The 113,569-nt window shown below is 70.7% G+C and carries 100 protein-coding genes and 2 pseudogenes (1 of these 102 cut by a window edge); 55 read left to right on the top strand and 47 right to left on the bottom strand.

Annotated features, from left to right (window positions below; all coding sequences use genetic code 11):
• Window positions 1-826: 826 nt before the first annotated feature.
• The 3 genes from ABZ444_RS18915 to ABZ444_RS18925 all read right to left on the bottom strand — a co-directional run bounded on the left by ABZ444_RS18915 (window position 827) and on the right by ABZ444_RS18925 (window position 2,139).
• Complete coding sequence (locus ABZ444_RS18915) at window positions 827-1,207, bottom strand: hypothetical protein (protein WP_357998131.1); 381 nt, start codon at window positions 1,205-1,207, stop codon at window positions 827-829.
• Window positions 1,208-1,499: 292 nt separating this feature from the next.
• Complete coding sequence (locus ABZ444_RS18920; RefSeq protein ID WP_357998134.1) at window positions 1,500-1,724, bottom strand: helix-turn-helix transcriptional regulator; 225 nt, start codon at window positions 1,722-1,724, stop codon at window positions 1,500-1,502.
• 13 nt (window positions 1,725-1,737) lie between these two features.
• Window positions 1,738-2,139 carry a hypothetical protein gene (locus ABZ444_RS18925; protein WP_357998138.1) on the bottom strand — a complete coding sequence of 134 codons (402 nt, stop codon included), beginning with the start codon at window positions 2,137-2,139 and terminating at the stop codon, window positions 1,738-1,740.
• 737 nt (window positions 2,140-2,876) lie between these two features.
• Here ABZ444_RS18925 and ABZ444_RS18930 point away from each other — a divergent pair.
• The 6 genes from ABZ444_RS18930 (at window position 2,877) to ABZ444_RS18955 (ending at window position 11,605) form a co-directional block, all read left to right on the top strand.
• Window positions 2,877-4,955: a hydantoinase/oxoprolinase family protein gene (locus tag ABZ444_RS18930; RefSeq protein WP_357998141.1), complete on the top strand. Its 2,079-nt coding sequence runs from the start codon at window positions 2,877-2,879 to the stop codon at window positions 4,953-4,955.
• The gene (locus ABZ444_RS18935; RefSeq protein ID WP_357998144.1) at window positions 4,952-6,667 is read left to right on the top strand and encodes a hydantoinase B/oxoprolinase family protein; all 1,716 of its coding nucleotides are present in this window, start codon (window positions 4,952-4,954) and stop codon (window positions 6,665-6,667) included. The genes ABZ444_RS18930 and ABZ444_RS18935 overlap by 4 nt, the downstream gene beginning before the upstream one ends.
• Window positions 6,668-6,704: 37 nt before the next feature.
• The gene (locus ABZ444_RS18940) at window positions 6,705-8,033 is read left to right on the top strand and encodes an MFS transporter (RefSeq protein WP_357998147.1); all 1,329 of its coding nucleotides are present in this window, start codon (window positions 6,705-6,707) and stop codon (window positions 8,031-8,033) included.
• 28 nt (window positions 8,034-8,061) lie between these two features.
• Window positions 8,062-9,246 (top strand): glycine C-acetyltransferase, encoded by a 1,185-nt coding sequence (locus ABZ444_RS18945; RefSeq protein WP_357998150.1) that lies wholly within the window; start codon window positions 8,062-8,064, stop codon window positions 9,244-9,246.
• Entirely contained in the window at window positions 9,243-10,037 is a 795-nt protein-coding gene (locus tag ABZ444_RS18950; RefSeq protein WP_357998153.1) for an SDR family NAD(P)-dependent oxidoreductase, read from the top strand. Before ABZ444_RS18945 ends, ABZ444_RS18950 begins: the two co-directional genes overlap by 4 nt.
• Before the next feature lie 74 nt (window positions 10,038-10,111).
• On the top strand, window positions 10,112-11,605 hold the full coding sequence (locus ABZ444_RS18955; protein ID WP_357998547.1) for a CoA-acylating methylmalonate-semialdehyde dehydrogenase: 1,494 nt from the start codon (window positions 10,112-10,114) through the stop codon (window positions 11,603-11,605).
• A gap of 67 nt (window positions 11,606-11,672) precedes the next feature.
• Here the strand turns inward: ABZ444_RS18955 and ABZ444_RS18960 are convergent, their stop codons facing one another.
• Window positions 11,673-12,443 carry a GntR family transcriptional regulator gene (locus tag ABZ444_RS18960; protein WP_357998156.1) on the bottom strand — a complete coding sequence of 257 codons (771 nt, stop codon included), beginning with the start codon at window positions 12,441-12,443 and terminating at the stop codon, window positions 11,673-11,675.
• A gap of 107 nt (window positions 12,444-12,550) precedes the next feature.
• Here ABZ444_RS18960 and ABZ444_RS18965 point away from each other — a divergent pair, with 107 nt between their 5' ends.
• Window positions 12,551-13,723, top strand: a complete 1,173-nt coding sequence (locus ABZ444_RS18965) for a pyridoxal phosphate-dependent aminotransferase (RefSeq protein WP_357998159.1) — start codon at window positions 12,551-12,553, stop codon at window positions 13,721-13,723.
• Between the two features lie 371 nt (window positions 13,724-14,094).
• Here ABZ444_RS18965 and thrC read toward each other — a convergent pair whose 3' ends face one another.
• A complete protein-coding gene (gene thrC / locus ABZ444_RS18970) occupies window positions 14,095-15,159 on the bottom strand; it encodes a threonine synthase (protein ID WP_357998162.1) in 1,065 nt (354 codons plus the stop codon).
• Between the two features lie 55 nt (window positions 15,160-15,214).
• Here thrC and ABZ444_RS18975 point away from each other — a divergent pair, with 55 nt between their 5' ends.
• Window positions 15,215-16,027, top strand: a complete 813-nt coding sequence (locus tag ABZ444_RS18975) for a MurR/RpiR family transcriptional regulator (RefSeq protein ID WP_357998165.1) — start codon at window positions 15,215-15,217, stop codon at window positions 16,025-16,027.
• A 96-nt stretch (window positions 16,028-16,123) separates the two neighbouring features.
• On the opposite strand, the gene ABZ444_RS18980 is transcribed toward ABZ444_RS18975, so the two are convergent.
• Entirely contained in the window at window positions 16,124-16,486 is a 363-nt protein-coding gene (locus ABZ444_RS18980; protein ID WP_357998168.1) for a hypothetical protein, read from the bottom strand.
• A 467-nt stretch (window positions 16,487-16,953) separates the two neighbouring features.
• Here ABZ444_RS18980 and ABZ444_RS18985 point away from each other — a divergent pair, with 467 nt between their 5' ends.
• The 3 genes from ABZ444_RS18985 to ABZ444_RS18995 all read left to right on the top strand — a co-directional run bounded on the left by ABZ444_RS18985 (window position 16,954) and on the right by ABZ444_RS18995 (window position 25,497).
• Window positions 16,954-24,501 carry a deaminase domain-containing protein gene (locus ABZ444_RS18985; protein WP_357998171.1) on the top strand — a complete coding sequence of 2,516 codons (7,548 nt, stop codon included), beginning with the start codon at window positions 16,954-16,956 and terminating at the stop codon, window positions 24,499-24,501.
• Window positions 24,491-25,141: a hypothetical protein gene (locus ABZ444_RS18990; RefSeq protein WP_357998174.1), complete on the top strand. Its 651-nt coding sequence runs from the start codon at window positions 24,491-24,493 to the stop codon at window positions 25,139-25,141. Before ABZ444_RS18985 ends, ABZ444_RS18990 begins: the two co-directional genes overlap by 11 nt.
• Before the next feature lie 122 nt (window positions 25,142-25,263).
• Entirely contained in the window at window positions 25,264-25,497 is a 234-nt protein-coding gene (locus ABZ444_RS18995) for a hypothetical protein (RefSeq protein WP_357998177.1), read from the top strand.
• Window positions 25,498-25,614: 117 nt separating this feature from the next.
• On the opposite strand, the gene ABZ444_RS19000 is transcribed toward ABZ444_RS18995, so the two are convergent.
• The 4 genes from ABZ444_RS19000 to ABZ444_RS19015 all read right to left on the bottom strand — a co-directional run bounded on the left by ABZ444_RS19000 (window position 25,615) and on the right by ABZ444_RS19015 (window position 30,463).
• Entirely contained in the window at window positions 25,615-27,087 is a 1,473-nt protein-coding gene (locus tag ABZ444_RS19000) for an amidohydrolase family protein (RefSeq protein ID WP_357998180.1), read from the bottom strand.
• Window positions 27,084-28,259, bottom strand: coding sequence for an MFS transporter (locus tag ABZ444_RS19005; protein ID WP_357998183.1), 1,176 nt, complete (start codon window positions 28,257-28,259; stop codon window positions 27,084-27,086). The genes ABZ444_RS19000 and ABZ444_RS19005 overlap by 4 nt, the downstream gene beginning before the upstream one ends.
• Window positions 28,260-28,574: 315 nt before the next feature.
• On the bottom strand, window positions 28,575-29,285 hold the full coding sequence (locus tag ABZ444_RS19010) for a response regulator transcription factor (protein WP_357998186.1): 711 nt from the start codon (window positions 29,283-29,285) through the stop codon (window positions 28,575-28,577).
• A complete protein-coding gene (locus tag ABZ444_RS19015; RefSeq protein ID WP_357998188.1) occupies window positions 29,282-30,463 on the bottom strand; it encodes a sensor histidine kinase in 1,182 nt (393 codons plus the stop codon). The genes ABZ444_RS19010 and ABZ444_RS19015 overlap by 4 nt, the downstream gene beginning before the upstream one ends.
• A 222-nt stretch (window positions 30,464-30,685) precedes the next feature.
• Between ABZ444_RS19015 and ABZ444_RS19020 the strand changes: the two genes are divergently transcribed.
• From ABZ444_RS19020 to ABZ444_RS19030, 3 genes are all read left to right on the top strand, one after another.
• Window positions 30,686-32,911 (top strand): MMPL family transporter, encoded by a 2,226-nt coding sequence (locus ABZ444_RS19020; RefSeq protein ID WP_357998191.1) that lies wholly within the window; start codon window positions 30,686-30,688, stop codon window positions 32,909-32,911.
• Entirely contained in the window at window positions 32,908-34,071 is a 1,164-nt protein-coding gene (locus tag ABZ444_RS19025; protein WP_357998194.1) for a serine hydrolase domain-containing protein, read from the top strand. Before ABZ444_RS19020 ends, ABZ444_RS19025 begins: the two co-directional genes overlap by 4 nt.
• Window positions 34,072-34,388: 317 nt before the next feature.
• A complete protein-coding gene (locus ABZ444_RS19030) occupies window positions 34,389-34,973 on the top strand; it encodes a DinB family protein (protein WP_357998197.1) in 585 nt (194 codons plus the stop codon).
• Between the two features lie 407 nt (window positions 34,974-35,380).
• On the opposite strand, the gene ABZ444_RS19035 is transcribed toward ABZ444_RS19030, so the two are convergent.
• Window positions 35,381-35,671: a hypothetical protein gene (locus tag ABZ444_RS19035; protein WP_357998200.1), complete on the bottom strand. Its 291-nt coding sequence runs from the start codon at window positions 35,669-35,671 to the stop codon at window positions 35,381-35,383.
• A 526-nt stretch (window positions 35,672-36,197) separates the two neighbouring features.
• Complete coding sequence (locus ABZ444_RS19040; protein ID WP_357998204.1) at window positions 36,198-36,497, bottom strand: hypothetical protein; 300 nt, start codon at window positions 36,495-36,497, stop codon at window positions 36,198-36,200.
• Window positions 36,498-37,003: 506 nt separating this feature from the next.
• On the opposite strand from ABZ444_RS19040, the gene ABZ444_RS19045 reads away from it, so the two are divergent.
• Window positions 37,004-37,354, top strand: a complete 351-nt coding sequence (locus ABZ444_RS19045; protein ID WP_357998207.1) for a hypothetical protein — start codon at window positions 37,004-37,006, stop codon at window positions 37,352-37,354.
• A 251-nt stretch (window positions 37,355-37,605) separates the two neighbouring features.
• Here the strand turns inward: ABZ444_RS19045 and ABZ444_RS19050 are convergent, their stop codons facing one another.
• Window positions 37,606-38,199, bottom strand: a complete 594-nt coding sequence (locus ABZ444_RS19050) for a hypothetical protein (RefSeq protein ID WP_357998210.1) — start codon at window positions 38,197-38,199, stop codon at window positions 37,606-37,608.
• 141 nt (window positions 38,200-38,340) lie between these two features.
• Here ABZ444_RS19050 and ABZ444_RS19055 point away from each other — a divergent pair, with 141 nt between their 5' ends.
• Genes ABZ444_RS19055 through ABZ444_RS19070 form a run of 4 tightly spaced genes read left to right on the top strand, consistent with a single transcriptional unit; the run spans window position 38,341 to window position 44,590 of the window.
• Window positions 38,341-38,529, top strand: a complete 189-nt coding sequence (locus ABZ444_RS19055; RefSeq protein ID WP_357998213.1) for a DUF6229 family protein — start codon at window positions 38,341-38,343, stop codon at window positions 38,527-38,529.
• 15 nt (window positions 38,530-38,544) lie between these two features.
• Window positions 38,545-41,382, top strand: coding sequence for a type 2 lanthipeptide synthetase LanM family protein (locus tag ABZ444_RS19060; RefSeq protein WP_357998216.1), 2,838 nt, complete (start codon window positions 38,545-38,547; stop codon window positions 41,380-41,382).
• Window positions 41,379-43,250 (top strand): ATP-binding cassette domain-containing protein, encoded by a 1,872-nt coding sequence (locus tag ABZ444_RS19065; RefSeq protein ID WP_357998219.1) that lies wholly within the window; start codon window positions 41,379-41,381, stop codon window positions 43,248-43,250. Before ABZ444_RS19060 ends, ABZ444_RS19065 begins: the two co-directional genes overlap by 4 nt.
• Window positions 43,247-44,590 carry an FAD-binding oxidoreductase gene (locus ABZ444_RS19070; protein ID WP_357998222.1) on the top strand — a complete coding sequence of 448 codons (1,344 nt, stop codon included), beginning with the start codon at window positions 43,247-43,249 and terminating at the stop codon, window positions 44,588-44,590. Before ABZ444_RS19065 ends, ABZ444_RS19070 begins: the two co-directional genes overlap by 4 nt.
• Here the strand turns inward: ABZ444_RS19070 and ABZ444_RS19075 are convergent.
• On the bottom strand, window positions 44,545-44,754 hold the full coding sequence (locus ABZ444_RS19075; RefSeq protein WP_357998225.1) for a TetR family transcriptional regulator: 210 nt from the start codon (window positions 44,752-44,754) through the stop codon (window positions 44,545-44,547). The two genes, ABZ444_RS19070 and ABZ444_RS19075, sit on opposite strands and share 46 nt — an antisense overlap.
• Before the next feature lie 25 nt (window positions 44,755-44,779).
• Here ABZ444_RS19075 and ABZ444_RS19080 point away from each other — a divergent pair, with 25 nt between their 5' ends.
• Window positions 44,780-45,805 carry a VOC family protein gene (locus tag ABZ444_RS19080; RefSeq protein ID WP_357998227.1) on the top strand — a complete coding sequence of 342 codons (1,026 nt, stop codon included), beginning with the start codon at window positions 44,780-44,782 and terminating at the stop codon, window positions 45,803-45,805.
• Window positions 45,806-45,992: 187 nt separating this feature from the next.
• Window positions 45,993-46,160, top strand: a complete 168-nt coding sequence (locus ABZ444_RS19085; RefSeq protein WP_357998230.1) for a hypothetical protein — start codon at window positions 45,993-45,995, stop codon at window positions 46,158-46,160.
• A gap of 68 nt (window positions 46,161-46,228) precedes the next feature.
• On the opposite strand, the gene ABZ444_RS19090 is transcribed toward ABZ444_RS19085, so the two are convergent.
• Window positions 46,229-46,765, bottom strand: coding sequence for a helix-turn-helix domain-containing protein (locus tag ABZ444_RS19090; protein ID WP_357998233.1), 537 nt, complete (start codon window positions 46,763-46,765; stop codon window positions 46,229-46,231).
• A 159-nt stretch (window positions 46,766-46,924) separates the two neighbouring features.
• On the opposite strand from ABZ444_RS19090, the gene ABZ444_RS19095 reads away from it, so the two are divergent.
• On the top strand, window positions 46,925-47,737 hold the full coding sequence (locus ABZ444_RS19095; protein ID WP_357998236.1) for an SDR family oxidoreductase: 813 nt from the start codon (window positions 46,925-46,927) through the stop codon (window positions 47,735-47,737).
• Window positions 47,738-48,044: 307 nt separating this feature from the next.
• On the opposite strand, the gene ABZ444_RS19100 is transcribed toward ABZ444_RS19095, so the two are convergent.
• Window positions 48,045-48,614, bottom strand: coding sequence for a TetR family transcriptional regulator (locus ABZ444_RS19100; protein WP_357998239.1), 570 nt, complete (start codon window positions 48,612-48,614; stop codon window positions 48,045-48,047).
• A gap of 54 nt (window positions 48,615-48,668) precedes the next feature.
• Between ABZ444_RS19100 and ABZ444_RS19105 the strand changes: the two genes are divergently transcribed.
• From ABZ444_RS19105 to ABZ444_RS19140, 8 genes are all read left to right on the top strand, one after another.
• Window positions 48,669-49,079: a nuclear transport factor 2 family protein gene (locus ABZ444_RS19105; protein WP_357998242.1), complete on the top strand. Its 411-nt coding sequence runs from the start codon at window positions 48,669-48,671 to the stop codon at window positions 49,077-49,079.
• Window positions 49,080-49,569: 490 nt separating this feature from the next.
• Window positions 49,570-50,196, top strand: a complete 627-nt coding sequence (locus ABZ444_RS19110; RefSeq protein WP_357998245.1) for a LysE family translocator — start codon at window positions 49,570-49,572, stop codon at window positions 50,194-50,196.
• Between the two features lie 115 nt (window positions 50,197-50,311).
• Entirely contained in the window at window positions 50,312-51,205 is an 894-nt protein-coding gene (locus ABZ444_RS19115; RefSeq protein ID WP_357998247.1) for a LysR family transcriptional regulator, read from the top strand.
• Window positions 51,206-51,287: 82 nt separating this feature from the next.
• Window positions 51,288-52,175, top strand: coding sequence for an alpha/beta hydrolase (locus tag ABZ444_RS19120; RefSeq protein ID WP_357998250.1), 888 nt, complete (start codon window positions 51,288-51,290; stop codon window positions 52,173-52,175).
• Complete coding sequence (locus tag ABZ444_RS19125; protein ID WP_357998253.1) at window positions 52,172-52,993, top strand: LLM class flavin-dependent oxidoreductase; 822 nt, start codon at window positions 52,172-52,174, stop codon at window positions 52,991-52,993. Before ABZ444_RS19120 ends, ABZ444_RS19125 begins: the two co-directional genes overlap by 4 nt.
• A 182-nt stretch (window positions 52,994-53,175) precedes the next feature.
• Window positions 53,176-53,376 carry an SDR family oxidoreductase gene (locus tag ABZ444_RS19130; RefSeq protein WP_357998256.1) on the top strand — a complete coding sequence of 67 codons (201 nt, stop codon included), beginning with the start codon at window positions 53,176-53,178 and terminating at the stop codon, window positions 53,374-53,376.
• A gap of 93 nt (window positions 53,377-53,469) precedes the next feature.
• Window positions 53,470-54,426: an aldo/keto reductase gene (locus ABZ444_RS19135; RefSeq protein WP_357998550.1), complete on the top strand. Its 957-nt coding sequence runs from the start codon at window positions 53,470-53,472 to the stop codon at window positions 54,424-54,426.
• 299 nt (window positions 54,427-54,725) lie between these two features.
• Window positions 54,726-55,868, top strand: a complete 1,143-nt coding sequence (locus tag ABZ444_RS19140; RefSeq protein WP_357998259.1) for a hypothetical protein — start codon at window positions 54,726-54,728, stop codon at window positions 55,866-55,868.
• Window positions 55,869-55,946: 78 nt separating this feature from the next.
• Here the strand turns inward: ABZ444_RS19140 and ABZ444_RS19145 are convergent, their stop codons facing one another.
• Window positions 55,947-57,134: an FAD-dependent oxidoreductase gene (locus tag ABZ444_RS19145; RefSeq protein WP_357998262.1), complete on the bottom strand. Its 1,188-nt coding sequence runs from the start codon at window positions 57,132-57,134 to the stop codon at window positions 55,947-55,949.
• 65 nt (window positions 57,135-57,199) lie between these two features.
• Between ABZ444_RS19145 and ABZ444_RS19150 the strand changes: the two genes are divergently transcribed.
• Window positions 57,200-57,850: a hypothetical protein gene (locus ABZ444_RS19150; protein WP_357998265.1), complete on the top strand. Its 651-nt coding sequence runs from the start codon at window positions 57,200-57,202 to the stop codon at window positions 57,848-57,850.
• Window positions 57,851-57,895: 45 nt separating this feature from the next.
• Here ABZ444_RS19150 and ABZ444_RS19155 read toward each other — a convergent pair whose 3' ends face one another.
• Together ABZ444_RS19155 and ABZ444_RS19160 are read right to left on the bottom strand one after the other, a co-directional pair.
• Window positions 57,896-58,552: a pyridoxamine 5'-phosphate oxidase family protein gene (locus ABZ444_RS19155; RefSeq protein WP_357998268.1), complete on the bottom strand. Its 657-nt coding sequence runs from the start codon at window positions 58,550-58,552 to the stop codon at window positions 57,896-57,898.
• A pseudogene (locus ABZ444_RS19160) lies at window positions 58,549-58,766 on the bottom strand (DUF1348 family protein). Before ABZ444_RS19160 ends, ABZ444_RS19155 begins: the two are co-directional and overlap by 4 nt.
• Before the next feature lie 616 nt (window positions 58,767-59,382).
• Here ABZ444_RS19160 and ABZ444_RS19165 point away from each other — a divergent pair.
• Window positions 59,383-59,790, top strand: a complete 408-nt coding sequence (locus ABZ444_RS19165; RefSeq protein ID WP_357998270.1) for a hypothetical protein — start codon at window positions 59,383-59,385, stop codon at window positions 59,788-59,790.
• Window positions 59,791-60,047: 257 nt separating this feature from the next.
• On the opposite strand, the gene ABZ444_RS19170 is transcribed toward ABZ444_RS19165, so the two are convergent.
• The 5 genes from ABZ444_RS19170 to ABZ444_RS19190 form a co-directional block, all read right to left on the bottom strand.
• On the bottom strand, window positions 60,048-62,126 hold the full coding sequence (locus ABZ444_RS19170; RefSeq protein ID WP_357998273.1) for a serine/threonine-protein kinase: 2,079 nt from the start codon (window positions 62,124-62,126) through the stop codon (window positions 60,048-60,050).
• Between the two features lie 389 nt (window positions 62,127-62,515).
• Entirely contained in the window at window positions 62,516-63,334 is an 819-nt protein-coding gene (locus ABZ444_RS19175; RefSeq protein WP_357998276.1) for an oxidoreductase, read from the bottom strand.
• A gap of 53 nt (window positions 63,335-63,387) precedes the next feature.
• Complete coding sequence (locus ABZ444_RS19180) at window positions 63,388-64,062, bottom strand: TetR/AcrR family transcriptional regulator (RefSeq protein ID WP_357998279.1); 675 nt, start codon at window positions 64,060-64,062, stop codon at window positions 63,388-63,390.
• 122 nt (window positions 64,063-64,184) lie between these two features.
• Window positions 64,185-64,379 (bottom strand): hypothetical protein, encoded by a 195-nt coding sequence (locus ABZ444_RS19185; RefSeq protein WP_357998282.1) that lies wholly within the window; start codon window positions 64,377-64,379, stop codon window positions 64,185-64,187.
• 522 nt (window positions 64,380-64,901) lie between these two features.
• Entirely contained in the window at window positions 64,902-66,386 is a 1,485-nt protein-coding gene (locus tag ABZ444_RS19190; RefSeq protein ID WP_357998285.1) for an OmpA family protein, read from the bottom strand.
• 650 nt (window positions 66,387-67,036) lie between these two features.
• Here ABZ444_RS19190 and ABZ444_RS19195 point away from each other — a divergent pair.
• Together ABZ444_RS19195 and ABZ444_RS19200 are read left to right on the top strand one after the other, a co-directional pair.
• Window positions 67,037-67,588, top strand: coding sequence for a hypothetical protein (locus tag ABZ444_RS19195; protein WP_357998288.1), 552 nt, complete (start codon window positions 67,037-67,039; stop codon window positions 67,586-67,588).
• Window positions 67,572-68,153, top strand: a complete 582-nt coding sequence (locus ABZ444_RS19200; protein WP_357998291.1) for an OmpA family protein — start codon at window positions 67,572-67,574, stop codon at window positions 68,151-68,153. Before ABZ444_RS19195 ends, ABZ444_RS19200 begins: the two co-directional genes overlap by 17 nt.
• Here ABZ444_RS19200 and ABZ444_RS19205 read toward each other — a convergent pair.
• Window positions 68,137-68,616, bottom strand: coding sequence for a MarR family transcriptional regulator (locus tag ABZ444_RS19205; protein WP_357998294.1), 480 nt, complete (start codon window positions 68,614-68,616; stop codon window positions 68,137-68,139). The genes ABZ444_RS19200 and ABZ444_RS19205 overlap by 17 nt on opposite strands.
• Window positions 68,617-68,672: 56 nt before the next feature.
• On the opposite strand from ABZ444_RS19205, the gene ABZ444_RS19210 reads away from it, so the two are divergent.
• Window positions 68,673-69,002 (top strand): antibiotic biosynthesis monooxygenase, encoded by a 330-nt coding sequence (locus ABZ444_RS19210; RefSeq protein WP_357998297.1) that lies wholly within the window; start codon window positions 68,673-68,675, stop codon window positions 69,000-69,002.
• Between the two features lie 615 nt (window positions 69,003-69,617).
• On the opposite strand, the gene ABZ444_RS19215 is transcribed toward ABZ444_RS19210, so the two are convergent.
• The 4 genes from ABZ444_RS19215 to ABZ444_RS19230 are packed head-to-tail and all read right to left on the bottom strand — an operon-like array spanning window position 69,618 to window position 74,255.
• Window positions 69,618-70,514 carry an amidohydrolase family protein gene (locus tag ABZ444_RS19215; RefSeq protein WP_357998299.1) on the bottom strand — a complete coding sequence of 299 codons (897 nt, stop codon included), beginning with the start codon at window positions 70,512-70,514 and terminating at the stop codon, window positions 69,618-69,620.
• A 17-nt stretch (window positions 70,515-70,531) separates the two neighbouring features.
• Window positions 70,532-71,479, bottom strand: a complete 948-nt coding sequence (locus ABZ444_RS19220) for a 3-hydroxyacyl-CoA dehydrogenase NAD-binding domain-containing protein (protein ID WP_357998302.1) — start codon at window positions 71,477-71,479, stop codon at window positions 70,532-70,534.
• Complete coding sequence (locus tag ABZ444_RS19225) at window positions 71,476-73,455, bottom strand: acetoacetate--CoA ligase (protein ID WP_357998305.1); 1,980 nt, start codon at window positions 73,453-73,455, stop codon at window positions 71,476-71,478. The genes ABZ444_RS19220 and ABZ444_RS19225 overlap by 4 nt, the downstream gene beginning before the upstream one ends.
• Window positions 73,452-74,255: a crotonase/enoyl-CoA hydratase family protein gene (locus ABZ444_RS19230; RefSeq protein ID WP_357998308.1), complete on the bottom strand. Its 804-nt coding sequence runs from the start codon at window positions 74,253-74,255 to the stop codon at window positions 73,452-73,454. Before ABZ444_RS19230 ends, ABZ444_RS19225 begins: the two co-directional genes overlap by 4 nt.
• Window positions 74,256-74,342: 87 nt before the next feature.
• Here ABZ444_RS19230 and ABZ444_RS19235 point away from each other — a divergent pair, with 87 nt between their 5' ends.
• Window positions 74,343-74,789 carry a MarR family transcriptional regulator gene (locus ABZ444_RS19235; RefSeq protein ID WP_357998311.1) on the top strand — a complete coding sequence of 149 codons (447 nt, stop codon included), beginning with the start codon at window positions 74,343-74,345 and terminating at the stop codon, window positions 74,787-74,789.
• On the opposite strand, the gene ABZ444_RS19240 is transcribed toward ABZ444_RS19235, so the two are convergent.
• Entirely contained in the window at window positions 74,790-75,833 is a 1,044-nt protein-coding gene (locus tag ABZ444_RS19240; RefSeq protein WP_357998314.1) for a LacI family DNA-binding transcriptional regulator, read from the bottom strand.
• Window positions 75,834-75,968: 135 nt separating this feature from the next.
• On the opposite strand from ABZ444_RS19240, the gene ABZ444_RS19245 reads away from it, so the two are divergent.
• From ABZ444_RS19245 to ABZ444_RS19275, 7 genes are read left to right on the top strand one after another with little or no spacing between them, the layout of a single operon-like run.
• Window positions 75,969-77,591 (top strand): ABC transporter substrate-binding protein, encoded by a 1,623-nt coding sequence (locus ABZ444_RS19245; protein ID WP_357998317.1) that lies wholly within the window; start codon window positions 75,969-75,971, stop codon window positions 77,589-77,591.
• Window positions 77,591-78,526 (top strand): ABC transporter permease, encoded by a 936-nt coding sequence (locus tag ABZ444_RS19250; protein ID WP_357998320.1) that lies wholly within the window; start codon window positions 77,591-77,593, stop codon window positions 78,524-78,526. Before ABZ444_RS19245 ends, ABZ444_RS19250 begins: the two co-directional genes overlap by 1 nt.
• 22 nt (window positions 78,527-78,548) lie before the next feature.
• Window positions 78,549-79,382, top strand: coding sequence for an ABC transporter permease (locus ABZ444_RS19255; RefSeq protein WP_357998553.1), 834 nt, complete (start codon window positions 78,549-78,551; stop codon window positions 79,380-79,382).
• Window positions 79,382-80,338: an ABC transporter ATP-binding protein gene (locus ABZ444_RS19260; RefSeq protein WP_357998323.1), complete on the top strand. Its 957-nt coding sequence runs from the start codon at window positions 79,382-79,384 to the stop codon at window positions 80,336-80,338. Before ABZ444_RS19255 ends, ABZ444_RS19260 begins: the two co-directional genes overlap by 1 nt.
• Complete coding sequence (locus tag ABZ444_RS19265; protein WP_357998326.1) at window positions 80,331-81,146, top strand: ATP-binding cassette domain-containing protein; 816 nt, start codon at window positions 80,331-80,333, stop codon at window positions 81,144-81,146. Before ABZ444_RS19260 ends, ABZ444_RS19265 begins: the two co-directional genes overlap by 8 nt.
• Entirely contained in the window at window positions 81,143-82,552 is a 1,410-nt protein-coding gene (locus ABZ444_RS19270; protein WP_357998329.1) for an amidase, read from the top strand. The genes ABZ444_RS19265 and ABZ444_RS19270 overlap by 4 nt, the downstream gene beginning before the upstream one ends.
• A 10-nt stretch (window positions 82,553-82,562) precedes the next feature.
• Window positions 82,563-84,182, top strand: coding sequence for an amidohydrolase (locus ABZ444_RS19275; RefSeq protein WP_357998332.1), 1,620 nt, complete (start codon window positions 82,563-82,565; stop codon window positions 84,180-84,182).
• A 239-nt stretch (window positions 84,183-84,421) separates the two neighbouring features.
• Here the strand turns inward: ABZ444_RS19275 and ABZ444_RS19280 are convergent.
• From ABZ444_RS19280 to ABZ444_RS19290, 3 genes and pseudogenes are all read right to left on the bottom strand, one after another.
• Window positions 84,422-84,499, bottom strand: a pseudogene (locus tag ABZ444_RS19280) (glyoxalase/bleomycin resistance/dioxygenase family protein); the annotation flags it as partial.
• Between the two features lie 22 nt (window positions 84,500-84,521).
• Entirely contained in the window at window positions 84,522-85,334 is an 813-nt protein-coding gene (locus ABZ444_RS19285; protein ID WP_357998334.1) for a CPBP family intramembrane glutamic endopeptidase, read from the bottom strand.
• 432 nt (window positions 85,335-85,766) lie between these two features.
• Window positions 85,767-86,237, bottom strand: coding sequence for a TetR/AcrR family transcriptional regulator (locus ABZ444_RS19290; RefSeq protein WP_357998556.1), 471 nt, complete (start codon window positions 86,235-86,237; stop codon window positions 85,767-85,769).
• On the opposite strand from ABZ444_RS19290, the gene ABZ444_RS19295 reads away from it, so the two are divergent.
• Both ABZ444_RS19295 and ABZ444_RS19300 read left to right on the top strand, forming a co-directional pair.
• Entirely contained in the window at window positions 86,157-87,434 is a 1,278-nt protein-coding gene (locus tag ABZ444_RS19295) for an NAD(P)/FAD-dependent oxidoreductase (protein ID WP_357998559.1), read from the top strand. The two genes, ABZ444_RS19290 and ABZ444_RS19295, sit on opposite strands and share 81 nt — an antisense overlap.
• Before the next feature lie 314 nt (window positions 87,435-87,748).
• On the top strand, window positions 87,749-88,594 hold the full coding sequence (locus ABZ444_RS19300; protein WP_357998337.1) for an SAM-dependent methyltransferase: 846 nt from the start codon (window positions 87,749-87,751) through the stop codon (window positions 88,592-88,594).
• Window positions 88,595-89,071: 477 nt separating this feature from the next.
• Here the strand turns inward: ABZ444_RS19300 and ABZ444_RS19305 are convergent, their stop codons facing one another.
• From ABZ444_RS19305 to ABZ444_RS19315, 3 genes are all read right to left on the bottom strand, one after another.
• Window positions 89,072-89,347 carry a lipid II flippase MurJ gene (locus ABZ444_RS19305; protein WP_357998340.1) on the bottom strand — a complete coding sequence of 92 codons (276 nt, stop codon included), beginning with the start codon at window positions 89,345-89,347 and terminating at the stop codon, window positions 89,072-89,074.
• A gap of 157 nt (window positions 89,348-89,504) precedes the next feature.
• A complete protein-coding gene (locus ABZ444_RS19310; protein WP_357998343.1) occupies window positions 89,505-91,466 on the bottom strand; it encodes a right-handed parallel beta-helix repeat-containing protein in 1,962 nt (653 codons plus the stop codon).
• Window positions 91,467-91,930: 464 nt separating this feature from the next.
• Window positions 91,931-92,797 carry a helix-turn-helix transcriptional regulator gene (locus tag ABZ444_RS19315; protein WP_357998345.1) on the bottom strand — a complete coding sequence of 289 codons (867 nt, stop codon included), beginning with the start codon at window positions 92,795-92,797 and terminating at the stop codon, window positions 91,931-91,933.
• Window positions 92,798-92,947: 150 nt separating this feature from the next.
• Here ABZ444_RS19315 and ABZ444_RS19320 point away from each other — a divergent pair, with 150 nt between their 5' ends.
• Both ABZ444_RS19320 and ABZ444_RS19325 read left to right on the top strand, forming a co-directional pair.
• Window positions 92,948-93,874: an SDR family NAD(P)-dependent oxidoreductase gene (locus ABZ444_RS19320; protein ID WP_357998348.1), complete on the top strand. Its 927-nt coding sequence runs from the start codon at window positions 92,948-92,950 to the stop codon at window positions 93,872-93,874.
• A gap of 90 nt (window positions 93,875-93,964) precedes the next feature.
• Entirely contained in the window at window positions 93,965-97,018 is a 3,054-nt protein-coding gene (locus ABZ444_RS19325; protein ID WP_357998350.1) for a tetratricopeptide repeat protein, read from the top strand.
• A gap of 64 nt (window positions 97,019-97,082) precedes the next feature.
• On the opposite strand, the gene ABZ444_RS19330 is transcribed toward ABZ444_RS19325, so the two are convergent.
• The 4 genes from ABZ444_RS19330 to ABZ444_RS19345 form a co-directional block, all read right to left on the bottom strand.
• Window positions 97,083-97,988 (bottom strand): hypothetical protein, encoded by a 906-nt coding sequence (locus ABZ444_RS19330; protein ID WP_357998353.1) that lies wholly within the window; start codon window positions 97,986-97,988, stop codon window positions 97,083-97,085.
• 498 nt (window positions 97,989-98,486) lie between these two features.
• Window positions 98,487-99,680, bottom strand: coding sequence for a hypothetical protein (locus ABZ444_RS19335; RefSeq protein WP_357998356.1), 1,194 nt, complete (start codon window positions 99,678-99,680; stop codon window positions 98,487-98,489).
• A gap of 42 nt (window positions 99,681-99,722) precedes the next feature.
• Window positions 99,723-100,013: a hypothetical protein gene (locus ABZ444_RS19340; RefSeq protein WP_357998359.1), complete on the bottom strand. Its 291-nt coding sequence runs from the start codon at window positions 100,011-100,013 to the stop codon at window positions 99,723-99,725.
• Window positions 100,014-100,057: 44 nt separating this feature from the next.
• Entirely contained in the window at window positions 100,058-100,627 is a 570-nt protein-coding gene (locus ABZ444_RS19345) for a TetR/AcrR family transcriptional regulator (RefSeq protein WP_357998362.1), read from the bottom strand.
• 89 nt (window positions 100,628-100,716) lie between these two features.
• Between ABZ444_RS19345 and ABZ444_RS19350 the strand changes: the two genes are divergently transcribed.
• Together ABZ444_RS19350 and ABZ444_RS19355 are read left to right on the top strand one after the other, a co-directional pair.
• The gene (locus tag ABZ444_RS19350; protein ID WP_357998365.1) at window positions 100,717-102,123 is read left to right on the top strand and encodes a DHA2 family efflux MFS transporter permease subunit; all 1,407 of its coding nucleotides are present in this window, start codon (window positions 100,717-100,719) and stop codon (window positions 102,121-102,123) included.
• 412 nt (window positions 102,124-102,535) lie between these two features.
• Window positions 102,536-103,030: an NUDIX domain-containing protein gene (locus tag ABZ444_RS19355; RefSeq protein ID WP_357998368.1), complete on the top strand. Its 495-nt coding sequence runs from the start codon at window positions 102,536-102,538 to the stop codon at window positions 103,028-103,030.
• Window positions 103,031-103,091: 61 nt separating this feature from the next.
• Here the strand turns inward: ABZ444_RS19355 and ABZ444_RS19360 are convergent, their stop codons facing one another.
• Window positions 103,092-103,517: a hypothetical protein gene (locus ABZ444_RS19360; RefSeq protein ID WP_357998371.1), complete on the bottom strand. Its 426-nt coding sequence runs from the start codon at window positions 103,515-103,517 to the stop codon at window positions 103,092-103,094.
• Window positions 103,514-103,948: a MarR family transcriptional regulator gene (locus ABZ444_RS19365; RefSeq protein ID WP_357998374.1), complete on the bottom strand. Its 435-nt coding sequence runs from the start codon at window positions 103,946-103,948 to the stop codon at window positions 103,514-103,516. The genes ABZ444_RS19360 and ABZ444_RS19365 overlap by 4 nt, the downstream gene beginning before the upstream one ends.
• A gap of 126 nt (window positions 103,949-104,074) precedes the next feature.
• Between ABZ444_RS19365 and ABZ444_RS19370 the strand changes: the two genes are divergently transcribed.
• Window positions 104,075-104,590, top strand: coding sequence for a DUF3592 domain-containing protein (locus ABZ444_RS19370; protein ID WP_357998377.1), 516 nt, complete (start codon window positions 104,075-104,077; stop codon window positions 104,588-104,590).
• Window positions 104,591-105,051: 461 nt separating this feature from the next.
• Here ABZ444_RS19370 and ABZ444_RS19375 read toward each other — a convergent pair whose 3' ends face one another.
• The gene (locus tag ABZ444_RS19375; protein WP_357998380.1) at window positions 105,052-105,855 is read right to left on the bottom strand and encodes an alpha/beta hydrolase; all 804 of its coding nucleotides are present in this window, start codon (window positions 105,853-105,855) and stop codon (window positions 105,052-105,054) included.
• 185 nt (window positions 105,856-106,040) lie between these two features.
• Here ABZ444_RS19375 and ABZ444_RS19380 point away from each other — a divergent pair, with 185 nt between their 5' ends.
• The gene (locus ABZ444_RS19380; RefSeq protein WP_357998383.1) at window positions 106,041-107,000 is read left to right on the top strand and encodes a TetR/AcrR family transcriptional regulator C-terminal domain-containing protein; all 960 of its coding nucleotides are present in this window, start codon (window positions 106,041-106,043) and stop codon (window positions 106,998-107,000) included.
• Window positions 107,001-107,061: 61 nt separating this feature from the next.
• Here the strand turns inward: ABZ444_RS19380 and ABZ444_RS19385 are convergent, their stop codons facing one another.
• Window positions 107,062-107,853, bottom strand: coding sequence for a sulfite exporter TauE/SafE family protein (locus ABZ444_RS19385; RefSeq protein WP_357998386.1), 792 nt, complete (start codon window positions 107,851-107,853; stop codon window positions 107,062-107,064).
• A gap of 288 nt (window positions 107,854-108,141) precedes the next feature.
• The gene (locus tag ABZ444_RS19390; RefSeq protein WP_357998389.1) at window positions 108,142-108,999 is read right to left on the bottom strand and encodes an NAD(P)H-binding protein; all 858 of its coding nucleotides are present in this window, start codon (window positions 108,997-108,999) and stop codon (window positions 108,142-108,144) included.
• Window positions 109,000-109,068: 69 nt separating this feature from the next.
• On the opposite strand from ABZ444_RS19390, the gene ABZ444_RS19395 reads away from it, so the two are divergent.
• Entirely contained in the window at window positions 109,069-109,821 is a 753-nt protein-coding gene (locus ABZ444_RS19395; protein ID WP_357998392.1) for a TetR/AcrR family transcriptional regulator, read from the top strand.
• A gap of 4 nt (window positions 109,822-109,825) precedes the next feature.
• Here ABZ444_RS19395 and ABZ444_RS19400 read toward each other — a convergent pair whose 3' ends face one another.
• Window positions 109,826-110,434: a TetR/AcrR family transcriptional regulator gene (locus ABZ444_RS19400; protein WP_357998395.1), complete on the bottom strand. Its 609-nt coding sequence runs from the start codon at window positions 110,432-110,434 to the stop codon at window positions 109,826-109,828.
• 71 nt (window positions 110,435-110,505) lie between these two features.
• Here ABZ444_RS19400 and ABZ444_RS19405 point away from each other — a divergent pair, with 71 nt between their 5' ends.
• The 3 genes from ABZ444_RS19405 to ABZ444_RS19415 are packed head-to-tail and all read left to right on the top strand — an operon-like array spanning window position 110,506 to window position 113,304.
• Window positions 110,506-111,384 (top strand): alpha/beta hydrolase, encoded by an 879-nt coding sequence (locus tag ABZ444_RS19405; RefSeq protein WP_357998398.1) that lies wholly within the window; start codon window positions 110,506-110,508, stop codon window positions 111,382-111,384.
• Between the two features lie 36 nt (window positions 111,385-111,420).
• The gene (locus ABZ444_RS19410; protein WP_357998401.1) at window positions 111,421-111,912 is read left to right on the top strand and encodes an SRPBCC family protein; all 492 of its coding nucleotides are present in this window, start codon (window positions 111,421-111,423) and stop codon (window positions 111,910-111,912) included.
• Window positions 111,913-111,972: 60 nt separating this feature from the next.
• Window positions 111,973-113,304 (top strand): protein kinase, encoded by a 1,332-nt coding sequence (locus ABZ444_RS19415; RefSeq protein ID WP_357998404.1) that lies wholly within the window; start codon window positions 111,973-111,975, stop codon window positions 113,302-113,304.
• Window positions 113,305-113,395: 91 nt separating this feature from the next.
• On the opposite strand, the gene ABZ444_RS19420 is transcribed toward ABZ444_RS19415, so the two are convergent.
• Window positions 113,396-113,569: the end of a DUF2332 domain-containing protein gene (locus ABZ444_RS19420; protein WP_357998407.1), read on the bottom strand. The gene runs 762 nt beyond the window's last position; 174 of the gene's 936 nt are visible here — the last part of the coding sequence; the start codon falls outside the window, past its right edge; its stop codon occupies window positions 113,396-113,398.

The following is a 113,569-nucleotide window of genomic DNA, read 5'->3' on the forward strand; positions in this document are numbered from 1 at the left end:
CTGATCAGGTCGCACCACCAGTCGAATCGCTGGTCGGGCGGCAGGTCCGTGCTGTGCAGGGTGACGATTCCCAATTTCACCTCTCACGACATGATCTCGAGCTTTCGAGACGTCCCGGTGTGACGAGAAGCCCGGCCGATGCGGCGATCGCGGCGTGCCGCCGCCGACCACATCATCGGCCGTCCTGAGGCCGCGCCGGTCGACCGGAGCGGGTGCGAGCCGCTGTCCGTGCCGCCGTTGACATGGAGCGGTCGAGTGCCGGGTCATCCGGTGGTGGCCTGCCGCCACGAGGCCCGTTCGGCGACGTGGCGAACGGGCGGGCCGCCGCGCGGGGCGTCGGGAATGTCACCGGATCCGGCAGGGCAATCACTCCTCACCTCGGTTGTGTGGTCCGCGCGGGGCCGATGACGGCCGCCCGGGCGGGAACCGTCGTGGTCCGCAGCGCCCATACGTCAAGGCTGTCGTTGAACCAGCGGCGGAGACTTCCGCCCGGGATTGCCGCAAGGTGGGCGGGAAAGCCTCAACCCGCGGTGGAACCCCGGCGCACGGTCACTCCCCCGCGCCAGGGGCGGCGGACGGCGCGCCGCCTGCTGGGGCCGGTCGGCGTGGGCGCCAGCTTCGCCCTGCGCGACGGCAGCCGACGTCTGACAGGTAGGTCGTCAGGCGCCACGGTCGGACGATGAGGCTCTTGAGTCGCGGCTGTACACGGCGACTCTCAGCGGCGCTCAGGCCCGAATGGCGCTGACCGCGTAGAGGCGTCCGGCACGGACGCTCCTGCTCCATCAATCATTCGAAGACGCTCGATACAGGGGCGCACCCGCACTGCTCAGCGCGCTTCCGAGCAGCGCGCTGAGCACCTGGGCCGCCTGCGCAAGGAACCCACGCACCGCATCGTCTGGTGCTTGGCATCCCAGAGGCGTACGGTCCTGTCGTCGCCGACGCTTGCGAGCGTGGCACCGTCCGGGCTGAACGCGACGTCGCGCACTGCACTGGCGTGGCCGGTCAACGGCTCGCCGAGCGGCCTTCGGGTCGCCATGTCCCACAGTCGCACGGTCGTGTCGTTGGCGGCGGTGGCGAGGATACGCCCGTCCGGGCTGAACGCCGCGCCGTTCACCATGTCGGTGTGGCCGGGGAGCGGCGGGCCCAGCGGCTCGTGGGTCGCGGCATCCCACATCCGGAGGGTGCCCTTGTCCGCTGCGGTCGCCATGACCTGGCCGTCCCTCCCGCGCACGCACCATGACGCCGACCGGAGGTGGACGTCTAAGCCCACGATGAGCCGGTCGCGGTAGGCCGGGTGTACGACGCGTTGTGACGTCGTAGCACGCTCGCGGCGTGCCCAGCCAGGCATCTCATCGTGATCATGCCGGCGAGAAGTAGCCGCACGCGAACGACCAGGAAACAGCTTCCGCGACCGGGCGATCACGGAGCGCATGGTCGGCCTTCCGACACCCATGGCCCTCGCTCGTCTTCTTTCCTCCTTGCCCGGAGGAGTGAAGCGCTCAGGGGCGGGCTGGATCATTCGTCGTGGCCGGCCGCTCGGGCAGGAAGATCTCCTCGATGGTCAGTGCGAAGGCGTCGGCGATGGTGAACGCCAGGGGCAAACTGGGGTCGTGCCGTCCGGTCTCGATGGCGTTGATGGCCTGTCGGGAGACCTGGCACCGGTCGGCCAGGTCGGCCTGGCTCCACCGGCGGGACGCGCGCAGTTCACGTAGTCGGTTCTTCATGGGTGCGGCGCCTTCATCGGTGCAGGCGGGTGCGCAGATCGGCGATCATCAGCCAGATCACCACCCCACCGAAAATGATCAGCTGCGTGAGCTGGTGGAGCTGGACAACGTCCGCTGCGTCGAGGACGACGGCCACTTGCAGGGCCACGAGGACTGCCGCCAAGGCGATGGCCATGCTCTCCAGCTGGATTTTGCGCAGGTACTCGTCCGCACGCCGGAACGCCCGCAGCAGGACCCAGACCACGGCGAGCGCGAACACAGCGGTGGCCGCGATCCACCAGGCCGTGCGAACGGCACTCTGGTCAGGATCACTGCCCAAGGCCAAAGCCACCGGGCCGAGGATGGCCACGGGCAAGCCGTCGATGAGGACAGCGCGGCGGGCGGCGCGCGTCATGTTGTCCTGCTGGTTGTCCATGCAGCGAAGGTAAAGTTCACCTTCCATAAAGTCAAGTGTCCTTGTCTTAATGGAAGGAAGACCTTACGTCTTTCGATCTCCGTCAGCGGTACTTGGGACGCCTCATCGGCCGCGTACGAAGGCCGACAGTGTGATCGCGTCGGACCTGCCCTGCAGTGACCGACATGCGACTCCAGGGCCTTGACCGGATTGGGCCATGGCGGACGACGTGCTCCCCCTCGCGGGGCCCACCCCATGCTGTGCGAGGCGATCGGCCTCCGAGAGCGGGCCGAACATGTGGGCTCTGGCGATGTGCCTGTGCTGACCGCTTCGGCCGGCTCCCGTTGACCCTCGGTCCTGCCGGGAGGTCGGTGATCTGACGGTCGATGCCGGTGGTGGCATGCCGGCGCATCGCGTGGTGGGGAGTGGGACAGGTCCACGAGAGGCGTGACCGGCAGGGCGCGACCGGCTGCGGCGTAGGCCGGCAGGGAGAGCGGGCTCGGCTACGGTGTGCGGCACATCAGTTGATCTTCACCCCATGGCGCCACTGGGCGGGGTCGTCGGAGGGCCTCTCGCGTAGGACACGTCCCCGCGCCCGGGCCGCAGGGAGACAGGCCCCTTTCGCCAGGTGATCGGCTTCCAGCGGTTACCACTGCCAGTCATACCATCTGACTTCATAAAAATGACAACCAGGCATTGCTGATATCTTAACTCGCTCGTACTGTGATCCCAGTCGCTCGTTGAACGAAGGAGATCCAGTGCCCCCCAGTCACGACCCTCGACCGGCCGGCTGGCGAGTCGGCGCCGACATCGGCGGCACCTTCACCGACGTCATCGCACTGGGGCCGGACGGCCAGGTCGTCCCCATGAAGGTTCTGTCCACCCCGCCCGACTACGGCGCCGGCGTGGTGGCGGCGACCACCGGCGTGCTCTCCCTGGCCGGGGCCCGGCCCGAGGCCGTGGTCGCGATGCTGCACGGCACGACCGTCGCCACCAACGCAATCCTGTCGATGAACGGCGTCCGCACCGCGGTGGTCACCACCCGCGGCTTCCGCGACGTGCTGGAGATCGGGCGGCTGCGCCGGCCGGTGCTCTACGACCTGTCATGGTCCAAGCCCGAACCCCTCGCCCGGCGGCGCGACCGGCACGAACTCGACCAGCGGATCACGGCCGACGGCCGCCTCGGCCCACCGGCGAGCGAGGACGAGATCCGCACGCTGGCCGGGCGCCTGCGCGCCGACGGCATCCAAGCGGTGGCCGTGTGCCTGATCAACTCCTACGTCCGCCCCGACGAGGAACGGCGGGTCGCCGCACTGCTGCGAGCCGAACTGCCCGGCGTGTACGTCACGGCGTCGGTCGACGTCTCCCCACAGCCTCACGAGTTCGAACGCATGAGCACCGCCACGGTCAACGCCTACGTCGGCCCCACCGTGCACGGATACCTCACCCGGCTGGAAGCCGGGCTGCGCGCGGCGAAGGTGCGCGCGCCCCTGCTGGTCATGCAGTCCAGCGGCGGGCTGCTCGACGCGGCCTCCGTCGCGCGGCGGCCGGTGCAGATCATCGAGTCCGGTCCGGCGGCCGGTGTGACCGCCGTGCAGAAGCTCGCCCAGCTGATCGGCCTGTCCACGGTGGTCGCGTTCGACATGGGCGGGACCACGGCGAAGGCGTCCCTGATCGAGCACGGTGAACCGTTCGTCTCGGCTGACTACGAGGTCGGCGGCGGCATGAACGGGGCCCGCGGTCTCAGCTCCGGCGCCGGGTATCCGGTGCGGGCGCCGTCGATCGACATCGCCGAGGTCGGTTCCGGCGGCGGCAGCATCATCTCCGTCGACGCGGCGGGCGCCCTGCACGTGGGGCCCGTCAGCGCCGGCTCGCGTCCCGGTCCTGCCTGCTACGGCCAGGGCGGCGAGCTGCCGACCCTGACCGACGCCAACGTGACGCTCGGCTACCTCAGCCCCGACGCGCTGGCCGGCGGCCGGGTGGCGATTCACCCGGAGCTGGCCGTGAAGGCGTTGTCACCGGTGGCCGAGCAGCTCGGTGACGACGTGGCGGGTGCCGCGCGCGGCGCGTACCAGGTGGCGGTGTCGAGCATGACGACCGCGGTCAAGGCGGTGACCAGCGAACGGGGGCGTGACCCGCGGGAGGCCACCATGGTCGCCTTCGGCGGCGCGGGCCCTCTCTATGCCGCCGCGCTGGCCCGCGAGCTGGGGATCTCGACCGTGATCGTGCCCGTGCATCCGGGACTGTTCAGCAGCCTGGGCCTGCTCGTGGCCGACACCGAACGCCAGGAGCTCACCCCGTACCGGGCCGGCCTCGCCGACGTGGGCGCGCTCGCCGCGGAGTTCGCGCGGCTGTCCGCCCACGTACGCGACCAGCTGGGAGCCGGCGCCGTCGTGGACCGGCTCCTGGACATGCGCTACCGCGGCCAGCGATTCGAACTGCGGATCCAGGTGCCCGACGGCGACCTCACCGAGGACCTGCTAGCCGAGACGCGGTCCCGCTTCCACGCCGAGCACAGGCGCACCTACGGCCGGGCCGGTACGGACGAGCTGGTGGAACTGGTCAACCTCCGGGTACGCGGCCGGCTCCCCACCCCGGTGTCCATCGCGGACGTGCTGAGCCTGCCCCTCTCCCCCGGCGGCGCGCCCGCCGTCCGCGAATGCCGGTTCGCCGAGACCGTGCCCACGCCCGTCGTCGGACGGTCGGATCTCGGCCCGCAACCGGTCGAGGGACCGATGGTCATCGAGGACATGGACGCCACCACCCTCGTCCCGCCCGGCGCCCGGGTGCACCGCGACCGGCTCAACAACATCGTCATCACCTGGAGCGCCTCATGATCCGCGACGCCGTGACCTTCGAGGTCTTCCGCAACGCCGTCACCGGGATCGCCGACGAGATGGCGATCACGATCCTGCGCACGGCCCACTCGCAGCTCGTGGCGTCCAGCATGGACTTCTCCGCCGCCCTGTGCGACGCGCACGGCCGGGTGATCGCCCAGGCCAACACGCTGCCGGTGCACCTGGGGTCCATTCCGGACGCGATGGAGGCGATCCTCGCCGAGTTCGGCGACCGGATCCGTCCAGGAGACGTCTACCTGCTCAACGACCCGTCCCTGGGCGGCATGCACCTGCCCGACATCTTCGCGGTCGCCCCGGTGTTCGCCGGGGAGGACCTCCTGGGCTTCGCGGTCACGGTCGTCAACCACACCGACGTCGGCGGGTGGGCCGCCGGTTCGATGGCCGTGCAGTCGACCAGCATCTTCGCCGAAGGGGTGCAGATCCCGCCGTCGTGCCTCGTCGAGGCCGGCACGGTGAACGAGACGTTCCTGCGGCTGATCCTGCGCAACGTCCGCGAGCCCGAGCTGCTGCGCGGCGACCTCGAATCCCAGCTCGCGGCCTGCCACACCGGAGCCGAGGGGCTGCGCGCCCTCGCGGCGCGGCACGGCGTCCACGGGCTCGCCGCCCTCGTCGACGAGCTGCTCGACTACTCCGAGACCCTGCTGCGCGCCGCGCTCGCCGAGGCCGTCCCGGGCGCCTACGAGTTCCTCGACCACATCGACGACGACGGCCTGGGATCCGGGCCGATCCCGATCCGCGTCAAGGTCACGCTGAACGGGTCGGGGATCGAGCTCGACTTCACCGGCTCCTCGCCGCAGGTCGACTCCGCGCTCAACGCGACGGCCTCCTTCACCCGCTCGGCCGCCTACGCCGCCCTGCAGGGCGTCCTCGCCTCCGACATCCCGGCCAACAGCGGCTTCTACCGGCCGTTCAGTTTCGTCATCCCGGAGGCGTCCATCCTCAACGGCCGGCGGCCGGCCGCGCGCGGCGCCCGCGGGCTCGTCGGCTTCCGGATCATCGACGCCGTGCTCGGGGCGCTCGCCCCGGTGTTCCCCGCCCGGGTGCCGGCCGCCGGGGAAGGCGGGCCCGACGGGATCGCGATCGGCCTCGTCGGGCCGGACGGGGAGTCCATGGTGTTGTGGGACCCTCTGGCGGGAGCGTGGGGCGCGCGTCCCGACCGCGACGGCGTGGACGGCATCAGCTCTCTGGGCGCGAACCTGACCAACACCCCGGTCGAGGAGCTGGAACGCTCCGGTCACCTCCGCATCGACGGTTACGGCTACCTCCCCGACAGCGGCGGAGCTGGCCGCTGGCGTGGTGGCCTGGCGACCTTCCGGGACATGACGCTTCTGGCGGCCGAGGCCACGGTGCAGATCAGGTCCGACCGGCGCAGGTTCCTGCCGTACGGACTGGCCGGCGGCTCGCCGGGAACCCCCTCGCTCAACATGCTCGACCCCGGCGGTCCCGGTGAACGGGTGCTGGAGTCCAAACCGCACTTCGAGATGACCGCGGGAACCCGCCACCGGCACGTGACCGCCGGCGGCGGCGGGCACGGCGTCCCCTTCGAACGCCTCCCCGAGCTGGTCCTCGAAGACGTCCTCGACGGCAAGGTCACCCACGAGGGAGCCGAACGGGACTACGGCGTCGTGATCACCGCGGACGGCGTGATCGACGGAGACGCCACCGCCAGGCTGCGAGGCCAGGCGCGCTGAAGCCGCTTCCCACCCCCCAGACCGATTGGAACCCCCCATGAGTTCACCCGTCGCGACCCCACCGAGCACCGTCTCACCGCGCACCTGGCGCAAGGTGGGCGTCCGGATCATGCCGCTGGTCGGCCTCGCCTACGTGGCGAGTTACATCGACCGTGCCAACGTCGGTTACATCGCCGCGCCCATGTCCCGTGACCTGGGCCTCGGCAGCGGCCAGATCGGCCTGGCCGCCGGACTGTTCTTCGTCGGCTACGTCCTGTTCGAAGTGCCGAGCAACATGATGCTGAGCCGGTTCGGCGCGCGGAGGTGGATCGCCCGCATCATGATCACATGGGGACTGGTCACGGCGGCCACCGCGGCCGTGAACTCCCCGGCCACGCTGTTCGTCGCGCGGCTCCTGCTCGGGTTCGCCGAAGCCGGTCTGGCCGCCGGGATCCTGCTCTACCTGACGTTCTGGTTCCCGCGCCGCCAGCGTTCCTGGGCGCTGTCCACCTTCATCGTGATGATCCCGCTGTCCTCGATCATCGGCTCTCCGCTGGCCGCCGCGCTGCTGGAGTGGGGCCAGAGCCTGTTCGGCATCGCGGGCTGGCGGGCGCTGTTCCTCGTCGAGGGCATCCTGACGGTCGTCGTCAGCGTCCTGATCTTCGTCTTCCTGCCGAACCGCCCGGCCGACGCCCGCTGGCTCGACGACGAGGAGAAGGCCGCCATCGAGAACGTCCTCGCCGCCGAAGCCGCCGAACAGCGCGCCCGCGGGGCACTCACCGGGCTGCGCCAGGCGCTGACCAGCGGCCGGGTGTGGGCGATGGCCGTGACCTGGTTCGCGATCGCGTTCGGGCTCTACCCGCTGCAGTTCTTCCTGCCCACGATGATCAGGTCCATCACGCAGAGCGTCGGCGACTCCGCCGACGTCAGCAGCGTGCTGCTGTCCGCGATCCCCTACGCGGTGGCCGCGGTCGCCCTCCTGACCTGGGCTCGCCTCGCCGCGCGCTGGACGGCGGTCACGGCCACGGCCGTACCGATGGCCCTCGGCGCGGCCGGGCTGCTCCTGGCGACCCTCACCAGCAGCGGCACGCTGTTCGTGCTGGCCGTCTGCCTGAGCGTGGCCGGGATCATCACCGCGATGCCGCAGTTCTGGCGGATACCGGCGATCGGCCTGACCGAGGCGGCCGCCGCCTCCGGCATCGCGCTGATCAACTCCGTCAGCAACGTCAGCGGATTCGTCGGCCCCTACTTCACCGGGACGATCGCGTCCGCGACCGGCAGCTTCACGTACGCGCTGCTGGCCATCGCGATCATCATGGTCGCCGGGCTGGCCGTCCTGCTCACCGCGGGACGCCGGATGGAGCAGCTGGACGGGGGCCTGTCATGACCGCCGCCGACCGGCAGGGAGGCAGAGCGTGAACGCCGCGCTGCTGAACCGGCTCCGGGCCGAGCTCGACGAACGCCGGGCGACCACCGGGCTGCGCCGCGACCTCGTGGTCTCGGGCGCCCAGGGGCCGACGCTCGGCGTGGCCGGCGAGTGGCTGGTGAACTTCGCCTCCAACGACTACCTCGGGCTCGCCGGCGACCCGGAGGTCCTCGACGCGGCCCGGCGGGCGCTGCGCGAGACGGGGCTCGGAGTGGCGGCGGGCCGGGTGCTCTGCGGCACCCGGGCCGTCCACGGCGAGCTGGAGGCAGGCATCGCCGAGCTGGTCGGCGCCGAGGACGCCGTGCTCTACACCTCGTGCTTCGATGCGAACCTCGGCCTCTTCGACGCCCTGCTCGGCCCGCAGGACGTCGTCCTCAGCGACGCGCTCAACCACGCCAGCCTGATCGACGGCATCCGCCTCACGCGCGCCCGGCGGCGCGTCTTCGCCCACGCCGACCTCGACGAGCTCGAACGCCGGCTCGCCGAGTGCGCCGGCGCCCGCCACCGCCTCATCGTCACCGACGGCGTCTTCAGCATGGACGGCGACGTCGCCGCGCTGCCCCGGCTCTGCGAGCTGGCCGAACGCCACGACGCGGTGCTGGTGGTCGACGACTCGCACGCCACGGGCGTGCTGGGCCCGACCGGCGGGGGCACCGCCGAGCACTTCGGGCTGAAGGGGCGCGTCGACGTGCTGACGGGGACGCTCGGCAAGGCACTGGGCGGCGCAGCCGGAGGCTTCGTCGCGGGCGACCGCACGGTGGTCGAGACGCTGCGCCAGGTCTCGCGGCCCTACATCTTCACCAACGCCATGGCCCCCGCCCTGGCCGGGGCGGCGCTGGCGGCGATCCGCATCGCACGACGGCGTCCCGATCTGCGGGAACGCCTGGCCGCCAACACCGCCTGGTTCCGCCGGGCGTTGCACGACCTCGGCTACGAGGTGCCGCCCGGGGAGCATCCGATCATCCCCGTGATGCTGCGCGGCGGCGCGCAGGCCCTCGACGTGGCGGCGGCACTGCGCCGCGAGGGCGTCCTCGCCTTCGCGCTCTCCCACCCTGTCGTCCCGGCCGGTGAGGAGCGGATCAGGGTGCAGGTCTCGGCCGCGCACACCGCCGGCCAGCTCGAACGGGCGGCAGCCGCCTTCGGGCGCGCGCGTGCCGTCCTGGCCGGCTCGTGAGCACCGCCGAGGGGCTGCGGGCGCCGACCAGCGCCGACGGCCGCGAGCTGGAGGGCCGGGTCGCGATCGTGACCGGCGGGGCCCGCGGCATGGGCCTGGCCGCGGCACACGCGCTGGCCCGCCGCGGCGCGACCGTCGCGGTGTTCGACCTGGCCGCACCCGGCCCCGGAGAGCTGGCGGCGACGCTGGCCGTGCCGGCCGACCGCGTCCGGTCGCTCGCGGTGGACGTCACGGACGGCGACCAGGTCCAGCGTGCGTTCGCCGCGCTGCTGGCGGCACGGTCGCGGGTCGACATCCTGGTCAACGCCGCGGGCGTCGCACCGCCGACCCCGTTCGAGGACATCACCCGGGCCGAGTGGAACCAGGTGCTGGCGGTCAACGTGCTCGGGACGGTCCTGTGCTGCCAGCAGGCGCTTCCCGCGATGCGCGCCCGCAGCTGGGGCCGCATCGTCAACTTCTCCTCCACCGCCGGCAAGACCATCAGCACCGCCGGCGGTGCCCACTACACGACGGCGAAGCACGGCGTCCTCGGGCTCACCCGGCACCTGGCGAAGGACTACGGACCCGACGGGATCACGGTGAACGCCGTCTGCCCGGGACTCATCGACACCCCGATGGCCCGCGCGCTGCTGCCCGGAGACGCACTCGAACGCGCCACCCGGTCGTTCCCGGTGCCCCGCGTCGGGCAGCCATGGGAGGTCGCCGAGCTCGTCGCCTTCCTCGCCTCGGACCGCGCGGCGTACATCACCGGGGCGGCCATCGACATCAACGGCGGCGACCTGATCGTCTGACGCGGCGCCGCCGAACACCCGCAACCAGCACCCCACGAGAAGGTGAGCTTTCTGTGAGCACAGGGACAGTCAGGATGATCCGGCACCGGATCGACGGCCGCGAGACCGCCGGCCGGTCGAGCCGCACCGCCCCGGTATGGAACCCCGCGACCGGCGCGCATCAGGCCGACGTGCTGCTGGCCGAACCCGCCGACGTCGACGCCGCGGTGCGGGCGGCGCGGGCCGCCCTGCCGGGCTGGGCCGACACCTCGGTCATGCGGCGGTCGCGCTTGATGTTCGCCTTCCGCGAGCTGGTCGGCAAGCACCTCGACGACCTCGCGCGGCTGGTCTCCGCCGAGCACGGCAAGGTTCTCGACGACGCCAGAGGCGAGCTCGTCCGCGGCCTGGAGGTGATCGACTTCGCCTGCGGGATCCCGCACCTGCTCAAGGGCGAGTACTCCGACCAGGTCTCGACCGACGTCGACCTCTTCTCGTTCCGGCAGCCGCTCGGCGTCTGCGCCGGGATCACGCCGTTCAACTTTCCCGCCATGGTCCCGCTGTGGATGCATCCGATCGCGATCGCGACCGGCAACACGTTCGTGCTCAAGCCCTCCGAACGCGACCCGTCGACGGCCAACCTCATCGCCGATCTCTACGCCGAAGCCGGTCTGCCCGACGGAGTCTTCAACGTCGTCCACGGCGACAAGGTCGCGGTCGACGCGATCCTCGACCACCCGGACATCGCCGCCGTGTCGTTCGTCGGCTCGACGCCGGTCGCGCGGTACGTGCACGAGCGCGCGAGCGCGGGAGGCAAGCGCGTCCAGGCGCTCGGCGGCGCCAAGAACCACGCCGTCGTGCTGCCCGACGCCGACCTCGACCACGCCGCCGATCATCTGGTCGCGGCCGGGTACGGCTCGGCGGGCCAGCGCTGCATGGCGATCTCGGTCGCCGTCGCGGTCGGCGACGTGGCCGAGCCGCTCGTCAAGCTGATGCGCGAGAAGGCGCAGGCGATCAAGGTCGGACCGGGGCTGGAGGCCGGGTCCGAGATGGGGCCGGTCGTGTCGGCGGAGGCGCTCGCCCGGATCAGGGGCTCCATAGACTCCGGCGTCGACGCGGGCGCCGACCTCGTCCTCGACGGGCGCACGCTCGACATCGAGGGCGACGGCTTCTTCGTCGGGCCGACGCTGTTCGACCACGTCACGCCCGAGATGGACGTCTACCGCGACGAGATCTTCGGCCCGGTGCTGGTCGTCGTGCGGGTCGGCTCGCTGGAGGAGGCGATCGACCTGATCAACGGCAACAACCTGGCCAACGGCACGGCGATCTTCACCAGGGGCGGCCATGCGGCGCGCCTCTTCCAGCGCTCCGTGCAGGTCGGGATGATCGGTGTCAACGTGCCGATCCCGGTGCCCATGGCGTTCCACTCGTTCGGCGGCTGGAAGCAGTCACTGTTCGGCGCCCACCACATGCACGGTCCGGAGGGCGTCGCGTTCTACACGCGCGCGAAGGCCGTCACCAGCCGGTGGCCGCAGGAGCGGGAGGACGGCCCCCACCACCCCGGCGACCTCTCCTTCCCGACGGCGGTCTGACCGGACGGCCCGGCCTCCGACCGGCCTCGCGCCGCACCCCGGAGGCCCGGCCCCCGCCCGGCCCCGGCTAGGCCGGCGGGCGCGACGCGGGCAGCTCGATGTGCGCCCTGCTCACCGACGTGCTCTTCGCCAGAACCTGCAGCAGGTCGCGGCGAACGCGCTCGCACCGCGCGCGCATCGCGTCCCGGGCGGCGTCCGCGTCGCGCGCGCGCAGCCCCTCGTAGACGGCTCCCAGCTCTCCGGGCGGGCTCGCGATGCCGGGATCGATCAACGCGGCCATGCGCAGAACCCGTTCCAGCTCGTCGAGCACGTCGACGATCGACTTGCCGAGGCGGGGGTTGCCGCTGAAGTTGGCGATGATGCCCTCGAACTCGATGCCGGCCTGGAGCGACTCCTCCTGTTCCACTTCGCCCGCCGCGAGCGCGATGGGCACCTTGGACAGCGCCTCGAGCCGTTCGAGCGCCGGCGCCGTGACTCCGAGACGCGCCGCGGCGGCGGCCGCCTCGCCGGACAGCAGCGTCCGCAGGGCGCACAGAGCGTCGGTGTCCTGCAGCGTGATCGGGCTGACGACGTAGCCCGCGCGCGGAAGCGCGGTCACGAGCCCGTCGCGCCGCAACCGGGCCAGCGCCTCGCGCACCGGCGTCTTGCTGATGTGCCATTGCTCCGCGAGCGACGTCTCGGTGAAACTGCTGCCGGGAGGGAGCGTCAGGTCGATGATCTGGCGCCTGATCGCCCGATATGCCTGGCTCGTGCGGTCGAGGCCGGTCTCGTCCGTGCCGACCAGCAGCAGCGCGGGAATGTGCGGCGTTCCGCTGACCACGCCATGGATGTCGGACATCGCGCCAGGATACCAATTCGAAGCGTTGATACAGCAGCTCGGCCGTCGTGCATCGGCTAGAGATATTTATTCTTGTTGTTGATATCTCAATGTGCCATGCTTCGTCCATGCAGCGACGCGCCTCGAACTCCTGGGTCCTTCCCGCCGCGAGCGACTTCCCGGCGCTGGGGGCGATGAGCACACGCGCCCGCGCGCAGCGCAGCGCACGCGAGGGCGTGCGGATGCTCCCGCTCGCGGGCGCCCCGATCCTGCCCATGCCCGAGCACGTACGGCGGGCGGTCGCGGGTGCGATGGACCGGCCCGACCCGCGCGACACCCGCGGCCTGCCGGAACTGCGCGCCGCGATAGCCGCCGAGCTGGAGCGCGAGCACGGCCTGCGCGTCGATCCCGAGCGCCGCCTGCTGATCACCCACGGAGCGATGCAGGGGCTCTCCCTCGTGCTGCGCACGGTGCTCGCGCCGGGCGACGAGGTGATCGTGCCGACGCCCACCTACTTCTTCGACGGCGCCGTCCGGGAGTCCGGCGCGACGCCCGTCGGCGTCCCGTCCCGCGAGAGCGACGGCTGGGCGCTCGACCTGGCCGGCCTGGAGGCCGCCGTCACGAGCCGCAGCCGGGCCGTGCTGCTGTGCAATCCGACCAACCCGACGGGCCATCTCCCCGACGCCGCCGCCCTCGCGGCCGTGGTCGACCTCGCCGCCCGCCACGGGCTCCTCGTCATCTCCGACGACTCATGGCAGCACTTCTCGTACGACGGCCGCCGCTACCACCCGGTGGAGGCGTTCGCCGATCGCTGGCCGCACCTGGTCACCGTCACCAGCCTCAGCAAGTACTACGCGCTGGCGAGCTGGCGGCTCGGCTACGTCCTGGCGCCGCCGCCGATCGTCGACGCGCTCCACCGCCGCTTCGAGTGGGAGGCGGTGTGCTGCGGATTGGTTCCGCAGCAGGCCGCCGTCGCCGCCCTCACCGGCCCGCGCGACTGGCTCGACCTGGCGCTCTCCACCTACCAGGCCAAACGCGACCTCGTCTGCGACGGCATCGCCGCGAGCGGCTTCCCGCCGCCCGTGCGGCCCACGGGCGGCGCCTTCCTGCTCGCCGACTGCTCACGCCTCGGTGAGACCCCGGCCGCCATCGACCGGGCACTCCTGCGGAACGGCATCGCGACCGTACGCGGCGCCGACATGCACGCTCCCGACACCCATGTCCGCATCACGTTCGGCTCGGACGAGCGAACGCTCGCCGAGCTGATCCACGCCCTCGGACGAGCCCACCAGGAGTCCTGAGGTGCGTGGACAAGCACGATGAGGCATAAGCGGGAGCATCGGGCGTCGGAACACGCCGCGATTCTGGCTTGCCGCGTCGCCGGCGACTCCAACAACACCGCGGCCTCGGCGGAGATCACCACGCACCGCCGCGCGGCACCCACAGACGGGATGTCCCCGCCCTCCCTGATGGACGAGCTTCCCCAGCCGCGGCACAACAGACAGCGACCGTTCAGAGATCAAAATCCGGGTTCAACGACCAGGATCTGGTGGCCCCAAAACAGCGGTGGTCGTCCCGATGGCCTTCACCGCCATTGCCGGCCCCCGTGGGCACGTGTTCGAAGCGACGTGCTGTGAAGATCAGCCAAAACCCCGCTGGGGCGCGCTTGGGATCAGGCGGCGAGGCCGAGGGCTTGGGCCACGGCCGAGGTGGCCGAACTGGTTTCCGTCGCGGTGTAGCCGCCGCGCAGGGAGGCGTCCTGGTCTTTCAGGCCGTTGCCGCTCAGCGTGACCACGATCCGTCGGCCCGGCGCGAGGTTGCCCCGGGCGTGCTGGTCGAGGAGGCCGGCGATCCCGGCGGCCGAGGCGGGCTCGGCGAAGACGCCGTCGCGCCGCGCGACCAGCTCGTACGCCTCGAAGATCTGCGCGTCGGTCACCGCGGCGATCAGCCCGCCGGACCGGTCGCGGGCGTCGAGCGCGCCGTCCCAGGTGGCCGGGCTGCCGATGCGGATCGCGCTCGCCGCGGTCTCGGGCTCGGCGACCGGCGTGCCGTGGACGAGCGGCGCGGCCCCCGCCGCCTGGAAGCCCCACATGCGCGGCGACCGCGTGGACAGGCCCTCCTGCTCGTAGACGCGGTAGCCGCCCCAGGTGGCGGTGATGTTGCCGCCGTTGCCGACCGGCAGGCAGTGGATGTCGGGCGCGTCGCCGAGCGCGTCCACGATCTCGTACGCGACCGTGCGCTGCCCCGCGAGCCGCAGCTCGTTGCCGACCGAGTTGACCAGCGCGATCGGGTGGTGGGCGGCGAGCTCGCGGGCGACGCGCAGGCAGTCGTCGAACGTGCCGCCGATCTCGACGATCCGTGCGCCGTAACGGACCGCCTGCCCCAGCTTGGCGAGCGCGACCCGCCCCTTCGGCACGAGCACGGCGGCCGTCAGCCCGGCGCGCGCGGCGTAGGCGGCGGCCGAGGCGCTGGTGTTGCCGGTGGAGGCGCACACGGCCAGCTCGGCCCCGGCCTCGGCGGCCCTGCTGATCGCCACGGTCATCCCGCGGTCCTTGAACGACCCCGTGGGATTGGCGCCCTCGACCTTCAGCCAGACCTCGCAGCCGGTCACCGCGGACAGGTGCGCCGAGCGCAGCAGCGGCGTGTTGCCCTCGTTGAGCGAGACGGCGGGCGTGTCGGGGGTGACCGGGAGCCAGCGCCGGTAGCCGCTGTCGATCAGTCCGTTCCAGGTACTCATACCGATGACCGTAACATTCGTTTCATGTGCTTCGCCACGTGTAACATTTGTCAGCATGGATGAGGATCCGGTGACGAGCCGGCTCAGTGCGGTCTACCCCGAGCTGCCACCGGGCGAGCGGGCCGTCGTGCGGGCGCTGCTCGACGACCACCCCTTCGCCGCGCTCGGCTCGCTGCGCGCGCTCGCCGAGCGTGCCGGGGTCAGCCCGCCGACCGCCTCCCGCCTGTTCGACCGGCTCGGGTACGCGGGATTCGCCGGGTTCCAGGCGGCCGTGCGCGACGGCGTCCGCGACCGGTCGCGCCTGCGCGAGTTCGCCGCCCGTCCGCCCGGCACCCAGCGGGCCGCCGAAGACCTGCGTGCCGGGCTCGACAGCACCCTCGCCGCCGTCACCGAGCCCCTGCTCGACGCCGTCGGCGACCTGCTGGCCGGGGCCGCGTCGGTCTGGGCGCTCGGCGGGCCGCTCAGCGAGCTGGCCGCCGAATACCTGATCAGGCAGCTCGCCGGCCTGCGTCCGGGGGCGCATCGGGTGCCCGACGCGGCGTCCGCGCGGGCCCGTACGCTGCTCGACCTGGGCGGTTCTGCGGCCGTGGTCGCGTACGACTTCCGGCGCTACTCCCCCGCGACGGCCCGCTTCACCGAGGCCGCGTGCGCCCGCGGGGCGCGGCTGGCGCTGATCACCGACGCCTGGGAGTCGCCGCTCGCGGCGCGGGCGGAGGTGCTGATCAGGCTGCCGCGCGAGGCCGCCGGTCCGATCGCGCCGCTGGCGCACCAGATCGCCGTCACCGAGCTGCTGCTGGTCGCCGTGGCGGCCCGCCTCGCCCCCGCCGGACGCCTGGCCGACCTCGACGCGCTCACCGAGATGTTGTGAACCGCTGCTTGGCCGGCGTGGTCGGTACTTCCGTCCGGTCACAGCGCCAGCGTCGGGCTCTCGTCCGGGCGATAGATGATCTGGCGCTCGTAGAGGTTAGAAGCAGTCCTTTCGGGGGGTGCGTCCCGAAGCCTCGATCTCGACGGTCTTGGTCTTGGAGCTGCCGGGGGTCGTGAGGATCATCGCGATGTGCAGCTTCTCGCCGGAACCAGTGCCGCTGCCGCTGCCGCAGACCGAGCGTGCCTGCTTGGTGAGATGGTGGAAGCGGTAGATGACCTTCTTCCAGTTCTTCTCCGGCGTCATGACCATCCACTCCTCCCCGTCGGTCTTCTCGGCCGTGCAGTGGCTGACGCCCTGGCAGGGGTGGGTGTACAGCTTGGCGGACGCCTCGGCGGGGTGGGTCAGCAGCGCTCCCGTGACTGCCGCAGCCACCAGGCCCAGGACGAAGGTCTTCATCATGTCCACTTAGATGTTCGCGGCGAACTCAAGGTTCGGACGGTCTGGGCTTGGCAGCCGACACCCAGGCCACCTGGCACAGCCTCACCCTCTGGGCGGGGCGGGCGGGGGGCGCGGTCGCCGGACACGACGGCGACTGGGGACAGCCTCCTCGAAGGCCGGCATGGCCGTCGACGGCACGTGTACGCGCCGGCCTCCGGGCAACAAGCGTCTGCACAAAGCCCTCCCCCTGCTCAAACAAGCGATCCGAGCCCTGGCCCATGACACCGACCTACGGGACGACCCGCTCTGGGTGGCCGACTAGGCCGGTTTCGTCCTTGAATCACTCGACCCCGTCGGGTACAACACGGGTAGTGCACGCCGCATGAAGCGCCGTGATGAGGAGAGCACCCATGGCAGAGGGTGCACCATCGAGGTCGATCAGGTCCTGCCTGGCCGGGGCCGTATTACTGTTGCTCGCGGTCAACCTGGTGAGCGAGCCACCGAGGCTGGCCCCGGCGGCCGTGGCCGGCCGGGACGAGGTGGTGTCCGACCCGAACGGCTCGGACACCATGACAGCGGTGCAGGTCCCCTTCCGCGGCACCGTGGCGGCGACCGGCCAGCTGGCCAGTACGGTCGCGCTGGAGATGCCGCCGATGCGTGGGCTGGAGCCGGCCCTCTCGCTCGCTTACGGCTCGGACGGGATCAACGGTTGGCTGGGCACCGGGTGGCGGCTGCAGGGCACCGGTGAGGTGCGGCGGGCCTCGGCCTGGCTCGGCGTGCCCGCGTACGACTCCTCGGATGTCTTCCTGCTCGACGGCGAGCCGCTGGTCCCCTGTGGGGCGGCCACCGCAAGCCCGGGCTGTCGCAACCCGAGCGCATCCGGAGTCGAGTCGTACGCCACCTCCAGGGACTCCTACACCCGCATCGAGCACCTGCCCGGCGGCGACGGCGGCCGCTGGCAGCAGTGGGACAAGGCCGGCGTGTTACGAGTCTTCGAGCCGGCCACCCCCGAACTGTGGCACCTGTCGTCCGTGGCGGACCCGCTCGGCAACCGGGTGGAGTTCCGCTACCGGCAACTCGACGACGGCACTCAGTACCTGGATGCCATCGAGTACGGCCAGGCCCGGATCGTCTTCCACTCGGAGCCGCGACCGGACCGGATCACCCAGGCGACCGGCACCGGCGTGACGACCACCGGCTACCGGCTGCGCACCGTCGAGATGACCGTCGCCGGCCACCTGGCCCGGGCCTACGCGCTCGGTTACCGCGTCCATCAGGGCTCGCACCGCTCGGTGCTGGCCACCATCCAGCAGTACGGCACGGACGCTGTCATCACCAAGGGCCGGGTCACCGGCGGCACCTCACTGCCCCCGGTGCATCTGACGTACGCCGACGACGCGCGGCAGCCGTGGCCGCGCGCCCAGAAGGAGACCGGTCTGCCCGCCGTGCCGGCCGCCACCGGCCCGGTCTTCGGCGGTGCCAAGCAGCGCCTGGATCGTCCCACCGGGGCGGAGGCGTTCCTCACCGGCGACGCGGACGGCGACGGCCGCAGCGACGCCATGCTGCCGACGCTGTGGAGCAAAGGCGGATTCCTGGACGACTTCACGCTCAACCTGGCGGTGCAGTACGCCGACGGCCGCCGGTTCGTGCAGTCCCTGCCCTTCCCCGAGAAGCAGGAGTGGTTCCCCAACGAGCAGCCGTTCGACGGCCGCGACCACCTGGCCCGGTTCTTCGCCGCGGACGTCACTGCGGACGGACGCACGGACATCATCGTGCTCGCCTGGGATTCCCTCGACCCGGACAACCGCTGGGGTGAGCTGCGGCTCAAGCTGAACGTGCTGGTTTCGGTGCCCGGCGGCGGCTTCCGGTGGGCCCGCACCACATTCCAGTCCACGCTCTGGGTGACCACCGTGATCTCCGGCCCGCAGGGGCCGGAGTGCCAGGTCGCCGACCTGAACGCCGACCTGGCCGCGGACATCGTCTGCACCCACGAGCGGGTCGCGCTGGGCTTGCAATACCTCGGCACCGGGCTGTCGTCGCGCAACGGCGAGTTCGACGTCGGCCGGGCACCGATGGCGATCACTGAGCCGCTGCCGGTGGGCGCGAGCCTGCCCTTCCCCCGGGAGGTCCGCTCCACCTCGACCGGCGACGCCGACGCCGACGGCATGGACGACGTGCTCCTGCTCGACCTGCGCCCGGCCGACCTGACCACGTGCGCCCGCGATCACCCGGGCGCCCCAGCCGACTGCAGCATCCACTACGACGTGGTGGCCCTGCTGTCCGATGGGTCCGGCGGCTTCGCGCCGCGCCGCACCGAGACGACCTGGGAACGCCCCAGCGGCCTGAGGACCACGCCGCAGCTGTTCGCCGCCGAAGTGGACGGTGACGGCCGGGCCGATGTGCTGGTGCTGCCCGGCGCCGCAGAGAAGACCGGCACCCGGGTCCGTGGAGTGTGGAGCGTGGTGGATCTGACCCGGCCGGATGCCCGCACCCAAGTGCAGGCGGCTCCCGCCGCGCTCGCCGACCGGGACGTGGATCTCACCGTGGGTGACGCCAACGGTGACGGCCTGAGCGACCTGCTGGTGATGACCTCGCTGCCGCCGGGCACCGGCCGCGACTGCACACCGAGCACGGACATCCGCCCGGTGCTGACCCGGGTCCTGGCCCGGGACGACGGCACGCTGCGGTTGCCCTCCCGCTGGGACGACTGCCGTCTGGCCCAAGTAGTCGACCATCCGTGGAGTCAGCTCAGAGCGACCAGCAACGTGCAGGCCGCCGACGCGGACGGCGACGGCCTGGCCGACTACCTGCTCGCCTTCATGTCGTTGGCCGGCGGCAACGACCAGGTGGACGTGGAAATCCTGGATGCCCGCTCGCCCGACCCGGGGGTCCAGACCAACCGGTGGACGCCCGCGGACGTCACCGGCGACGGGCGGGACGACCTGGTCCGGGTGGTCAGCTCGGGCGACGGAGCGGTGCTGCACCTGCGGCAGCGGCAGGCGGACGGCGAATACGCCACGCTGCCCCCGTACGACCTGGGCGGCGGCTGGGCCAACCGGTCGGCGCGCAGTTGGAAGTACACCGACGCCGACGGCGACGGCGACGTGGACCTGGTCCACCTGGACGCGCCCAGCACTGGGGGCGTCCCGGGTGACGTGCGGCTGGACACCTTCCTGTCGCAGGGCACCGGCACCTTTCGGCGCACCGATCCGGTCGCCCTGCCCGGCACCGCAGCGGCGGGCGACCTGACCGGGTGGCGGCTGCTCGACCAGAACGGCGACGGGCTGGCGGACCTGGTGCATCTGCAACCCACGTCCAGTGTGGGCCTGACGGTGCGGACCGTGCTGGCCGGCACCGACGGGGTGTGGCGCCCGCAGCAGCCGGCCGGCCCCTACCCGCCGCTGTTCGCGGCGGACACGCTCAACTGGCAGGTCACCGACATCAACCGGGACGGCCGCGGCGACCTGGTCCGGGTGGTGAACCGGCGCACCGAGATCGGGATCGAGGTCCTGCTGGCCGCCGGCACCGGCTGGATCGAACGACCATCCACGGTGCTCAAGCTCGGCCGGCACGGCTGGCCCGCCGCGCTCGGTGACAGCGCCAACTGGCACGCCGCCGACGTCGACGGGGACGGCGCGGCCGACCTGGTCCACCTGGCCCGCGGCGCCCGGGGCCCGCGCATCCACACGTTGCTCGCCGCGGGCGACGGACGGACCTGGGTCGTCCGCAGGGCCGCCCCGGAACTGGCCGCGCCGGTCGATGCCGACCTGCTGGCGGAGCCCGCCCGGTACGTGGTGGCCGACGTCAACGGCGACAGCCGCGCCGACCTGGTCCACATCGCCTCCCCTGGCCTCTTCTCCCGGATGGACGTCCTGCTCGCCACGGACAGCGCAGCCGACGACCCGAACCGGCCGGCGTGGACACCGGTCGACGACGTGAACCTGGATCCGGCGCCGGCGGCGCAGTCCCGGCCGTCGTGGATCCCGGCCGACAGCGACGGGGACGGCACGTCCAACCTGGTCCGGGTAGACGTGGTGACCCGGTTCGGGGCCACTCATCTGGTCGTCTCCGAGGTCCGCCCGCGTCTGGGGCGGGATGTGCTGACCGTGCAGGAGATCGCCGGCGGGCGCACCGAGATCGAATACCGGCCGTCGACCGGGTTCGGCCCATTCCCCGGCGTCTCCTGCCGGCTGCCGCACGCTGTCGGCACGCAGGTGGTGGCCGCGGTGGTCACCCGTGACGGGCGCGGGCAGGACGAGACCGTCCGGTACGCGTACAGCTGTCCCCGCTGGTCCCCGGTCCGTCGTGCGCTGCTCGGCTGGACCGACGTGGTCGCCACCCACGCCGCCGACGCGCACCGTCCGCAGTACACGGTCACGATCCGCTATCAGGCGGAGGACGCCTGCGGCGCCCGGCAGATGGACAGCCACACCCGCGACGCCCAGGGACGTTTCACCGGCGTCCGGTCGATCACCGGATACGCGCCGCCGGGCCCGGTGGCCCCGTTCACCTGCCGCATCGACCATGTCAACGAGCTGGCGTACGGTGCGAGCGGCACGGCCCGCAACCGTGCTACCTCCCTGGACTATGACGACTTCGGCAACGTCGTACGGATCCTCGACCTGGGCAACCCGCAGGATCCGGCCGACGACCGGCTGACACTGCGCTCCTACCGTCCCGAGACCGGCCGTTACCTGGTCGGGCTGCCCTGGTTCGAACAGCGGCTGGACGGCGCGCAGCCGGCCGCGCAGCCGCTGCGGACCACCTACTTCTGCTACGACGGCGACAACGGCACCGCGGCTGCCAACTGCTCCGGCCGGCCCAGCCGGGGCCTGCTGACGGCCGTGCAGATGCCCGACGACAAGGGGCTTTACGTCAGCAGCACCTACCAGTACGACGACTATGGCAACCAACTCGTCGCCAAGAACCCCCGCGGCGCCGGGACCGTCCTCTTCTTCGACACCACCCTGCACCGCTACCCGGTGACCGCCTGCAACGCCCTGTCCCGGTGCAGCACCCTGGCCTGGGACACCGCGCTGGACCGGCTCACCGGCATCACCGGCCCGGACGGTGAGACCATCTCCCTGAAGTACGACGTGCACGGGCGAACGGAGCGGATCAGTTATCCGGACGGCTCCCGGATCGACCGGTCCTACCCTGCTGGGGGCAACCCCCAGCAGCAGCGGATCCGCGAGGTGCGGACCGACGGCACCGCGGACGGCCTCTGGTACGAGACCTACTTCGACGGGCTGGGCCGCACCTACCGGGAGCGGGCAGAGGGCGACGCGGCCGGCGTGGTGTTCGAGCGCCAGACCCGGTACGCCGGCGCCTCGGGGCTGCCCTACCAACAGTCCGACTGGTTCCGTTCCGGCGACCAGCCGCCGCTGGAGACCTACCGGTACGACGCCGCCGGCCGGCCCGAGCAGCTCACCCACTCAGACGGCACGACCCGGACCTGGTCCTACGGTGCGACCGCGGCGACCAGCTGGGTGACCGCGATCGGCGAGAGCGGCCGCAGCCGGCAGACCCATCAGGACGTCTACGGCCGTACCGTGCAGGTCCGCGACGGAAACGGTCCGCAGCCGGACGACGCCCGCATCTCCTACCGGTACGACCCGGTCGACCAGGTCCGTGCGGCGATTGATGCGAACGGCAACACCACTGTGTACGACTGGGATCTCCTGGGTCAGCTCACCTCGATCACCGATCCGGATCTCGGGACCCGCCGCAGCGGCTACGACCTGGCCGGGAACGTGACCTCTCGAACCGACGCGCGCGGCCGGGTCACGACCTTCACCTACGACCCGCTGAACCGGATGACCAGCCGGACCGACCCGACGAAGAGCGTGGCGACCTGGCGTTACGACGAAGCGGGGCATGGCTCGGCGATGGGCCGGCCGACATCGGTCCTCGACCCGTCCGGCGCGGGCTGCCCAGGCGGCGTGTCCGATTCCTTCCGGTACGGACATATGGGTCTGCTGGTCGAGCACACGAAGTGCGTCGGCGGCGACTCGCGCACGTTCGGTTACGGCTACGGGCCGCGAGGCCGGCTCAGCACCATCACCTATCCGGACGGGGAGAAGGTCCACTACACCTACGACACGGCGGGCCGACCGGACACGCTCGCCGGGTATGTGGAGTCCTTGACCTACGACGCCGGCGGCCGGCCGCTGCGGGCCGAGTACGCGAACGGCACGGTCACCGAGTACGGATACGGCGTTCGCGGATGGCTCAGCACCGTGACCACCCGCAAAGACGCGACGACCCTCCTGGACCTGACCTACACCTACCTGCCGGACGGCCAGTTGGACACGTTCCGGTCCGGCACCAACAGCGGTGACGCCAACTACCGCTACGACCCTCTGGGGCGCCTCCGTGAGGTGCAGGGCGACCTGGCGCAGACCTACCAGCATGACCCGACGGGCAACATGCTCGCCAAGTCCGACGTGGGCACCTACCAATATCCGCCGCAGGGACCGACGGGCTGCGGCGGCACGGCCTGCGCGCATCCGCACAGCCCGGACCGGGCCGGCGACTGGCAGCTGAAGTACGACGCCAACGGCAACCTCTCGATGATGACCGACGCGCAGGGCCGCAACCGTTCCATCGACTGGACCTTCGACGGGATGCCCGAGACGGTCAACGACCTCGACGGATCGGTCACCCGCAACCTGTACGACGCGGACGGCCGGCTCGTGGAACGCACCGGCGACCATGGACGGACCCGCTACTACGACCCCCTCGCGTCCCGCGGGCCGGCCGGTGACCTGAGCAAGACGTACGAGATCGGCGGCATGCCCGTCGCCCGCCGTGATGGCGGCGGCACGACCTGGCTGCACGCCGACCGGTACGGCTCGGTCCGCGCCGTCTCCACCCTCGGCGGCACGGTCGCAGCCCGCTACGACTACCAGCCCTACGGCGCCCCGCTCACGTCGACCACCGCCGGGCCGGTCTTCGCCGGCGGCGACGTGCAACCCGGCACCGGCCTGGTCCACCTGGGCGCCCGGTTCCTCGACCCCACGCTGGGCCTGTTCACCGCGCCGGACACGATCGTGCCTGACCCGCAGAACACCCAGGCGCTGCAACGGTACGCCTACGCCTACGGCAATCCGGCCCGCTACATCGACCCGGGAGGCCACCAGGGCGCCGACATCACCATCACCTACCAGCAGGGCGACACCGTGCAGCCCGGCGTGGACGTGCTGCGCTGGCCGCTGGGCCCGTTCCCGCCGCAGGCGCCGCCGGTGGACCCGCAGGCCCTGCGCACCACGGCCCGCGCTCCCGGACAGGTGTGCAGCGCTTGCTACGGCGACAAGCGCACCTACGCCACGGCCCCGTACACGCAGCTTCCCGGACCGGACCTGTCGCCGACGCTGCGAGAGCTGGTCCAGGCCGGCATCTCGCCGTTCGACCTGCTGCCCGGCGACGCCACCCTGGAGACCCTCGTCAAAGAGGGCATCATGCCGTACAACACGCTGACCCCGGTCACCACCGGTCTGGTGCCCAAAGGCATCCCGGAGGACTTCGCGCTTCAGCTCTACGCCGGGATGACCAAAATCCTGGCGTTGCAGACGCTCAAGGCCGGCGTCTACGAGGTGGTCTACTCCGTCGCGCAGGCGGCAGCCGTGCCCCGGGGCATCAACCCGTACTTCGCCCAGATGGACCGCGCGACCCAGATGGCCCGCGCCGGATACGGGCTCAGCGCCGGCCGCAACATCGCGGTCGCCCGGCTGACGGTCAACGGCGAGACGACCGAGCTGATCGCCGTCTCCGGTTTCCCGCGGGCCGGCACCGTCGGCGACGCGGTCAACCCGGTGTTCAACCCGACCTTCGCCCGGGGCTTCCTGCGCAACGCCGACTCCGAGTACCGGCTGCTGGAGGCAGCAGCCGCCCGGATCGGCGCGAACCGTGCTGCGCAGGGCGAACTGGTCCTCTACTCCGACTTCGCCTACTGCGGGTCATGTCTGGGCGTCGTCAAGCAGTTCCAGGCGCGCTATCCCGGCATCATCGTCCGATTGGTGGGACATGGGCACTGAGACCTTCGTACCGAAGCGGAACGGCCGCATGCTGCTGCTGGTGGCGGCCCTGGTCGGCGCCCTGCCATCCAGCGCCTGCTCCGACCATCCGGCCCCGCAACCGCCGCCCGCCTCGACCCCACCGGTCGCCACGATCTGTGAGCCACTCGACACCTTGGCGCCCGGTACGGTGGTCCGCAACGGGCCGCCGCCCAGCAACAGCTTCCAGCCGCCCACGATGGACCTCGCCGCGCACCCGTTCACCTTCCGCAACGGCACGACCACCAACAACGGCGAGGCGCGCGCCGAAACCGGCGGCCGGGCCGGCGGTTCCGGTGGCGAGATCCGGCTCAACAACATCGTCCTGTCAGTGAGCCGCGGCTCCGGGCAGACCCTGCACCTGATCCGCTTCAGCTTCGGCGAGTACGGCGGCAGCCTCGACGTCCGGGTCAACAACGCCACGATCACCGCCGAGAACTTCATCGACCTCAACAACACCACGGTGGGCGGGGTGAGCGTCACCGTACTCAGCGGTGGCCTCGGCAACGACCGGGGACTGGTCGAATTCCAGGGGCCTTTGCCCGACCAGAGCAACGCGTTCGGGCAGCTCGCCGTCGGCGGCCAGGAGCTGTGGATCGACGACATCTGCGTGGAGCAGTGAGGGGGTAGGCCGTGACCAGGAACAGCATCGGGCTGGGTACCGTACTGCGGGTGCTCACCACCGGTCTGGGCATCCGAACCTGCGCCGGTTGCCGGCGACGGGCGGCCCTTTTGGACCGGTGGGTGCGACTGCCGACCGGCCGCGGGCGCCGCGGCCGGTCCGCCGACGGCGACTGCTGGCGGTTCAACGGCTCCTGCACCGGCTTCGGGTCGCGCCAGTGCGTCTCCGGCCCGGAGCGTCAGGAGCCGGACGCCGCCATCATCGAGCAGTGCTGTGGCGGCTGGTTCCAGTACCCGTGGATCGAGGTCTGCCCAGGCGAACCGGCCCGTACCGGCTGCGGCTTCTGCTTCTGGTGACGCGCCACGCGAACCTGCCAAGTACAGGACCAGCCATTATGCCGAGCCTGCAGGCGAGTGGCACGCCGGCCCTGAAACGGCGGTCCGGGGTGTCGACCAGACGCCCCGGACCGGGCATCAGGCTCTGACAGCGCGCCCGGGCAGGGCGGTCGGCAACAGATGCTCGTCACGGACCACGAACCGGCCGCCGACAAGGACGTGAACGAACCCGGAGGAATGCCTGACCGTATCGGTGTAGGTGGCACGGTCGCTGACGGTCTCGGGGGCGAAAACGGTCAGGTCGGCGTCGCAGCCCGCCTGAACACGGCCCTTGCGCCGCATCGCCGGAACACCCGAGCCCACCACGTCGGCGGGGACGAGCGTGCACCGGCGCACAGCCTCGGGCAGCGACAGGACCGCGTTCTCCCGGACGAGCCTGCGCAGCGTCCGGCCGTAGGTGCCGGCCGTACGAGGGTGGGTGACGGCGCCGGGCCCGAGCGGCCAGGAGAGCGGGTCGGGCGCCCCCGAGCGCCACAGGAGGGGGACGGCATCGGTGGCGACAGCGGCGTCGGTGAAGGTGAGGGCCCGCTGGATGTAGTCGAACTGAGCGGGGTCATCCTCGTCGAGCAGGTGGACGAAAGCCGCCGAGCCGGGTTCGCTCTCGCGGATTCGACGCAGGGTGTCGGCGTCGGGGATACGGCCCTCGGCACCGAGCAGGCCGATGGAGTGCGGGGTCAGCCCGCGCCGGTGAAGGAGCTCCGGGGCGAGGAAGGCCGCGCCGACGCCGGTCATGCCCGCGCCGTAGGGGTAGGCCTCGGTAGTGACGCGCGAGCCTTCGGCGCGGACCTTCTCCACCAGGCCGAGCACGCGGTCGACATGGCGGATGGAGGTGCTGTTGACGTGGCAGTAGTGCATGTGCGCGCCGGTCTCGGCGGCGGCGCGGACGACCTCCTCGGCGCCGTCGACGGGAGTGGTGGGATCCATCTCGACAAGTTCGCGGGCGTGGGTGTACGTGGGCAGGCCGACGCGGGCGGCGAGGGCGGCCACGGCGAGGTACTCGGAGGGATCGACGCGGGGCGCGTAGCCGACGAGGATGCCGATGCCGAGCGCGCCATCGCCGAGGTCGCGCTCCAGCATGCCGACGATGCGGTCGATGACATTCCGCGGAGCGGCGCGCTGCCATTCCTCGCGGCCGATGTTGGCGAGGAAGTCATCCTTCAGGTCGCCGCTGGTGTCGAGGCCGAGGAGGACGGACATACGGGCCACGGCCCAGGAGGTGGCGAAGCCGTAGTTGAGTGGCCTGCCCTCGATCTCGGCCCTGCGGTAGGCGGCGGCGACCGGGTAGGCGCCCGCCTCTAGTTCCAGGACGGTGGTGACGCCGTCGAGCGCCTGCAGGCGGTGGCCGGCGACGTCCATGCTGTGGCTGTGCAGGTCGATGAAGCCCGGACTGACGACCAGGCCGGTCGCGTCGACGGTGGTGACGCCGTCGAGCGGCTGGTCGGAGACGGCCTGGATGACCCCGCCGTTGACGCCGACGTCGCGTACGGCGTCCAGGCCGGTCTCGGGGTCGATGACCCGGCCGCGGGTGAGGACCAGATCGTATGGCGTCACGCGAGCTCCTTCGTTCCGAGGCTGAACTGTGCAGGGCGCTGGGGCACGATCAACGCGATCAGCGCGCCGAGGACGGTGGTGGCGATGAGCAGGCCGAAAGCAGCGGTGTAGGAGAACGTGTCGACCAGGAAGCCCATGAGGACGGGGGCGAGGACGCCGGCGATCTGGCCGCCGACGTTGACGACGCCCATGCCGGATCCGATGAAGGCGGGCGGCAGGGCGCGCACGGGCATGCCGAGGATGCCCATCGTGGAAAGGCCCGCCACGCCCATGGCGAGGGTCTGGTAGACGGTGAACCCGACAGCGGAGTCAGCCATCAGCATGAGCACCAGGAGCACGGCGGTGACCAGGAGCAGGGGGATGACGTAGAGCCGGGCCCTGTCGTGGAAGAAGCGGTCGAACAGCCAGCCGCCGAGGAAGGCGGTCGCGCACGCGACCAGGCCGGGGATGGCGGACATGACACCGGTGTTGATGAGGGAGATGCCGCGCTCCTCCAGCAGGTAGCTGGGCACCCAGGTGATCAGGCCGTAGCCGAGCATGTTGGTGGTGCAGAAGAGGGCGGCGAACTTCCAGACCGATGGCGAGCGCATGACGGCGCCGAGGCTGGTCCCCTCGTCCTGAACGACGTCGGAGCCGTTGAGGTGGGCGGGCAGCGCCTTGGGCAGCAGCTTCCAGAGCAGCACGCCGATGGCGACGCCGGCGGCGGCGGTGACCCAGAAGGTGTGACGCCAGCCGAGGGCGAGGATGAGCGGCGCGACGAGGAGCGGGGCGACGCCGGCACCGAGCTGGTTGGAGGCGAGCATGGCGCCGGCGGCGGTGGCGCGGACGGCGGGGGTGGTGCGTTCCGCGATGGCCTTGAAGGACGCGCCGGGAAAGAGGCCCTGGCCGACGCCGAAGAGAGCACGGATGACGAGGAGGGAGGCCAGGCCCCAGGCGATACCGGTGAGGGCGGTGAAGACCGACCAGAGCAGTAGAGAGACCATGAGTTGGCGGCGGGCGCCGAACTTGTCGGCGAGGATGCCACCCGGCACCTGGCACAGCAGATAGACCAGGGAGAAGGCGGTGATCAGCCAGCCTTGCTCGGTCTTGGTGAGCGCGAACTCCTGGCCGATGAACGGCAACGCGACGGCCATCATCACCCGATCGACATAGTCGATCACCCAGACGCCCATGAGCAGACCGACAGTGATGGTAGCCGTCTTACGTACTTGCGCGGGCGCCAAGGTGTGGGTGCCTTCGGCGAGTCCCATTCACAGGCCTCCAGAGCTAGATCAATGTTCCAGCAACCCTCCATCACCTCGCCCGGGAGTGCTTCGTGCGGGAACATGAAGTCGGGACCGTCGGCGGTGCGATTGCACCAAGATCTATCCACACGCGCTCGGTGGCAGCCGGATTGGTCATGGTGCTCGAAGCACAGCGAAGGGCCCTCAGCGCGGCTCCCGGCGTCCGACCAACCCACGGCCCCGACCGGACCATGGAGGACGGGACTAACCCGGCTGTTCGCCGCCCTCGGTCGCCACCCGCGCCGTGACCAGCCCTGACTCGTAGGCCACGATGACCGCCTGGGCGCGGTCGCGGACGGAGAGCTTGTCGAAGATGCTGGTGATGTAGTTCTTGACGGTGGACAGGCTGAGGTCGAGGACGCGGGCGATCTCGGTGTTGTCCAGGCCGGTGGCCATCAGGCGCCATACCTCGACCTCGCGGGGCGTGAGTTCGCCCAGGCCCGTGGGGTTCGGCCGGCTGCCGTGGGGCGCCCGCACGTAGGTGGAGATCAGCCGGGTGAGCAGGCGCGGCGCGACGGCGGCGTCGCCGGCGTGAACGGTGCGGATCGCCGCGCTCAGTTCCTCCGGGGAGCTGTCTTTGGGCAGGAACCCGAAGGCTCCGGCTCGCAGGGCGCCCACGAGGTACTCGTCCATGTCGAAGGTGCTGAGCGCCAGGACCCGGCTGCCGGGCACGGTGGCGGCGAGTTCCCTGGTCGCGGCGACGCCGTCGAGGACGGGCATCCGGATGTCCATCACCACGACGTCGGGGCGCAGTTGGCGGGCGAGGGTGACGGCCTGCGCGCCGTTCTCGGCCTCTCCCACCACCTCGATGGACGGGTCGGGAGAGAGAATCAGCGACAGTCCGCGGCGTACCAGCGGCTGGTCGTCCACGATCAGCACCCTGATCCTCGGCAGCGTCGGCCCGGTCCCGGTCATCGGCGCGCCCCCTCGTGCTGGACGGCCGCCTCGGCGGCCTCGTCCGTGGTCAGCGGCAGGTCGGCCACCACAGCGAACCCCCCGTCGGCCTGCGGGCCGACGGTGAGGGTGCCGCCGTGCAGGGCGACGCGCTCGCGCATGCCGATCAGGCCGTAACCGCCCGAGCCCACCGACGACGCCCCCTCCTGCGGCAGTGTGCCCCCGCCGTCGTCTCGCACCTCGATGGTGACCCGGTCCTGACCGTACGTCAGCCGCACGGAAGCGCGGGCCGGCCCCGCGTGCCTGCGGGCGTTGGTGAGAGCCTCCTGGGCGATCCTGAACACCGTGAGGCCGACGGTCGGCGGCAACGGCCGCCGCTGCCCGTGGACGCCGAAGTCCGTCGGCAGTCCGGCCAGGCGGGATTCCTCGACCAGGCGGCCGAGGTCGTCGGCGCCGGGCTGGGGCTGGGCGGGCGCGGTCTCCGGCTCGTCGCCGTCCCGCAGCACGTCGAGGAGCTGGCGCATCTCGCGCAGCGCGAGCCGCCCGGAGGACTCCAGGGCGACGAGGGCCTCCCTGACCACCTCCGGTTCCGCGACGTTGGCACGGGCGCCGCCGGCCATCAGCTGCATGGTGGTGATGTGGTGGGCCACGATGTCGTGCAACTCCCGTGCGATACGACGCCGCTCGTCGGCCACCGCGCGGTCGGCGAGGAGTCTGCGGTTGGCCGCCACCTCTGCCTGCCAGCGGTTGACCGCCATGGCGGTGCCGACGACGATCAGGGCGGTGAGGGGCGGGACGACGGCGTCCTGCCACGGCGGGACGTCCCCGATGTTCTGGCTCAGCAGGGTCAGCGATACCGTCGCGGCGGCCGCGATCGCCGTGACCCGGCCGGGGCGGGCCCTGGCGACCGCGTACAGGGCGACCACCAGGACGGCGCCGAAATGCCTGGGCAGCGGCACGATCAGGGTGGCCGCGGTATCGAGCACCAGGACGACGGCGAGCGCCGCCACCGGATGGCGGCGCCGGGCGAGCAATGGCAGGGCCGCGAGCGCGACGAAGAGAAACCCCGCCACGCTCACGGCGTGGCGGCCGTCGGGGGCGTTGAAGAACGCGTAGCTGAGCAGGTTCATCACGCACGCCCCGCCGGCGACGAGCGCGTCGCTGCGGGCCCACGGCAGCTCCCGGGCGTTGTTCGACAATGCTGTTCCCCCGTATCCGGCCTTACGGCCCCCCGGAACAGGGTTACACAGCGGCGGCGATGGCCAGGCCGGGACCAGGACCACGGTCCTGGTCCCCGAGAGGTGGAAGGACCCAGGGCCTCGGTGCGAATCATCCGCTACCAGGAGGTTTACCGCTTCTGCGGCTGATGGTCTGGATATCGGCCGGGAGCTCCCGGCCGACGCCGTCCGCCGGAGGAGATCGTGATCCGTGCCCTGACCGGGTACTCCACCAGACACCCATGGAAGGTCATCGCCCTCTGGGCGGTGCTGGGTGTCGTACTGAGCGCCTTGACCCCGATGCTGTTCGACCGCGTCACCCAGAACCAGGCCGGCGACTTCCTGCCCCGGAGCTACGACTCGGCCGCCGCGCTGCGCATCGCCAAGGAGCGGTTCGGGGTGAACCCCGACGCCACCACGGTGACGGTGCTGGTCGCCCGGTCCGACGGCAAGGACCTCAGCGCCGCCGACCGGCAGCGCGTCGAGGTCGAGGCCGCGAAGCTGGCCAAGCGCCGGGTGATCATGCCCAGGGAGGACGACGGCCCCCAGCGGTTCCTGATCCCGGACCGCTCCCAGACGCCCCGGATCGCCCCGGCGATGACGGCGCCCGACCGGAGCTTCCAACTGCTCTCCGTCGAGCTGATCGGCAACCGCGGGGACAAGGGCGTCCAGGACGTCTACCGGACCTTCCGGGACTCAGCCAGGACTCAGTTCTCCGAGGCGGGGATGCGTACCGGCTTCGCCGGAGCGCTGGCCGAGACCGTGGACACCGTCGACTCCCGCAAGACCGTCACGACGGTCGGGAGCGGGCTCATCGTGGGGCTCATCGTCCTGATCAACGTGCTGGTGTTCCGTAGCGTGCTGGCGGCCCTGCTGCCGCTGCTGGCGGTCGCCATGATCGGCTTCGTGGCGGCGGGAGCCGTCGCGGGCGCCGCGATGCTCACCGGGCTCAAGCTCGACGCGGGCACCCCGGGCCTCATCAACGTGGTCCTGCTCGGCATCGGCATCGACTACCTGTTGTTCCTGCTGTTCCGCTACCGCGAGCAGTTGCGTACCCGGCCCGAGCAGTCCGCCCGCGAGGTGGCCGCGCAGGTCTCCGGCCGGGTCGGCACCGCGATCACCTCGGCGGCGTTGACCATCGTGGCCGCGTTCGCCGCCCTCGGTCTCGCGACCTTCGGGCAGTTCCGCTCGATGGGCCCCGCGATCGCCGTCGCGGTCGTGGTGATGATGGTCGGCAGCCTCACGCTCCTGCCGGCGCTGCTCGCCGCTGCCGGGCGCAAGATGTTCTGGCCCTCCCGTACGGCTCTGCGTCCCGAGACCGGTGAGGGCCGGGCCGCCCGCCTGGGTGCGCTGGTCACGCGCCGGCCGCTGATGATGCTGACCGCCGCCATCGGCCTGCTCGCCGCACTGGCCGCCGGGCTGATCGGCATCCGCATGGACTATGGCCAGGGCGGCTCCGGCGCCCGGACCCCCGCGGCGGCCACCGCGGCCGAGATCTCCCGTACGCTGCCGGCCGGCGTGTCCGACCCGACGAGCGTCTTCATCACCGCCAAGGACGGCGGCACCCTCACTGCCGGCCGGCTCGACGGCCTCTCCCGAGCGCTCACCCAGGTCAAGGGCGTAGGCCAGATCGCACCGACCGTCCTGAACAAGGACCACCGTGCCGCCCGCATCGACCTCTACCCGACCGCGGACCCGCGGAGCCGGCAGGCCCGCGACCTGGCCGTCGGACCGATTCGGGCCACGGTCGCCCAGCACACGCCTGCCGGGATCACGGCCCACGTGGGCGGGACGCCCGCCATCGTCGCCGACATCTCGACCGCGGTCGACCACGACCTGAAGATCGTGTTCCCGGTCGCGGCCGCGCTGATCGCGCTGATCCTCCTGCTGCTCCTGCGCAGCCTGCTCGCTCCGGTGATCCTGCTGCTCTCCGTCGGGCTCGGCTTCGCCGCGACTCTCGGCGCAGCCGGGCTGCTGTTCCAGCACGTCATCGGCGAGCCTGGCGTCGGCTTCACGCTTCCGCTCGTGCTGTTCCTGTTCGTCGTGGCGCTGGGGACCGACTACAACATCCTGATCGCCGACCGCATCCGGGAGGAGATGCGGCGATCGGGTACGGCTCGCGCCGCCGTGGCCCGCGCCGTACGGCACACCGCGCCGGCCATCGCCACGGCCGGCCTGGTGCTGGCCGCCTCTTTCGCCGGCCTCGGCACGTCGCCGGGCAACGAGCAGATCGCCTTCGCGATGACGCTCGGCATCCTGCTCTCCGCGCTCGTCGTGTCACTGGTCCTGGTGCCCGCCCTGGCCGCGCTGCTCGGCCGGGCCATCTGGTGGCCGCTGAGCCCACGACCCGCCGCAGGCGGCCATCGCACCGGACCTTTCGAGTCCCACCCGACTGCTACGGCGGTCGTATCTGCCGGGAGGCAAGAATGATGAAGAGGAATCCGATCAACCACCGCATCCACGCGATCGGTGCGTCAGCGGTCACGGCCGCGGCGGTCGTCACACTCGCGGCGGGCCCGGCCCACGCCACGTCCGGCTACGACCGGGCGGCCCTGCAGCGGGATCTGGCCGCGATCCACGACGCCGGCACGCTGGGGGTGCAGGCGCGGGTGGTCTCTCCCGCCGGTGACCTGTCCGCGGCAGCCGGTACGGCGGTGCGTGGCCGTACCGTGCCGATCCCGCTCGACGGGCACTTCCGGATGGGCAGCAACACGAAGACCTTCGTGGCCACCGTGATCTTGCAGCTGGCGGCGGAGGGCCGCCTGTCCCTCGGCGACAGCGTCGAACGGTGGCTGCCCGGACTGGTGCGCGGCAACGGCAACGACGGGCGCGCCATCACCGTCAGGCACCTGCTCCAGCACACCAGCGGCCTGCACGACTCCGTAGGCGACATCGAGATGAAGATGCGCACCGAGCAGGGCTACCGCGCCTACCGGTTCCTCCGCATGTCCCCGCGCAAGCTGGTCGCTCTCAGCGTGGGTCGGCGCCCGCTCTTCTCCCCCGGCGCCCGCTGGAGCTACTCCAACATCAACTACATCCTGGCCGGGATGATCGTCGAGAAGGCCACTGGTAACTCCTGGCGCGATGAGGTGACCGACCGGATCGTCACGCCGCTGCGGCTACGCGAGACGACGCTGCCCGGTGACGCCTCGCGGCTGCCCAAGCCGCACCCCCAGAGCTACACCGAGGACGCCAAGACCGGCCGGCCCTTCCGCGCCACGGTGCTCAGCCTCGGCTGGGCCGGCCCGGCGGGCGAGGCCGTCACCACCACCGGCGACCTGGGCAGGTTCTGGCGAGCGTTGCTGGGCGGCCGGCTCCTGACGCCACGTCAGCTCAAGAAGATGACCACCACGGTCCCCGTCGGCGCGCCCGGCAGGGAATTCGGCCTGGGCATGGCCAAGCAGCGGCTGAGCTGCGGGATCACGGCATGGTCGCATCCCGGTGGCACGCCCGGGTTCATCACCGACAACGCCGTCACCGAGGATGGCCGCACCAGCGTGATCGTCTCCCGCACCACCTACCCCGGTACTCCAGCCCAAGGCCAGGCCACCGCCCGCCTGATCGACAACGCGCTCTGCGCCAACCGCTGATCACTCCGGTGCGGCGGCCACGGGCGGCCGCCGCACCCGATGGGGCCTTCCGCTCGGGTCCGTGCGATGAGCCCCGAAGTGGAGCCTTGGCGTAGGGCACAGAGGGTGACGGCTGAGATGCCCGACCGCGAGGGGTTACACCGTTGTTCCTGCACTCCCCTCGATCCCTCGTGGAAGGGCTTGTCCTCCCACATCCGGCGTTGTCTTCCGTGAGGATCTCGGCAAGCAGTGTGGCTGTGAGCGATGGCCGGCGGAGCCGATGACTCCATGCAGCTCGCGACCCCGAGCACCGGCGCAGCCTGACAGGATCGTGACCCATGATTGACGATTTCGCGAAAGACAACCTGCACGAGAGACTGCGACGGGACCGCAAGGCGCTGCTCTGGAAACTCGACGGCTTGTCCGAATACGACGCCCGCCGACCTTTGACAGTGACCGGGACCAACCTCCTCGGCCTGGTCAAACACCTGGCCACCGTCGAGGCCAGGTACTTCGGCGAGGTCTTCGACCGCCCTTCCCCGGAACCGCTGCCCCGATGGCAGGACTCCAACGGCAGCGATCTGTGGGCGACCGAGGACGAGACCCGCGATCAGATCATCGGGTTCTACCGGCGCACGTGGGAACACTCGGACGCGACGATCAACGAGCTTCCCCTCGACGCCCCCGGCCACGTGCCGTGGTGGCCGGAGTCAACGCCGGCCTGGCACATGAACCTGTTCGCCATCATGGTCCATGTCCTCTGCGAGTCCACCCGGCATGCCGGGCACGCCGACATCCTGCGCGAGGGCCTCGACGGCCGGGCCGGGTTGCGCGCCGAACACGAGCAGCAGATCGACGAGGAAGCCCGTGCAGCCTACTGCGCGAAGATCGAGCAGGCCGCCAGGACGGCCCGCACCGATTAGGGCTCAACCTACATCGCGCCACCGTGGCCGCGCCCTTGGCGGGGCCACGGTTCACCTCCGCCCCCACCATCAGCCCCTCACCCCACCCGATTTCGGGGAAGGCGTCCTCGTCGCGCGGGTCCGTCCCGACCCGGCGCGATCGACGGACGTCCTCGGCCGAGGACAATGCTGCTCACAGCCACTCCGTTCAGAGGCTTCTCGCGCGGTCCCGGCACGGACTCATGGACGATGATTTCCTTCGGGCCGTGCCATTGCATGAGCCCCCGCCGCCCGCCGGCGCTCCCGCTGACTTCACCCTCAGGAAGGGCACTGATCGGGGCTCATGACCCTCGAACGTACTTCGTCACAGCGCCGTCAACGACTGATTGACGATCCGTTCGCCGAGCCGGCGATCCCGAGCCCGGTAATCAGGGCAGATTCGAGCGCTGTCGCCGGCCACGAAGTCTCTCCAGCGCGGCCGCGACCTCATTGACCTGCTCAGGGTTCCGGGTGCTCCACACGGAGACCTCGTTGAACCATCGGTTCCAGACCGCGCCCACAGCCTCGGCTGTGATCTCTTCCTCACCGCACACCAGCGCGGTCAGATCATGCACTTCAGAGTCGTACTCGTCCTCGGGAGCCCCCGCGCCTAACAGACCTTCTGGGTCGTACTGATTGATCAGCACACGGACAGCGGCGGCCATCTGATCATCCCTCATGCCTCCAGCATGCCCCAGCACCTGCGGGCCTTCCCCTTACTTGCCGAAGCGGGCCAAACTCGTCCACACACCCCACTCGGCCGTCGCCGGGCGGGGTGTCGTAGGGGGCCAGGATCCGGTGCATCTTGGCGATGAAGTCGAGGTCGTTCGATGACTTCCAGGTCGTGGTCGTTTGCGAGCAGCCGTGGCTCGTGCCTCGATGGTCGCGAGACAGCGCCTGCAGCATGTCTCCGTAGCGGCTCCGGGTGAGGATGCCTTCCAGATGACGTGGTAGCCGGCGTTCAGGGTGTGACGGCACATCGCGTCGAGCAGCCCGATGCTCACGCCGTTCGCCTTGCCGTGCTCGCGCGGGATCTCCCGCCGTACGACGTCCTGACCGATGAGGGCCACGCCGCGCTGACCATATGCTTCCCGCACGGTACGGGCCACGGTGGTTGGCCGTAGGACGCGATGCGGCCCCCGTCCGATCCGTGAGGAGCGAGCGGGGGCTCATCGTTGTCGATGGTGTATCGGGGAGCGGGCGGGCTCAGACGGTGGCGGCCAGCCAGCCGATGGTCTCGCGGGCGTGCAATCCGTCGCTCTTCGTGGCGCCGGCGAGGATCTCGTTGATGCGGATCCGGAAACCGTGCGGGGTCACGTCCGCGATCCTGAGGCCGGGGGTCTCGGGGCCGTTGAAGGTTTGCACGAAGGGGATGACGATCACACGTGACCCGGCAGGGAACGGGGTCGGGAACGTCACTTGGGTGAAGGTGGAGGTGTCACCGCCGGTGGTGGCCACTGGATGGGTGGAATCCAGGTCGAGGACACCGGTCTGGATCATGCTCATGCATGGCTCCTTCTTGGGGCGAGAAATGGGGCGGCGGGGTGCGCGCCATGTGATCCAATCTCGACGCCAACTACCGAATGTACTCGTAATGACACAGAGAGTGATGTGACGTGGCGGTGAGGAAGGCATGCCTCTATAACGCGGCTTTCTCCGTCCGCCGGCATCGGGAACGGCGCCAGGTGGCAGGGGCGTCCTCGCATCAGCCCGCGCCACTGCCGCAGATCCCGCTCGACGACCCGCGCGTGCCGGCCCTGACCATCTCTGCCGCGCCGATCTCCGCGGCGAAGACGGCCGGCACCGTGGAGACCTTCTCCTCCGACAGGTAGGCCGGGGCGATCTCCAGGCAGATCTGCCCGATCTCGGCGGCGCCCGTGTGCAGCTGCTCTCAGGACGGTCGCTTGAGCAAGCCAGAGCAAGGGAGACCGCTTCACGGATCCTCAACCCGACCTCAACAAGGCCCGGCCTAGCTTCACTCCTACAGCGCATTCACGAGCGAAGGAGATGACATGAAGGCCATCGCAAAGTTCGGCACCGCAGTCGTGGCGGGTACGTTCGCCCTGGTGCTCGCGGGCGGGACGGCGCAAGCGGCAACCCCGCCCCTGGCCCCCGCGGCGACTTCCAGCGCCGCCGGGGCCATGAGCAGCCCGCCGACCCCCAACATCAAGTGGTTGTGCAACAAGCCGATCGTGAGGAAGTTCATCCCCCAGTGCAGCAGAGGCAGGGGCTGGACCCCGGAGGGGCTCAGGAAGGCGCGATGCGTGCTGGGGCACGGGCCCTTCGTGGGCTGGACGGGCATGCCGAAGCTCACGTGGTGGCTGCACAAGTGCTATGAGAAAGACGAGTGGAAGAAGTGGTGACGCCGGGATCCCAGCCGCACATCGCCCGCATCGCGATGGCCCGTTTCTGCCCTATTCGGTGCCACCCCAAGAACCGCCTGTAGCTCCTCGCCGCCCGCCTCCGGCATCGCGTCCTCGCTCCAGCCCTCCGGCCGGGGCCCCGGCGAGCGGTCGGGGCGGGCGGCACCGACATGCGGGCCGGCATCCAGGCAGCCCTCGCCCCCGGCCCGCCCGGTGCTGAGGCATGCGGTGCCGTACGAACGGCGGCAGGGTCAGGTGGCCAGGCCGTCCTCTCTCAGCCGGACCGCGAGTTCCAGCTTCGTGTACGCCGGGCGCCCGGCCTTGCGGTACTTCTCCTTGACACGTTCCAGGTAGTTCTTGGCGGTTCCCGGCCGCACTCCGGCGCTGCGCGCCGCCGCGGCGAGCGTCATTCCGGAGGCGTAGGCGAGCAGCACCGCGTGCTCCTGAGGGGACAGGACGGGACGGACGCATTCCCGCCCGGTCGGGTGGTCCGCCGCCGGGCCGGACGGACAGGCCATCTTCTCCTCGGCCAGCTCCCTGACCTTGGACAGCAGGGTCTTCAGTCTGTGGTTCTTGGTGAGGTATCCGCCGGCTCCCGCCTCGATCATCCGCCTGGCCAGGTTGCTGCCGGGCATCGCGCTGACCACCAGCACCCGCCGCTGCCGCAGGACCAGCGCGCACACGTTCTCGACCGGGTCGGAGCCGTCGGCGAGCCGCGCCTCGAGCAGCACCACGTCGGCCGGGGACGGCTCGGTCCTGAGCAGCTCGGCGACGGAGGCGGCCCATCCGGTCAGCCGTACGTCGGGAACGTCCGCCAGCCAGGCGGCCAGCCCGTCGATGAGCATCTGGTCATCATCTACCGCAGAAACGGTGATCACGCCTGTCTATCTCATATCCCCCATCTGTCGTCAAGTGCGCAGTTATGAGGCCTATCAGGCGTTGCGTCGACCCCGAATCATGGTGCCAGATTCGAGAAGGGAGCGAACATGACTGTCACCCTAGAGAGGGCCGAGGAGATCATCGCCGCCTGGAGGGCGGGCGACGACCCGGAGAGCCCAGCAGGCCCGCTGATGCCCGGCATGTACGTCGAGTCGGAGATCACCATGACAGGGCCGGGCGGCTCCGGCAGATGCGGGACCGCCTGCTCGGGTTCCAGAACCTATCAGTGCTGCTGAGCAGGGGCGGAGCGCATGGCCGGTGAGTTCGACCCTCCGCTGGACCCGCTGATCGGCCCCGCACTGACCGACCTCGGGGCCCAGCTGCGCGCACTTACCGGTCTTGCGCCGGCCGAGCGCAGCGCCGTCCTGTCAGGCGCTGCGCTGTCCGTCGAGGAGGAGGTCCGCCGCAAGATCACCAGGGTGCTGGTGCTGGAGGTGAACGCCGCCCGCTTGTCCGGGCGCCTGACCGCCGCCGACCCCGCCGCCCGCTGGCGGGAGTGGCAGCGAAGTGTGGCGCAACCGGCATTCTGGAACGATCTGGCGGTGCTCTACCCCGGCATGATGCCGAGGCTCACGACGATCATCCGCAATCGATGCGCCGCCGCGTTCCGCCTGGCCGAACGCTTCGCCGCGGACCGCGCGAGGCTGGTCTCCCTTCCGGGAGCGCCGTCGGGCGAGCTCGACCGCGTCGAGTTCGGCGCCGGCGACAGCCACCGGGGCGGGCAGACGGTCGTCATGCTGCACGGCGGCGGCGGACGGGTGCTCTACAAGCCGCGTTCGCTGGCGGTGGACGCGGCGCTCGCCGACCTGCTCACGTACCTCGGCGTCCCGACCATGCGAGTGCCCGCCGTCGTGACCAGGCAGGGGTACGGCTGGGCCGAGCACATCGAGCACCGCCACTGCGCCGGCGACGGCGAACTGCGCGCGTTCTACCGGGGACTGGGCCACTGGCTGGCCCTCATGCGCCTGCTCGGCGGCAACGACCTGCACGCCGAGAACCTCATCGCCGCCGGGCCGCACCCCGTGGTCGTCGACTGCGAGAGCCTGTTCGCCCCGCACGCCAAGGCCCGCCCCTCGGGGTACGGCCGGGCCTTCGACACGGCGGTGGAGCTGGTGAACAGCTCGGTGCTGGGCATCGGGCTGCTCCCGGGACGAGGGGTGGCCCTGGGCTGGCGAGGCGTGGACATGTCGGCGGCGGGCGCGCTGCCCGGCCAGCAGCCGCAGATCGAGCTGCCGGTGGTGCTCGACGCCGGCACCGACAGCCCCAGGATGGGCACCGAGCGGGTGACGCTGCCGCCGGCGGCCAACCATCCCAGCCCCGAGCCGGTGCTCGGCCGGTACTGGGACCTGATCATCGCCGGCCTCGACGAGCTCGACGACCATCTGACCGAGCTGGACCGGTCGGGCAAGCTGGAGCCGCTGCTGGCGCCGTTCGCCGACTGTCCCGTCCGCGCGGTGCTGCGCTCCACCGAGTCGTACGCCGAGCTGGCGCGCATGTTGTGGCATCCGGCCGCGCTCCATGACGAGGCGGACGCCCGCGCGAAGGCCGCCCGGCTGCTGGCGAAGATGTCGGAGAACGTCCCCGGGGCCCCCGGCGACGCCGCGATCATCGCCGCGGAGGTGGACGAGCTGTGCCACGGTGACATCCCGATGTTCGACACCACGCCGCGCGTCGGCATGCTCCGCGGCCCCGCCGACACCAGGTGCGGCCCGGAGAGCGATCTGGTCGCCGATGCGGTGGCCCGCTGGCGGGAGCGCGACCACGGCCTGGACCGGGCGGTGGCTCAGGCGGCTCTGGTCAGCGCGTACCTCAACGAGGGCTGGATGCCGGACCTCGAACGGCTCCCGCCCGGCCTCGTCCGTACCGAACGGCTGGAGCCCAGGCGGCGCGCGGCGGCCGCCGGCATCCTCCGCGAGGTTCTGGACAGCGCCGTGCGCGGTACGGACGGCACGGTCACGTGGATCACGCCCGTGCTCGACGTCACCGGCTGGGCCGTGCAGCCGCTGTCGCTCGACCTGTACGGCGGAGCCCACGGCCTGGCGATCCTGCTGAGCGCCTACATCCGGGAAGCCGCGGACGGCAGGGCCGAGCCGATCGCGGAACTGGACGGGCTCCTGGAAGCGGTCCTGCGCACGATCCGCGCCATGGAGGACCGCGACGCCGCCAGGCGGCGGGAAGGGATACGCCTGCGGCCGGAGCCTCCCGGCGCCTACCTCGGGATCGCCTCGCAGGTGTGGAGCTGGCTGCTGCTGCGCTCCCTGGGTGTCGTCGGAGAGGAAGGGCTTCAGCGCGCCCGCGTTCTGGCAGGACTGCTGCCGGACTCGATCGAGGCCGACGACAGCTACGACCTGCTGTCAGGGATGGCGGGGGCGATCGTGCCGCTCCTCCTGCTGGGCCGGGAGACCGGCGAGGCGTGCTGGGCCCGGCTGTCCCGTACGATCGGGGAGCGCCTCGCGGGGCTGGCGGAGCGCCGCCCCGGCGGGGTGTGCTGGCCGAGCCTCCGCTTCCCGCAGGGGCTCGGAGGGCTGGCGCACGGCGCGAGCGGCATCGGCTGGGCCCTGGCGCGCCTCGCCGATTCCCCCGGTGACCATGAGGGCATGAGAGAGCTGGCCGAGGCCGCCTTCGCCTACGAGGACACCCTCTACGACGCCGAGCAGCGCGGCTGGCTGGACCTTCGCAACGACGGCTTCGCCGCCAAGGCGTGGTGCCACGGCGCGGGCGGGATCGGGCTCGTCGCCGCCGACCGGCGGGCCCGCGAGGGCGGCACCCTGTGGCGTGACAGGCTGGCGCGCGCCGCCGCCTCCTGCTGGGCCGACGGGATCGGCTGGAACCACACGCTCTGCCACGGCGACCTCGGCTGCTGGGAGACGATCGAGCAGGCCCGGGCCGCCGGTGTCGCCCCGGTCGAGCGGGACCGGCTGGACGCCGTCATCCTGGGCAGCCTGGAGACCAACGGCCCGGTCAGCGGCCTGGCCAGGGACGCCTTCGCGCCGGGCCTGCTGCCCGGCCTGGGCGGAGTGTCCTACCAGTTGCTCCGCATGCACCCCGAGTGCGCGCTGCCGTCCGTGCTGCTGCCGGACCTGGCATGAGCCCCGTGGACGAGAAGGTGGACGAGGAGCTCGTCACCCCCTACTGGCACCTCGACCAGCCGGACGGATCCCGCCGCACGCCGCGGCAACTGCTGGCGGTCACCGTGCCGGTGCTGCGGCTCATCTGGCGGTGCGGGCGCCGGTCCGCGATCGCCGTCCTCGTCCTTCAGCTGGCCGCGGGCGCCGCGACGGCCGGCGGGCTGCTGACGAGCGTGGCCGTGCTGGACGAGTTGCTCGCGTCAGGCGCGGCGCCCGACCGGCTCGTGGCGGCGGCCCCCGGCCTGGCGTTGGTCGCCGGGATCCTGGCGCTGCGCGGGGCGGCCGAAGCGGCGGTGGAGCTGGCCAGGGCGCGGCTGGAACCGGCGCTGCGCCGGGCCGCCGAGGAACGGCTGTTCGCCGCCGCCCTGGACGTGCAGCTCGCCGACTTCGACGACGCCGACTTCTACGACGGCCTGCACCGGGCCCGCGACCGCGGGTTGTTCCACCTCGACCGCGCGGTCGGCAACACGATCGACCTGCTCGGCGCCGTCTGCGGAGTGACGGCCGCGGTAGCCGGGCTGGCCGTCCTGCACCCCCTGCTGGTGCCGCTGCTCGTGGCCGGCATGATCCCGGAGGCCTGGGCGGTGCTGACGGTCGCGCGGCGCGGGTACGCCGGCATGCGGAGCATGGTCACGCTGAACCGCCGGGTGCAGATGCTCGCCGAGCTGTCCACCGAGCGGGAACCGGCGGCCGAGCTGCGCGCCTGCCAGGCCGAGCCGTACGTGCTGGCCGAGTACCGCCAGGTGGCGGACGTGCTGAGGAAGAGGGAGACCCAGGTCGGGGTGTCCATGGCGCGGGGCAGGACCGCGGGCCGCGCGCTGGCCGGCCTCGCTCTGGCCGGGGTGCTGGCCGTACTCGGTCTGATGTTGCACGCCGGCTGGATCGGGCCGGCCGCGGCGGGCACCGCGGTGATCGCCGTCAGGGTGGCCGCCGCGGCTCTGCGGCAGCTCACCCAGGCCGCCAACCAGCTGTTCGAACAGTCCCTGTACGTGGCCGACTACCAGGACTTCCTCACCGACGCCGACGCCAGGAAACGACCGGCGTCCGGCGTACCGGTCCCGCGTTCCCCGGAGTGCGTCACCCTGCGCGGCGTGGGCTTCGCCTACCCCGGCGGGCGGACTCCTGCGCTGCGCGACATCGACCTGACCATCCGCGCCGGGCAGACGATCGCGCTGGTCGGCGAGAACGGCTCGGGCAAGACCACCCTGGCCAGGCTCCTCGCCGGGCTCTACCGGCCGACCAGCGGAACCATGCGATGGGACGGGATCGACACCGCCCTCCTGGACCCGCGTACCCTGGCCGACCGGGTCGTCCTGGTCCCGCAGCACCCGGTCCGCTGGCCGCACGACGCCCGGACCAACGTCCGCATCGGCCGCCACGACCGCCCGGACCCGGACGACCACGCCCTGCGCGAGGCCGCCTCGCTCGCCGCCGCCGCAGACGTCGTCGCGGGCATGCCCGCGGGATGGCACACCCTGCTGTCCAAACACTTCAGGGGCGGCCACGAGCTGTCGGCCGGCCAGTGGCAACGCCTGGCCGTGGCCCGCGGACTGTTCCGGGACGGCGCCCTGCTCATCTGGGACGAGCCGACCGCGCCACTGGACGCCAAAGCGGAGTACGCCGTCTACGAGACCCTCCGCGCGATCGCCGGAGAACGGACCATCCTGCTCATCACGCACCGGCTGACCAGCGTCCGCCACGCCGACCGCATCTACCTGTTGCACCAGGGCCGCGTGGCCGAGGAGGGCACCCACGAGGACCTGCTGGCGCTGGGTGGACGCTACGCCGAGCTGTACGCGTTGCAGACCGGAAAGCCGGCCCGCCGATGACCGGCCCACACATGATCCGTCCGGGCGAGCCTGGCTACCAGGCCAGGCGCAAGCCCTTCCTCGGCACGCTCACCGAGAAGCTGCCCGCCGCCGTGGCCTGCTGCGCCTCCGAGGCGGACGTGGTCGGCGTCCTTGAGCTAGTCCGCGCCCGCGGCATGCCGTTCGCCCTGCGCGGCGGTGGTCACAGCTTCGCCGAGCACTCCTCCACGACCGGCCTGCTCGTCGATCTCAGCGCGGCGAACGAGATCGAGGTCGGCGCGGAGAGCGTGCGGGTGGGCCCCGGCGTGCGGATCGGCGAGCTGGCCCGGCGACTGGCCGAGCACGGGCGCATGGTGCCCTGCGGCTGGTGCCCGGCGGTCGGCGTCACCGGAGCGGTCCTGGGCGGTGGATACGGCGTGTTCAGCCGCCTGCACGGGCTCGGCGCCGACCACCTGCTCGCGGCGCGGGTGATCCTGGCCGACGGGTCGCGCGTCGAGGCGGACGACGATCTGCTGTGGGCGCTGCGCGGGGCCGGTGGCGGCAACTTCGGCGTGGTCACCCGCATGACGCTGCGTACCCGCCCCATCGTGCCGGTCACCGCTGTGCAGGCCGTCTGCGACTTCGAGCGGGCCGCCGACCTCATCGACGCCTGGCAGCGGTGGGCGCCCGAAGCGCCGGACGAGGTCAACCTGGAGATCGCCGTCATCTCCGGGGACGAGCCGGACGAGCCGCCGCAGGCCGTCCTCTTCGGCGTCGTCGCCGGCGCCGAGGAGCGGGCCGCCGAGGCCGTCGACGCGCTGGCGCCGCCGGGCCGCCTGCGGCTCACCCGGCTGGAGGGCGCGGCGGCCGCCTGCCACCACGCCTACGCCGACGGCGGGCAGGGCCCCGTCACCGAGCTGCCGTACGGCGAGCGGCCCGGGCTGCGCCTGAACAAGTCGGGTTTCTTCGACGGCCTCCTGCCGCGTACGGCCGTCGAGGACCTGCTGGACCGGCTGGTCGCCGACCGGGTGCGCGGCGAGATCCGGGACCTGGAGTTCGTGCCGTGGGCGGGCGCCATCGGCCGCCCGGCCTCCGACGCGACCGCGTTCGTCCACCGCGGCCCGCGGTTCCTGCTCAAGCAGGCCGTCCAGGTCGGTTTCCGCGCCCGCGACGAGCGGCGGCGGGAGGCGCACGCGTGGTTGCGCGAGTCGTGGGAACGGGTGTCGCCGTGGTCGTCCGGCGGGGTCTACCCCAACTACCCGGACGCCGACCTGGAGGACTGGGCCCGGGCCTACTACGGCGACAACCTCCCGCGCCTGCGCGAGATCAAGGCCGCCTACGACCCCACCGGCCTGTTCCGCTCCGCCCAGTCACTGCGCTGAGAGCCGGGCACGGTGGCCGCGAACACCTCTCGTGCGTGTCCCGCGGCGATCTGCTCGACGGTGGTGGCGTTGTAGCCGCGCTCACGGAAGAGCCTGAACGCTTCGCGCAGGATCGCCTTCCGGGTCCTTGCCTTCTTGCGTTCGCGTAGCCCGCTGTCACTCATGCACCAAATGCTATCGTCCACGCAAATGACTGTGTACTCTCAAACGCAAGTCAACTCTCGAATTTTCTCGGATACGGAGGGTCCCGTGATGGGCGACGACATCAACGGTCTGCATCACGTCGGGCACATCGTGCAGGACATGAACCAGGCGATGGAGCGATACCGCCGGCTCGGCTTCACCGTGCCGGCACCCGCCTATCCCGTCCTTCCGCGTGTCCCGGGAGGCCCCGCCGAACCGTTCGGAGTGGCCAACACCCATGTGTACTTCCCCCGCAACTTCATCGAGCTGGTAGCCGTCATCGACAACACCGGCCGCATGCCCGGCGAAGCCCGCCCCGTCCCGCTGCAGGCGCCTGACGACAAGCTGCCAGGGCTGAGGGCGGCCATCCGCGCCACCGCCGCCACCATCACGTCCTTGCTCCAGCGTTTCCAGGGCCTTCACATCGTGCTCGCCGATACGCCGGACATCGACGGCGTCGCCGCGCGGCTGACCGCCGCTGACGTTGGCCACGGTGGCGTGCACGCCATCCAGCGACCCGTCGAGACCAGCACCGGGACCAAGATGGAGCCCGCCCGCTACCTGGAGATCTCCCATCCCCATCTGCCCGCCGGACGTGTGCCGGAAGGCAGGATCGGATTCGCCGAGAACACTCCAGTCGAGGCGCTGGAGGACGAGCGGCACACCGACCATCCCAACGGCGCCACCGGGCTGGTCGAATGTGTGCTGTGCGTCGCCGACTCGGCGTTGCCCGAGCTTGAGCACCGCTACGGCACCTACTTCGGCCAGGCGCGGGATGGCCGGGTGACGCGTTTCGACCGGGCGAACATCACCATCGTGGCCGCATCGGCGCTCGCCGGTCTGCTGCCGGGTGAACGCCCGGCGGCCCTGCCGGCGTTCGTCGCCTACACGGTGTCCGTACGCGACATCGCCGCCACCGAGCGGCTCCTGCGCGACAACGACATCCCGGTCACCCACACCGGTACCGGAGAGATGTTCGTGCCCGCCAACGCCGCCCTGGGCGCCGCGATCATCTTCCGCCAGGACGACTGAGGCAACCTCCGCGCGACGAGGCTGCCGCATGGAGTCGTCAACGGGATGAGAGCCACCCCAACGCCGAGGCCGACTGCCGGGACCGCGGTCAGGACGGTGTCGCCCCGGCCGCCCCCACGCGGCCAGTGACCCCGACGACGCGCCACCGAGCGGCCGTGAGCCCGCGCTCGCCCGCCGCGCCGCCGGCTTGGCCACCATCGTCGCCGGCGCCGCCCGGGCCTTCATGCAGCACCCGCACGTCATCGAATCCGACGACGAGACGGCGATCGGCATGGCGATCGACACGGCCATCATCGACACGGCCATCACCGCCGCCATGGACGTCCTTCGCGAAGCCGTCGAAGACTTCGCATGACCACGACCCTGTCCGTCGGCGTTCGGCAACGGGGCGGGGTGTGGCCGTCGCAGTGCGCGGGATCCCGCCTACCGGGCGGAGCCCTCATCTCCGAGAGCGGAGTGTTGTCGCAGGTCGGCGACCTCCGGGCGATTCTTCCGCGCGATCATGAGAGCCTCGGGGAAGCCGGGGCCGTGGACGACGTGGATCTGCGCGAGGTCGGTGACCTCCCCGCAGGTGTCGCAGGTGGTCTGCTCGGTGATCGCCCCATCGCAACCGGTGTGCCGGTACAGAATGGGCGGGCCGCCGGGCGCCGCCCATCGATCACCCCACTGCGTCAGCGCGATGATCACGGGTGCCAGGTCGAGTCCCTTCCGGGTCGCGGCATAGCCGCTCCGATCGGGGTGTTCCTTGCTCGATCGGCGTTCGAGGACGCCCGCGTCGACCAGGCCGTCCAAGCGTTTGGCCAGGATGTTGGTCGCGATGCCCAGGCGCTGGAAGTCGGCGAACCGGGTCGCCCCGGCGAACAGCACGTCACGCACGATCAGCAGGCTCCATCGCTCGCCGATGACCTCCAGTGCCCTGGCGGCCGAGCACACCTGCGTGTCGTAGGTCTTGCCCAGCATGGCGATCCCACCTCCCAGAGGAGCACTTGCGTCATGCAAGGCTACCCCACTAGCCTCGCTTGCATCACGCAAGTGAGCTCTCGCATGCCGGACGGCGGCATGGCCGCGACCAGGGAGCCCGCCTGTCCATCCGGAAGAACAATCATGTGGAGGTCACCGATGAGTGGATTGCTGCTCAAGGACAAGAGCGCCGTGATCTATGGAGGCGGCGGTGCCATCGGCGGCGCCATCGCACGGGTCTTCGCCCGGGAGGGCGCGAGGGTCTTCATCGCCGGGCGGACGCGGGCGAAGCTGGACGCCGTGGCGCGTGACATCGCCACCGCGGGCGGAACGGTCGAGACCGCGCAGGTCGACGTGCTCGACCAGGAGGCGGTCGAGAAGCACGCCGACGCGGTCGCGGCGACGGCCGGCGGCATCGACATCGCCGTCAACGCCGTGAGCGTCCAGCACGACCAGGGGACTTCGCTGGCGGATCTGTCGCTGGAGGAGTTCATGCGGCCGATCGACGGCTTCTTGCGGACGCTGTTCATCACCAGCAAGGCCGTCGCCCGGCACATGGGGGGCGAGCGTCCCGGTGTGATCCTGACGCTGTCGGAGCCGGGTGCCAAGCTGGCCGTAGGCGGCATCCTGGGACACGCCGTGAGCGCGGCCGGCAAGGAGGCGTTCTCCCGGGTTCTGGCCGCGGAGCTGGCGCCGAGCAACGTCCGGGTCATCGGCATCCGTCCCCACGCCGTCGTCGACGCGCCGGCAGCCGGTTCCTACACCAAGGAGCTCTTCGAGCAGACCGCGGCAGCGGCCGGGCAGTCGGTCCAGGAGATGCTCGAAGGCGGGGCGATGGCGCAGGGGACGCTGCTCAAGAGGCTTCCGACGCTCTCCGAGATCGCGGAGACGGCCGCGTTCCTGGCTTCGGATCGAGCGGGGGCCATGACCGGGACGATCGCCAACCTGACCAGCGGCGCGATCGTCGACTGAGCGAGGACGCAACTCGCCGGCGGCACGGTCATGGCGCTGCCTGGCGCGTCGTGCGGTGCCGTGCCAGTCGGCAATGTCCTGCGTCGGACGCGACGTGGCTGTCGCGGGACCTGAGCTGACCGGCTCGCGCGGGTCATCGGGGCGCGGGGATCGGCCCACGCGAGACGCGCCGCGCGGCCGGGGGCTTCAGGCCGCGCGGGAGCCGGTCCCGGAATGTCGCGATCCCTCGCCGCTGGTGGTGTGCAGGCCGGTCCACTGCACTTCGCATGCTCGCGATGACCTTGCGCGCGGCCGGCGAGCGTGCCGATCAAGGGTTGGGATGCTCGCCCGCCAGGCTTTCGAAGCAGGGACGCAGGAGCTCGATGATGTCGTCGGCGGAGGCATCGGCGAGCGCGCTCAGCTTGAGAAGGTGACGGTCGATGACCACGCCGGTGATGATGGCCGTGATCAGGGCCGCCCGCAGGTCCGCGTTCCGGTGCGGGATGGCCTCGCCGACCCGGGACAGCCAGGCACGCCCGCTGTCGCGGAAGTCGTCACTGGCGCCGGCGTGGGTGAGTACGGAACGCAACAGCGCCAGCGACGCCGCCGGTTCGTCGTCGAGGCGTCTGCGCAGCATCGAGAGCAGCGCTTCGGCGGGCTCGCCGGGCGGCAGTTCGTGGGTCTCGACCTGGACGGCCTGTGTGAAGAGCTGTTCCTTGGAGCCGAAGTAGTGCATCACCAGGCCGGCGTTGACCCCGGCCGCGGCGGCGACGGCGCGAATGGTGGTGTGTTCGTAACCCAGTTCGGCGAAGGCCTGCCGGGCCGCGGCGAGGATGCGCTGCTGCGTGTCGAGGCGCTGCTGCGCACGCGTACGGCTGGGCTTGGACGACTCACTCACCGGCTCATTGTACGGGCGTTGACCCAACCACCCATTTCGCTATACGCTCGTTCAATGAACATGCGTACAACGAAAGTCGTGACGGACATCCTCCAGGCGGGCAGGACGGGAGACCACGAACGATTCCTCGACCTCATGGCTCCCGACGCCGTGATCGAGTGGCCGTACCGGCTGGAAGGCATGCCGGCCAAGCTGTGCGGCCGGGCGGAGATCGCCGCGTTCGTCTCCGCGCAGGGCTCGCTGATCAGCTTCGACGAATATGTCGACCTGGTGATGCACGAGACTGTCGACCCTGAGGTGATCATCGTCGAATACACCGTGAACGGCACGGTGACTGGCACAGGAGCGCCGTTCACCCAGCGGATCATCGCCGTGCTCCGGGTCCGCGACGGGCAGGTGGTGTCCTACCGGGACTACATCAACCCGCTCCCGCTCATGAAGGTGCTGGAGTCCCATGACGCGTGAACCGCCCCCGATGCCACACGGCGAGCACCGCACGGCGTCTTCGGAATCGTCATCGATGAGGCACCTCCTGCGTCCTCCCGTCGCCCGGGCGCGAAAGGACCGGCTGGAAGCCTGTTGACAGAGCATTCGGCCGCTGTCGCCGGGACCAAAGACGCCCTGGCGGAGACCTTCTTCACCTGAGATGCCCGCGGACAAGAACGGGCTCCTGGTGGCCGAGGCGTTGTCTGCACAACTCGGCGACCAGGAGCCCGTGCTTGTCTGTTGCACGCCCGCACAGGTAGCAGGTGATCCGGAACTTCGGGCGCGCCATCAAGGTCTCCCATGTCCCCGCTGAACGGTTTGGTGCGTTCTCATGCCGGCACATGGAAGTCACCCCGACCGGGGCTTTGGAGAAGAGGTCAGCGCACTGACTTCGAGGTGGACTGGCGCCGTGTTTGGCGCCAGCGGGCAAGTCCCCACACGCACCCTTACGAAGGGAAAAATAGCCCGAATGCCGATTGATTCGCACCTGCTCGCTGTGTTCACGGCGACCACCATCGTTGCTCTGATCACCCCCGGCCCCGACATGCTGTTCGTCATGGGATGCGGTATGCGGGGCGGCGCGCGAGCCGGGCTGCTCGCCACGCTCGGCGTGATCACGGGTGACGCGTTGTACATCGCCGCAGCCGCAGCCGGCCTCTCCATGCTGTTGACGGCGTTTCCCGTCGTGTTCACGGTGTTGCGGCTCGCCGGCGCCGCGTACCTGATCCACCTCGGCGTGCAGATGCTCCGCAACCTCAAGAAGGGGCAAGCCGCCGATTCGGCCGGCGGGATGACCGGCAGGCGAGCCTTCCTCAACGGCGTGGTGTCCTCTGCGGCCAACCCACAGACGTTCGCGTTCATGGTCGCTTTCCTGCCCCAGTTCATTGATCGCGGGGCAGGGCCTGTCTGGCTGCAGTTCACCATCCTGGGCGCGGTGCTGATCCTCTTGGAGTTCCTGGCCGACGCGACGGTCGGCGTGCTGGCGGGGCGGATCGGTGGCTGGCTGCGCGATCGGCAGGCGGTGCGCCGCCGGCTCGACGCCGCGACCGGGACCGTGTTCGTCGGCTTGGGCATCACTCTCGCGACCCAACGCTAGGATTCGAGCCCCTCGCTCCGCCTCGTCGACCAGATCGAACGCTGGGATCACCTGTACATCAACAAAAGCGATTATTTCTGCATAGATCGATCGTTTCTATCGATACTCTGGTGCCATGGCTGACGTGGAGCTGCGCCACCTGAGGACGATGGCCGCCATCGCCGAGGAGGGGACGTTCGGCCGGGCGGCGGTTCGCCTCGGCTACACCCAGTCGTCGGTGAGCCAGCAGATCGCCGCGCTGGAGAAGGCGGTCGGCGGGGCCGTCTTCGACCGGCCAGGAGGTCCAAGGCCGGTACGCACCACTGCTCTCGGCGAGCTGGTCCTGGCCCACGGACGCGAGCTGCTCTCGAGGTCGGAGGCGCTGACCGACGCCGTCGATCGTTTCAAGGCGGGTCATGGCCGGATCGACATCGGCACCTTCCAGGGCGCGACCCGGCTGATCCTGCCGGCTGTGGTGCGCGGGTTGCTGAGCGAGCACCCCGGCTGCGACATCAGGCTCTCGGAGGTGGAACCGGAGGACCCGAACATCGGAGATCTTGACCTGTTGTTCCACTACGACCGGATCGACGGCGCCGTCGAACACGTCGAGCTGCTGGACGAGCCGTACCTCCTGGTGGCCGCCGCAGGCGCGTTCCCCGATGGCCCGGTACCGGTCAAGCTGCTCGACGACACTCCGATGGTCGCCTGGCCGCCCACCGTCCACCAAAGATGGCTGGAACGGGAGCTCGCCGGCGCGGGCGCCCGGCCGCGGATCGTGTTCCGCACGGCCGGCCACGAAGCCGTCGTGTCGATGGTGCGAGTGGGCCTGGGCTCAGCGGTGTTGCCCTGGCTCGCCCTCCTGGGCTCAGACGTATGGTCCGACGACCGGCTCGGCATCCATCGGCTGGAACCGTCGCCTGCCTGCACGTGGTACCTGTACTGGCCGGCCGGGCGCACCCGGTCGCCCCTCGCGGCCCGGGCCATCGACCTCGCCGTCGAAGCCGCCGCCGAGCTGGCCGGCCAGATGTGACCCGGTATATCGCTGTAGGCGATCGACTCGATCGAAAATCATAGCTTTTCGCGATGGGGTAGCCAGGCTTAGCGTGCCGGACATGAACGCCAGTCAAGATCACCCCGAGCGACTTCTCGGGATCAACGGTATAGAGCTCTGCGTCCAGACGTTCGGCGACCCGACCGCGCCCGCCCTGCTGCTCATCGGCGGCGCCGAGGCGTCGATGGACTGGTGGGACGAGGAGTTCTGCGAGCGCCTCGCCGCCGGCGGCCGGCACGTCATCCGGTACGACACCCGGGACACCGGCCGCTCCACGACCTTCCCGCCCGGCGCGCCGCCGTACGGAAGCGACGCCCTGCTCGACGATGCCGTCGGCCTGCTCGACGAACTCGGCATCGCGGCCGCCCACATCGTCGGCGTCTCCATGGGCGGCGGAATCGCCCAGCGCCTGGCAGTGCGCCACCCCGGCCGGGTCGCCTCCCTGACGCTCATCGCCACCAGCCCGGGCGGCCCCGGCGGCCCCGACCGCTCTGACCTGCCGCCGATGAGCGCCGAACTGGCGAAGCGGTTCGCCGAGGACGGCGACCATACGCCCGACTGGTCCGACCGCGAGGCCGTCATCGCCTACTACACCGACGGCGAGCGCACCTTCGCGGGCACCATTCCCGTCGACCAGGAGCGGGTGCGCCGCGTCGTCGGCCGCGTCTGGGACCGCAGCCCGTCCCCTGCCTCGGCGCAGAACCACTGGCAGCTCGACGGCGGCGAGCCCGTCCGCGCCCGCCTCGGCGAGATCGCGGCGCCCACGCTGGTGTTGCACGGCACCGCGGACCCGCTGCTCCCGTACGGGCACGGCGAGGCGCTGGCACGGGAGATCCCGGGAGCGCGGCTGGTCCCGCTCGAGGGCATGGGGCACCAGATGCCGCCGCCGGAGCTCTGGGACATCGCGATCGCAGAGATCCTTTCGGTCTCCGGAGGAGAGCGACCGTGAACCTGCGATCGGCACTCTGGCTGCCGCTCTTCGACGAGCTCGCCGACCCGCGGGCGGTGGCGAACCTGGCCGCCGACGCCGAGGAAGCCGGGTGGGACGGCTGCTTCGTGTGGGATCACCTGTCCTGGCGGGCACCGGTCCAGCAGGTCGCCGACTCGTGGATCACGCTGGCGGCGATCGCGACCGCCACCGAGCGGCTGCGGCTCGGTCCGATGGTGTCGACGCTCGCCCGCCGGCGGCCGGCCAAAGTGGCGCGGGAGACCGCGACACTGGACCAGCTGAGCGACGGCCGTCTCACCCTTGGCGTCGGACTCGGCAGCGATCGGTTCGGCGGCGAGCTGTCCAAGACCGGCGAGCAGCTCGACGACCGGCAGCGGGGACGGATGCTCGACGAATCCTTGGCCATCCTGGCCGCCGCATGGTCCGGGGAGCCGGTGCGCCATCGCGGCGAGCACTACACCGTCGACGACATCACGTTCCTGCCGCAGCCGGTTCAGCGGCCAGGCGTGCCGGTGTGGGCCGCCGGATTCCCCGGCAACGTCAAGCCGATCCGCCGGGCCGCCCGGCTCGACGGCTTCTTTCCGATCAACCTGGAGCACCCGGACCAGCTCGCCGAGGTCGCCGGCACCCTCACCGAACTGCGACACGGCGACATGGGCTCGTACGACATCGCCGTCAGCCTGCCCGCCGACGTCGACCCGCTGCCGTACGCCGCCGTCGGCGCGACCTGGTGGCTGACGGAGTTCGACCCGGGTGTACGGCTCGACACGGTACGCGGCGTACTCCGCGACGGCCCGGCGAACCCGGGCGGCGCCTGAGCCGCTCCCCCAAGACGCCGAACGCCCGCCCTTGATCGCGGTCCTGGAAGCATCGTCCACCGTCTGGACGTCGCCGACGCGTCTCGTGGGCCGCCCTGACCGTCTGGCTGCGCGACACCCACGGCCGGGTCGCCGGCCGGGTCAACCACGCCGGCGTCAGCCGCCGGGCCCGACTCGGCGAAGTGACCGCCGATGACCGCCTCCGCCTCGCCACCCTCGCCCGGACCCCGCCATGCCGGGCCGGGACCGTCGAGGACGTCACACCGCTGGTGGTCTTCCTGATCTCCGACGAGTCGTCCCGCATCGGCGGCGCGGAGATCCCCGTGGACGGCGGGCACACCGCCCACGGCGGTGCGAAGTCCATCTCCGACGCGCTCCGCTGACCGGCGATTCATCATTCCGCTCCCGGGCAGACCGCATGGTCTGATCGGATGGAGAGGAGAAACGTCGTGAACGGCGAGGTGCATCAGGATCGGATGACCCGGCGGTTGTGGCCCGGCGGTCCGGAGGTGGGCGCGGTCGGGCTCGGCTGCATGGGGATGACGTGGGCATACGGTGACTCCCCCGACGCCGAGGACCCCCGTACCGTCATCGGGCGGGCGCTGGACCTGGGCGTGAACTTCCTCGACACCGCCGACGTGTACGGACCCTTCACCAACGAGGAGACCGTCGGCAGGGCCATCGCCGGGCGGCGGGAGGAGGTCGTGCTCGCCACCAAGGGCGGCAACGTCGCGCGGACCACCGGGAACGGCGCCCCCGCCCTGCCCATGCCGGACGGAAGGCCCGAGCATCTGCGCGCGGCCGTCGACGCCTCGCTCCGGCGGCTGGGCGTGGACCATGTCGACCTGTACTACCTGCACCGCCCGGACCCCGAGGTGCCGGTCGAGGAGAGTGTCGGCGCCCTGGCCGAGATGGTGGCCGCGGGCAAGGCGCTGGCCGTGGGGGTCTCGGAGTTCAGCCTGGAACAGCTCGACCGGGCGCAGGCCGTCCACCCGATCAAGGCCGTGCAGTCGGAGCTGTCCCTGTGGACGAGGGACCACCTGTCCACGTCGCTGGAGTGGTGCGCCCGCCACGACGCCGCCTTCGTCGCCTACTCTCCGCTCGGCCGCGGTTTCCTGACCGGCCGCTTCCGTGAGGCCGGCTTCTCCCCGGACGACTACCGCTCCCGCAATCCCCGCTTCCAGGCGGAGAACCTGAAGGCCAACCTGGTCATCGTGGACGCGGTCGAGCGGATCGCCGCACGGCACCAGGCCACCGCGGCCCAGGTCGCCCTCGCCTGGACGCTCGCCCAGGGAGAGCGCGTCGTCCCGATTCCGGGGAGCCGGCGCCGCTCACGCGTGGAGGAGAACGCCGCCGCGGCACGCCTCGAACTCACCCCGGAAGACCTCGCGGATCTGGACGCGTTGCCCGCACCGGTCGGCAGCCGGTACTGACACGCCGGCTCCACGAGGGGGATCCGCAAGTCTCACAACTCTACGCTATCACCCGCAACATAGAGTAGTCGGACGTCGTCGGGCCAGGGCATCTCGTACCGGAGCGCAGGGTGACGCAGGTGGGGGTCGGGATGCCGCGATCTCGTGCCGTCGCTTCTGGAGGGTGACCGTCCAGATCCACCGCCTGCGCCCGGCGCTCGGCTACCGGCCACCTCTCGAGGTACTGAACGAGTCCTTCGCGCTGTGGAGGCGCCAGAAACGTCACATCACGCCCGAGTGTCTGCGAGACTCCGGAAACCATGAAGATCTTGTGGATCGTCTGCGCCCTGGTCCTGGCGGGCTGCGCGGCAGCTCCAGCGAGCACCGTGCCGAGGACTCCGGCGGCGAGCACGACCCCCGTCGCGTCGCCCAAGGAGAGCGACCTCGACGACGAGGAGGACGAGGGTGCCTCTGACGGCAGGGCCACCACGGTGCTCGACGTGGCGGTGGCGGGCCCGGAGGCGGCCTGGGCGGTCGGCCATGCCGTAACAGCGGAGGACGAGCCGTCCGTCGGCGTGCTCCTGCGGATGGACCGCGACGGGTGGCGTGTCGACCAGCGTCTGTCCGAGCGGTTCCCCGACGCGATCGACTCCATCGTGTCGGGCGTGGACGCCGACGGACCGAACGAGGTCTGGGCAGTCGGCGACACCGGCGACCTCGACGGGGACTCCGATGAGGTGCGGCTCCCCTTCGCCCTGCGCTGGGACGGCCGGCGTTGGAAGACGTTCGGCCCTGCACAGCTCCCGAAGGTCGGCGCGCTGGCCGACGTCGCCGTGGACGGTTCGCGGGCGTTCCTGATCGGCAGGCGCGGGGAGGGCAAGACGTCCGTCCCCGTCCTTGTGACCTGGAACGGCAGGCGTTTCGGCAAGCAGGAGGTCCCGCGCGGAGGCAGATTCCACGCCGTGGACGCCGGAGCCGGGCAGGTGTGGATCGCGGGCAGCTCCTCCAGCGGGCGATGCGCTGATTCGCGCCCGGCGATCTGGCACAGTGCGACTCCCGGCAGCGCGCCGGTGGAGATGCGGCTGCCCGCGCTGGGGCAGGGCACGCTCCGGCACATCTGGCAGAACCGGCCGTCCGACGTGTGGGCCGTGGGTGAGCGCGGCACCTCGGGGGACTGTGACGAGTACGGTACAGGCAAGCCGCTGATCCTGCACTGGAACGGAAGCTCCTGGACGCAGGTCGAACCCCCCAGGTGGAAAGGCTCGCTGTACGGCGTCGCCGCCGTCGGCGAGGACGACGTGTGGGTGGTGGGTTACGAAGAGGACGTGACGACCGAAGTCACGTTGCTGCACTACGACGGGCGGCAGTGGAAGCGCAAGGCCGGGTACACCGAAGGCGGCTCGAACGTCTCCGGCCTCGCCCGGGTCGACGCCAACCTGCTGCTGGCCGCCGGGGACCGCTGAGTCGACCACTCTCTCCGAAGTGAGACGGCTCCCCGATTGGCCCCCATCGACTCCAGCCATGAGAAAAGGGTCCCCGGATCACCCCTGGGGCGCTGGGCCTTCGAGCGATACCGGTGTCCAATCAGCGGTCCGGACCAGTTCCCTCAGCCCGACGCTTGCCGGCAGGAGCCGCATCGCGGTGTTGCGCGCCATGATGACCAGCCTGTTCTCCAGCTGTGCTCCCATCCGCCCGGCCCGGCGGGCGTTCCGCGCGACGGCCTGGGTCCGCGGTCGCCGCGCGTGATCGTAGCGGGCGAGCGCGGAGGCCGGATCGGGTCCGGCTCGCAGCTCGGCGGCAAGGACGACGGCGTCCTCGAGCGCCATGCCGGCCCCCTGCCCGAGGTGCGGCTGCATCGCGTGGGCCGCGTCCCCGATCAGGACCGTCCTGCCGCGAACATAGCTCGGCAGCGGGGCGAGCAGGTCGAAGATGTCGTGGCGCAGCACGGCCGCGGGCGGCGTGGCCGCGAGCACGGCTGGTATGGGATCATGCCAGGAACCGAATAGCGCCCGTACTTCTCCGAGTTCATCGGCGGACCGCGTGCCACATGACGCATTGGCCAGGGCGTGCCACTCTGTCCGTCCGCCGCTCAGCGATGAGAAGCCGAACTCCATGCCACGGCCCCAGGTCTGATCGATGCCCTGCGGGGATTCCACAGATTCGCTCGTCACGCCCCGCCAGACGGTCGCACCGCTGTAGGCCGTGCCGGCATGCTCCGGCCACAGCTGTGACCGCACCCAGCTGTTCAGCCCGTCGGCTCCGATGACGATGTCCGCGTCGAGTACGGCGTCGCCGTCGGAGGTGGTGAAGTGGACGCGGGCTCCCGTGCCGTCCTGCTCCAGCGCTCTGATCAGCGCGCCCGGCACCAGGGTGTCGGATGGCAGGGCCTGGGCCAGCACGTTGTGCAGCTCGGGACGGAGAAACGAGTAGACCGCCGTCCCCAGTCGGTCCTCGATGGCGGCGCCATCCATGGGTGTCAGCAGCCGGCCTGACGGGGCGGAGATCCTGCCTCCGGACTGACGGCGCCCGACGCCGCGTACGGCAGCGCCCATTCCCAGCGTGTCGAGCGCGCGCAATCCGTTGGCCAGCAGCGAGATGCCCGCCCCGATCGCCCCGAACACGGGAGCCCTCTCCAGCACCGTGACCCGCCATCCGATGCGCCGCAGCCCGACGGCGACGGCCAGCCCCGCGATACCGCCACCGATGACAATCGCCGATCTCTCGTCCATGACACTCCCTTCTACATTTGTAGAAGAGGATACTACGCATGTAGAAGCCAAAGGGAGAGCAAGAGATGACGGAGCACCGGGATCGCCGCGCCGTACTGGCCGACGCGGCCATCGAGCTGGTGGCCGCGCGCGGGATACGCGGGCTCACCCACCGCGCGGTCGACGCCCAGGCGGAGATGCCCCCCGGCACCACCTCGGCCTACTACCGGACGTGGAAGGCCCTGCTCACCGGGCTGGTCCGGCGACTCGCCGACCTGGACAGGGCCGACCTGGAACGCCGCGCCCTGGCAGCGGAAGGACCGCTGCTGGGGGAGCCGCAGGACATTCCCGTGACCGCAGACGCGGTGAACCGTCTGGCCGAGGCCACGGCCGCGGTCATCGACCACTGGCTCAGCGCGGGCCGCACCCGCACACTCGCTCGCCACGTCTGTGCTCTTGAGGCCGCCCATGACCCCGAATTGCGTGAACTGCTGGCCCCGCACAACGACGCCGCGCGAGCATCGGCGAGCGCGTTCCTGGCTCGTGCCGGAGTTCGGGACACCGACCGCCGTGGCCGCGACTACGTCGCATGCATCAACGGACTGATCCTCGACCGCCTCGTCGGCGTGGGAGCGTCCATCGCGCCACCCCCCGGCACTCAGGAGAGCAGAGACGAACTCCACCAGAGCATCCGCTCGCTGCTGGAGGCCATGATCCGGCCGGAGGGAAGCCGATAGGCGAGGAGCCGTCCCCGACCTGATCGAGGACGTGCACGCCCGGGTCTACGAGGTCCGCCGGTCCGGCTCGATCAGCAGTGGCTCCGCCGTGGTCGGCGTGGTCTCGACGCTCAGCCGCGGGCCTCGCGCAGTTCCCGCTCCAGCCGCTCGATGCGTTCCTGCATCGAGGTGAGCGCACCCTCCACCGCCTGGCGGGGGGAAGAGCTGCGGGATGTGCTGGTGGCAGTTCCAGTCGAAGGCCTCGACCGTGATGAGCACGGTGCGTTCCACCTTGGCACGGTAGTCCGCCACCGCCGGCGGAGAGTCGCCCTCCTCCACCCGGGCGCGGCCGAGGATCTTCATGCGGGCCTGGTGGGCGTAGTCCATGAGGAACAGGGAGACCCGCTCGTCGTGGTCGAGGTTGCCGACGGTGATGTACTGCCGGTTGCCGCGGAAGTCGGCGAAGCCGATCGTCTGCTCGTCGAGCACCTTGAGGAAGCCGGGCGGGCCGCCGCGATGCTGGATGTAGGGCCAGCCGGTCTGGCCGACGCTGGCCAGGTAGAAGCTCTCGCGGGTCTCGATGAAGGCCCGCTCGTCCTCGCCGATCCGGTCGGGGTCCCCCGGTCCTTCCATCATGCGGCGGTAGGCGCGGTCGCTGCCGTGCTCGCGCTGGTGCCGCTGGACGTCCTGGGTGAAGGCGAGCTGGGCGAACCTGCCGGTCATCGCCGCGGCCCGAAGATCGTGCGGTCGGCCTCGCCGATGGCGACGTCGTTGACGCCGGCCTCACGTCGGGCCATCAGTCCGTCGGGGGCGAACTCCCAGGGGTGTGGGCCAAGGCGACCCGCTCGGGATCGCGGCTGTTCCAGGCGTCCTCGGCGAGCCGCACCTTCCGCACGGCGGTCTCGGCGGTGAACGGCGGAAGCGGGGGTCGGGGCATGGGGCTCCTCCTCTGAGGTGGTGCCGGTACGGCCCGTGCCGCGGCCGTGCGCGCGGGCCGTACCGGAGTCGGCTGGTCGGTGCTGGACGAGCGGCCAGTCGACCTCGACGCGGACGGTCTTGCCGAAGCAGTCGGTGCAGACGGTGGGGACGACGTGGCCCACGACCTCGGCGGTCTCGCCGTCGGCGGCATGGTCGTCATCCCCTCCCCTTTCTAACGGTTGTAATGATCGCTAACCATTAGAAGACAGGAGAGATTCCCGGTCTGCCGAGAACTTTCACGTGGCGGCCCACGGCGGCGGAGGTCACGCCGCAGTTACGGTCTCGGCGCTCTTGCGACCGCACGCCCGTGATCCCCGCACCGCGAAGCCGGCGTGCTGACACCAACCGCCACTGTTCGCAGCCTTTCGCTACGATGATCGGACCATGATGGGCGGCAGCCTTCGTGTCGCCGAAACGCGCGAGGAGTGCGGATGCAGCCGGATCCATCGCAGCCCGGGTTTCCTCAGTATGGTCAGCCGCCGATGGCGGGTGGACCCGCGCCGTGGGGTGGCGGCCCGAGGCCGTTGGCGGCGCCGTCCAGGCCGCCCAGGCCGAGGGCAAATGCCGCGGCGGCCGTGATCGCCGGCATCCTGGCGCTGCTCGCCGCCGGCATGCTCGTCTGGTTCGCGCTCAACGACGCCCTCTACGCCATCAGCCATGATGACTGGTCCAGCCTGGTGTTGCAGAACGTGCTCGGCGGCGTCATCGGCGCCGGGTTACTGCTGGTCGCGGCGGGGTTCACGTTCGCCCGCAGGATTCCCGGCGCATGGACACTGTGCGCGCTTTGCATGCTTTTCGTAGCGGCAAACGTCGTGTTGGCGCCGCTACTGCATGGCACGCCCTTCGGTGCTCAGCTCAAGTTCCTCTTCGGCTTCGACAAGATCAACGGAATCGCCGCAGGGCTGGCGACCATATTCTGCGCCCTGACGGCAGTCACGGCGATGATCGCCGGCAGCGTGAAGTCGTACGGACCAACCTTTTGAGCGACAAGTTCCTGTCAGTGAAGGTGACATCCAGTCACTGCGCCTTGGGGGGAAGCCGGGCGATGTGCATGTTGAGCGACAGTTTCTTGCACTGACCGTCGTGAAGAGTGCCGGCGGAGAGCGGCTTCGAGCGCGTCCGGCAGAGCAGTGTCGGTCCGCCACGACCTCCTGGCCGCCGACCCGATGGACCGCATCGACACCGTGATCCGCGACGCGCGCCGACGCCGGGATCGGGCGACGAGTTGGGTAGGGCCGACCTACCGTGTGAGCTGCCAGACGCGTGCCGTACCGTCCTCTGCGCAGGAGGCCAGCGCGGTGCCGTCGTGGTTGAAGACCGCGAACCGCACCGCGCCCGTGTGGCCGGTGAGGGTCGCGACCGCGGCTCCCGTGGCACCGTCCCACAGGTAGATCTCGCCGCTCTCGGCGCAGGTGGCCAGGAGCGAGCCGTCGGCGGAGAAGGCCAGGGCGTTGAGCCGGCCCTGGTTGGGCAGCTCCGTGGGCCGCGCGGGCGAGGCGGGGTCCCAGAACCTGAACGGACCGGTGATGTCGGTGGTGGCCAGGAGCGCGGGGCCGGCGGGGCGGAAGGCGAGGTTGTAGGCCTCGCCCTCCAGTTCGGCCAGTTGCTCGCCGGTGGCGGTGTCCCACAGCCGGGCGGTGCCGTCTCGGCTGGACGTGGCCGCGAGCTTGCCGTCGGGGCTGATGGAGGCGTCGGTGACGATGTCCTCGTGGCCGTTGAGCGTGTGCAGGAGCTCGCGTTCGCGCACGTCCCACAGCCGGGCCGTGCGGTCCTCGCTGGGGGTGATGAGCAGGCTGGAGTCGGCGCTGAAGGCGGGGTTCCAGACGATGCCCTTGTGCCCCTTCAGCTTGGCGAGCAGCTTGCCGTCCTGGTTCCACAGCAGGACGGGCTCGCCCGCACCGGTGGTGACCAGCACCGAGCCGTCGGGGCTGAACTTCGCCGCCCAGAAGATGTCGTGTCCCGACAGCCTCCTGACCAGGGCGCCGGTCGCCGGATTCCACAGCGACCCCCAGGTCAGGCCTTCGGTGAGCAGCCTGGTCCCGTCCGGATTGCAGGACAGGGAGTCGGCGCCGAGATCGGTGTCGCCGAAGGTGCGCCGGCGCTCGCCGGTGCGCATGTCCCACACCGCGACCACGCCGCCCCCACGGTAGGCGCTGGTGATCACGGAGTCGCCGTCGGGGGTGAAGATGGCCTTGCCGGGAGATTTCCTGTTGTGGGCGGTGAACGTGTGCAGGGCCGTCCACTTGAGAGCGGTGGTCGCCGGGGTGGGCGGCCCGCTGGTCTTCGGCATGGGCGACGGCTGGGCCTGCGGTGTGTGGGTGGGGGTGTCGTCGTCTCCCAGCAGGATCGCGGCCGTGGCTCCGGCGGCTGACAGCAGGGCGGCGGCTCCGCCGTACAGGAGGATGCTGCGGCGGCGCAGGAGCGGCGGCCCGGCCGGGGGCGCGGGGTAGGGCCCGTTCGACGGTACGGCGGATGCCGGCGGGTGCGGCCTGTAGGGGGCGGCGGGTAAGGCCGTGGGAGGTGCGGCAGGTTGCCGGGTGGCGGTTGCCGCGAGGAGCGCCAGCGCCTGGGCGGCGGTCGGGCGGCGCGCCGGATCCCGCTGGAGCAGGGCGTCCAGCAGCGGGGCCAATGGCCCCGCCCGTTCCGGACGAGGCCGATCCGCTGCCAGGATCGCCGCCAGCGTCGCGACGAGGGTGGGACCCTCGAACGGCGAGCGCCCCTCGATCGCGACGTGGAGCGTGGCGCCCAGCGACCACAGGTCGCCCGCCGGGCCGGCGTCCTCGCCGCGCACCTGCTCCGGCGGCATGAAGGCGGCGACGCCCGACGGCGCGTCCGTGGGCGAGCGTTCTTCGGCCGGACGGCTGACGCTGAAGTCGGTCACGACGAGGCGGGTGTCGGACAGCAGGATGTTCGAGGGCCTGAGATTGCCGTGGTTGATACCGGCATTGTGCGCCTCGACCAGCACGTTCAGCACGTCGACGGCGATCCCGCGCACGTGCGCCACCGGGAGCGGGCCCTCGGTGGCGATCGCCTGGGCCAGCGAGCGGCCGGCGAAGTACTCCATGACGATCATCGGACCGTCGTCGGTCGAGACGATGTCGTGGACCGTCACGACGCAGGGGTGGTGGAGCTGAGCCGCCGACGTGACCTCGCGCACGACCCGCTCGTAGTCGTGTTCGCCCGGCGCCGGCAGGCGGATCTCCTTGACGGCGACCGTACGCCGCATCAGCTCGTCCTGGCCGCGCCAGACGCGGCCCATCCCGCCTGCGCCTATCTCCTCGATCAGGCGATACCGGCCGGCGATCAAGACCCCGTTCATGATTCGCAGTAAACCAGAAGGGCGGTCGCCGGGGAGGCACGGGGGAATGACCGCGAGCCGGCAGCGCCGCTCCCCTCTGCCAAGCGCCGGGGCAATGCGGTACGCGTCGGCCGGCTCGGCATCGCCGGCTTGCTCGGCGTCTACAGCCAGGCGTTGAAGAACTCGGTCGAGCTCGTCCTCGTCCAGCATGCCCCACGCGGCCAGCAGGGCGAAACCAAGCCCGGGGGCGGCCTTGGGCCCCGTCGCTCCGGAGACCCTGGCCGCCCTGCGAGACTCCAACGAGCATGCCGGCGACCAGCGGCGGCAGGGCCAGGCTGAGGATGGTCACGTCGAAGCCTACGGCCAGTGAGGTGAGTGTCCACCATCGGTTTCAGGCTGTTCATGGTGATCTACTTGGTGGCGTTCATGGCGAGCCTGTCCCACTCGCGGTCGGACAAGGTCCGGTTGAGCTCCAGCAGCTTGTCGGCCATGTAGCCGACGGCGTACCGGGCCTCTGGCTCGCTCGCCTCGACGGCCTCGCGGATGACCGCGGCCACGACGCCGGGGTCCGAGGCCGGGCTCTGCGCGCCGAGCTGCGTCTCGCTCTTGCGCGCCATGGCCTCGGCCATGGCGCCGTAGGCGGTGCCGCCGGAGATCTCCCGCAGGTCCTGCGCGGTGCGGTCTTCGAACTCGGTCTTGATGATGCCGGGCTGGATGATCACCACGTCGACGCCGAACGGCTCGACTTCCAGGCGCAGCGTGTCGGAGTAGGCCTCCAGCGCGTGCTTGGCGGCGTAGTACCAGCAGCCGAGCGGCAGCGCGATCTCGCCGCCGATGGAGGAGACGTTGACGATCGTGCCCGAATTCCTCTCGCGCATGTGCGGCAGGGCCAGCTGGACCAGCCTGGCGGGGGCGAAGAGGTTCACCTCGAACTGGTCGCGGGCCATGTCCAGGGGGACGTCCTCGGCGGCGCCGTGCAGCACGGTGCCCGCGTTGTTGATCAGGACGTCGATCCGGCCCTGCTCGGCCACGACGGTGTCGATGACACGCTCCAGATCCTCCGGTTCCCGCATGTCGAGCGGGAGGATCCGCCCCCCTGCCGCGCGGATCGGCTCCATGCGTCCGGTACGGCGAGCCGCTCCGTACACGATGTGACCGGCGCGCAGCAGCTCCAGCGCGGTGGCCTTGCCGATCCCGGACGACGCCCCCGTGACGAGGACTACCTTCATGATCAGAACTCCTTCGGTGGTGGCAGGGAGATCCCCGCCGAGCGCGGTGATCTCTATTTCGCTTCGTTGAACTCGGATGTGGCACTCGTGAGCAGGTTGAGGAGAATCGTCTTACCTGCGGCGAGATCGGCGCCTTCGGCAGGGGGCAGGGCGCGTTCGATCATGTTCTCCAGCACCGCCAGCACCGCGGTCGAGGACGGGACGTCATCGTCGGCCGGCTCCTGGAACGTGCGCCGGATGGCCGGAGTCAGGGCGTCAAGGATGTAGGCCACCGCCTTCACGTCGACCTCGCGCCGGACGGCTCCCGCCTCCTGCATCGCGCGCAGGAAGTCGTGGCTCCTGCTGACCTCCGGCAACCGCTCGAAGACGTTCCCTCGCTTGCGAAGGTATTTGCCGAAGACGTCCTCGGCCCGGGCGACGATGGCCGCCGCCAGCGGCAGCGTCTTGAGTGCGCCCATCATGGCCCGGTAGACGCTCGCCACGCTGCCGGCCCGGGGGCCGGTCTCCAACTGCTCGCGCCAGGCGTCGGCGTAGCGGCCCAGCTCGTCGTGCACCACCGCCTCGACCAGCTCGTCCTTGCTCTTGAAGACGAGGTAGACCAGCCCGCGATGCAGGGACGTGGCCTCGGCCACGTCCCCCATCGTCAGCTTGTTGTAGCCGATCCGCAGCAGCAGCTCCGCCGTCGCGTCAAGGATCATCCGTTCGCGTTCTCGGTCTTCGGTACTCACGATTGACAGTCTGACATAATTCGCCAATATGTCAGAAAGCGCCATGAGGGCCGGTCTCCTGGTCGAGGGGGCGCCGCCCAAGCTCTTGCCCGGCGCACCCGATCAGGGGGCCGAGGACGGGCTCACCCGTGGGCGTCGGCCTCTGCGCCGCGGGTGAAGCCCTCGGCACGGTCGGCGACCCACTCGGCGAAGGGACGCGGCGGCCTGCCGGTCGCCTGCTCCACATCGCCCGTGACGGCGGCCGGCCGCCCCGAATGGCGCGCGTACCGCGCCGGCAGGGCCGTCAGCACGGACCGGGGCGAACCGCGTTCGGTCATGAGCGGCGAGCGTGCTCGAGCGGATGGCCGTCCATCCCAGTCCGCTCTCGACGGCGGCCGCCTCCGCCTCCATGTTCTGATCACCGCAGTGACGAGACGGGTTCACCAGGCAGGGCCGGTGCCCTCCACGGGTCGGATGCTGCGTCGCAGCCCAAGCGGCGGTCATCCTCGCGGCTGCGACGGCGCGCACTGCCCTTGCCTGGCCGACTGGATCGGCACCCAGCGGTTTGACGCCGGTTGCCGGGCCACGACGACCTCACCGCGCCCGGCCCTGATCGGCCATCGCGCCCGACAAGAACGCAGCTAGCCTCAGCCCGGCCAACGCCCAGGCCAAGGACCGCACCGCCCTACGGCGTTTCGCCCGCCGAGGACGGCCGCCTACCAAGCCGGACTCACCTTCACCACCATGGTCCTCGACCTCGGCAAGCTCTGCCGTCTGACCAGGCTCGACGCCGACGGACCTGTACCGTTGTCATCCAGACCGCCGTGATCATCGCTAGTGAGTCCGTTGGCATCGGGAGGTCATTGGGTGATGGGCACGTCGTGCATCGGGGTGAACCCGAACAGGTTCACGTCCACGCTGGTCACGTCGGCTGGTGGGGCGGTCATGAGCACGAACATCCGGATCTGCTCGCCCGCTCCCAGCGACTTCAGCACCGTGGTGGAGCAGACGCAGTGCCGGGGCACGTCGAGGCGGCCGGGCGTGGTCAGCGGGAAGTAGCGCGTATGAGCCGCGTCGGTCAGCGCCAGCCAGAAGAAGTCGAGCTTGTACCCGTAGATGCCGGCCTGCTGGTCGACGTCGGGGTCCCAGGCTCCCCTCTCCAAGGAGACCTTGTCGCCGCCGCCGGCGTGCCGGAAGGTGACGGTGGCGATGAGGGTCCTGTCGTTGATGCGTCTCAGTTCCTGCAGGTCGGCCTTGAGGCCGGTCAGCTCCCGCAGGCCGGTGGCCGTCGGACCCGTCGTGGTCGCCGGGGTGGTCGCCGTGGTGGTCGCCGTGACGGACGGCGTCGGTACGGGGGTGCGCGGCGCGCCGGCCGGCTTGGGCAGCCGCTGGAAGGTCACCTCGACCCGCCGGTTGCGGGCGCGGGCGGCGTCGGAGGTGGCTCTCACGGCGGGCTCCGTCTCGCCCTTGCCCTCCACCTGCAAGGGGACCGGGCCGACGAGGCCGGTCAGTGCCTTCTGCACGGCCTTGGCTCGCCTCAGGGACAGGTCCATGTTGTAGGTGTCGTCACCGACGTCGTCGGTGTGCCCGACGACCCGCACGGGCCCCTCGGCCTCGGTTCGCACGCGCTCCGCGACGCGCTGCAGTGTCTGCTTGGCGCGGGCGGTGAGAGTGGCCTTGTCGAAGGCGAACAGGACGTCGGTGTTGAGCGCGAGCTCCACCTGCTGGTCCGACTCGGTCACCGAGGTCGTGGTGGCGTTGGAGCGGGTGGCGAGCGGGACGGTGAGCGGGAAGGCGGCGGCGATGGCGGCGGCGTCCGGCTCGCCGTCCAACGGCCGCCCGGTGCCGGCGGGGCTGATCGGCAGTGGCGCGGTCAGTCCGGCGCTGTCGAAGCCGACGGCCAGGCTGGTGGTCTCCGGTGGCACCTGGTAGGTGGCCCACATCAGCGCGGGGCTGCCGGGTGTGGCCTTGGCGAGCGGCCCGGAGTAGCTGCACAGGCAGCGGGCCCGGACCTCGGCGTTGTCCTTCTTCATCGGGTAGTAGACGGAGAAGCGCGGGTCGTCCAGGAGGTAGAAACCGGAGGCGGCCTGAATGTAGTCATAGGGGGTGTCGCCGGCCAGCTGTCCGGCGTGGAAGCCCTCAAGCCGGACCTCGCCCTGGTCGGCGCTGATCCTGAAACGCGCGGTGACGGCGTTGGGGGCGCTGCGTTCCAGCCCGATCACGTCGATGCGTGCCGTGGCCAGGCCGTCGGTGTGGCCGTCGCCGTACAGCGTGGCCAGGGGCGGAGCGTCGGCGGCCGGTGTGCCCCCGTCGGCGGTGGCTGCGGAGAGGGTGGCCGACGGCACGACGGACGGCTGTCGTGTGGTGGCTGCCGGTGCTGACGGGACGGAGCAGCCACCGATTAAGAGCAGCGCCGCGATCAGAATCAGGCCGCTCGCTGAAAGCCTGCCAAAGTTCATGATCTGCCATTAAATCAGCATCGATTCCCCGCATTCGTGTGTCGGCCGAGGATGGCGAGACACAGCAGAATCCTCGCTTTCGGTGTCGCCCCCGCTCAAGGCGCTGATCGTGCGGAACCGTCGGCGTCCAGGACGTTCTCCTCGTCATGCATCGCCCAGGATCAGCGCACATGCGGCAGACCGGCGGGTCGCATCGAGGGAGGTGACCGTGAGCCCGTACGTCCGATCATCGGCGACTCCTGATGTGCCTGACCTCATCCGCTGCGAGTTGCCGGCGGGCGATTCTCGTGTAGGTGGGCGCATCAACGGACGTTGATGCGCATTCACGAATGCCAGGAAACCGGTATCACGATCCAACGTCTCTCCTCGATCGAGGCATCCTCCCAACGCCGTGGACGCGGCACAAGGTTGGCACTCCTGAGAGGCTGACGGACGAAAGAGCTCTCATTCTCGTGCCCTGTCGAGAGCTGACATCGCGTCACGCCCTTACGGGGATCTGGGAGGCAAATGTCGGCCATGTGTAGACTTCCGGCTCCATGAAGATCCGCTTATTGATTTCCGGCGCCACGCTGGCCATGTTGTCATCGGCGTGCCAGTTCGGCCCTGCCCCGTCCACCCCGTCCGCTTCGGGGCCCATGTCCTCTGGTGCGCCGGTGGTGCCGGCGTCCGCCGCCGCTTCCGCTCCGCCCGATCGGGTGCTGGCCGGGCGGGAGGGCAGCGTGGAGGGCAGGCGGTTCCGTATCGACGTGGTCCAGCTGGTTCGACGGGACCGGTTCGTGAACCTCACCTTCACCCTCGCCCTGACCTCAGGCAACGGCTGGCAGGTGCACAATGCCTTCTCCGCCGTCCCGCAGGCGAACCCCACCATCGACGGCGTCTACCGGATCGACACGGTCAACGCCAAGAAACACCTCGTGGCGCTGGACAGCGCGGGCGGGTGCGTGTGCAGCCGGACCAAGGACCTGTCGCTCAACCCGGGGGACACGGCGGTCTTCTCCGCGACCTTCGCCGCCCCTCCGGAGAGCGTGAAGTCCCTGGACGTCCACATCCCCCATGCCGGGACGCTGGCCGATGTCCCCCTTTCCTGACCTCCTGCTCGCGGCGGTCCTGCTCACGCCGATGCCCCGCCCGCCCGTCCAGGTGCCCGTCAACACCGCCCCTCCCGCCACCGCGCCGGTCCTGGACCTGAACGGCGAGGTGCGGGGCATCACCGCCGACGTCCTGGACATCGGGGAACGCATATCCAACCTGGACGAGTCACTGATCCAGGAGACCCGCGGCACCCGCGACAAGATCACCGTAGCGGCCGACGTGCTGTTCGCCTTCGACAAGGCCACCCTCACCACCAAGGCCAGGAGCCGGCTGGCGGAGACGGCCAGGCTGCTCACGACCAAGGCGCACGGCAAGCAGGTGCGCGTGGACGGCTACACCGACGCCAAGGGCTCCGACGCCTCCAACCAGACGCTCTCCCAGGCCCGCGCCCGGGCCGTGCAGCGGGCCTTGACCAAGCTCCTGGCGGGCTCCGGGATCACTCTGACCGTGCAGGGCCATGGCGCGGCGGACCCGGTGGCGCCCAACACCACACCCGAAGGCGCAGACAGCCCCGCCGGCCGGGCCAAGAACCGCCGCGTGGAGATCAGCTTCCCTCGCTGACCTCGCTGACCTCGCGCTCGGCGGTTGTGGGCTGCCCGGTCAGGTTCCGGGCGCAGGCCGAGAGCAGCGTGGCCAGGTGCCGTACCTCCCCGGGCGGGAAGCCGGTGGTCATGCGGTGCTCCACGTCGAGCACGATCTCGTCGGCCTGGTCCAGCAGGGCTCGGCCGGGGCCGGTGAGCGTGATCGGCAACGCGCGACCGGCGTCCGGCCGTTCGGCGACGGAGACCAGACCCACCGCGGTGAGGCCGCCGAGCACGTCGCGCAGGGACTGGCGGGTCACGAACGTACGGCGAGCGAGCTCGGCGGCCGGCGCTCCCGGCGCGTCGGCCAAGGCCCGCAGCAGCGCGTACTGGGAGATGGACAGCCCCAGAGGTCGTAGCCGCTCCTCGCAGGCGCGGCGGAACGCCTGGTCGACCTGCTTGACCAGGTAGCCGATACGCTCCCGGACATCCTCTTGACTCATGACAGGAACCTTACACATACTAGATGCATGTAAGGAACCTGACACAAGGAGGGGTCATGCCGTCCACCACGATCACCGCCGACGCTCCCGTCGCCACCCTGATCAACGTCTTCACCGTTCAGGCAGACCGTCAGCGGGAACTCGTCGACCTGCTCACGCGGGCCACCGAGGACGTCATGCGGCACCTGCCCGGGTTCGTCTCCGCCAACATCCACGCCAGCACCGACGGCATCCGGGTGGTCAACTATGCGCAGTGGCGGTCGGCGGACGATTTCCACGCCATGCTCGACATCCCGCAGGCGCAGGTGCACATGCGGCAGGCCGCCGCCCTCGCCGACCACTTCGACCCCCACCTGCACACGGTGGAATCGACCCACCACCGCTGATCCCCCGGCCCCCACGAGCAGGCGCGGAGGGCGGCGTCACGACAGTCGCCCACGAGGCCGGAGCGTGGACCCGGTCCGGTCCGTCGAGGGGCGATCTCGCGGGTCAGGCCTTCGGCCCGGTCCGCGGTGGCCTGGCGTTGACTTCGGTCATCGAGGCGCGAAGCCTGGGCACCAGCCGCTCCAGGGTGCGCATCTCCTCGGCGTCCCAGTCCCGCGGTGAACCGCATCCACGCCGGTCCCCAAGGGAGCGGACACTCAACACCGCCTACGGCCTTGGCGTGTCGTCGGTGAAACTGTCCTGCGGCGCGACGGTCTGGGGCATGGGCGGCTTTCATCGTCCCGCGGGCCGGGCAGCGCAGAGGCAGCCGCCAGCACTGCACAACCTCCTGAACTCGCCACCCGACCACGAACCGCCGCCGAGACCCGTCGACGCGCAGACCACAACGCTCCGGCGACATCGTGTCTCGCCGTTCCTGACCCGCCAAGGATCCGATCACGACCCACCCCGCCACCTCGACGGCATCGACCTCACCGTCGCCGACGAAATGATCTTGCCTGGAAGGTGTACGGATCTCTGTGCAAGCCGCCGTGGTGCTCAGGGATGCCGACCGCGTTTCACCGGCTCGCCCTTCGCAGGCCGAGAACGCGGAGGGCGTTCTCCTTGTAGATAAGAGGCTTGGCCTCGTCCTTGACGTCGAGGGCGGCGAAGTCGGCCATCCAGCGGTCGGGGGTGAGGACGGGATAGTCGGAGCCGAACAGGACCTTGTGCCGCAGGGGCCCGGCGGCCTGGCGGACGAGCTGCGGCGGGAAGTACTTCGGTGACCAGCCGGACAGGTCGAGGTAGACGTTGGACTTGTGGCCGGCGATGGACAGGGAGGCGTCGACCCAGGGGACGGACGGGTGCGCGAGGATCATGGTGAGCCCAGGGAAATCGGCGGCGACGTCGTCGAGCAGCATCGGATCGGAGTGGCGGAGCTTGATGCCGCGCCCGCCGGGCAGGCCGGCGCCGATACCGGTCTGCCCGGTGTGGAACAGCGCGACGCTCCCCAGGTCCTCCAGCGCCCGCCAGAGCGGATAGTGGGCGGGGTCGTTGGGGGCGAAGCCCTGCAGGCTCGGGTGGAACTTGAAGCCGAGCACGCCGTAATCCTGTACGAGCCGCCGGGCCTGGGTGATGGCGGCCGGGCCGCGGCGCGGATCCACGGAGCCGAAGGGGATGAGGACGTCGGCGTGGTCGGCCGCCTGACGGGCGATCTCCTCGCTGGACAGGGCCGGGTGGCCGAGTTCGGTGGAGGCGTCGACGGTGAAGACCACCGCGGCCATGTTCCGCTGCCGGTAGTAGGCGGCGACGCGGTCGATCGTCGGGGTGCGGTCCTGGCCGGCTTTGAAGTATCTGGCCGAGGCCTCCATCAGCTCGGCGTCGAGGGAGAGGCGGCCGTGGTGGTCGGCCTCGATGTGGGCGTGGACGTCCAGGGCCACGATGGCGTCCGGGTCGATGCGCGGGGTGTAGATCATCTTTCCTTCTCGGTCGGTCAGGGAAGGGCGTGGTGCCGGCGCTTGGCCTGCAGCAGGCCGACGAGCAGCGCGTCGCGGTCGGCCGCCATGGCTTCCTGGTCGATGCCGTCGAGCTCGGCGCTGACGCCGTCGACGAGCAGGCCGACGAGTTCGGGGGTGAGCCGCGGCGTGCCGAGGTCGTCCATCCAGGTCTGGGCGGGCGGGCCGAGGTGGTGCAGGGTGTGCGCCATCCCGCCGGGTCCGCCCGAAAGGTGCTGGTTGACCAGCGGGCCGAGCAGGGCCCACCGCAGGCCGGGGCCGTGCGCGATGGCGGCGTCGATGTCGGCGACGCTCGCGACTCCCCGCTCCACCAGCGAGTACGCCTCCCGCCACAGGGCGGCCTGGAGCCGGTTGGCGAGGTGCCCGGGAACCTCACGCCGCACGAGCACCGGCCGTTTGCCGGCGGCGCGGTAGAAGTCCATCGTCTGCCGGGTGATGTCGGGGCCGGTGCGCCGGCCGGGCACGACTTCCACCAGCGGGATCAGGTGGGCGGGGTTGAAGGGATGTCCGACGAGCACCCTTTCGGGATGCGCGGGGCACATCTCCTGCAGGCGGCTGGGCACCAGGCCCGAGGAGCTGCCGGCGATCGGGGCGCTCGCCGGTGCCGCCTCGTCCAGCGTGGCCAGCAGTGCGTGCTTGAGGTCGGCGCGCTCCGGCCCGCTCTCCTGGACGAACCGCGCTCCGGCGACGGCGTCGCCGGCGGTCGCGGTGAAGGTGAGCCGGTCGCGGGAGGCGCCGGCGGCGAGGCCGAGCCGGGTGAGCGCGGGCCAGGCCAGGTCGAGCGCGGCCCGCAGCCGTTCCTCGGCGTCCGGGGCGGGGTCGTAGGCGGTGACGTCGAGGCCGCGGGCGAGGAACAGCGCTGCCCATCCGGCGCCGATGACGCCCGTGCCGATGACGGCGACCGGCCGGTCCGCCGGGCTCGTCACGCCTGCCTCGCGCGGTCGCGGGCGATGGCGGTGAAGGCGTCGAGCGCTGCCGGGTCCATGAGGGAGCCGGCCGAGGCGACCTCGTCGGGGGCGGCGCCCAGCAGGATCTTCTTGACGGGGACCTCGAGCTTCTTGCCGGTTCGTCCGTAGGGCACCGCGGGGACGGCCATGACGGCGTCGGGCACGTGCCGCGGGGACAGTGTGGTGCGGATGTGCGCGGTCAGGCGGGCGCGCAACGCATCGTTCAGGGCGAGTCCGTCGGCGAGGATGACGAACAGGATCAGCTCCCCCATGCCGCCGTCGTCGCTCTCCAGGTGGACGACGAGGCTGTCGGTGACCTCTTCGACGTCCTGCAGGGCCCGGTAGAACTCGGCGGTGCCCAGCCGGACGCCGCCGCGGTTGAGCGTGGCGTCCGATCGGCCGGTGATGACGCAGGAGCCGTGGGAGGAGAAACGGCACCAGTCGCCGAAGCGGAAGGCGCCGGGATAGCGGCTGAAGTAGGTGTCGCGCATCCGGCGGCCGTCGTCGTCGCCCCACAGGCGTACCGGCATCGAGGGCATCGGCGCGGTGATGACGAGCTCGCCGACGTCGCCGACCACCACGTTGCCGTGCTCGTCGAACGCCTTGGCGTCCACCCCGAGGCTCTGCCCCGACATCTCCCCCTCCCACACGGGCTGCAAAGGCGATCCCTGGACGAGACCGGTGCACACGTCGGTGCCGCCGCTGCCGACGTTCACCAGGACAGCGGGGCCGAACTGCTCGGCCGCCCACCGGAAGCCCTCGGCGGGGAAGGGGCTGCCGGCCACGCCGAGCTGCCGCAGCCGGGACAGGTCGAACTCCTCGCCCGGCCGCACCCCTTCCTTGCGGCAGGCCATCAGATAGCCGGGGCTGGCGCCCATGAGGGTGGCGCCGGTCTCCTGCGCGAGCCGCCACTGCGCGCGCAGGTCGGGGTGGAGCGGGTTGCCGTCGATCATCACGATCGAGGAGCGCACGAGAAGCGCCGAGGCCAGCGTGTTCCACATCATCCACGCCGTCGTGGTGAACCACAGCAGCCGGTCACCGGGACCCAGGTCCCAGTGGAAGGCGTGGTTCTTCAGATGTTCCAGCAGGATGCCGCCGTGGCCGTGCACGATGGCCTTCGGCCTGCCGGTGGTGCCGGAGGAGAACAGCACGTACAGCGGGTGGTCGAACGGCACGGGCTCGAAACGCAGCGCCTCGTCGCTGGGCGCGGCGAGCTCCGCCCAGCGCAGGGCGTCGCGAAGGTCGAGCCCGCCGTACGGGACGTGCACGACGTGCTCCAGCGAGGGGATGCCGTCCCGGATCGCCTGGACCTGCTCGCGCCGGTCGATCTTCTTGTCCCCGTAGGTGTAGCCCGCCACCGCCAGCAGGACGGTCGGCTCGATCTGGCCGAACCGGTCCACCACGGCGCGGGCGGCGAACTCCGGAGCGCAGCTCGCCCAGATGCCGCCGAGGCTCGCCGTGGCCAGGAACGCGATCAGTGTCTCCGGGCAGTTGGGCAGGTAGGCGACCACCCGGGTGCCGCGCCGCACGCCGAGCCGCCGCAGGCCGGCCCGGACGCGCCGGACCTGCTCGGCGAGCTCGGCGAAGGTGAGTTCGACGCGCGGCCGGGTCTGGGAATGGCCGACGACCGCGACCTGGCCGGCGTCCTCGGGCGTGCCGAGGCAGTGCTCGGCGTAGTTCAGGGTCGCTCCGGGGAACCAGCGGGCGCCGGGCATGCCCGGTTCGGCCAGGACGCTGTCGTAGGGCGTGTGGGCCTTGATGTCGAAGTAGTCCCACACCGCTGCCCAGAAGTCCTCGATGCTGGTGACCGACCAGTGCCGCAGCTCGTCCCAGGTCGGTACGGTCACGCCGCGCTCGCGGGCGAGCCAGCCGACGAAGCCGGTGGCGCGCGCCCTGGCGATCTGCTCGGGGCCGGGGACGTACAGCGGCTCTGCCGGGGGAAGGGTGGCGCTCATCGGGCGGCTCCCGGATGGCCGACCTTGGCGGCCCGGCCGTCGAGGAAGTCCTGTATCCGGGCCTTGGCCTGCGTGCTGCTCTGCGCCACGGCCGACATGAGGGATTCCAGCAGCAGCCCCGTCTCGGCGTCGGCGTCGGCGATGCGCGGCAGGGCGTGCAGGACGGCGTAGTTGGCGATCGGCGAGTTCCCGATGACCTGCTGGGCCAGGGCAAGGGCCTTGGTGAGCCCGTCGCCTTCGCCCACCCGGTAGTCGACCAGGCCGCGGGCCTCGCCTTCCGCGGCCGTCAGGACCCTTCCGGTGAGCATCATGTCGATCATCGGCTGGGCTCCGATCAGCCGGGAGACCCGGACCGAGGCGCCGCCGCCCACGAAGAGCCCCCGGCTGCCCTCGGGGAAGGCGAAGAACGCCGACTCCTCGGCGACGCGCAGGTGCGCGGCCGCGGCCAGTTCCAGGCCGCCGCCGATGACGGCACCCTTCAGGACCGCGATCACCGGCAGGACACCGTGGTCGATCCGGCCCATCGCCTCGTGCCACCCGCGCGAGTGGTGCAGGCCGCCGACGGCGTCTCGTACGGTGAGCTCGCCGAGGTCGAGCCCGGCGGAGAAGTGCGCGCCCTCGGCGGCGAGCACCGCGGCCTCGGCCCACGCGGGCGGGGCGGCGAAGAAGGCGCCGAGCCCGGCGATCGTGGCCTCGTCCAGCGCGTTGCGTTTGGCCGGCCGGTTCAACGACAGCACCGCGACGTCCCCGTGGCGCTCCAGCGCCAGTGATGGGGGCAGGTCAGGGCAGGGAGGGATCACAGGCTCTCCAATTGACAGGAATCCTGATAAAGAAGGCTGAAGTATCATCAGGTTTCCTGTCAATGCCTGGCTGGGATACTGTTCGTCATGGCCAGCGCCCCGCCCCGCCCCACCCCGTCGCTGCTGTACGCCGTCAAACGGCTCGAACTGGCGATCAAGTCGCGCCTGGACGAGCTGCTGCGCGACTCGGGCGTGACCACGCCGCAGTACACCGCGCTCACCGTTCTGCAGCACAAGGACGGGATGACCGCCGCCCAGCTCGCCCGCGACTCCTTCGTCACCCCGCAGGCCATGGCCGACCTGATCGGCGCCCTCGACCGGCGTCACCTCATCCGCCGCTCGCCCAACCCGGGCAACAAGCGCGAACTGCTGCTCTACCTCACCGACGAGGGCCGGGCGCTCCTCGACGCCCACGCCGAGGCCGCGGCCGGCCTGGAGGACCACATGGTCTCGGGTCTGTCGCCCGACCAGGCCGAAGCCTTCCGCACCGCCCTCACCCTGGCGTGGACGACTCTGCGCCCGGCTCGGAAGTGATCACTTCCCGCCTCCCGGCACAGAGCGGGGATCGGAGGAGGCGCGGATGTCGAACCTCGCCTGGAGCAGCCGGCCGCCCGCGACATCGCGGCCCTCGATGAGGTCGACGAGCATCCCGACCGCGATGTCGGCCGTCTCGACCGGCAGGAAGCTGAGCGTGCTGACGGGCGGATCCGTGAACGGCGCCGTGGGGTCCTCCGTCGCGCAGACCAGCAGCAGGTCGCCGGGCACCGACCTGCCGAGCTTGCGGATCCTGTCCAGGAGCAGGGACGGGCTGACCTCGACGAGCACGACCAGCGCGTCCGGCGGCTCGGGATCGCCCAGCAACCTCTCCACCGCGGCCAGCGTCGGCTCGAACCCGGGCCCGCCGAGCTGGGCCAGCAACGGGACGCGCCCCCTCTCCGCGCTCCAGTCGAGGTAGGCCTGGACGGAGTCCCGGTGGTAGCAGGCCGTGGTCGGGGCGCCGACCGCGGCGATCCGCCGGGCGCCCGCCGCCGCCAGGTGGTCGAGCACACCGCGCAGGGCCGCGCCGTAGTCGAAGTCGACCCACGGCCACGGTGTCCCCGCCACGGCCCTGCGGTCGGAGACCACGGCCACCCCCGCGGCGAGAAAGTCGCCGACCAGGGGGTCTCCCTCGACCGGATCCACCACGAACACGCCGTCGAGAGGCAGGTCCGTCCAGTAGTCGTCGGGGCCGGTGGTGGGCAGCAGCACCACGCCGTACCCGTGGGTCATGCCCGCGCGGGTCGTGGCGGCGGTCAGCCGGGCGAAGTAGGCGAGCTCGGTGTAGAACCACGGATGCTCGACGAACTCGCGAGCGGCGAGGCCGAGCAGGCGTGAGCGCCCGGCGCGCAGCCTGCGCGCCGTGGCGTTCGGCCGGTATCCGAGTCGGCGCGCCACCTGCCGGACGTGCTCGCGGGTGGCGTCGGGGAGGCGGCCCGCGCCGTTGAGCGCGTCCGAGACGGTGGTCTTGGACACCCCCGCCGCGCGGGCGACGTCGACCAGGCGCACGCGCGGGCCGACCTTACGCTCTGGCTCGTCCATGGGTCCGATCTTTGCAGGATGTCAGGCATTTCGCCACCTCGCTGACCGTTGCTGAATCGTTCCTTCAACGTCTTGTGCAGGAACGTTCCTTCACCAATACTCGTGGCACTTTCCCCACGAGGAAGAGGTGGTCCGATGCGTACCGCTCGTCTCGCCGCCGCGGCGCTGGCCGTACTGGCGGCCACTGCCTGTGGAGGGGGCGCGGCCGCCCCGAAGGCCGCCGGAGCCGGAAGCTTCACCGTCACGGCGGAGCTCCCGCCGGCCAAGGGCCCGGTGGACGCCGTGACCTGGGCGCTCTACGCGGAGCCGCAGTCGCTCGACTACGCCTACGCCTTCGATTACCCGCCCAACACCGTGCTCGCCAACGTGTGCGAGCAGCTGATGCGGATCACGCCCGACTTCCGGGTCGAGCCGGGGCTGGCGAGCAAGGCCGACTCCCCCGACCCGGGGCGCTGGGTGTACACGATCCGCGAGGGCGTGCGCTTCCACGACGGCTCGCCGCTCACCGCCGACGACGTGGTCGCCAGCATGCGCCGTCACATGGATCCGAAGGTGGGGTCGTACTGGGTCTCGTCCTACCAGAACGTCACATCGGTGGACAAGACGGGCCCCATGGAGGTCACCGTCCACATGAAGAAGCCCGACCAGCTGTTCAACGAGCAGATGGGCACCTCGGCCGGAACCATCGAGAGCGCCGCGTTCCTGACCCGCGAGGGCACCGGGTACGGCACCCCGGACAAGGGCGTGAACTGCACCGGGCCCTACTCGCTCGACAAGTGGGACAAGGGCCAGGCGATCAACCTCAAGCGCTTCGACGGCTACTGGGACGCCGCGCTCAAGGCCAGGGCCGCGACCGTGCGGAACGTCTTCATCTCCGACCCGGCGGCCCGCGTCAACGCCCTGCTCTCGGGCGAGGCGGACGGCAGCTACCTGGTCCCCACCACCGGCTTCGCCCGCCTGAGCGCCGCCTCCAGCGGCAAGCTGTACTTCGGCCCCAACACCGCCGCCGTCAGCCTCATACCGCTCGACCTCAAGGGCACGCTCGGCGACCTGAGGCTGCGCAAGGCGCTGTCCATGGCGCTCGACCGCAAGGCCGTTCTCAAGGCCAGCGTGGCCGGGGTGGCCACACCGGCCAAGGCGCCGGCGGCGATCGGCGCGTGGGGCATCGCCCCCGAGGCCGCCAAGCAGTACCACGCCAAGCTCCCCGAGCTGAACACCGACCTCGAAGCGGCCAAGAAGCTGGTCAGGGAGGCCGGCGGCACGGGCAAGAAGATCGTGATCGCCACGAGCACGATGGCTCCCGACATCGGCGTCATCGCCAACGCCGTCCAGGCCGCGGGCCAGGCCATCGGACTCCAGGTCGAGCAGAAGGCGGTGGCCCCCGACGCCTACTCCGCGCTGTTCTCCGACCCCAAGGCCCGCGAGGGCATCGACCTGGTGATGACCATCTGGTACGACTCGACCCCCGACCCGCTGGAGTTCTACGGGATCCTGCAGACCGGCAACTTCGCCAACTACGGCGGCTACTCCAACCCCGACTACGACAAGCTCGTCGACCGGGCGAGCGCCGAGGCCGACCCCGCCGCCCGCGCCGCCGTGGTCGCCGAGCTGCAGGAGATCGCCGTCCGGGACATGGTGTGGATCCCGCTGTACGAGGTGCCGCACAGCATGTTCCTCAACAAGCGGCTCACCGGCGCGCCCACCGGCATCACCCAGCTCGTCTACCCCTGGGCCGCGGTGCTCGGGTCGGCCGGCTGATGGCCGCCTTCCTCGCCCGCAGGCTCGCCGGACTGGTCGCGACCCTGCTGGGGGCCTCGTTCGCGGTGTTCTCCGCCGTGTACCTGGCTCCCGGCGACCCGGCCTCGTTCCTCACCCAGGGGCGTTCGGCGTCCCCGGAGGCGATCGCGGCGATCAGGGCGCAGTACCACCTGGACGATCCGTTCCTCACGCAGTACCTCAAATGGGTCGGCGGCGCGGTGACCGGCGACTTCGGCCGCTCGGTGCAGTTCCGGCAGGACGTGACCGGCCTGCTCCTGGCCAGGCTGCCCACGACGCTCTTCCTGGTCGGCTACGCCGGGCTGCTCATCGTGGTCGCGGGGCTGATCCTCGGCACCCTGGCCGCGCTGCGGCCGGGCCCGCTCGACAGGGTCGTCCTCATCGGCACCGGGGTGGCCACCGCGACCCCCTCGTTCGTCGCGGCGATCGGCCTGATCTCGCTGTTCTCCGTCCAGCTCGGCTGGTTCCCCGCCTTCGGCAACGGCGAGGGGCTCATCGACCGGCTCTGGCATCTGACCCTGCCCGCGGCCGCGCTCGCCCTGACGTTCGCCGGACTGCTGGCCCGGGTCACCCGCGCCTCCATGCTGGAGGAGCTGGCCCGCGAGCACGTCGAGGTGGCGCGCTCGCGCGGCGTCCAGGAGAACGCGGTGATCCGGCGCCACGTCCTGCGCAACTCGCTCGGCCCGATCAGCACGGTCACCGGCACGGTGATCGCCGGGCTGCTCGTCGCCACCTCGATCGTGGAGACCGCCTTCGGCCTGTCCGGGATCGGGCAGCTGCTGGTCAGCTCGGTCACCGTCAAGGACTTCCCGGTCGTGCAGGCCGTCACCACCTTGATCGTCGTCGTCTTCGTGGGCGCCAACCTGCTGGTCGACCTGGTCCAACCGGCCATTGATCCGCGCCTGCGCAGGGCGTAGCGAAGGAGTCCCCTTGACAGCCGTGACCCTCCACCGCCGATACCGGCTCCCGGCGGACGGGACGACCGTCGCCGGCGTCGCCGTCCTGGCCGTCCTGGTGGCGGTGGCGATCCTCGCCCCGGTCGTGGCGCCGCACGACCCGCTCGCCATCGACTTCCCGGCCGCGCTGAGCGGCCCGAGCGCCGATCACCTGCTCGGGGCCGACCAGTCCGGCCGCGACGTCCTGTCCCGCCTGATCTTCGGCGCGCGGGCGGGACTGCTCGGCCCTCTCCTGGTGGTGACCCTGTCGACGGTGGCCGGCACCCTGCTCGGCGTCCTCGCCGCCTGGACCGGCGGGGTCGCCGACGCGGTCCTGTCGCGCGCGATGGACTTCGTCTTCGCCTTCCCCGCGCTGCTGCTGGCGATCAGCCTGGTGGCCATGTTCGGGCCCGGTCTGACCGCGCCCGTCGTGGCGATGAGCATCGCGTACACCCCCTACGTCGGACGGCTGGCGCGCGGCCTCGCCCTGCGGGAGATGTCCCGTCCCTACATCCACGCCTACCGGGTGCAGGGCTGGTCCGGCTGGGTCATCTGCCTGAGACACCTGGTCCCGAACGTCGTGCCGCTGATCCTCGCGCAGTCGGCGATCAACTTCGGCTACGCGCTCATGGACCTCGCGGCGCTGTCCTTCCTCGGGTTCGGCATGCAGCCGCCCGTCCCGGACTGGGGCGCCATGATCAACGAGGGCGCGTCCGCGCTGCTCCAGGGCGCCATGCTGCCCGCGCTGGTCCCCGGCGCCGCCGTCGTGGTCACGGTGGTGGCCTTCAGCATCGTCGGCGAGGGCATCGCCGACCGCGTCTCCGGGAGGGAGCGCTGATGCTCCAGATCAACGACCTGACCGTACGGCTGGCGCCCGGCCAGGCCGCACGGCCCATCCTGGACGCGGTGTCGCTGCGAGTCGCCCAGGGCGAGGCCGTCGGGCTCGTCGGCGAGTCCGGGTCGGGCAAGTCCGTCACCTGCCGGGCCGTGCTCGGCCTGCTGCCCCGGCAGACCGCCGTGAGCGGGCGCGTCCTGGTCGACGGCCAGGACGTGCTGTCCCAGGCCGCCGCGGGGCTGCGTGACCTGCGCCGCCGCCGAGTGGCGATGATCTTCCAGGATCCGCGGGCGTCGATCAATCCCGTCCGGCGGATCGGCGACTTCGTCACCGAGGGGCTGCGGGCGGGCGGCCTGCCGCACCGGCAGGCCCTCGATCGTGCGGAGGAGCTGCTGGAGGCGGTGGGCATCGAGAACCCGCGAGCCGCGCTGCACCGCCACCCGCACGAGTTCTCCGGCGGGATGCTGCAACGGGTGATGATCGCCGGGGCGCTGGCCGCTGAGCCCGACCTGCTGCTCGCCGACGAACCGACGACCGCCCTGGACGTCACCACGCAGGCCGAGGTCATCGCGATCCTGTCGCACCTGAGAACCGCGCGCGGGATGGGCATGTTGTTCGTCACCCACGACCTGGAGCTGGCCGCGGCCATCTGCGACCGCATCTACGTGATGTACGCGGGCCGGATCGTCGAGGAGCAGGCCACCGGCGACCTCTTCGCCCGCCCCCGCCACCCCTACACGGCCGGGCTGCTGGCGGCCACGCCCCGGCTGGAGTCGCACGACCCCCCGCACGGCGTGCCGGGCAGGCCCCTGTCGCTCGCGGAGTCGCCGGAGGGGTGCGCGTTCGCGGCCCGCTGCCACCTGGCCGTCGAGCGGTGCCGGCAGCGGCGGCCCGCGCTGGAGACCCTGGAGGACGCTCAGGTGGCGTGCCTGAGAGCGGGAGAGCCGGTCCATGACTGAGAACGTGCTGGAGGTCGAGGGGCTGCGCAAGGCGTTCGGCGGCAAGACCGCCGTGGACGGCGTCTCCTTCTCGCTGCCGGCGGGCGGCTCGCTCGCCGTGGTGGGCGAGTCGGGATCGGGCAAGACGACGACCGCGCGCATGCTCGTCGGCCTGGAGATCCCGGACGCGGGACGGATCGGCGTCCAGGGCCGCGACCGCTCGCGCGTCCCGCGCGGCCGCCGGGCCAGGCTCGCGCGGGCACGGGAGATCCAGATGGTCTTCCAGGACCCCTACCTCTCCCTGGATCCGCGCATCAGCGTGAGCGAATGCGTGGAGGAGTCGCTGCGGCTGCACTTCGCCATGGACCGGCAGGCCCGGCGGGCCCGGCGCGATGAGCTGCTGGAACGCGTCGGGCTCGGCGAACGCGAGGCGGCCGCGCTGCCCAGGCGGCTGTCCGGCGGGCAGCGCCAGCGGGTCGCCATCGCCCGCGCGCTCGCCACCGAACCGAAGGTGCTCATCCTGGACGAGGCCACCTCGGCGCTCGACGTGTCCATCCAGGCGCAGATCCTCGACCTGCTGGCGCGGATCCGCCGCGACCTCGACATCGCCTACCTGTTCATCACCCACGACCTGGCCCTGGTCCGGCACGCGGCCGACGACATCGTCGTGCTGTACCGCGGCAAGGTCGTCGAGGCCGGGCCGACCGAGCAGGTCCTGGCCGCCCCCCAGCACCCCTACACCCGCCTGCTGCTGCACTCCGTGCCGCGGCCCGGCTGGGACCCCGTACAGATCGCCGCCGACCGGCGCGCCCTTCAGGAGATCATGTGAGTGACCTCGCGCACCTGCCCGCCACGCAAGCCCTGGAACTGTTCAGGACCCGGGCCCTGTCGCCCGTCGAGCTCATGACCGCGGTCATCGAGCGGGCCGAGGCCGTCGAGCCCCGGGTCAACGCGCTCAGCGAGACGATGTTCGAGGAGGCGCTCGACCAGGCCAGGAAGGCCGAGCACGCCTACGTCCACGGGTCGCCGCGCCCGCTCGAAGGGCTCCCGGTCGCCACCAAGGACGAGCAGCCGATCGCGGGAAGACGGGCCAGCGACGGCTCCCTGGCCTACGCCGGCCACGTCGCCGACGCCACCCACCCGGTCGTGGAGCGCGTCGTCGCCGCCGGCGGGATCGTCCACGCCCGCACCACCACGCCGGAGTTCTGCTGCGCCGCCTACACGCACTCCCGGCTGTGGGGCATCACCCGCAACCCCTGGAACCTGGACTACTCGCCCGGCGGCTCCTCCGGCGGCGCGGGCGCGGCCCTGGCCTCGGGGACGGCGACGCTCGCCACGGGGTCCGACATCGGCGGCTCGATCCGCCTGCCCGCCGCGGCCACCGGCACGGTCGGCTACAAACCCCCCTACGGGCGGGTGCCCGCGATGCCCCCGTACAACCTGGACCACTACTGCCATGACGGGCCGATGGCCCGCACCGTCGCCGACTGCGCGCTCCTGCAGAACGTCATCGTCGGGCCGCACCCGGCCGACGTCGTCTCCATCCGCCCGGCCGCCTACGTCCCCGAGCGCCTCGGCGACGTCGCGGGGCTGCGCATCGCCTACTCGCCCGACCTGGGGAACTGGGAGATCGAGCCGGACGTCGCGGCCAACACCCGCGCGGTCGCCGACGCGCTGGCCGCCGCCGGGGCCGTCGTGGAGCAGGTGGAGGTGCCGCTGCGCCGCGCCGACGTCATGCGCGCGGCCTTCATCCACTTCGGCGCCATCTTCGGCCCCATGGTCGCCGGCGTGGCCGGCGCGCACCGCGACGAGCTCACGCCCTACGCCCTCGCCTTCGCCGAGGACTCCCGCACCGCGCTGGCCCGGGACGGCTTCCTGGCCGGGCTGGAGCTGGAGGGCCGGATCTACGCCGTGATCGGCGACCTGCTCGACCGGTACGACGCGCTGATCTGCCCCACCGCCGGCGCCGCCGCGCTGCCCGCGGGCGAGGACTACGTGGACACCAGGCTGACGGTCAACGGCGTCCAGCTCGACCACTACCTGGAGTATTCGCTGACGCCCGTGTTCAACATCGCCAGCCGCTGCCCCGTGCTCAACGTCCCGTCCGGCCTGTCGTCGTACGGCGTGCCGACCGGAGTGCAGATCGTCGGCCGCAGCTACGACGACGCGACCGTCTTCCACATCGGCGCCGCCGTCGAACGCGTCCTGCCGTGGCCCACCCGCCCGCAGCTCTGAGGAGAGATTCATGACTTCCGCCGACATCCTGTTCCTCAACGGCCGAGTACGCCCCATGGCCGGCACTCCGAGCCGTGCGGTGGCCGTACGCGAGGGGCGGATCCTGGCGCTCGGCGACGACGAGGAGATGCGCGACCTCGCGGGCCCGCGGACCGAGGTCGTCGACCTGGCCGGACGGACCCTGCTTCCCGGGTTCCAGGACGCCCACGTGCACCCGGTGCTGGCCGGGCTCACCATGACCCAATGCGACCTGCACGAGGCGCGCGACGCCGCCGACGCCCTCGCCGCGGTCCGCGCGTACGCCGCGGCCAATCCCGAGGCGCGCTGGATCTCCGGCGGCGGATGGTCCATGGAATGGTTCCCCGGCGGCACACCGAGCCGGATCGCCCTCGACGAGGTCGTCCCCGACCGGCCGGTCTACCTCACCAACAGGGACGGGCACGGCGCCTGGGTCAACACCGAGGCCCTGCGGCTGTGCGGCGTCGACCGCGGCACCCCCGACCCGGCCGACGGCCGCATCGAACGCGAACCGGACGGAACCCCCCAAGGAACCCTGCACGAGGGCGCCGCCTCGCTCGTCGGCAGGCACGTCCCCGAACCCACGGACGAGGACCTGCTCCGCGGCCTCCAGGCGGGCCAGCGACGCCTGCACCAGGCCGGAGTGACGGCCTGGCAGGACGCGCTGGTCAGCCCGGAGGTCCAGCGCGTCTACCAGGCCGCCGCCGACGCCTCGACACTCACCGGGCGCGTGGTCGGCGCCCTGTGGTGGGATCGGGAGCGGGGCGAGGAGCAGATCCCCGAACTGCTCGCCCGCCGCACCACCACCGGACGGTTCAGAGCCACCAGCGTGAAGATCATGCAGGACGGCGTGGCGGAGAACTACACCGCCGCCATGACCTCCCCCTACCTGGACGGCTGTGGCTGCCGGACCGGCAACAGCGGCATCAGCTTCGTCAGGCCCGAGGACCTGCGCGCCCACGTCACCCGGCTGGACGCCGTCGGGGTCCAGATCCACGTGCACGCGGTCGGCGACCGAGCCGCCCGGGAGGCACTGGACGCGTTCGAGGCGGCGCTCAAGGTCAACGGGCGCAAGGGCAACCGGCATCACATCGCCCACCTCCAGGTCGTCCATCCCGACGACGTGCCGCGGTTCGCGGCCCTTGAGGTCACCGCCAACATCCAGCCGTTGTGGGCGGCGCACGAGCCGCAGATGGACCAGCTGACCATTCCCTTCCTCGGCGACCGGCGGGCCGCCTGGCAGTACCCCTTCGGTGACCTCCTGCGTTCGGGCGCCGCCCTGGCCGCGGGCAGCGACTGGCCGGTCAGCAGCCCGGACCCGTTCCTCGGCATCCACGTCGCCGTCAACCGGATGCTCCCCGACGGATCCGGACGGCCGTTCCTGCCGGCCCAGCGCCTTCCGGTGGCGGCAGCCCTGGCCGCGTACACGATCGGCACCGCCCGGATCAACCACCTCGACACCCGGACGGGGACCATCGAGCCCGGCAAGCTCGCCGACTTCATCGTCACCGACGCCGACCCGTTCGCCGTCTCCCCCGGTGACCTGGGCGGCATCACCGTCCTGGCCACCTACGTGGAGGGACGACGGGTGCACACACATCCGTCCTTCTGACCACTGGCCGCCGAGCGGACCCGGCCCTCGCCCTCTCCGCCCGTCACAGCGGAAGAGGCGGGGGCGGCGTTCCTCCAGTACGACGCCGGCGAACCCCCGGGCCGCCCTCGAAGGCCGCACCACGTGCCGCTCCGGGCCCGAGGCGCTGGCCTTCTGCCATCGGCCGGCTCGGGCTGTGCTGCCGTCGGTGGTGGCGGCCGATGGGATACAGCAGGGCGAACGGTCTGCTCGGCCAGGGTGTCGGCGTCGGACTTGACCACGTACACCTCCCACGGCTCGGCCCCGAGCCCGTTCACCCACACCTTGTGCTGGACGGCGCTCCGCCGCATGATCAACGCCTCACGACAGACCCGCGGACGCGCTGCGCCCGGCTCGGCGCATCAGCCACATGGCAGCGGCGAGCGTGAGCACCCAGCCGATCACTTCGATGAGCAGGTGATCCGTGGCGTTGGGGACGGATTGCAGCAGGTACACCCGGACGCTGTTGATCGCTCCGTGCGTCAGGACCGCCGGCCAGACACTCCCCGACCTGCTGCGAAGTGCGAGCAGCAGCGGCGCCCAGGGCAGCATGCCCGCGAAGTAGATGACGATGTCCCAGAGTGGCCGATCACCGATGACGACCAGGACCGGCAGATGCCAGACGATCCAGACCAGACCGCTGATGAGGGCCAGCGGCCAGAATCCCCATGACGCGGCCCGCGTGGCCAGCCAGCCGCGCCAGCCGAACTCTTCGCCGATGGCGAGGAGCGACTGCATGAGGAAGACCGGCACGATCCACATGGTCGCCGTGAAGATCTGGTCAAGCGGGTTGAGCTGCCAGATGCCCCATGCCAGCGCGATGGCGGTCTGGATCGCGGCGATCGCGGCGATGAGGCCGATGCCGATGCCGGCCCACTTGGGTGTCCCGCGCCACCCGGTGGCGAACGTCTCCCGGAACGTCCCGGGTCGCCGGGCAAGCCACATGACGATCGCTGCGAGCAGCGGGGACTGCTGCATGATCGGAGTGATCAGGTTGTAGAAGTCCGTCGGGACCAGCCGGAAGACCATCGGAACGGACAGCGCGAAACACAACAGGACGGCGATCGCGAAGAACCACGTGACATCGACGGCAGTTGATCCGGCAGAACGGGAGCGCGTGGAGGACGCAGTCATGATGACCTCGTTTCGTGCGGGCGCGAGGATCTGGCTCGCTGAGTGATCTGGGTGTGGCGCGGATCGGCCATCGTCAACTCGGACAGAACCTTCACGTCCGGGTCGTCCACCAGATCCTGGTCAACGGGACAGGCCGGGGCTGTCCGGCCGACGAGCATGACGACGCGGCGAGGTATGAGAGGTAGGAAACGCACGATCACGAAGTTTGGCCGGGCAGGATCGGTCGGGCCTCACCCGAACGGGTGAACCGGGTACCGCCCGTCAGGATGGAATCGGTGGCGAGCGACAAGCCCGGATCACCACGTTCACGCCGTCACGCAGGTCCAGCTTCTGCGGGATGGCCGGACGTGCGACTGCCGCGCCCCTGATCACCAAGAGGCTTCCAGCTGACGCTCCTTTCGAGCCACGCCGCCGATGCCCGGGTCGGGTCGGTCAGGCGTGCAGACCCCGGCGGAGGAGCGACCACACACGAGCGGCTGCGACGCGCCGCGCCGGCGCGGGCCGCTTGGCGAGAGCGCCGGCGAGCATGCTGACCGCCAGCAGCAGATCCTCGCTGTCGAGATCCGCACGGGCCGCCCCGGCCCGCTGGGCCTCGGCGAGCTTGCCGGCCAGCACGCTGCCCACGCGATCGCGCATCGCCAGGGCGCGGGGGTCGGCGGTGTTCGCGTCGACCATGTCGATGAACGCGGTGGCGCCGATGATCTGCTCGGTGATCAGCGTGAGCACGTCGTCGAGAGTGGCGCCGGGCTCCTCGGCCAGGGTCTCCAATTCGGCCACGCCGTCGTCGAAGACGGCCAGGGCAAGGCTGAGCCGGTCAGGAAAGTGCCGATAGAGACTGCCCTGGCCGACCCCGGCGGTGCGGGCGACCAGGCTGAGCGGCGCGTCGTAGGCACCCTGGCCCAGCCGAAGCTGCCCGGCATCCCCGGCATCGAGACATTCCGCGGGCACACGTTCCACACCAGCCGCTGGGACTACGCCTACACCGGCGGCTCGGCCGAGGGTGGCCTGCACAAGCTGGCCGACAAGCGCGTCGCCGTCGTCGGCACCGGCGCCACCGGCATCCAGGTCATCCCGCACGTGGCCCGCGACGCCCGCCACCTGTACGTCTTCCAGCGCACCCCCTCGACCGTCGACGTACGCGACAACCGCCCCACCGACCCGGCCTGGGCCGCCGCCCTCAAGCCCGGCTGGCAGCGCGAACGCATGGACAACTTCCTCACCGTCGTCACCGGCGGCCACGCCGATCAGGACCTGATCGACGACGGCTGGACCAGCACCGCCCGGCTCCAGCGCAACCTGCTGACCGGCGTCGTCGACACCACCCCGTCGCCGGACCAGCGCGCGTACCTCGACGAGATCGCCGACTTCCAGAAGATGAACGAGATCCGCGCCCGCGTGGACGAGATCGTCGACGCCCCCGCCACCGCCGAACTGCTCAAGCCCTGGTACCGCTACATGTGCAAGCGGCCCACCTTCAGCGACCACTACCTCCAGACGTTCAACCGGCCCGACGTCACCCTCGTCGACACCGCCGACCACGGCGGCATCACCGCCATGACCGAGACGTCCGTCGTGGTCGGCGAGCGGGAGTACGAGGTCGACTGCGTCATCTTCGCCACCGGCTTCGAGGTCGGCGTATCCGGCATCGTCTCCGGCGCCCTGCCGGTGTACGGCCGGGGCGGCGAACCGCTGCTCGGCACCTGGCGGCAGACCGGCCCGCGCACCCTGCACGGCTTCTACAGCCACGGCTTCCCGAACCTGTTCCACCTGGGCCCGCTGCAGAACGCCTCCGCGGTCAACTTCGTCCACATCCTCCAGGAGCAGGCCACCCACATCGGCGCCGTGATCGCCGAGGCCCGACGACGCGGCGTCGCCGTCATCGAGCCCAGCAAGGACGCCGAGGAGGCGTGGGTCGCCACCATCCGCGAGCTGTCCCCGGACAACACCCGCTTCCAGGCCGAGTGCACGCCCGGCTACTACAACAACGAGGGCAGACCCCGCCCGATCAGCCTGACGTACGGACCGGGCCCGATCGCCTTCCACGACCTGCTGCGCCGCTGGCGCGCGGAGGGCGGCATGGACGAGGTGCTGGCGGGATGAACCGCAAGGCGGAGCGCCTGCTCCGGGCGCGTCCACTGCGGGCGTCGAACGGCATCGCGTTCGACACCGACGACGCGATGTACGAGAGCGACATGGTCCCCGGCCACGTGCGGCGACGCAACCCCGCCGGAAGGCGTGAGCGCTCGGCGTGTGCAGGCGACGGTCACAGCACGCCGACGAGGCACCGCCGCCGGGCCTCGCGTGCCCCTTCTCTTGGCCGGTACGAGGCCGGGCTGTCGAGATAAATCAGGATGTTGTTGTTCCAGGTGGGATTCGCCAGATCCCGCCCCCTGAATCCCGCTAACGTGGGGCACATGGCAGTTGATCAACACGGAGGTGCGGAGGTGGCCGGCGACAGGCAGATGGGGGTCGACCTCAAGACGAACGTGCCGCACTCGGCACGCGTCTACGACTACCTCCTGGGAGGCAAGGACAACTTCGCGGCCGACCGCACAGCGGCCGAGGAGGTCATCAAGATCGCCCCCTACATGCCGACGTCCGTACGCGCCAACCGCGACTTCATGGTCAGGGTGACCCGCCACCTCGCGACCGAGCGCGGCGTCGACCAGTTCATCGACATCGGCACCGGACTACCCACCTCCCCCAACCTGCACGAGGTGGCCCAGCAGGCCGACCCCACCGCCCGGATCATCTACGTGGACAACGACCCGCTCGTCCTCGTCCACGCCCGCGCCCTGCTCACCAGCACCCCGGAGGGCAGAACCCGCTACATCCAGGCCGACCTGAACGACCCGGACGCCATCATCAGCTCGGCCGAGGTCCGCGACACCTTCGACTTCACCCGTCCCGTCGCGCTCTGCCTCATCGCCGTGGTGCACTTCATCCGCGACGACGCCGACGTCCACTCGATCATCGAGCACCTGATGAAGCCGCTGCCACCGGGCAGCTTCCTGGCCCTGTCCACCATCACGATCGACAGCGCGCCGAGCAAGCTGGTGAGCGAAGCCGTCGCCCAGTACAACCGCCGCGGCATCATGTCCAAGGCCCGAACCAGAGCGCAGATCGAAGAGTTCTTCACCGGACTCAAGCTCATCGAGCCGGGTGTGGTGCCGGTGCACCGGTGGCGACCCGACGACCAGGCGCTGCTCGTGGAGGACTCCATGGTCTCGATGTACGGCGGACTCGCCGTCAAGGCCTGACCGGCCCCTGGGGGCAAGATCCCCCGCGACTCATCGCGCCGAAGCCGCTGAAGCCGAAGGACGACGCCGCACGGCCACCCCGCCCAGCCCATCGCCGGGCGGGACGGTCGCCCCTCCTCCTCCTTGACGCTGGTCCAGGTGCCCGCCGCGCCCCGCAGGGCCTCGCGCAGTGTCTCGGCGCCCGCGACCACGTCCGGGAAGCGCAACATGGCGGCGGTGAAGGTCGCCGGCCTCGAACTCGGACGTTGCCATACGAGGGCCTGTGTGGCTGCGGCCGGCAGTCCTGGCGGTCAGCTGTTGTTGATCCGCAAAGCGGCGGTAAGGGCCCTGAACTCGGTGATACGCAGGACTCGCGCGGCCAAGGCGTAAAGGGCGATCCCGAGACCGCGATGACAGCGCAGGGCAGCTGGAACAGGGTGTAGGCGTTGGAGTAAACGCTGACGGCGCCGGACCCGGCCTGCGAGACGATCCGGGTGATCACCACAAAAACGGCCTGGCCGCGACCACGATGAACGGCGCGGCGACGATCGTCACGATCATCACGGCTCCAAGGCCATAAACCACCAGCGACAGCAGCCACTGGGCGAACAGGCCGTCGTCGACGTCGCGGTCACTGGCCGTACGAACCAGCAGCGGAACAAGCACGCCGGCCAGCGCACCGCCGAAGACGAGCTCGCCGATGGTATTGGGAGTGACGTTCGCCGAGGTGTAGGCGTCCAACAGCTGAGTTCCCAGCCCGAGCGCGGCGACCAACGCCAGTGTGCGGACGAACCCGGGGAAACCGGGGCCGACGCCCCTCTTCCGTCAAGGGCCCGCTCCCGAAGTCCAGAACCGGGCCCATGACCTGCCATGACCACTTGTGGGGGCATCAGACCGGGTGCTTCACGCACCCCTGGAGCCTCCGCGTTCTTCAGACCTTCTGTGTATCCGCGCCACGCATCGCCACGTCATCGATCCGGAATGCAGAACCGACGGGGGCGCTCCAGACGAAGGTCCAGTCAACGCGGGTCGCGCCCACCGGCGCGGCGAACGTGCCGGCCGCCTCGGTCCAAACCGTCTTCTGAGCCAGCGGGATCGCGTCGGTACGCAGCACCGCACCGCCCTCGTCGCGCCAGCGCACGTTCCACGTGACAGTAGGCATGGTGGCCACGGCCTCCCGATACCACAGCGACACACGATAGCTCTTACCGGCGATCACACCGCTGTACCCGGGGTACTTGTCGAGCGCCACCGCGCTGCCCGACCCCTCGGTGCTGGTCAGCTGCAGCGAGCCCGTACCAACGTGCGCGTCGCCGGTCCGGTGCGCCACGCTCGATCCGTACCACGCCGAGTAGGGCGCCGTCGAGACGTCCTCGAAGTTCTGCTCGGTGATCGGCGGCGTCTCCGGCGACCTGCCGTCGAACGTGCTGCCGGCGTCCTGGCCGTACTGGGGACCGACCCACTCTGCGGCCGTCACGCGCCTGCCCATGTCATAGATCCGGAACTGCCACGGTCCCATATAGGTGTTGTCGTGCCAGGAGTTGTTCGACTCGTAGACGATCGACTTCTCGATCTTCTCTCCCAGATACGGGGACCACTCCGGATGCGCCGTACCCCAGTTGGACAGCAAGCTCATCTGCCCGCAGAACTGCGTCGAACAGCCGCCGTCGACGGCACTGGGGTCGAAGGAGAACGTGTTGTGGTGGATGTCGAGGTTCTTCGTCCACCAGCGGCAGTCGGTGTAGAGCGGCTCGTCCTTGATCGCGGGCGCCGAGCACTTCGAGGTGTTGGCCGGCCCGACCATCAACGTGCAGTCGCTGGTGGTCGAGGCCCTGCTGCCGCAGAACCGGTCCGCGTTCGCCCACGCCGTGATCCCGCCCCAGTTGTTCTCGAGCAGGTTGCCGGTGACCTCGATCTTGCCGGTCCGCGCCGGGATGCGCGGCTCACCGTCCGCCTCGGACAGGTAGATCGCCGCATCGGGGAACGAGTCCCCCTTCGCCGCCCGCTCGGCACCCGCCTTCCAGGTGTTGCGACGGAGGATGTTGTTCCGGATCACGGCGTTGTAACTGATCTCGTAGAAGATCCCGATCGACTCGTTGTCCTCGATGAGGTTGTTCTCGATGAGGAAATCGTTGTTGTTGGTGTCCGCCCAGATCCCCGGCCCGTGGTTGTGGTGCACCCAATTGCCGGTCACGTCGGCACCGTTCACCGCCCAGAACTTCAGGCCACCGGTACATCCGCACCCCTGACCCTGATGTTCCCAGTCATCGGTGTTGTTGCCGGTCACCTCATTGTCCGCCACCACCAGACCGGTGATGTGATCGCCGTGCTGCGACGCGTTCAGCCCGAGCTGGCCGTTGTCCTTGATGCAGTTACCACGGATCCGGTTCCTGGCCCCGGCCATCAGCGCCGCGCCGGAGTTGCCCCGGAACGTGTTGTGCTCCAGCACCCAGTCGTCGGCGGCGCTGTGATTGACCACAGCCTCTTCCTGCGGCGCGACGAACCCGGTGACGGTCAAATACCGGATGGTGACCCCGGTCGCCGTATCGCCGAACGCGTACTGGTTCACCCCCTTCCCGTCCAGCACCGCACCGGGCGCGCCGATGAACGTCGCGTTCTCACCGGGCAGGATCTGGGCGTATTGGGCAGGCTCCAGCGTGTGCGTGCCGGTCTCGAAGTAGTACGTGGTGTTCGCCTTGCGTAAGTCCACGCCGCTGTTGTCGCCCGCGGGCACGACCACCGCGCCGGCGGGCGGTGCGGTGGGGCCGTTCAGCGACGAGCTTCCGCAGACCGCAGCCGTTGCCGTCGTTGCCTTTGTTGCCGGATCAACGGCGGCACCACTCGCCGGCGTCGCGCCGCCCATGACGACCGTGGCGAGTGCCACCAACGCCATTGGCCACGTTCTTCTCATTCGTCTTCTCCTCGGGTTTTCGGCCAGCCCTTACTGCCATTGACTGCTGGCCGTCGCCACAGTAGCCCGCGCCCGCGCACAAGATCGAAGCTTGGACAAATTGGACAGAGCAGCGGCCAATCAGGCCCGCGCTCAGAGCCGGGCCGCCGCTCCACGGAGCACGGATACGCGCCCGTCCACGCCAGGTGAGGTGGTGGCGTCACCAGGTCACCCGTGCGCGCCGGCGGTCGACTCCATGATTTTGGCGAGTGAGTACGGGCGTAGCCCGTTCCATTTGTTTGCAGTGGAGTACGAATGGGGTGCACAAACCGAGGGCCTTTACTTTGTAGATTCACTCCTCCCGCCCTGGCTCGCCGATCTCCTCGTCGCGGCATCGCGGTCACCCCTGGGCACGGCCCTTCTCCACCGCGCTGGCGACCCTCGCCGCCGAGTAGCGCGGCAGCCGGTCAGCGATGTGTGGTGGCGACGCGGCCTCCCGTGACGCGGAGAAGCTCGAGCTTTCCGTCCTCGGTGCTTCCGGTCGCCGCCGTGTAGGTGACCATGCGCAGGTCGGCGTCGGGAACGATGAGGACGTCGCAATCGAGCAGGATGTCGCCGACCTGCGGGTGCCGGATGGTCTTCGTGTCGGTCGTATGCGGGGCGGCAGTCGTCTGCGCGGCCCAGTGATGAGCGAAGGCGCCGGAGGTCTCGCGTAGCTCTCGTACGAGACGATCGAGCCGGGCGTCGGTGGGATAGCGGGAGACGGCGTCCTTGAGGTCGGCGACGATCGAGGCAGCGAAGGCCTCCGGTCCGCGTTCCGACCGGACGGGGAGCATCAAGGCGCTCGCGGCGCCGTTGCCGAAGAGCGCACGGGCAAGGTTGCGCTCGGCGGCCGGGAGGGCGGCGGGGTCGCCGTGCAGGGCGCTCCACATGGTGTTCCACCACACCAGGGTCCAGTCCGCGGCGAACACGCCGATCGGGACATCGCCGAGGCGCGAGACGAGCCGTTGGATGCCTGGGGGCACGTGGGTGTCGACGGTCCCGTCCTGCGGCGGCAGCAGCCCGGCGCTGCGGTAAAGCTGGTCGCGCTCGGCGCGGGCGAGCTGGAGGGCGCGCGCGAGAGCGCCGACGACCTGGGCCGAGGGGTTCTTGGCGCGGGCCTGTTCCAGGCGCAGAACGTAGTCGACGGACAGCCCCGCCAGCTGGGCCAGCTCCTCGCGGCGCAGTCCCGGCGCGCGACGGCCGCCCGTCGCCGTGAAGCCGGCGTCGGCCGGGGAGAGACGGTCACGCCAGGCGCGCAAGAGCGCGGCGAAATCAGAGCGGGAGGCAGCCATGCACCCATTCTCGCCACACGGCGACGAACGAGCCTGGGTACTGCCGGTCCTGGTGACGGACGGTGCACTGGCTGGTGGCGGCACTTGAGACGAACGTGGACCTGCGCCCGAAAAGCGGGCGCCACCGGTGGAACAGCGAAGGAACCTGGCATGAAGCACACCATCGTGATGACGGGCGCGAGTCGCGGCATCGGCCGCGTCGCCGCCCGGCACATCCTGCGCCGGTCACCGGAGGCGCACCTCCTCGTCGTCGCCCGCCCGTCCTCCGGCGCGCGGCTCGCCGCGGAGCTCTCCTCGGGCGGGCATCCGGTCTCGCACGTCCAGGCGGACCTCGGCTCGCTGGACAGCGTCCGCGCGGCCGCCATCGAGATCCGCGACCGGCTCGACCGCGGTGACCTGCCGCCGCTGCGCGGCTTCGTGGGGAACGCCGGCATTCAGCACACCAACGCGCTGACCGAGGGACCGGAGGGGCTGGAGTCCACCTTCACGGTCAACGTGCTCGCCAACCATCTGTTCGTACGCCTGCTCCAGGACCGTTTCGCCGCCCCCGCCCGGATTGTGATCACGTCAAGTGACACCCACTTCGGCGACCTCAGGCACAACCTGGGCATGGTGCCGGGGCCGGTCTGGAGGTCCCCGGACGCTCTGGCCCGTACGGGCGCGTTCGCCAAGCCGCACACCGCGGCCGGCGGGCGCACCGCGTACTCGACGAGCAAGCTGGCCGCGATCTACCTGGTGCACGAGTACGCCCGCCGCCTGCCGTCCGGGATCGACGTCGTGGCCTACAACCCGGGGTTCGTGCCCGGCACCGGCCTGGCCCGCAACGCCGATCCTCTCTCCCGGTTCGCCATGCGGCGCATCATGCCCCTGATGATCCTCACCCCCTTCGCCACGAGCCCCGACGCCGCCGGCCGCCACCTCGCTGACGTCGTCCTCGGCACGCTCCGGGCGCCGACCGGCTCCTACGTCGACCGCGACCGCGTGGGCCGCTCGTCGGAGGAGTCCTACGACCCCCGACGCGAAGCCGACCTCTGGAAGGCCGTCGAACGGCTGACCGCGGGCGCGTCCGAGTCGTAGCCAGGGCGTTCGACCAAGAGAAGATCGGGCCAGACGGTAGAAATGCATCTTCAGTTGCCTTGAAGTCCAGCCCGGCAGATACTTCTCGCTGTGACGGCGACCGAGCCTCTGCTGCCACGGGCGCGACTCACCGCCCTTTTCGATCAGATCCCGCGGCACCGGCTCACCGTGGTGACCGCCGGCCCGGGCGGCGGTAAGACCTCGGCCGTACGCGGCTGGACGCGGGCCCGGTCTGAGCACCCGGTGGCGTGGCTGACCTGGACTGACGACGCCACCCTGATCGAAGAGAGCTGCGAAGCCCTGGGCGCGCCGGCCGGATGGGTCCGCTCCGCCGGACTCGCCACCGAGCTGGCCGCCGCCGTCTCCCGGCCGACCATCCTCGTCATCGACGAGGTGGAGCGGATCGAGCCGGGCACCCCTGGGGCGCGCCTGCTCGAAGAGTTCTGTCACCACGGCGGCGACGACCTTCACCTGGTGTTGATCTCCCGCTCCGCCGTGCCCTTCCCGATCCAGCGCCTGCGCGGCCTGGGCCATGTCTTCCAGGTGTCGACGGAACAGCTGGCCTTCACTCCTGCCGAGACTCGCTCACTCTCCTTGATCGTTCTGGGGTCGGATGACCTGGCGGAGGAGGTTCACGAGCTCACCAAGGGGTGGCCGGTCGCCGTACGGCTCACGCTGAGCTGGCTGAGCGGCCTGCCCTTGTCGGACCGTGCCAAGCAAATCGCTGCCACGCCGCTGTTCGACTATCTGGTCGAGGAGGTGGTGAAGGACGAGCATGAGGCATTCCTCCGCGCGACCGCTCGGCTGCCGTGGTTCACTGACGAGCTGTGCCAGGCGATGGGGGTCGCCGTCTCCCGGGAGGAGCTCCGGGCCCTGGCCGCTCAGCACATCCTGATCACGCCCTGCGATCAGGGTTACGTGGTGTCGACCTTGGTGCGGGAGTTCATGGGTGATGTCGGCCGGGTGCCGGCGGCGGCCCATTGGTATGAGTCGCATGGGTTCGTCCGGGAGGCGCTGGCGGTTTGCGACGAGCCCGGCCATCGGGTGGCGATGATCGAAAGGTGGCATGCATCGCTGCTCGCCAAGGGGCACGCGGCTGAGCTCGTTCGGGCTTGCGGCGCCGTGCCGGAGAAGTCGCGGACATGTGCCGTGAATCTGGCCGAGGGTCAGGCACGCCAGGTTCAGGCGGACTGGGCCGGCGCGCTGGAGTGCCTTCGCCAGGTCGACGCCACTGACCCCGCGGTGGCTTGGCGGATGGGGATGATCTATTACCAGCGGGGGGACTACAAGGCGGCGTTGTCGACATTCGAGCTGGCCGGCGGCTTCGACAGCTCGGCGTTTCCGTTGCCCTCTTCGAGCTCCTCCGACCGGGCGATGTTGCTGGCCTGGTCCGCCAGCGCCCGCTGGTTGGTCGGCGAAAGCGTGGAGGCGACCCAGCTGGCCGAACAGGCCCTGGCGATGGCCAACCTCTGCCAGGACGAACGCGCTGCCGCCTGCGCACACACCGCGCTGGCCATGGTCACCCACGACGCCGGCGACGGGGCCGGAAGCGAACGGCACAGCGCCCTCGCCCTCGCCCTCGCGGAGAGCTCAGGAGACCTGTTGTTGTCCGCCCGCGTCCTGGCCAACCGCGCCGCGAGCCGCACGGAGGAGGCCCGCTACGAAGAGGCCATCGCCGACTGCGACCTGTCGGTACGGCGAGCGGACCTGGTCGGGGACCCCGTCCAAACCGCGATCGCCCTGCACAACCGCGCCGATGCACTCATGGGACTGGGCAGACTCGACGAAGCCCTGGCCGACTTCCAGCGGGCACGCGACATCTTCAGCCGGGTGGGCAGCGACAAGCTCGGCCACCCACTGACGGGGCTCGGCAAGGTCTATCTGGAACGCGGGGAGCTGATGCATGCCCGAATCAGCTTCGAAAACTCCCTGAAGCATGCCGAACAACTCCAGAACGCCCATCTGACGCAGACAGCCCTGGCCGGACTGGCCTGCGTCCACGCGGTCGACGATCCGGCGCTGGCCGTACAACTAGCCGAACGCGCGGTCGCGGCGGGCGGCGGCTCCAGCCGGGTGGACGCGCTCCTGGCCGCCGGCTGGGTCTGGGCGGAGACCGGCGACCGCAGCAAAGCCGGCGCCTACGCCCGATCCGCCCACGAGGCGGCTGTCAGCCGCCGCGACCGGGCCAAGATGGCGGCGGCCTTGGAACTGTCGGCCTTCACTGTGGCCGAATCCCCCGGCGAGCGAGCAGACCTGCTGGCGTCCGCAGCGGAGATCTGGGCACAGATCGGCAGCCCTGTGGACATCGCGCGTAACGCTTTCGCCCGGGCGCGGCTCCACGGCTCCGGCCTCGACGAGGCCGAGCAGGAGCTCCGCCGCGTCGGCATCCGCGGGCCGCACAGCTCCGGCGCCGGCCTGCTCCGCGGGATCACGCTCCTCGACCATGACGCTGTGCGGTTCTGCATGCTGGGTGGAGTACGGCTCAGCCGCCGCGGCAGCGCTGTCGAATGGCAGTCCCGTAAGGCCCGCGACCTGCTGACCTGGCTGGCGTGCCAACGCGGCCGCACTGTCGCCCGGGAAGCGGCGATGGAGATCCTTTGGCCGGGTGAGGAGCCCGCGTCCTGCTCCAACCGGCTTTCGGTCGCTCTGTCCACCGTGCGCTCGGTCCTGGATCCGCAACGGAAGTTCGGCCCCGGGGAGTTCGTTCGTGCCGACAAGTACAGCATCCAGCTGGTCGGACTCCGTACCGATGTCGAGGAGTTCCTCTCCGCTGCCGCCGAGGCGCTCGCCTCCGAAGATGAGGATCGCCTTGTCGCGGCTGAAGCTCGCTACACCGGGGACGTCTGCGAGGACTCCCCCTATGCCGAGTGGCTGGAGCCTCTTCGTGAAGAGGCTCGCGCCGTACACCAGGCCCTGCTTCGCGAACTGGCCTCACTCGCGGAGGCGGCCGACGACCCCGACAGGGCGGTTCGCTACCTGCTTCGGCTGCTGGAGCGGGATGCCTACGACGAGGCAGCCCACCTGGACCTGGTTCGAACGTTGACCAAAGCTCGCCGCCACGGTGAGGCCCGTAGACGCTACCGGCTCTATGCCGAGGCGATGAGGGAACTCGACGTGGAACCGGCCCCGCTCAGCCTCACATGAGCACAGGAACGGGCAGCGGGCTCCCTCGTCGGACGGTGGCCACCGGCGTGTGCTCGTGCCCGGGTCAGCACTCGTCCATCCGCGCTGCGGGGACGGCGGTGGCAGGGGCCGCGGGCAGGCCGGGCTGGGCCCAGAGCAGGTAGGAGACGGCACCGGCATCCGCGGTGTCGCCGATCGAGAAGACGCCTGTCTGCTTCGGGACGGCGAGGCCGTAGTGCCCCGCGTTGGTCCTGACGCACCAGGAGCTGTCCGCGGTTCCTGGCTGCCAGTCCTGGAACTCGCTCGTCCAGGCCGTGGCGGGCATGGACATGCAGGCGTGCAGCGTCGGCCGGCCGGTCCCGGCGACCCGCGCGGCCGTTGCCCCGTTGACCAGTTTCGGCCCCAGGTTGAAGCCGAACGTCTCGATCTGGATGTCCCCCGCGCGGGCTCCGGGCGAGTCGTCCGGCAAGGTGTGTCCGGTGTCGAGGTCGAGGGAGCCGTCCAGGTCGCCGGGGACGGTGCCGCGCAGCGCGACCTCGTCGCCGTTCCCGGCGTCGGTGACGGAGACCTCCGCCGCGGTGCCGCGCGGAATGATCACCTTGATCTGGCGCTCCTTGACGTAGAGGTCCACGTGCTTGAGCTGCGCGCCGTTGACGCTGACCTTGAGCTCGTGATCGGTGCCGAGCTCGAACACGGTTGTCCGCTGCTGCCCGTGGAGCGTCTGCTCGATCAGCAGCCACGTCTTGTCCTTCGGGACCGCGTGCTCGATGAGGTATCGGGCCAGGGCGTCCGCCGCGAACAGGCCGAGACTGACCGCGATCCCCGGGATCGCCTTCGGCACCACCTCAGGCAGGACGGCGAGGACGATGGGCGAATAGGACTCATAGACGCCGGCGATCGCCTTCGAGGCGCAGTCGCTCTGGTCGCAGCCCGAGATCAGGCCGCCGATCAGGACGCAGGTGACGGCTACGGATGCTGTGTGTCGAGACATGGTTCGTCCCCCGCCGGTCGCGTCGCCCCGCTCCAGGATCGGCCTGCGGCCACGCCCTGGCAAGAGCAGGGCGGCTCCCCCGTCAAGGAGGCATGAGCGCGTCGCTCGCGGACGCCGTCGCGCGAACAGCTCGACGCCGGCGCGCCCTACCGCCTTCGCCGAGCTGCTGCGCCGTCAGAAGCCGGCCGATCACGCGCCGGCGGACGCCGGATGGGCGGTGAGCGCACTCATCCGGCGGGGCCACAGCCTGTCCCCCGCCGCAGGGTGTCGGCGACCCTGGAGAGCGCCGCGCCGAGGTGGCGGCGTTGCACGGCGGTCAGAGGGTCGAACACGAGCCGGCGCACCTCCGCTACAAGACCCTGGAGGAAAGCGCATGAAGGCAGTACGGCTCCACGAGTCCGGCGGCAGCGAGGTCCTGCGCCGGTCGACCGTCCGATCCCCGGCACTGGACAGGTGCTGGTGCGGGCGGCTCGCGCGAGGACAGCGCAGGCCCCGACCCTAACGCCGCTTCTTCGAGCGTTTTGGACTGCGCGTGTAGCCTTTCGCGCGTTTCTGTTCAAACGCTTGATCGAGGGTCCAGATGTAGTACCACCTGCCCTCGCGAAGTGTCCGGACACTGTTCTGGCTGATCGCTTGGACAATGCTCCAGATTCCACCGCTGGCGCCCAGGACTCCAAGCGCGGCGGTCAGAGCCGGACCGTACACCGCAGTGAGGGTCGCTCCCGTTGTCCCGAGTACGGCGCCGGTCGCGGCAAGGGCTCTGGTCCTTTGGATCTTGGCCATTTCGGCCTGGCATTCTTGAATCTGCTCCCGGATCTCCAGGCCGATCCGGGTCAGGGCCAGTTCGGCCTGAACGGCGTCTTGGGCCTCGTCGAGCTGGAGAAATTTCCCGCGCAGGTAGGTACGGAAACGGTCGTAGGACCCGAACTCCTCGACAGTGATTTTACTGAAGTCCCGAAGACCTACGCCGTCGATGTAGGGCAGCTTGATGTCCAAGATCGGTCGGACGAGTCGGCTCTTGACGGGCTCTTCGCCTGACGCCTCGATGGCACGCCGTCCTTTGAGCAGAAAGTCAACCGCCCGAGCTTCACGGATCGACCTGGTCCTTTGTACCGGGCGTCCCTTCTTCACCTGCTGCGTGCGAAGGCAGTAGTTGGGCAGGTACCAGGTCAGCCCGGCTTGCAGGAGGGGTTGGGCCTGGAGGATCCAAGTTCCGAGCTGCGCCAGATCGAGCGTTCTGATGCCGAAGTAGTCCTCCCTCCAGTCTTCACGAGGCTCACGGACGGCTGCCATATGGAGCATCGATGCCGGTAAGTCGGCCGGCGTCCCGGGCGGGAATTGCGGTTTGCTACCTGAGCGTCTGCCCGGGTCGTCCCAGTGGATTCCGGTCTGTCCGATTTCGTGATACGTCCCACCCATGCCATCCGCAAGAAGGAGGGTGTCGGAAATGAGCGAAACGCGCTTCGTGATGGCAGCGAGGTCGGTTTGTTTGAAGCCGAGGCTCACGTCGAACTCATGTTGGGTGAGTGATCTCATGTCTCGCAAGGTGTCCGCGTCCCGGTCCCAGAAGTAGGCCGCGTACTTTTTCGCTACTTGTTCCGGTTGCTCACCTTGGTGCACGCTGCGAAAGAACTTCTGCATATGTTCAGCAATGACATGATTCTGGGTTGGGCGCCGCCACCACAGCCGCATTTGTCCATCATATGTCTTTGATCTCCCCACCGCCCGCCTGCGTCATAGCCTGTTCATGACTTTGGTCTGACGGGGCGTGGAGCTGACCCGGCCCTCCTTGGGCTGCGTCGGGCTGCGGACCGTTGTGTACGGGTGTGGTTGTTCCAGCCATTCGCTGGTCAGCCTTGCTCCTGTGGTCTGGTCGATGACCGCGAGCTGACCCAAAGGGAGCGCCTGCCCGTCATCCGGGACCACGACGGTCCAGCACATGCTCACGTCGAGCCATGGGCGGGTGGAGCGGAGTTGCCGGTAGTGCTCGTGCAGGTCGGCAGTCGGTGGGTGCACGGGGTTCACGTAGTGCTCCTTGGCACGCCGGTTCCACGGCGCGACGGACCGGATCAGGCGAGCAACCGGTCGACCAGCCCGTCGAGGTATTCAGGGGTGAGCGGGCCCGCACCGAACAGGACCCGCATGTAGATCGGCGCCAGGAGGTGGTCCAGCACCTCCAGTACGTCAGGCGGGTCCTCGCCGCGGTCGCGGGCACGGTCGAGCACGGCCTGCAACTGGCTGGTGCGGTCGGCCAGAAGCTCGTCGCGTGCCTGAAGGCCCTGCTGGCCCTCGCCTGACAGCGCGAGGGTCAGCCGCACCAGCGCCAGGCCGTCGGGCCCGGTGACCTCGCGGGCCACGTTGGCGGCATGGGTCCGCAGGTCGCCGGCCAGGCTGCCGGTGTCGGGCATCGGCGACTGCGCGTTGAGCCGGGTCAGCAGCACATCACTGAGCAGGGCCTGGAGGTTGCCCCACCGGCGGTAGAGGCTGGTGTCGGCCACGCCCGCGCGGGCCGCGATGTCGCCGACGGTGAAATTTCCGTAGCCGCGTTCCCTGACCAGCTCGGTAACGGCCTGGTGCACTGCCGCGCGGACCCGGGCGCTGCGCCCGCCGGGCCGCTTGGCCCGCCCCTGCTCATCCATGCCCCCACCTTAACGCAGTGGAGACTTGCGTTAGAGCCTGCGAGGGTCTACGTTAACGCAGTCACTAACTGCTTTTAGGAGAGATGTACGTGAAAGCGTTGCTCACCCTGACCTGCGCGGGTCAGTTCATGGTGCTGCTCGACAACACGATCGTCGGCGCCGCCCTGCCCGACATGCAGCAGCGGCTGCACACCGGGCTGACCGGCCTGCAGTGGATCGTCGACGCCTACGTGCTGCTGGTGGCCATGCTGCTGCTGTCGGGCGGCGTCTTCGCCGACCGGTTCGGCCGCAGGCGGGTGTTCCTGGCCGGGGTGGTGGTGTTCACCGCCGCATCGGTGGTGTGTTCGCTCGCGCCCTCGATCGGCTGGCTGATCGCCGGGCGGGTGCTGCAGGGCGTCGGGGCCGCGGCGCTGAGCCCCGCCTCGCTGGCACTGCTGGTCGCGGCGTACCCCGCCCCGAAAGAGCGCGTCAGCGCGATCGGGTTGTGGGCCGGGTTCAGCGGCATCGGCCTGGCCGCCGGACCGCTGGCGGGCGGGATCCTGGCGGAATCCTTCGGCTGGCCCGCCATCTTCCTGGTCAACGTGCCCATCGGGGCGGTCCTGCTGCTGGCCGGGCTGCGCGTGCTGGGAGAGTCCCGCAACCCGAGCGCGCCGCCGATCGACGTCCCCGGCACGGTCCTGTCCGTCGCGGGCGTGGGCGCTGTGACCTACGGCCTGATCGAGGGCGGTTCCCGAGGCTGGACCTCGCCGGTGATCCTGGGCAGCTTCGCCGCCGGACTGGTGCTCCTGGCCGCGTTCGTCGTGGTCGAGGGCCGTGTGTCGACGCCGATGCTGCCGCTGTGGCTGTTTCGTCAGCGGCTGTTCACGGTGTCCAACACGGCGATGGTCGTGGTCGGGTTCGCGCTGATGGGGTCGTCGTTCTTCTTCTCCCAGTTCTTCGTCTACGTCCAGCACACTTCGATCATGGTCGCCGGGCTGCAGACACTGCCCGTCTCGCTGGCCATGGTGATCGTCAGCCCGTACGCGGGCCGGCTCGCGGCCAGGTACGGCTTCCGTGTCGTCACCGGCATCGGCCTGGCGCTGGCCGGGCTTGGGCTGCTGGCGCTGGGCTTCGTCCACGCCGATACCGGCTACGGGAACGTGTGGTGGCGGCTGGCGGTCGTCGGCATCGGGTTCGCTCTCACCATGTCACCGCTGACCGGGGCCGCCATCCAGGCGGTCAGCCCGCAGGAGGGCGGCCTCGCCTCGGGCGTCAGCAGCACCACCCGGCAGATCGGCGCGGTGCTCGGCGTGGCGGTGCTCGGGGCGATCGTCCACACGCGGGAGTCCGGCGGAGCCTCCTTCGAGTCCGGCCTCAACAGCGCTTTCCTCGTGGCGGGTGCCGTGACGCTGGCCTGCGCCGTGCTCACCGGCCTGTGGCTGACCGCGGCCCGGACGCCGGCGGGCGTCCGGCCGCCGCTTGGCATTGGCTCCGCGCCGGGCAAGGGCCGATCATGACCGGAAGCCCCAGCCTCGCCCAGATCGACGGGATCACCGCGTTCATGGACGTCGAAGCGTCCCACCAGAAGGGACGCCGACCGCGCTCATGCTCTTCGGCACCGATCAGCCCGCGCCCGCGGAGATCGCCGCCGAGCGCCTTCAAGCTGGGCTGGCCGTCGCCGGCGTCTCCAAGTGGTACCACCGCCGGACCGGCACATGCTGAAGACCCAGCTGCCCGGGATCGGCTCCTTCTACGCCGTGACCTTCATCCAGAACGACAAGCGGCGGATGATCCGCGGGTGGGAAGAGGATCACCGGCCGTGTCGCGGATGGCAGCCTCGCCTCGACTCAACGCCTGGATGGGGCGTGGCGCTGGGCCGAGGCGGGGAGCCAAGCCAGGTTGTCGGTGGCGTCTGCGAGCGTGTGCCGCATGGGCGAGCTGGTCGAGCGGGTGGATGAACGGGACCGCGTGCTGGAAGTCGTGGGGCGCGCAGAGGCGGTGCGCCGGCGGTGGATGCATCGCATCGCGACGACGATCTGCCGCGATCCGATGGGGCGGATCCTCGTGCTGCGCCGAGCCGAGGGGCATGTTCGCTTTCCCGGCCACTATGACGTGATGGTCGGCGGCGCCGTGGGCGTAGGCGAATCGTATGAGGACGCGGCGGCCCGCGAACTGGTCGAGGAACTGAGCGTCGGCGTCCCGGTCCGCTTTCTGGTCAAGTTCCTGTGCCAGGACGGAATCAGCCCTGTCTGGTTCGGGGTGCACGAGGCCTTGATCGCCGAGCCGTTGACGCCGGATCCGTCCGAGATCGCTTGGCATGCCTGGCTCACGGAGCCCGACCTATGGAAGGTGGTCGATCAAGGGCCCTTCGTTCCAGGTGGGCGAGAAGCCCTGCACCGATATCTTGGCCGCACGGCCCAGTGACGAACATCGCGGGCGCCGCCTGCCCACAGGTCGACGGGTAGGGGCGAGAGTTGGTTCCGTCTCACCCGGCGGCTTGCTGCCAGGGGAACGGAGTGAGGTCCGGCTCGACCCAGCCGGTCCTGGCCGGGTCGCTTGCCAGCGTCGAGGACCGATAGAAGCGGGTGAGCAGCTTCTTGTCGAACAACGCGGGGTTCTGGTCGGCGAACGCGTCGAAGTCGGCGGCGTCCGACCGTCCGGCGTGGTGGCCCACCAGTTCGACCCAGGCCCGGCTGACGGTGGCGTTGTACTTCTGCGGCGCACCCGCGTAGCGGGCGGTGCGCTGGATGCCATCGCTGACCAGGTCGACCGCCGCTGTGGTGCCGTAGCGGCGGACGGCCAGCCAGGTCAGCCGGACGTGCTGGCGGTGCCCGAACCGCTCGGCGGTCGCCATCACCTCCCCCATCAACTCGGTGAACGGCGAGGACTCCTCGTGGTCGCGTGTGGTCATGACCCTTCCCTGATCAGTGCGTTCAGAACGGCATGGAAGCCGGCGACCGCTTCGGCGGGCAGGCCCTCCAGCGCGCGGTTCTCGACGTCGGTCAGGGTCCGGGTGATGACGGCGGCCGCCGCGCGCCCGGAGTCGGTCAGTTCGATGAGCACCGAGCGGCGGTCGCCGGCGCGCGCGCCGCGGGTGATGTGACCGCGGCGTTCCAGCCGGTCGAGCACGCTGGTCAACGTGGTGGGGCGGGCCCCGACCGCGGCCCCCAGCTGGGAGACGGTGCGGGCTTGACCGTCGGCCAGGTTGGCCAGCGCGTTGATCTCGGAGGCGGTCAGGTCGAGGTCGACGAGTTCAGTGGAGATCAGATGCAAGGTGGCGTGGGTGGCGCGCTGCAGGGCCAGCAGCGCCGACCGGTCCAGTGGTACGGATTCGTACTTCACGATTTCGGATATTACGATATCGGAGTATTCACTGCAAGACGCCGGCCCTGCACTCCCCCGCGGCGTCGCGAACCATGCGTCGTTCTCGATCGTTGTCCGAGTGTTGTCGATTCCAAGGGGGCCGCGGTGGAACAAGTCTTCGAGTACCTGCCCTTGCTGTTCGTGGCGTTCGGCGCCGTGATCGCGCTGGTGTCGGTCAGGGGGATCGTGCACGGAAGGCGGTTCGTCCGCGGGGCGCGGCGGGTGCCGGGCGTGGTCACCGACGTGGCCACCACGTTCACCGGACGCGGCGAGCATCTGAGGGCGAGCCGGCGTCCGGTGCTGGCCTTCACGACCGTGGAAGGGCGGGAGGTGACCGCCGAGTCCTGGGCCGAGTCGCAGCTGGGCATCGGCAGGGAGACCGACGTCCTGTACGACCCACAGGACCCGACGAAGGCCGCACCCGCCGGTGACGCCGGCGTGGGCGGCGGTTACGGCGGCATCGTCATCGGGCTCATCGCCGCCGCCGTCGGCCTGGCCCTCTTCGCCGCCTTCTCCGGACATTTCAGCCCGTTCGACGGCACGGAGAACGGCTGCCGGATCGAGCACGCCGACGGCACCTCCGAGCCCGTCGACTGCCCTCCGGGCCTGGACGTCGGCTGACGCGTCCCGCCGCTCCCGAACGACAGGAACAGCGAGCCATACAAGTGCGTACCGGTGTGCGTGTCTGACTCTCGGTGAGTGGCACAACGCGGCTCCAGCCGAACGGGCCCCGTCCTGGACGCTGCGTGCGGGATGCCAGGCCGCCGGCAGCCACGGCTCGGTCGGCGCAGAGCGTGGACCATGTCTGGCGGTCCACGATTTCCTCAACGGACAGGCCGGGGACGGGGACCTGCCGATCGCCTTGGGCTTGCCGTCCCGCTGTGCGCCCTGCTCTGGCGGGGTTGTCACCCCTCCCCCGTGAGTCGATTTCCGAAGTCGTCCGCACGGACGTCCGGGTCCTGTGTACGGCCGCTCAGGTCGGCCCGGGACTCCCGGTGTTCGGCGGACTTGGTGATCTTCGATCAGACGGTCCGTGGCAACTCCCGCTTCGAGATACGTCAAGGACCAGTGGAACCAGCTCGTCACGCGGAGGTGACGTCGAGCGTTCGCAGGAAGTCCTGGATCGCGCCGGTGAAACCCGCCGGGTCCTGGACGTGTACGAAGTGATCGCCCTGGAGTGTGACCAGCCGGGTGTGCCGCCGCCGCTCGGCCATCTCCTGCGCCTGCCCGCTGGTGATCGGGCTGTCCCGGCCCACCAGCAGCAGCGCGGGGACGTCGGTCGCCAGCCAGTCGGCCCAGTGGTCCCCCCAGTTGGAGCGTTCCGACTCGACCGTGTCGTGGGGGTGGAACGGCAGGCGCCAGGTGCCGTCGGGGAGTTGCCGCAGGCGGTCCGCGAACATCGGACCCGCCGCGCCGAGCCCGGCGACCAGCTCGTCGCGGGTGGCGGCCTCGTACGGACTGGACAGCAGGAAGTCCAGACGGCTCGGACCTGAGACGACGGCGCCGATCTCCTCGATGACCAGGGCGCGGACCAATGCCGGGTGACGGGCGGCGAGCTGGTAGGCGTTCAGGCCGCCGAGGGAGTGGCCCAGAACCACGACCGGGCCGACGTCCAGGTGCTCCAGCAAGGCCGCGAGATCGGCGACGTACCCCTCGCGGGAATAGTCCGTGGCTCGGTCCGACTCGCCGTGCCCTCGCTGGTCGGGCGCGATGACCCGCCAGTGCGGGCCCAGCTCGGCCGCCAGGCCGCTCCACATCGCGCCCTGGCCGAGATGCCCGTGCAGGGCCAGCAGCGGCCTGCCGTGGCCACCGAAGTCGAGGTAGGACAGGTGACGCCCGTCCAGTTCCAGTGCTGCGCGTACCGGGGCGGGGATCGCGCTCGGCATCTCGGTGCTCCGATCGTCTCAGTCTCTGACCAGGTGGTCCCGGCTCGATGTATGCACCGTAGACTGAGGTGCCACCAAGACCAAGCGCGCACTAGTACAGTTAGCCAGACCAGGGCCACGCGGCTGGAGCAGCGGCCACCTTGCGGTTCGGTGCACTAGTGCGGCCCATGGGAGGGAGTCCTGTGATGAGCCCTGTCGAGCCCTCCACCGATCCGCCCTTCCTGCGCATCGCCGCCGAACTGCGCCGGCGCGTTGACAGCGGTGAGCTCCGTCCCGGTGACCTGCTCCCCTCCACGCGGCAGATCGTCCGGGAATTCGGCGTCGCCATGGCCACCGCCACCAAGGTGCTGACCGCCCTGCGGCAGGCCGGCCTGGCGCGGCCGGTTCCCGGAGTCGGCACGGTCGTCGACACCACAGGCATCCCCACGCGGGCTCCGCACGATCGCCGACGTCGGACGGCGTCCTTGGACCGGGGCCGGATCGTCGGCGCGGGGTTGGCCGTTGCCGACGCCGAAGGGCTGGCCGCGCTGTCCATGCGCCGCCTCGCCGCCGATCTGGACGTCACCACCATGGCCCTCTACCGCCACGTATCCAGCAGAGAGCAGCTGATCCTGCTCATGGCCGACGCCGCCTTCGGCGAGTTCCCGCTTCCGGAGCCCTTGCCGCCCGGATGGCGCCACCGCCTGGAGACGGCAGCCCGGCAGCAGTGGGCCATGTATCAGCGTCACCCGTGGCTGGCTCAGGCCGTTTCCTTCACCCGGCCCCTGCTCGCTCCCCGCGCGATGGTCCACAGCGAGTGGATGATGCGCGCCCTGGACGGACTCGGCCTGGACCCGGCCACAAGCCTGCACATCCATGTCTGCGTGGCCGCCTACGTCCGAGGGGTGGCCGCGAACCTGGAATCCGAGGCCGCGGCCGCGGCCCACTCGGGGATCACCGACGAGCAGTGGATGGACACCCGCGGCACACCGGCGCTGATGGGGCCTTCAGGCGAGAAGGCGTTCCCGAATCTCGCACTCGTCCCACTCCATTCACTCGACCTGGACACCCTGTTCGAGTTCGGGCTCCACCGCCTCCTGGAGGGCATCGTGACGCTGATCGACGAGCCCGTTGAGAAGGCCGGTGGCGAGCCCTGGCGTGCGTGACGCGGATCGCGCGCAGGACCTGGCCGCTGCCCTGATGACGCCGTCCAGGACGAGTCCCGGCTCAGATCCCGGCCAGCAACAGGATCGCCGCGACGAGCATTCCGGCCTCGATGACCAGCACGAAGGCATGGGCGTTCATCCGAGCGACGGTCGCCTTGCCCAGCCACGCTCCGGCGACAATGGCCGGGGTCAGGGCCAAGCCGAGCTGGAGCACGTGGACGGACAGCAGGCTGCCCGCGCCATAAGCGACGATCTTGGTCAGATGAACGATCAGGGAGGCAGCAGCTTCGGTGCCGATGTACGCGCTGCCGATGAAGCCCTTGACGAGGAAGAACGGGGCCGCGAGCGGTCCCGCCGCCCCGAACAGGGCTGAGGCGAGTCCGCAACCGGCGCCGATGGCGGCGAACGTCTTGTCGGCCGGTACCGCGCGCGCCGGCCGAAATCGCCGCCAGAAGATGGTGACGATGAGAAACGCGCCGAGAACGCGCTTGAGCGGTTCGACCGGCACATAGGGCAGCAGGAGACCTCCGACCAGGGCGAAGGGGATGGCGCCCAGGGCGTACCACCTGATGAGCCGCCACTGGACCGCGCGCCGGTTGAACCAGACGCGGCCGCCGTTGCTGGCCAGTTGAGTCAGGGTGAGGGTGGGCAGGGCCACCTGAAGACCGAACAGGGCGGTGAAGGCGACCAGCATCAACACGCCGCCACCCACGCCGCCCACCGACGACAGCCAGGCCAGCGCGAAGGCCAGCACTGAAGCGGTCAGCAGCGTGGGGATCAGGCCGGTAGGCAGTTCGAGAGTCGAGGCGCTCTGCCGCGAGGTCTCACTGGGCAGATGCTGGATGAACAGCACAACGGTCGGACACACCGGAAGGCCTCTCCGGCTCCCGCGCTCGCGGGAACCACGACCTCCAGGCTTTTGTCCCTTCAGTTGACCGGTGGCCACCGAAGCCGCCGGCGGTATCGCTCGGACCAGGCCCGCCGGGCCTGCGTGAACCGGGCCGGGCGGCGGAACCCTAGACACTCACCCGACACCGTACTCTCCGGCGAGCGTTCTCGCCGACCGGCCTCGGCCGTCACGTCCGCGTCGCTCGACTGGACGGGACAGCCGCTCCGATCACCCTGAACCGCGAAGAACCTCCTATCGGAAGTCCTCCACATGATCCCGCGCCCATTGCGCGAACGTCCGCGGCGGGCTGCCCGTCACGGACTGCGCGGTGGGCAACGGGCCCAAGGTGCTCGGATCGAAGTCCACGCTGTCGGCCGGATCGGCCGGATTGCCGTCGTAGTCGGTGAATCCCAACAGGAAATCCGCAGCCTCGGCAGCAAATCCTCCGATCTTCAGGTAGATCTCGCGCGCCTGCGCCGGAGTGACCTCCTCGAACCTGACCTCTTCGCCGAGCGCGTCGGCGATGGCTTCGACCTGGTCACGCAAGCTGATCAACTCTGGACCGTTGATGTCGTACGCCTTGCCGTGATGCCCCTCCTCCAACAGGGCTTTCAGCGCCACATCGGCGACATCCCGCTCGTGCACGGGGAACCAGGCCGCGTCCGGGTTCGCGTCCCGCACCAGCCGCTCGGCCCGGATCGACGGCCCCCACAGCGAGAGCTTGTTGGCGGCGAACTCGCCCGGCCGGAGATGTGTCCACTCCAGACCGGACTCCTGAACGGCCTGTTCGACCGGCGGATGGAAGGTCGTGTCGAAACCGCCGCTCACCGCCCCCGACGAGAGCACGACGATCCGCTGCACGCCGGCCTGCTTGGCGCGTTCGACGATCTCCTTCGCCGTCGACGGCTCCGGGAAGAGGAACATCCGGTCCACGCCGTCGAACGGCACGCTGTCCGGCTTGGTGAGATCTCCCTGGACGACCTCGGCGGCGGGCAGTCGCGCCCTGGCCGGGTCCCTGGTCAGCGCCGATACCTGAATGTGGGCCTCGACCAGGCCGGCTGTCACGTGCCGCCCGACGTTCCCTGTTGCCCCGGTCACCAGCACTCGCACGCCCGTCCTCCTTTTCCGTACGTCCTACGGATAAACATTACCGTACGATCTACGGAAAGGGGAGGCTTGATGGAACGCAGCGGCGGTGGCGACCCTCGGGAGACCTTGCGCCTGCTCTGGCGCTCCCCGCAGGCTCGATCGGGCCGCGGCCGGCCGCCCAAGGTGTCCCTTGACAAGATCGTGGCTGCAGCCATGGCGCTGGCGGACCGGGAAGGACTGGCCGCCATGACCATGGACCGGCTCGCCGCGTCCCTCGGCGTCGGCACGATGACGCTCTACACCCACGTGCCCGGCAAGGCCGAACTGGTCGACCTGATGGTGGATTCCGCCTGGCAGGAACTCGACCTGACTCGATCGGGCCCCTGGCGGGACCAGATCGAGCACTACGCGCAGCAGAACATGGCCCTGCACGAACGCCACCCGTGGTTGCGCATGGTGTCGACCGTCCGACCACCCCTCGGTCCCGGTTTGCTGGCCAGGGCCGACTTCCTCCTGGCTGCTCTGTCCAAGACCGGGTTGTCCGCCGCCGAGGTGTCCGCGGCGAGCGACTCCATCGTCACCTTCGTCGACGCCGCGACCGCCACCCTTGCCGAACACGCCCATGCCGAGCGGCTCAGCGGCCTGTCGGACGACGACTGGTGGGCCGCCCGTCAGGAGTTCTGGGAGACCTTCTTCACCCCGGCGCGATACCCGGCGATCGAACGGACCTGGCGGAACGGCGGCCTCGACCGCAGCGCGGCAGAGGCCGCGCTGCGCGCGTTCGACCTCGGCCTGCGTGCCCTGCTCGACGGAATCGCCGCGATGGCCCAGCGGAATCGATGAACAACTAGTCCTGTCCGGCGACGGTCGCGCGCAGGGTCTCGATCCACCAGTCGAGCAGGCGATCCCGGGCGTTGTCGTCCAGTCCGACGCTCCGGCGGAACTCGCCGCCGAACAGCGGCTCCGTCGCGACTGCCTGGTGCAGTGCACACACGGTCAGCTGGATCGCCTCGCGTGACGGCGGCGTTCGCCCACCGGCCGCGCACTGCCGCCGCGCCTGGGCGTGCAGCCGGTCCACCACCTCGTCCAGCATTCCGCTGCCGGCGTCCCGCCAGCCGGAACGGTGCAGCGCGAGCGCCAGTTCGGCATAACCACCCGCGTACAGCGCGGACAACGTGCGCACCAGCTCGGCGGGATCGATCGGGGCATCAGCCCACGTGCCCAGCACGGTGTGCAGCTCGGCCTTCAGTTTGGCCCCGCCGAATCGCAGCAGCGACTCCAGCAGCCGTTCGCGCGTGCCGAAGTGGTGGTTGACCGCGGCGTCGGACACACCGACCTCCGCGGCGACGGCGCGCACCTGCACGGCGGCAGGGCCGCCCGCGGCGAGCAGCTTGCTCGCCGCCTCGAGGATCAGCCGCTTGGCGTCCTCGGGCTGGCGTCGTACTCGGGTGGGCACGCATCCACTTTACCTTGACTAGCCAAGGCAGCGGCCCTTACCTTGGAGCCTCAAGGTAAGGGGGATGTCGCGTGCAGGGACACTTCGCGATTCCGGCGATGACCGAACTGGCGGCGGCACTGGGTGTCACGATCGACGATCCGGCTCCGCCCCGCGAGATCCACTTCTTCCGGGCGGGCTGCCGGTTGCACGGACTCGACTGGGGTGGGACGGGATCCCCGGTGCTCCTGCTGCACGGCGGCGCGCTGACCGCGCACACGTGGGACTTCGTCTGCCTCGGCCTGCGCGGCGCCGCCCGGCTGATCGCGCTGGATCTGCGAGGTCACGGCGAGAGCGGCTGGTCCGGCGACTACCGCATCGGCACCCTTGCGGCCGACGTCGTCGCCGCGGCCGATCACCTCGGCTTCGACCGGGTCCGGCTGGTCGGCATGTCCCTGGGCGGCGTCATCGCGGCCCACGTCGCCGATGAGCGTCCCGGCCGGGTGGAGCGGCTGGTGCTCATCGATGTCGCGCCCGGCGTGGACTTCGACAGCACCTGGCGGGTGCGGTCGTTCATCAGCGGGCTCGGCCCGGTGCGGGAGCTGGAGACGGTGGTCGAGGCCGCGATGCGGGTCAATCCACGCGCCAACCGGGCCAGCGTCGCCTACCGCATGAGCACGCTGTTCCGCCGTGCACCCGGCGGCGGCTGGGTGCCGAAGGGAGATCCACGGCCTCCGGACTTCCCCGCCATCCTGGCCGCCATCGATCGGCTGCCCGCTCAGCTGAGCAGGACGCCGGTACTGCTCGTGCGCGGCGGACGCAGCAGGGTGCTCCCCCAGGCCACCGCCGAACGCCTGGTCGCGCGCGTTCCGGACGGCGAGCTCGTGGTCGTGCCGGACGCTGGACACAACGTCCAGGAGGACAATCCGGCCGCACTGATCACCGCCTTACATGCCTTCCTGACACGTTGACCGTGTACCGCCGGACTACGAAAGGAGAACCAGCGCGTGTCCGCACGAACGCTCGACCTCACCACGATCCCCTCGGTGAAGGTCGGCATGCTCATCCGCCGCCCCGTCCGCGAGGTGTTCCAGGCCATCGTGGACCCCGCCATCACGAGCAAGATCTGGTACACCAGGAGCAGCGGGACGATGACCCCCGGCGCCGAGCTGACCTGGGAATGGGAGATGTACGGGGCGTCGACTCAAGCCTCGGTCGAAGAGGTGGACGAAAACCGTCGGATCCGCTTCACCTGGGGCAACTACACTCCCGACGCCCCCACCACGGTCGAGTTCCGTTTCATCCCCATGCCCGACGACACCACCTACGTCCAAGTCACCGAAACCGGATTCACCGGCACCGGCGACGAGATCGTCCACCACGTGACGGACTCCACCGGCGGCTTCACATTCCTGATCAGCGCCCTCAAGGCGCTGCTGGAGCACGACATCGTTCTCGGCCTCGTCGCCGACGCCAACCCGAGCGGCCTGCCGGCCTGAAGGAACAGGCATCATCGCAGCACCTTTCGTCCTGTCCGTTCATGTGTTGCAGGGGGCCAGATGGATCAGCTGGTGGCGGACGATCCGCGCACGCTGGGTCCGTACGAGCTCGTCGCCCGGCTCGGCGAGGGCGGCCAGGGCGTCGTCTACCTGGGACGCGCCCCCTCCGGCCGGCAGGTGGCCGTCAAGCTGCTCCACCATGGCCTGCTGACCGATCCCGGCGCGCGCGCCAGGTTCCTGCGCGAGGTGGAGATCGCCCGGCGGGTGGCCAGGTTCTCCACCGCGCCCGTGCTCCACGCCGACCTGGCGGGCCGGCGACCCTACATCGTCAGCGAGTACGTGCCCGGCCCCTCGCTGCGCGACCTGGTCGCCACCGAGGGACCACGACAGGGGGCCGCGCTGGAGCGGCTGGCGATCAGCACCGCCGCCGCGCTGGCCGCCATCCACCGGGCCGGGGTGCTGCACCGTGACTTCAAGCCGGCCAACATCCTCATGGGACCCGAGGGCCCGGTCGTGATCGACTTCGGCATCGCCCGGGCCCTGGACGCGCCGGGCAACACCTCGACGGGTCCGCTGATGGGCACGCCGTCCTATCTGGCGCCCGAGCAGATCGGCGGCGGGCAGGTGACGGCCGCGGCCGACGTCTTCGCCTGGGCCGTCACCATGGTGTTCGCCGCCTCGGGGCGGCCCGCGTTCGGCACCGACTCCACCCCGGCCGTGCTCAACCGCATCCTGAACGAGCAGCCGGCCGTCTGCGGGCTGGACGGCGTCCTGCTCCGGCTCGTCACCGCCGGCCTGTCGAAGGACCCGGCCGCGCGGCCGGGCGCCGACGACCTGGTCACCGGGCTGACCTCGCGCGAGTTCGTACCGGAACCGGCCGCCGGGTCTCCCCCGCCGCCGGAGCGTCAGGCCGGTCGGGGGCGGCGGCGCGCGCTGCTTGCGGCGGCCGCCGCTGCGACGGTGGCGCTGCTCGTCACGGGCGGCGTGCTGATCACCGCGGACGACCGGCCCCCGCCGCCCTCGGCCACGATCGGTTCGGCCGCTTCCTCGTCGTCAGGCACCACCACCGCCCCGGTCCCGGCCTCGGCCTCGACCTCGGCCACCGCCTCGCCGCAGCAGGTCAAGAGCACCCCGCGGCGGACGTCGTCCCCGCCGGCCACGCCGCGGGCCCGGCCCGGGAGCTCGGCCCCCGCGACCCGGCCGACCCGGCCGACCAGGACGGGCGACGCGGTGAGCAGCCCCGTCGACGACGGCTCGGCACCCCACCCGACGCCGGCCCGGAACACGGAGAACCCGCCGGAGCCCACGCGCGAGCCGCCGCGGCAGACCACCCAGCCACAGCTGCCGACCCCGATGGACAACCCGTTCACCTGCATCCCGTCGATGTGCTGAGGCCCCCGCGCATGCCCATCCGGCTGGCCGGGCGCAGCGACGATCATGGGACGGCGGGCCCGGAGCCCATCCATGCGGGCGTCCCCTCGCATCACGTGAACCAGGTGATCGCCTGGCCGTGCGGTCGGGTCCAGGCGAGCGGCCGTCCGTCCAGCGCGAGCACGTTGTGGAGCGTCTCGCCCGGCGGCGTCGGGAGCGGGTCGTAGGGCAGCACGTCGGGAGCCTCGTTCGCGATCCAGTGTCCGGGGAGCCCGCGTACCGCCTC

It is taken from the genome of Nonomuraea sp. NPDC005730, assembly GCF_040630865.1.
In the GTDB taxonomy this organism is placed as follows: Bacteria; Actinomycetota; Actinomycetes; order Streptosporangiales; family Streptosporangiaceae; genus Nonomuraea.

What these genes read in the sequence shown, in the direction of transcription:
- ABZ444_RS18915 (WP_357998131.1), bottom strand. Translation starts at nt 1,207, where the DNA reads ATGGCGACCGCAGCGGACAAGGGCACCCTCCGGATGTGGGATGCCGCG.
- ABZ444_RS18920 (WP_357998134.1), bottom strand. Translation starts at nt 1,724, where the DNA reads ATGAAGAACCGACTACGTGAACTGCGCGCGTCCCGCCGGTGGAGCCAG.
- ABZ444_RS18925 (WP_357998138.1), bottom strand. Translation starts at nt 2,139, where the DNA reads ATGGACAACCAGCAGGACAACATGACGCGCGCCGCCCGCCGCGCTGTC.
- ABZ444_RS18935 (WP_357998144.1), top strand. Translation starts at nt 4,952, where the DNA reads ATGATCCGCGACGCCGTGACCTTCGAGGTCTTCCGCAACGCCGTCACC.
- ABZ444_RS18940 (WP_357998147.1), top strand. Translation starts at nt 6,705, where the DNA reads ATGAGTTCACCCGTCGCGACCCCACCGAGCACCGTCTCACCGCGCACC.
- ABZ444_RS18955 (WP_357998547.1), top strand. Translation starts at nt 10,112, where the DNA reads ATGATCCGGCACCGGATCGACGGCCGCGAGACCGCCGGCCGGTCGAGC.
- ABZ444_RS18960 (WP_357998156.1), bottom strand. Translation starts at nt 12,443, where the DNA reads ATGTCCGACATCCATGGCGTGGTCAGCGGAACGCCGCACATTCCCGCG.
- ABZ444_RS18965 (WP_357998159.1), top strand. Translation starts at nt 12,551, where the DNA reads ATGCAGCGACGCGCCTCGAACTCCTGGGTCCTTCCCGCCGCGAGCGAC.
- thrC (WP_357998162.1), bottom strand. Translation starts at nt 15,159, where the DNA reads ATGAGTACCTGGAACGGACTGATCGACAGCGGCTACCGGCGCTGGCTC.
- ABZ444_RS18975 (WP_357998165.1), top strand. Translation starts at nt 15,215, where the DNA reads ATGGATGAGGATCCGGTGACGAGCCGGCTCAGTGCGGTCTACCCCGAG.
- ABZ444_RS18980 (WP_357998168.1), bottom strand. Translation starts at nt 16,486, where the DNA reads ATGATGAAGACCTTCGTCCTGGGCCTGGTGGCTGCGGCAGTCACGGGA.
- ABZ444_RS18990 (WP_357998174.1), top strand. Translation starts at nt 24,491, where the DNA reads ATGGGCACTGAGACCTTCGTACCGAAGCGGAACGGCCGCATGCTGCTG.
- ABZ444_RS19005 (WP_357998183.1), bottom strand. Translation starts at nt 28,259, where the DNA reads ATGGGCGTCTGGGTGATCGACTATGTCGATCGGGTGATGATGGCCGTC.
- ABZ444_RS19010 (WP_357998186.1), bottom strand. Translation starts at nt 29,285, where the DNA reads ATGACCGGGACCGGGCCGACGCTGCCGAGGATCAGGGTGCTGATCGTG.
- ABZ444_RS19025 (WP_357998194.1), top strand. Translation starts at nt 32,908, where the DNA reads ATGATGAAGAGGAATCCGATCAACCACCGCATCCACGCGATCGGTGCG.
- ABZ444_RS19030 (WP_357998197.1), top strand. Translation starts at nt 34,389, where the DNA reads ATGATTGACGATTTCGCGAAAGACAACCTGCACGAGAGACTGCGACGG.
- ABZ444_RS19035 (WP_357998200.1), bottom strand. Translation starts at nt 35,671, where the DNA reads ATGAGGGATGATCAGATGGCCGCCGCTGTCCGTGTGCTGATCAATCAG.
- ABZ444_RS19040 (WP_357998204.1), bottom strand. Translation starts at nt 36,497, where the DNA reads ATGAGCATGATCCAGACCGGTGTCCTCGACCTGGATTCCACCCATCCA.
- ABZ444_RS19045 (WP_357998207.1), top strand. Translation starts at nt 37,004, where the DNA reads ATGAAGGCCATCGCAAAGTTCGGCACCGCAGTCGTGGCGGGTACGTTC.
- ABZ444_RS19050 (WP_357998210.1), bottom strand. Translation starts at nt 38,199, where the DNA reads ATGCTCATCGACGGGCTGGCCGCCTGGCTGGCGGACGTTCCCGACGTA.
- ABZ444_RS19055 (WP_357998213.1), top strand. Translation starts at nt 38,341, where the DNA reads ATGACTGTCACCCTAGAGAGGGCCGAGGAGATCATCGCCGCCTGGAGG.
- ABZ444_RS19060 (WP_357998216.1), top strand. Translation starts at nt 38,545, where the DNA reads ATGGCCGGTGAGTTCGACCCTCCGCTGGACCCGCTGATCGGCCCCGCA.
- ABZ444_RS19065 (WP_357998219.1), top strand. Translation starts at nt 41,379, where the DNA reads ATGAGCCCCGTGGACGAGAAGGTGGACGAGGAGCTCGTCACCCCCTAC.
- ABZ444_RS19070 (WP_357998222.1), top strand. Translation starts at nt 43,247, where the DNA reads ATGACCGGCCCACACATGATCCGTCCGGGCGAGCCTGGCTACCAGGCC.
- ABZ444_RS19075 (WP_357998225.1), bottom strand. Translation starts at nt 44,754, where the DNA reads ATGAGTGACAGCGGGCTACGCGAACGCAAGAAGGCAAGGACCCGGAAG.
- ABZ444_RS19080 (WP_357998227.1), top strand. Translation starts at nt 44,780, where the DNA reads ATGACTGTGTACTCTCAAACGCAAGTCAACTCTCGAATTTTCTCGGAT.
- ABZ444_RS19090 (WP_357998233.1), bottom strand. Translation starts at nt 46,765, where the DNA reads ATGCTGGGCAAGACCTACGACACGCAGGTGTGCTCGGCCGCCAGGGCA.
- ABZ444_RS19095 (WP_357998236.1), top strand. Translation starts at nt 46,925, where the DNA reads ATGAGTGGATTGCTGCTCAAGGACAAGAGCGCCGTGATCTATGGAGGC.
- ABZ444_RS19105 (WP_357998242.1), top strand. Translation starts at nt 48,669, where the DNA reads ATGAACATGCGTACAACGAAAGTCGTGACGGACATCCTCCAGGCGGGC.
- ABZ444_RS19110 (WP_357998245.1), top strand. Translation starts at nt 49,570, where the DNA reads ATGCCGATTGATTCGCACCTGCTCGCTGTGTTCACGGCGACCACCATC.
- ABZ444_RS19115 (WP_357998247.1), top strand. Translation starts at nt 50,312, where the DNA reads ATGGCTGACGTGGAGCTGCGCCACCTGAGGACGATGGCCGCCATCGCC.
- ABZ444_RS19120 (WP_357998250.1), top strand. Translation starts at nt 51,288, where the DNA reads ATGAACGCCAGTCAAGATCACCCCGAGCGACTTCTCGGGATCAACGGT.
- ABZ444_RS19135 (WP_357998550.1), top strand. Translation starts at nt 53,470, where the DNA reads ATGACCCGGCGGTTGTGGCCCGGCGGTCCGGAGGTGGGCGCGGTCGGG.
- ABZ444_RS19140 (WP_357998259.1), top strand. Translation starts at nt 54,726, where the DNA reads ATGAAGATCTTGTGGATCGTCTGCGCCCTGGTCCTGGCGGGCTGCGCG.
- ABZ444_RS19145 (WP_357998262.1), bottom strand. Translation starts at nt 57,134, where the DNA reads ATGGACGAGAGATCGGCGATTGTCATCGGTGGCGGTATCGCGGGGCTG.
- ABZ444_RS19150 (WP_357998265.1), top strand. Translation starts at nt 57,200, where the DNA reads ATGACGGAGCACCGGGATCGCCGCGCCGTACTGGCCGACGCGGCCATC.
- ABZ444_RS19155 (WP_357998268.1), bottom strand. Translation starts at nt 58,552, where the DNA reads ATGACCGGCAGGTTCGCCCAGCTCGCCTTCACCCAGGACGTCCAGCGG.
- ABZ444_RS19170 (WP_357998273.1), bottom strand. Translation starts at nt 62,126, where the DNA reads ATGAACGGGGTCTTGATCGCCGGCCGGTATCGCCTGATCGAGGAGATA.
- ABZ444_RS19175 (WP_357998276.1), bottom strand. Translation starts at nt 63,334, where the DNA reads ATGAAGGTAGTCCTCGTCACGGGGGCGTCGTCCGGGATCGGCAAGGCC.
- ABZ444_RS19185 (WP_357998282.1), bottom strand. Translation starts at nt 64,379, where the DNA reads ATGACCGAACGCGGTTCGCCCCGGTCCGTGCTGACGGCCCTGCCGGCG.
- ABZ444_RS19195 (WP_357998288.1), top strand. Translation starts at nt 67,037, where the DNA reads ATGAAGATCCGCTTATTGATTTCCGGCGCCACGCTGGCCATGTTGTCA.
- ABZ444_RS19200 (WP_357998291.1), top strand. Translation starts at nt 67,572, where the DNA reads ATGTCCCCCTTTCCTGACCTCCTGCTCGCGGCGGTCCTGCTCACGCCG.
- ABZ444_RS19205 (WP_357998294.1), bottom strand. Translation starts at nt 68,616, where the DNA reads ATGAGTCAAGAGGATGTCCGGGAGCGTATCGGCTACCTGGTCAAGCAG.
- ABZ444_RS19210 (WP_357998297.1), top strand. Translation starts at nt 68,673, where the DNA reads ATGCCGTCCACCACGATCACCGCCGACGCTCCCGTCGCCACCCTGATC.
- ABZ444_RS19215 (WP_357998299.1), bottom strand. Translation starts at nt 70,514, where the DNA reads ATGATCTACACCCCGCGCATCGACCCGGACGCCATCGTGGCCCTGGAC.
- ABZ444_RS19225 (WP_357998305.1), bottom strand. Translation starts at nt 73,455, where the DNA reads ATGAGCGCCACCCTTCCCCCGGCAGAGCCGCTGTACGTCCCCGGCCCC.
- ABZ444_RS19235 (WP_357998311.1), top strand. Translation starts at nt 74,343, where the DNA reads ATGGCCAGCGCCCCGCCCCGCCCCACCCCGTCGCTGCTGTACGCCGTC.
- ABZ444_RS19240 (WP_357998314.1), bottom strand. Translation starts at nt 75,833, where the DNA reads ATGGACGAGCCAGAGCGTAAGGTCGGCCCGCGCGTGCGCCTGGTCGAC.
- ABZ444_RS19245 (WP_357998317.1), top strand. Translation starts at nt 75,969, where the DNA reads ATGCGTACCGCTCGTCTCGCCGCCGCGGCGCTGGCCGTACTGGCGGCC.
- ABZ444_RS19250 (WP_357998320.1), top strand. Translation starts at nt 77,591, where the DNA reads ATGGCCGCCTTCCTCGCCCGCAGGCTCGCCGGACTGGTCGCGACCCTG.
- ABZ444_RS19260 (WP_357998323.1), top strand. Translation starts at nt 79,382, where the DNA reads ATGCTCCAGATCAACGACCTGACCGTACGGCTGGCGCCCGGCCAGGCC.
- ABZ444_RS19265 (WP_357998326.1), top strand. Translation starts at nt 80,331, where the DNA reads ATGACTGAGAACGTGCTGGAGGTCGAGGGGCTGCGCAAGGCGTTCGGC.
- ABZ444_RS19275 (WP_357998332.1), top strand. Translation starts at nt 82,563, where the DNA reads ATGACTTCCGCCGACATCCTGTTCCTCAACGGCCGAGTACGCCCCATG.
- ABZ444_RS19285 (WP_357998334.1), bottom strand. Translation starts at nt 85,334, where the DNA reads ATGACTGCGTCCTCCACGCGCTCCCGTTCTGCCGGATCAACTGCCGTC.
- ABZ444_RS19300 (WP_357998337.1), top strand. Translation starts at nt 87,749, where the DNA reads ATGGCAGTTGATCAACACGGAGGTGCGGAGGTGGCCGGCGACAGGCAG.
- ABZ444_RS19310 (WP_357998343.1), bottom strand. Translation starts at nt 91,466, where the DNA reads ATGGCGTTGGTGGCACTCGCCACGGTCGTCATGGGCGGCGCGACGCCG.
- ABZ444_RS19315 (WP_357998345.1), bottom strand. Translation starts at nt 92,797, where the DNA reads ATGGCTGCCTCCCGCTCTGATTTCGCCGCGCTCTTGCGCGCCTGGCGT.
- ABZ444_RS19320 (WP_357998348.1), top strand. Translation starts at nt 92,948, where the DNA reads ATGAAGCACACCATCGTGATGACGGGCGCGAGTCGCGGCATCGGCCGC.
- ABZ444_RS19330 (WP_357998353.1), bottom strand. Translation starts at nt 97,988, where the DNA reads ATGTCTCGACACACAGCATCCGTAGCCGTCACCTGCGTCCTGATCGGC.
- ABZ444_RS19335 (WP_357998356.1), bottom strand. Translation starts at nt 99,680, where the DNA reads ATGCGGCTGTGGTGGCGGCGCCCAACCCAGAATCATGTCATTGCTGAA.
- ABZ444_RS19345 (WP_357998362.1), bottom strand. Translation starts at nt 100,627, where the DNA reads ATGGATGAGCAGGGGCGGGCCAAGCGGCCCGGCGGGCGCAGCGCCCGG.
- ABZ444_RS19355 (WP_357998368.1), top strand. Translation starts at nt 102,536, where the DNA reads ATGGGCGAGCTGGTCGAGCGGGTGGATGAACGGGACCGCGTGCTGGAA.
- ABZ444_RS19360 (WP_357998371.1), bottom strand. Translation starts at nt 103,517, where the DNA reads ATGACCACACGCGACCACGAGGAGTCCTCGCCGTTCACCGAGTTGATG.
- ABZ444_RS19375 (WP_357998380.1), bottom strand. Translation starts at nt 105,855, where the DNA reads ATGCCGAGCGCGATCCCCGCCCCGGTACGCGCAGCACTGGAACTGGAC.
- ABZ444_RS19380 (WP_357998383.1), top strand. Translation starts at nt 106,041, where the DNA reads ATGAGCCCTGTCGAGCCCTCCACCGATCCGCCCTTCCTGCGCATCGCC.
- ABZ444_RS19395 (WP_357998392.1), top strand. Translation starts at nt 109,069, where the DNA reads ATGGAACGCAGCGGCGGTGGCGACCCTCGGGAGACCTTGCGCCTGCTC.
- ABZ444_RS19415 (WP_357998404.1), top strand. Translation starts at nt 111,973, where the DNA reads ATGGATCAGCTGGTGGCGGACGATCCGCGCACGCTGGGTCCGTACGAG.